At 70.0% G+C, this 112445-nt stretch carries 105 protein-coding genes and 3 pseudogenes (1 of these 108 only partly in view); 67 read left to right on the forward strand and 41 right to left on the reverse strand.

The window, feature by feature from the left end; all coding sequences use genetic code 11:
* Positions 1-26 precede the first annotated feature (26 nt).
* On the forward strand, positions 27-830 hold the full coding sequence (locus ACIBCK_RS21410) for a carbon-nitrogen hydrolase family protein (RefSeq protein ID WP_399392424.1): 804 nt from the start codon (positions 27-29) through the stop codon (positions 828-830).
* A gap of 135 nt (positions 831-965) precedes the next feature.
* Here the strand turns inward: ACIBCK_RS21410 and ACIBCK_RS21415 are convergent, their stop codons facing one another.
* The 4 genes from ACIBCK_RS21415 to ACIBCK_RS21430 form a co-directional block, all read right to left on the reverse strand.
* Entirely contained in the window at positions 966-1613 is a 648-nt protein-coding gene (locus tag ACIBCK_RS21415; protein ID WP_399392425.1) for a GntR family transcriptional regulator, read from the reverse strand.
* Positions 1614-1631: 18 nt separating this feature from the next.
* A complete protein-coding gene (locus ACIBCK_RS21420; RefSeq protein ID WP_399392427.1) occupies positions 1632-2267 on the reverse strand; it encodes an FMN-dependent NADH-azoreductase in 636 nt (211 codons plus the stop codon).
* A 99-nt stretch (positions 2268-2366) separates the two neighbouring features.
* On the reverse strand, positions 2367-3188 hold the full coding sequence (locus tag ACIBCK_RS21425; protein ID WP_399392429.1) for an ABC transporter permease: 822 nt from the start codon (positions 3186-3188) through the stop codon (positions 2367-2369).
* Positions 3185-4132, reverse strand: a complete 948-nt coding sequence (locus ACIBCK_RS21430; protein WP_399392431.1) for an ATP-binding cassette domain-containing protein — start codon at positions 4130-4132, stop codon at positions 3185-3187. The genes ACIBCK_RS21425 and ACIBCK_RS21430 overlap by 4 nt, the downstream gene beginning before the upstream one ends.
* Positions 4133-4218: 86 nt before the next feature.
* Here ACIBCK_RS21430 and ACIBCK_RS21435 point away from each other — a divergent pair, with 86 nt between their 5' ends.
* The 3 genes from ACIBCK_RS21435 to ACIBCK_RS21445 all read left to right on the forward strand — a co-directional run bounded on the left by ACIBCK_RS21435 (position 4219) and on the right by ACIBCK_RS21445 (position 7017).
* The gene (locus ACIBCK_RS21435; protein WP_399392432.1) at positions 4219-4968 is read left to right on the forward strand and encodes a TetR/AcrR family transcriptional regulator; all 750 of its coding nucleotides are present in this window, start codon (positions 4219-4221) and stop codon (positions 4966-4968) included.
* 175 nt (positions 4969-5143) lie between these two features.
* Positions 5144-5368, forward strand: a complete 225-nt coding sequence (locus ACIBCK_RS21440) for a DUF4344 domain-containing metallopeptidase (protein ID WP_399392434.1) — start codon at positions 5144-5146, stop codon at positions 5366-5368.
* 467 nt (positions 5369-5835) lie between these two features.
* Entirely contained in the window at positions 5836-7017 is a 1182-nt protein-coding gene (locus ACIBCK_RS21445; RefSeq protein WP_399392435.1) for a hypothetical protein, read from the forward strand.
* 55 nt (positions 7018-7072) lie between these two features.
* Here ACIBCK_RS21445 and ACIBCK_RS21450 read toward each other — a convergent pair whose 3' ends face one another.
* Positions 7073-7603, reverse strand: coding sequence for an RrF2 family transcriptional regulator (locus ACIBCK_RS21450; RefSeq protein ID WP_399392436.1), 531 nt, complete (start codon positions 7601-7603; stop codon positions 7073-7075).
* A 104-nt stretch (positions 7604-7707) separates the two neighbouring features.
* Between ACIBCK_RS21450 and ACIBCK_RS21455 the strand changes: the two genes are divergently transcribed.
* The 5 genes from ACIBCK_RS21455 to ACIBCK_RS21475 all read left to right on the forward strand — a co-directional run bounded on the left by ACIBCK_RS21455 (position 7708) and on the right by ACIBCK_RS21475 (position 11821).
* Positions 7708-8448: an SDR family oxidoreductase gene (locus ACIBCK_RS21455; RefSeq protein ID WP_399392437.1), complete on the forward strand. Its 741-nt coding sequence runs from the start codon at positions 7708-7710 to the stop codon at positions 8446-8448.
* A gap of 104 nt (positions 8449-8552) precedes the next feature.
* On the forward strand, positions 8553-8735 hold the full coding sequence (locus ACIBCK_RS21460) for a DUF1272 domain-containing protein (protein WP_367048164.1): 183 nt from the start codon (positions 8553-8555) through the stop codon (positions 8733-8735).
* Positions 8736-9408: 673 nt separating this feature from the next.
* Entirely contained in the window at positions 9409-9921 is a 513-nt protein-coding gene (locus ACIBCK_RS21465; RefSeq protein WP_399392440.1) for a transglycosylase SLT domain-containing protein, read from the forward strand.
* Positions 9922-10043: 122 nt separating this feature from the next.
* Entirely contained in the window at positions 10044-11144 is a 1101-nt protein-coding gene (locus ACIBCK_RS21470; RefSeq protein ID WP_399393111.1) for an LCP family protein, read from the forward strand.
* Between the two features lie 335 nt (positions 11145-11479).
* Complete coding sequence (locus ACIBCK_RS21475) at positions 11480-11821, forward strand: hypothetical protein (RefSeq protein ID WP_399392442.1); 342 nt, start codon at positions 11480-11482, stop codon at positions 11819-11821.
* Here the strand turns inward: ACIBCK_RS21475 and ACIBCK_RS21480 are convergent.
* From ACIBCK_RS21480 to ACIBCK_RS21490, 3 genes are all read right to left on the reverse strand, one after another.
* The gene (locus tag ACIBCK_RS21480; protein ID WP_399392443.1) at positions 11805-12410 is read right to left on the reverse strand and encodes a HutD family protein; all 606 of its coding nucleotides are present in this window, start codon (positions 12408-12410) and stop codon (positions 11805-11807) included. The two genes, ACIBCK_RS21475 and ACIBCK_RS21480, sit on opposite strands and share 17 nt — an antisense overlap.
* 70 nt (positions 12411-12480) lie before the next feature.
* Positions 12481-13035: a DUF6417 family protein gene (locus ACIBCK_RS21485; protein WP_399392445.1), complete on the reverse strand. Its 555-nt coding sequence runs from the start codon at positions 13033-13035 to the stop codon at positions 12481-12483.
* 170 nt (positions 13036-13205) lie between these two features.
* The gene (locus ACIBCK_RS21490) at positions 13206-14036 is read right to left on the reverse strand and encodes a helix-turn-helix domain-containing protein (protein WP_399392447.1); all 831 of its coding nucleotides are present in this window, start codon (positions 14034-14036) and stop codon (positions 13206-13208) included.
* A 102-nt stretch (positions 14037-14138) separates the two neighbouring features.
* Between ACIBCK_RS21490 and ACIBCK_RS21495 the strand changes: the two genes are divergently transcribed.
* Both ACIBCK_RS21495 and ACIBCK_RS21500 read left to right on the forward strand, forming a co-directional pair.
* On the forward strand, positions 14139-14933 hold the full coding sequence (locus tag ACIBCK_RS21495) for an SDR family oxidoreductase (RefSeq protein ID WP_399392449.1): 795 nt from the start codon (positions 14139-14141) through the stop codon (positions 14931-14933).
* A 232-nt stretch (positions 14934-15165) separates the two neighbouring features.
* Positions 15166-15540 (forward strand): ANTAR domain-containing protein, encoded by a 375-nt coding sequence (locus ACIBCK_RS21500; RefSeq protein WP_399392451.1) that lies wholly within the window; start codon positions 15166-15168, stop codon positions 15538-15540.
* A gap of 35 nt (positions 15541-15575) precedes the next feature.
* Here ACIBCK_RS21500 and ACIBCK_RS21505 read toward each other — a convergent pair whose 3' ends face one another.
* Positions 15576-16595 (reverse strand): Lrp/AsnC family transcriptional regulator, encoded by a 1020-nt coding sequence (locus ACIBCK_RS21505; RefSeq protein WP_399392453.1) that lies wholly within the window; start codon positions 16593-16595, stop codon positions 15576-15578.
* A gap of 137 nt (positions 16596-16732) precedes the next feature.
* On the opposite strand from ACIBCK_RS21505, the gene ACIBCK_RS21510 reads away from it, so the two are divergent.
* The 3 genes from ACIBCK_RS21510 to ACIBCK_RS21520 all read left to right on the forward strand — a co-directional run bounded on the left by ACIBCK_RS21510 (position 16733) and on the right by ACIBCK_RS21520 (position 20764).
* Complete coding sequence (locus tag ACIBCK_RS21510; protein ID WP_399392455.1) at positions 16733-18061, forward strand: amidohydrolase family protein; 1329 nt, start codon at positions 16733-16735, stop codon at positions 18059-18061.
* Positions 18058-19662, forward strand: a complete 1605-nt coding sequence (locus ACIBCK_RS21515) for an AbgT family transporter (protein ID WP_399392457.1) — start codon at positions 18058-18060, stop codon at positions 19660-19662. The genes ACIBCK_RS21510 and ACIBCK_RS21515 overlap by 4 nt, the downstream gene beginning before the upstream one ends.
* 235 nt (positions 19663-19897) lie before the next feature.
* A complete protein-coding gene (locus ACIBCK_RS21520) occupies positions 19898-20764 on the forward strand; it encodes an LLM class flavin-dependent oxidoreductase (RefSeq protein ID WP_399392459.1) in 867 nt (288 codons plus the stop codon).
* A 73-nt stretch (positions 20765-20837) separates the two neighbouring features.
* On the opposite strand, the gene ACIBCK_RS21525 is transcribed toward ACIBCK_RS21520, so the two are convergent.
* Positions 20838-21464 carry a maleylpyruvate isomerase family mycothiol-dependent enzyme gene (locus tag ACIBCK_RS21525; RefSeq protein WP_399392461.1) on the reverse strand — a complete coding sequence of 209 codons (627 nt, stop codon included), beginning with the start codon at positions 21462-21464 and terminating at the stop codon, positions 20838-20840.
* 134 nt (positions 21465-21598) lie between these two features.
* Between ACIBCK_RS21525 and ACIBCK_RS21530 the strand changes: the two genes are divergently transcribed.
* The gene (locus ACIBCK_RS21530) at positions 21599-22543 is read left to right on the forward strand and encodes an epimerase (RefSeq protein WP_399392463.1); all 945 of its coding nucleotides are present in this window, start codon (positions 21599-21601) and stop codon (positions 22541-22543) included.
* Between the two features lie 224 nt (positions 22544-22767).
* Positions 22768-23196 (forward strand): annotated as a pseudogene (locus tag ACIBCK_RS21535) (terpene synthase family protein); the annotation flags it as partial.
* Between the two features lie 205 nt (positions 23197-23401).
* Here the strand turns inward: ACIBCK_RS21535 and ACIBCK_RS21540 are convergent.
* Positions 23402-24064 (reverse strand): hypothetical protein, encoded by a 663-nt coding sequence (locus ACIBCK_RS21540; RefSeq protein WP_399392464.1) that lies wholly within the window; start codon positions 24062-24064, stop codon positions 23402-23404.
* A 337-nt stretch (positions 24065-24401) separates the two neighbouring features.
* Positions 24402-25592 carry a MalY/PatB family protein gene (locus ACIBCK_RS21545; protein WP_399392466.1) on the reverse strand — a complete coding sequence of 397 codons (1191 nt, stop codon included), beginning with the start codon at positions 25590-25592 and terminating at the stop codon, positions 24402-24404.
* A gap of 112 nt (positions 25593-25704) precedes the next feature.
* Between ACIBCK_RS21545 and ACIBCK_RS21550 the strand changes: the two genes are divergently transcribed.
* Positions 25705-26343 (forward strand): MSMEG_1061 family FMN-dependent PPOX-type flavoprotein, encoded by a 639-nt coding sequence (locus ACIBCK_RS21550; protein ID WP_399393113.1) that lies wholly within the window; start codon positions 25705-25707, stop codon positions 26341-26343.
* Here the strand turns inward: ACIBCK_RS21550 and ACIBCK_RS21555 are convergent.
* Positions 26304-26732: a peptidase inhibitor family I36 protein gene (locus ACIBCK_RS21555; protein WP_399392468.1), complete on the reverse strand. Its 429-nt coding sequence runs from the start codon at positions 26730-26732 to the stop codon at positions 26304-26306. The genes ACIBCK_RS21550 and ACIBCK_RS21555 overlap by 40 nt on opposite strands.
* A gap of 282 nt (positions 26733-27014) precedes the next feature.
* On the opposite strand from ACIBCK_RS21555, the gene ACIBCK_RS21560 reads away from it, so the two are divergent.
* Positions 27015-29447 carry an RICIN domain-containing protein gene (locus ACIBCK_RS21560; protein WP_399392470.1) on the forward strand — a complete coding sequence of 811 codons (2433 nt, stop codon included), beginning with the start codon at positions 27015-27017 and terminating at the stop codon, positions 29445-29447.
* Positions 29448-29537: 90 nt separating this feature from the next.
* Here ACIBCK_RS21560 and ACIBCK_RS21565 read toward each other — a convergent pair whose 3' ends face one another.
* From ACIBCK_RS21565 to ACIBCK_RS21575, 3 genes are all read right to left on the reverse strand, one after another.
* Positions 29538-29711 (reverse strand): CsbD family protein, encoded by a 174-nt coding sequence (locus ACIBCK_RS21565; protein ID WP_367048197.1) that lies wholly within the window; start codon positions 29709-29711, stop codon positions 29538-29540.
* A gap of 116 nt (positions 29712-29827) precedes the next feature.
* A complete protein-coding gene (locus ACIBCK_RS21570; protein WP_399392472.1) occupies positions 29828-30571 on the reverse strand; it encodes a class I SAM-dependent methyltransferase in 744 nt (247 codons plus the stop codon).
* Between the two features lie 191 nt (positions 30572-30762).
* Positions 30763-31434, reverse strand: a complete 672-nt coding sequence (locus ACIBCK_RS21575) for an AIM24 family protein (RefSeq protein WP_399392474.1) — start codon at positions 31432-31434, stop codon at positions 30763-30765.
* Positions 31435-31643: 209 nt separating this feature from the next.
* On the opposite strand from ACIBCK_RS21575, the gene ACIBCK_RS21580 reads away from it, so the two are divergent.
* On the forward strand, positions 31644-31949 hold the full coding sequence (locus ACIBCK_RS21580; RefSeq protein ID WP_399392477.1) for a hypothetical protein: 306 nt from the start codon (positions 31644-31646) through the stop codon (positions 31947-31949).
* An 85-nt stretch (positions 31950-32034) separates the two neighbouring features.
* Here the strand turns inward: ACIBCK_RS21580 and ACIBCK_RS21585 are convergent, their stop codons facing one another.
* A complete protein-coding gene (locus ACIBCK_RS21585; RefSeq protein ID WP_399392479.1) occupies positions 32035-32358 on the reverse strand; it encodes a hypothetical protein in 324 nt (107 codons plus the stop codon).
* Positions 32359-32494: 136 nt separating this feature from the next.
* On the opposite strand from ACIBCK_RS21585, the gene ACIBCK_RS21590 reads away from it, so the two are divergent.
* The 5 genes from ACIBCK_RS21590 (at position 32495) to ACIBCK_RS21610 (ending at position 37442) form a co-directional block, all read left to right on the forward strand.
* Positions 32495-32758 carry a BatC protein gene (locus tag ACIBCK_RS21590; RefSeq protein WP_399392481.1) on the forward strand — a complete coding sequence of 88 codons (264 nt, stop codon included), beginning with the start codon at positions 32495-32497 and terminating at the stop codon, positions 32756-32758.
* On the forward strand, positions 32755-33960 hold the full coding sequence (locus tag ACIBCK_RS21595) for a cupin domain-containing protein (RefSeq protein ID WP_399392483.1): 1206 nt from the start codon (positions 32755-32757) through the stop codon (positions 33958-33960). The genes ACIBCK_RS21590 and ACIBCK_RS21595 overlap by 4 nt, the downstream gene beginning before the upstream one ends.
* A 7-nt stretch (positions 33961-33967) precedes the next feature.
* Complete coding sequence (locus ACIBCK_RS21600; protein WP_399392485.1) at positions 33968-34867, forward strand: sucrase ferredoxin; 900 nt, start codon at positions 33968-33970, stop codon at positions 34865-34867.
* Between the two features lie 122 nt (positions 34868-34989).
* Positions 34990-36675, forward strand: a complete 1686-nt coding sequence (locus ACIBCK_RS21605) for a ribonuclease J (protein WP_399392487.1) — start codon at positions 34990-34992, stop codon at positions 36673-36675.
* Positions 36676-36728: 53 nt separating this feature from the next.
* Positions 36729-37442 (forward strand): spermidine synthase, encoded by a 714-nt coding sequence (locus ACIBCK_RS21610; RefSeq protein ID WP_399392489.1) that lies wholly within the window; start codon positions 36729-36731, stop codon positions 37440-37442.
* A gap of 31 nt (positions 37443-37473) precedes the next feature.
* Here ACIBCK_RS21610 and ACIBCK_RS21615 read toward each other — a convergent pair whose 3' ends face one another.
* On the reverse strand, positions 37474-38220 hold the full coding sequence (locus ACIBCK_RS21615) for a DUF1838 family protein (RefSeq protein WP_399392491.1): 747 nt from the start codon (positions 38218-38220) through the stop codon (positions 37474-37476).
* 109 nt (positions 38221-38329) lie between these two features.
* Here ACIBCK_RS21615 and ACIBCK_RS21620 point away from each other — a divergent pair, with 109 nt between their 5' ends.
* Positions 38330-38824 carry a nitroreductase family deazaflavin-dependent oxidoreductase gene (locus tag ACIBCK_RS21620; RefSeq protein WP_399392492.1) on the forward strand — a complete coding sequence of 165 codons (495 nt, stop codon included), beginning with the start codon at positions 38330-38332 and terminating at the stop codon, positions 38822-38824.
* A 124-nt stretch (positions 38825-38948) separates the two neighbouring features.
* Here ACIBCK_RS21620 and ACIBCK_RS21625 read toward each other — a convergent pair whose 3' ends face one another.
* The 3 genes from ACIBCK_RS21625 to ACIBCK_RS21635 all read right to left on the reverse strand — a co-directional run bounded on the left by ACIBCK_RS21625 (position 38949) and on the right by ACIBCK_RS21635 (position 41184).
* Positions 38949-39179, reverse strand: coding sequence for a chaplin (locus ACIBCK_RS21625; protein WP_399393115.1), 231 nt, complete (start codon positions 39177-39179; stop codon positions 38949-38951).
* 210 nt (positions 39180-39389) lie between these two features.
* Positions 39390-39779 (reverse strand): STAS domain-containing protein, encoded by a 390-nt coding sequence (locus tag ACIBCK_RS21630; protein WP_399392494.1) that lies wholly within the window; start codon positions 39777-39779, stop codon positions 39390-39392.
* A 172-nt stretch (positions 39780-39951) separates the two neighbouring features.
* Entirely contained in the window at positions 39952-41184 is a 1233-nt protein-coding gene (locus tag ACIBCK_RS21635; RefSeq protein WP_399392496.1) for a cytochrome P450, read from the reverse strand.
* A 312-nt stretch (positions 41185-41496) separates the two neighbouring features.
* Here ACIBCK_RS21635 and ACIBCK_RS21640 point away from each other — a divergent pair, with 312 nt between their 5' ends.
* The 5 genes from ACIBCK_RS21640 (at position 41497) to ACIBCK_RS21660 (ending at position 46034) form a co-directional block, all read left to right on the forward strand.
* A complete protein-coding gene (locus tag ACIBCK_RS21640; RefSeq protein WP_399392497.1) occupies positions 41497-41697 on the forward strand; it encodes a hypothetical protein in 201 nt (66 codons plus the stop codon).
* A 152-nt stretch (positions 41698-41849) separates the two neighbouring features.
* Positions 41850-42842, forward strand: a complete 993-nt coding sequence (locus tag ACIBCK_RS21645; protein WP_399392499.1) for a phospholipase — start codon at positions 41850-41852, stop codon at positions 42840-42842.
* Positions 42843-42961: 119 nt separating this feature from the next.
* Positions 42962-43930, forward strand: coding sequence for a DUF3500 domain-containing protein (locus ACIBCK_RS21650; RefSeq protein ID WP_399392501.1), 969 nt, complete (start codon positions 42962-42964; stop codon positions 43928-43930).
* On the forward strand, positions 43931-44698 hold the full coding sequence (locus tag ACIBCK_RS21655; protein ID WP_399392503.1) for a class I SAM-dependent methyltransferase: 768 nt from the start codon (positions 43931-43933) through the stop codon (positions 44696-44698).
* Positions 44699-44813: 115 nt separating this feature from the next.
* A complete protein-coding gene (locus tag ACIBCK_RS21660; RefSeq protein ID WP_399392505.1) occupies positions 44814-46034 on the forward strand; it encodes a lipase family protein in 1221 nt (406 codons plus the stop codon).
* A gap of 82 nt (positions 46035-46116) precedes the next feature.
* Here ACIBCK_RS21660 and ACIBCK_RS21665 read toward each other — a convergent pair.
* Together ACIBCK_RS21665 and ACIBCK_RS21670 are read right to left on the reverse strand one after the other, a co-directional pair.
* Positions 46117-46752 (reverse strand): annotated as a pseudogene (locus ACIBCK_RS21665) (phosphoribosyltransferase); the annotation flags it as partial.
* Between the two features lie 148 nt (positions 46753-46900).
* The gene (locus ACIBCK_RS21670; RefSeq protein WP_399392507.1) at positions 46901-49855 is read right to left on the reverse strand and encodes a family 16 glycoside hydrolase; all 2955 of its coding nucleotides are present in this window, start codon (positions 49853-49855) and stop codon (positions 46901-46903) included.
* A 649-nt stretch (positions 49856-50504) separates the two neighbouring features.
* On the opposite strand from ACIBCK_RS21670, the gene ACIBCK_RS21675 reads away from it, so the two are divergent.
* Genes ACIBCK_RS21675 through ACIBCK_RS21695 form a run of 5 tightly spaced genes read left to right on the forward strand, consistent with a single transcriptional unit; the run spans position 50505 to position 54332 of the window.
* Positions 50505-50687 carry a hypothetical protein gene (locus ACIBCK_RS21675; RefSeq protein WP_399392509.1) on the forward strand — a complete coding sequence of 61 codons (183 nt, stop codon included), beginning with the start codon at positions 50505-50507 and terminating at the stop codon, positions 50685-50687.
* A 12-nt stretch (positions 50688-50699) separates the two neighbouring features.
* Positions 50700-51413, forward strand: coding sequence for a hypothetical protein (locus tag ACIBCK_RS21680; RefSeq protein WP_399392511.1), 714 nt, complete (start codon positions 50700-50702; stop codon positions 51411-51413).
* Complete coding sequence (locus ACIBCK_RS21685; RefSeq protein WP_399392513.1) at positions 51410-52405, forward strand: DUF6895 family protein; 996 nt, start codon at positions 51410-51412, stop codon at positions 52403-52405. The genes ACIBCK_RS21680 and ACIBCK_RS21685 overlap by 4 nt, the downstream gene beginning before the upstream one ends.
* Positions 52402-53325: a DUF6895 family protein gene (locus ACIBCK_RS21690; protein ID WP_399392515.1), complete on the forward strand. Its 924-nt coding sequence runs from the start codon at positions 52402-52404 to the stop codon at positions 53323-53325. Before ACIBCK_RS21685 ends, ACIBCK_RS21690 begins: the two co-directional genes overlap by 4 nt.
* Positions 53322-54332: a serine hydrolase domain-containing protein gene (locus ACIBCK_RS21695; RefSeq protein ID WP_399392517.1), complete on the forward strand. Its 1011-nt coding sequence runs from the start codon at positions 53322-53324 to the stop codon at positions 54330-54332. The genes ACIBCK_RS21690 and ACIBCK_RS21695 overlap by 4 nt, the downstream gene beginning before the upstream one ends.
* A 141-nt stretch (positions 54333-54473) precedes the next feature.
* On the opposite strand, the gene ACIBCK_RS21700 is transcribed toward ACIBCK_RS21695, so the two are convergent.
* From ACIBCK_RS21700 to fxsT, 3 genes are all read right to left on the reverse strand, one after another.
* Positions 54474-55904: a carbohydrate-binding protein gene (locus ACIBCK_RS21700; RefSeq protein ID WP_399392519.1), complete on the reverse strand. Its 1431-nt coding sequence runs from the start codon at positions 55902-55904 to the stop codon at positions 54474-54476.
* Between the two features lie 215 nt (positions 55905-56119).
* Entirely contained in the window at positions 56120-57478 is a 1359-nt protein-coding gene (gene gdhA / locus ACIBCK_RS21705; RefSeq protein WP_399392520.1) for an NADP-specific glutamate dehydrogenase, read from the reverse strand.
* A gap of 230 nt (positions 57479-57708) precedes the next feature.
* Complete coding sequence (gene fxsT, locus ACIBCK_RS21710; RefSeq protein WP_399392522.1) at positions 57709-61422, reverse strand: FxSxx-COOH system tetratricopeptide repeat protein; 3714 nt, start codon at positions 61420-61422, stop codon at positions 57709-57711.
* A gap of 406 nt (positions 61423-61828) precedes the next feature.
* Here fxsT and ACIBCK_RS21715 point away from each other — a divergent pair, with 406 nt between their 5' ends.
* Both ACIBCK_RS21715 and ACIBCK_RS21720 read left to right on the forward strand, forming a co-directional pair.
* Positions 61829-62716, forward strand: coding sequence for a PP2C family protein-serine/threonine phosphatase (locus ACIBCK_RS21715; protein ID WP_399392524.1), 888 nt, complete (start codon positions 61829-61831; stop codon positions 62714-62716).
* A 20-nt stretch (positions 62717-62736) separates the two neighbouring features.
* The gene (locus ACIBCK_RS21720) at positions 62737-63759 is read left to right on the forward strand and encodes an MASE1 domain-containing protein (RefSeq protein WP_399392526.1); all 1023 of its coding nucleotides are present in this window, start codon (positions 62737-62739) and stop codon (positions 63757-63759) included.
* A gap of 30 nt (positions 63760-63789) precedes the next feature.
* Here ACIBCK_RS21720 and ACIBCK_RS21725 read toward each other — a convergent pair whose 3' ends face one another.
* Positions 63790-64965 (reverse strand): PP2C family protein-serine/threonine phosphatase, encoded by a 1176-nt coding sequence (locus ACIBCK_RS21725; protein ID WP_399392528.1) that lies wholly within the window; start codon positions 64963-64965, stop codon positions 63790-63792.
* 238 nt (positions 64966-65203) lie between these two features.
* Between ACIBCK_RS21725 and ACIBCK_RS21730 the strand changes: the two genes are divergently transcribed.
* Positions 65204-65581 carry an ATP-binding protein gene (locus ACIBCK_RS21730; protein ID WP_399392530.1) on the forward strand — a complete coding sequence of 126 codons (378 nt, stop codon included), beginning with the start codon at positions 65204-65206 and terminating at the stop codon, positions 65579-65581.
* An 88-nt stretch (positions 65582-65669) separates the two neighbouring features.
* Here the strand turns inward: ACIBCK_RS21730 and ACIBCK_RS21735 are convergent, their stop codons facing one another.
* Positions 65670-66500, reverse strand: coding sequence for a class I SAM-dependent methyltransferase (locus ACIBCK_RS21735; protein WP_399392532.1), 831 nt, complete (start codon positions 66498-66500; stop codon positions 65670-65672).
* 75 nt (positions 66501-66575) lie between these two features.
* Between ACIBCK_RS21735 and ACIBCK_RS21740 the strand changes: the two genes are divergently transcribed.
* Positions 66576-67178 carry a TetR/AcrR family transcriptional regulator gene (locus ACIBCK_RS21740; protein WP_399392533.1) on the forward strand — a complete coding sequence of 201 codons (603 nt, stop codon included), beginning with the start codon at positions 66576-66578 and terminating at the stop codon, positions 67176-67178.
* 37 nt (positions 67179-67215) lie between these two features.
* Here the strand turns inward: ACIBCK_RS21740 and ACIBCK_RS21745 are convergent, their stop codons facing one another.
* The gene (locus ACIBCK_RS21745; RefSeq protein WP_399392535.1) at positions 67216-67719 is read right to left on the reverse strand and encodes a metallophosphoesterase family protein; all 504 of its coding nucleotides are present in this window, start codon (positions 67717-67719) and stop codon (positions 67216-67218) included.
* Positions 67720-67826: 107 nt separating this feature from the next.
* On the opposite strand from ACIBCK_RS21745, the gene ACIBCK_RS21750 reads away from it, so the two are divergent.
* Together ACIBCK_RS21750 and ACIBCK_RS21755 are read left to right on the forward strand one after the other, a co-directional pair.
* A complete protein-coding gene (locus tag ACIBCK_RS21750; protein WP_399392537.1) occupies positions 67827-68351 on the forward strand; it encodes a MarR family winged helix-turn-helix transcriptional regulator in 525 nt (174 codons plus the stop codon).
* A gap of 6 nt (positions 68352-68357) precedes the next feature.
* A complete protein-coding gene (locus ACIBCK_RS21755; RefSeq protein WP_399392539.1) occupies positions 68358-69191 on the forward strand; it encodes an EamA family transporter in 834 nt (277 codons plus the stop codon).
* Between the two features lie 53 nt (positions 69192-69244).
* Here the strand turns inward: ACIBCK_RS21755 and ACIBCK_RS21760 are convergent, their stop codons facing one another.
* Positions 69245-70126, reverse strand: a complete 882-nt coding sequence (locus ACIBCK_RS21760; RefSeq protein ID WP_399392541.1) for a UbiA family prenyltransferase — start codon at positions 70124-70126, stop codon at positions 69245-69247.
* 146 nt (positions 70127-70272) lie between these two features.
* Between ACIBCK_RS21760 and ACIBCK_RS21765 the strand changes: the two genes are divergently transcribed.
* The 3 genes from ACIBCK_RS21765 to ACIBCK_RS21775 are packed head-to-tail and all read left to right on the forward strand — an operon-like array spanning position 70273 to position 72908.
* Entirely contained in the window at positions 70273-71331 is a 1059-nt protein-coding gene (locus ACIBCK_RS21765) for a type III polyketide synthase (protein WP_399393117.1), read from the forward strand.
* A 27-nt stretch (positions 71332-71358) separates the two neighbouring features.
* Positions 71359-71898 (forward strand): isoprenylcysteine carboxyl methyltransferase family protein, encoded by a 540-nt coding sequence (locus ACIBCK_RS21770; RefSeq protein ID WP_399393118.1) that lies wholly within the window; start codon positions 71359-71361, stop codon positions 71896-71898.
* On the forward strand, positions 71895-72908 hold the full coding sequence (locus ACIBCK_RS21775) for an NAD(P)/FAD-dependent oxidoreductase (RefSeq protein WP_399392543.1): 1014 nt from the start codon (positions 71895-71897) through the stop codon (positions 72906-72908). The genes ACIBCK_RS21770 and ACIBCK_RS21775 overlap by 4 nt, the downstream gene beginning before the upstream one ends.
* A gap of 52 nt (positions 72909-72960) precedes the next feature.
* Here ACIBCK_RS21775 and ACIBCK_RS21780 read toward each other — a convergent pair whose 3' ends face one another.
* Together ACIBCK_RS21780 and ACIBCK_RS21785 are read right to left on the reverse strand one after the other, a co-directional pair.
* Complete coding sequence (locus ACIBCK_RS21780; protein ID WP_399392545.1) at positions 72961-74307, reverse strand: DUF4157 domain-containing protein; 1347 nt, start codon at positions 74305-74307, stop codon at positions 72961-72963.
* Between the two features lie 368 nt (positions 74308-74675).
* Positions 74676-76094 (reverse strand): hydrolytic protein, encoded by a 1419-nt coding sequence (locus ACIBCK_RS21785; RefSeq protein WP_399392547.1) that lies wholly within the window; start codon positions 76092-76094, stop codon positions 74676-74678.
* 236 nt (positions 76095-76330) lie between these two features.
* Between ACIBCK_RS21785 and ACIBCK_RS21790 the strand changes: the two genes are divergently transcribed.
* From ACIBCK_RS21790 to ACIBCK_RS21870, 17 genes and pseudogenes are all read left to right on the forward strand, one after another.
* The gene (locus ACIBCK_RS21790; RefSeq protein ID WP_399392549.1) at positions 76331-77053 is read left to right on the forward strand and encodes a response regulator transcription factor; all 723 of its coding nucleotides are present in this window, start codon (positions 76331-76333) and stop codon (positions 77051-77053) included.
* 207 nt (positions 77054-77260) lie between these two features.
* On the forward strand, positions 77261-80491 hold the full coding sequence (locus tag ACIBCK_RS21795; RefSeq protein ID WP_399392551.1) for a hypothetical protein: 3231 nt from the start codon (positions 77261-77263) through the stop codon (positions 80489-80491).
* On the forward strand, positions 80488-81207 hold the full coding sequence (locus ACIBCK_RS21800) for a DUF4255 domain-containing protein (protein WP_399392553.1): 720 nt from the start codon (positions 80488-80490) through the stop codon (positions 81205-81207). The genes ACIBCK_RS21795 and ACIBCK_RS21800 overlap by 4 nt, the downstream gene beginning before the upstream one ends.
* A complete protein-coding gene (locus ACIBCK_RS21805; RefSeq protein ID WP_399392555.1) occupies positions 81204-83327 on the forward strand; it encodes an ATP-binding protein in 2124 nt (707 codons plus the stop codon). The genes ACIBCK_RS21800 and ACIBCK_RS21805 overlap by 4 nt, the downstream gene beginning before the upstream one ends.
* Positions 83328-83624: 297 nt before the next feature.
* On the forward strand, positions 83625-85157 hold the full coding sequence (locus tag ACIBCK_RS21810) for a phage tail sheath family protein (protein WP_399392557.1): 1533 nt from the start codon (positions 83625-83627) through the stop codon (positions 85155-85157).
* A 49-nt stretch (positions 85158-85206) separates the two neighbouring features.
* A complete protein-coding gene (locus tag ACIBCK_RS21815; protein WP_399392559.1) occupies positions 85207-85647 on the forward strand; it encodes a phage tail protein in 441 nt (146 codons plus the stop codon).
* Positions 85644-86123: a hypothetical protein gene (locus ACIBCK_RS21820; protein WP_399392561.1), complete on the forward strand. Its 480-nt coding sequence runs from the start codon at positions 85644-85646 to the stop codon at positions 86121-86123. Before ACIBCK_RS21815 ends, ACIBCK_RS21820 begins: the two co-directional genes overlap by 4 nt.
* Positions 86120-86278 carry a DUF6760 family protein gene (locus tag ACIBCK_RS21825; protein ID WP_399392562.1) on the forward strand — a complete coding sequence of 53 codons (159 nt, stop codon included), beginning with the start codon at positions 86120-86122 and terminating at the stop codon, positions 86276-86278. The genes ACIBCK_RS21820 and ACIBCK_RS21825 overlap by 4 nt, the downstream gene beginning before the upstream one ends.
* A gap of 2698 nt (positions 86279-88976) precedes the next feature.
* The gene (locus ACIBCK_RS21830; protein WP_399392564.1) at positions 88977-89318 is read left to right on the forward strand and encodes a hypothetical protein; all 342 of its coding nucleotides are present in this window, start codon (positions 88977-88979) and stop codon (positions 89316-89318) included.
* Between the two features lie 55 nt (positions 89319-89373).
* Positions 89374-89799, forward strand: a complete 426-nt coding sequence (locus ACIBCK_RS21835) for a phage tail protein (RefSeq protein ID WP_399392566.1) — start codon at positions 89374-89376, stop codon at positions 89797-89799.
* A gap of 62 nt (positions 89800-89861) precedes the next feature.
* Positions 89862-90572 (forward strand): annotated as a pseudogene (locus tag ACIBCK_RS21840) (peptidase M23); the annotation flags it as partial.
* 131 nt (positions 90573-90703) lie between these two features.
* Complete coding sequence (locus tag ACIBCK_RS21845) at positions 90704-92482, forward strand: VgrG-related protein (protein WP_399392568.1); 1779 nt, start codon at positions 90704-90706, stop codon at positions 92480-92482.
* A gap of 103 nt (positions 92483-92585) precedes the next feature.
* A complete protein-coding gene (locus tag ACIBCK_RS21850) occupies positions 92586-92897 on the forward strand; it encodes a PAAR domain-containing protein (protein ID WP_399392570.1) in 312 nt (103 codons plus the stop codon).
* On the forward strand, positions 92894-93313 hold the full coding sequence (locus ACIBCK_RS21855) for a GPW/gp25 family protein (protein WP_399392571.1): 420 nt from the start codon (positions 92894-92896) through the stop codon (positions 93311-93313). Before ACIBCK_RS21850 ends, ACIBCK_RS21855 begins: the two co-directional genes overlap by 4 nt.
* Complete coding sequence (locus tag ACIBCK_RS21860; protein WP_399392573.1) at positions 93313-95271, forward strand: putative baseplate assembly protein; 1959 nt, start codon at positions 93313-93315, stop codon at positions 95269-95271. Before ACIBCK_RS21855 ends, ACIBCK_RS21860 begins: the two co-directional genes overlap by 1 nt.
* The gene (locus ACIBCK_RS21865) at positions 95268-95831 is read left to right on the forward strand and encodes a phage tail protein (RefSeq protein WP_399392574.1); all 564 of its coding nucleotides are present in this window, start codon (positions 95268-95270) and stop codon (positions 95829-95831) included. The genes ACIBCK_RS21860 and ACIBCK_RS21865 overlap by 4 nt, the downstream gene beginning before the upstream one ends.
* Positions 95832-96378: 547 nt before the next feature.
* Entirely contained in the window at positions 96379-96936 is a 558-nt protein-coding gene (locus ACIBCK_RS21870; protein WP_399392576.1) for an NADase-type glycan-binding domain-containing protein, read from the forward strand.
* Between the two features lie 13 nt (positions 96937-96949).
* Here ACIBCK_RS21870 and ACIBCK_RS21875 read toward each other — a convergent pair whose 3' ends face one another.
* The 3 genes from ACIBCK_RS21875 to ACIBCK_RS21885 form a co-directional block, all read right to left on the reverse strand.
* The gene (locus ACIBCK_RS21875) at positions 96950-97483 is read right to left on the reverse strand and encodes a hypothetical protein (protein ID WP_399392577.1); all 534 of its coding nucleotides are present in this window, start codon (positions 97481-97483) and stop codon (positions 96950-96952) included.
* Positions 97484-97839: 356 nt separating this feature from the next.
* Positions 97840-98121, reverse strand: coding sequence for a hypothetical protein (locus ACIBCK_RS21880; protein ID WP_399392579.1), 282 nt, complete (start codon positions 98119-98121; stop codon positions 97840-97842).
* 119 nt (positions 98122-98240) lie between these two features.
* Positions 98241-98987, reverse strand: coding sequence for a phosphotransferase family protein (locus tag ACIBCK_RS21885; protein WP_399392581.1), 747 nt, complete (start codon positions 98985-98987; stop codon positions 98241-98243).
* Between the two features lie 102 nt (positions 98988-99089).
* Between ACIBCK_RS21885 and ACIBCK_RS21890 the strand changes: the two genes are divergently transcribed.
* Positions 99090-100145 carry an RNA-binding protein gene (locus ACIBCK_RS21890; protein ID WP_399392582.1) on the forward strand — a complete coding sequence of 352 codons (1056 nt, stop codon included), beginning with the start codon at positions 99090-99092 and terminating at the stop codon, positions 100143-100145.
* A 91-nt stretch (positions 100146-100236) separates the two neighbouring features.
* On the opposite strand, the gene ACIBCK_RS21895 is transcribed toward ACIBCK_RS21890, so the two are convergent.
* Positions 100237-100500: a hypothetical protein gene (locus tag ACIBCK_RS21895; RefSeq protein ID WP_399392583.1), complete on the reverse strand. Its 264-nt coding sequence runs from the start codon at positions 100498-100500 to the stop codon at positions 100237-100239.
* Between the two features lie 234 nt (positions 100501-100734).
* Between ACIBCK_RS21895 and ACIBCK_RS21900 the strand changes: the two genes are divergently transcribed.
* Complete coding sequence (locus tag ACIBCK_RS21900) at positions 100735-101781, forward strand: NAD(P)/FAD-dependent oxidoreductase (protein ID WP_399392585.1); 1047 nt, start codon at positions 100735-100737, stop codon at positions 101779-101781.
* A gap of 38 nt (positions 101782-101819) precedes the next feature.
* Positions 101820-102200, forward strand: a complete 381-nt coding sequence (locus ACIBCK_RS21905) for a VOC family protein (RefSeq protein ID WP_399392587.1) — start codon at positions 101820-101822, stop codon at positions 102198-102200.
* A gap of 1 nt (position 102201) precedes the next feature.
* On the opposite strand, the gene ACIBCK_RS21910 is transcribed toward ACIBCK_RS21905, so the two are convergent.
* Positions 102202-103389 carry an acyl-CoA dehydrogenase gene (locus tag ACIBCK_RS21910; protein ID WP_399392589.1) on the reverse strand — a complete coding sequence of 396 codons (1188 nt, stop codon included), beginning with the start codon at positions 103387-103389 and terminating at the stop codon, positions 102202-102204.
* A gap of 285 nt (positions 103390-103674) precedes the next feature.
* On the opposite strand from ACIBCK_RS21910, the gene ACIBCK_RS21915 reads away from it, so the two are divergent.
* On the forward strand, positions 103675-104412 hold the full coding sequence (locus ACIBCK_RS21915) for a dienelactone hydrolase family protein (RefSeq protein ID WP_399392591.1): 738 nt from the start codon (positions 103675-103677) through the stop codon (positions 104410-104412).
* Between the two features lie 140 nt (positions 104413-104552).
* On the opposite strand, the gene ACIBCK_RS21920 is transcribed toward ACIBCK_RS21915, so the two are convergent.
* From ACIBCK_RS21920 to ACIBCK_RS21935, 4 genes are all read right to left on the reverse strand, one after another.
* Positions 104553-106526 (reverse strand): glycogen debranching N-terminal domain-containing protein, encoded by a 1974-nt coding sequence (locus tag ACIBCK_RS21920; RefSeq protein WP_399392592.1) that lies wholly within the window; start codon positions 106524-106526, stop codon positions 104553-104555.
* On the reverse strand, positions 106523-107908 hold the full coding sequence (locus ACIBCK_RS21925) for an MGH1-like glycoside hydrolase domain-containing protein (RefSeq protein ID WP_399392594.1): 1386 nt from the start codon (positions 107906-107908) through the stop codon (positions 106523-106525). Before ACIBCK_RS21925 ends, ACIBCK_RS21920 begins: the two co-directional genes overlap by 4 nt.
* A complete protein-coding gene (locus ACIBCK_RS21930; protein ID WP_399392596.1) occupies positions 107905-108705 on the reverse strand; it encodes a sugar phosphate isomerase/epimerase family protein in 801 nt (266 codons plus the stop codon). The genes ACIBCK_RS21925 and ACIBCK_RS21930 overlap by 4 nt, the downstream gene beginning before the upstream one ends.
* Positions 108706-108797: 92 nt before the next feature.
* Entirely contained in the window at positions 108798-109844 is a 1047-nt protein-coding gene (locus tag ACIBCK_RS21935; RefSeq protein ID WP_399392598.1) for a zinc-binding alcohol dehydrogenase, read from the reverse strand.
* Between the two features lie 135 nt (positions 109845-109979).
* Between ACIBCK_RS21935 and ACIBCK_RS21940 the strand changes: the two genes are divergently transcribed.
* Both ACIBCK_RS21940 and ACIBCK_RS21945 read left to right on the forward strand, forming a co-directional pair.
* Positions 109980-111386, forward strand: a complete 1407-nt coding sequence (locus tag ACIBCK_RS21940) for an ABC transporter substrate-binding protein (RefSeq protein WP_399392600.1) — start codon at positions 109980-109982, stop codon at positions 111384-111386.
* A gap of 88 nt (positions 111387-111474) precedes the next feature.
* Positions 111475-112445: the 5' portion of a carbohydrate ABC transporter permease gene (locus ACIBCK_RS21945; RefSeq protein ID WP_399392602.1), read on the forward strand. The gene runs 37 nt beyond the window's last position; the window shows 971 of its 1008 coding nt (coding positions 1-971); it begins with the start codon at positions 111475-111477; its stop codon lies off the right edge, out of view.

The following is a 112445-nucleotide window of genomic DNA, read 5'->3' on the forward strand; positions in this document are numbered from 1 at the left end:
CTCCCGACTCCGAAAGGTGGCCCACCGTGCGCATCGCACTGAGCCAGCTCACCACCGGCCCCGAGCCCGGCAAGAACCTCGCCCTCATCAGGGAATGGACCTCACGCGCGGCCGACGCCGGCGCGGACATCGTCGTGTTCCCCGAGGCGTCGATGGCCTGCTTCGGCACCCCTCTGGCGCCCCTCGCCGAACCCCTGGACGGCCCCTGGGCCACCGCCGTCCGCACCGTTGCCGAGGAGGCGGGCATCACGGTGGTGGCGGGCATGTTCACCCCGGCGTCGGGCGGCCGGGTGGCCAACACCTTGCTGGCCACCGGACGCGGCGTCGAAGCGGCGTACGACAAGATCCATCTCTACGACGCGTTCGGCTATGCCGAGTCCGACAGCGTGGCCGCCGGCTCCCAGGTCGTCACCATCGACGTGGACGGCGTACGCCTGGGTCTGGCCACGTGTTACGACGTGCGCTTCCCGGAGCTGTTCCGGGCCCACGCCGACGCGGGGGCCGCAGTCACCCTGCTGGCGGCCTCCTGGGGCGCGGGCCCCGGCAAGATCGACCAGTGGGAGTTGCTGGTGCGGGCCCGCGCACTGGACGCCACGCTGTGGGTCGCCGCAGTCGACCAGGCCGACCCGGCCGCGGGGGGCGACACGGCCGGGGGCACGGCGCCCACCGGAGTGGGGCACAGCATGCTCGTCGGCCCCGACGGCACCGTACGCCACCGTCTGGGGGCCGAGCCGGAGTTGAAACTGGTCGACGTGGACGCCGACGAGGTCACTGCGGTCCGCAAGAACATCCCGGTGCTGGCCAACCGGCGGCTGGGGGAGCGGCGCTGAGCGGAGGCGGGCCGACAACTCCCTTTACCCGCAGGGCTGTCGGGCTTGAGAGCTCCCGCCGAGACCCGCCCTCAGGCCCGACAGCAACGCGGCCCAGCGCAACCCACATCGGCGCCCGCCCGTCCTTCCGTCCGGCTAGCCGGCGAGCAGCACCTTCAGGGTCGACTCCAAGTGGCTGTCGATCGCGGCGCAGGCAGCCTGCGTGTCACCGGCCGCGAGGGCGTCCACGATCGCCCGGTGCTCGTCGAGCACCGCTTCCTGACGGCCCTGCTGGTTGTAGAGGGCCACGACTCCGGCCCGCACCTGGCGGCTGCGCAGCCCCTCGTAATGCCGGTCGAGCAGTGAGTTGCCCACGGCCGACACGAGCGACGAGTGGAAGAGGTGGTCCACGTCGATGAACTCCTTGGCCTGTTCGGGCCCGCTCAGCGCGCGCTGCCGATCCAGGCATGCGCCCAACTCCCGTACCGGCGCCCGCCCTGCATCGATGACGTGCTGCGCCGCGTACCGCTCGACGATCCCGCGGAGCTGCATCAGCTCGGTGATCTCACGCCCCGAAAGGGGCGCCACCCGCGCACCACGCTTGGGCACCAACTCGACCAGGTCCTCGGCGGCCAGCAGGAGCAGAGCTTCGCGGATCGGGGTGCGCGAGACACCGATGCGATCGGCGATGTCCTGCTCGGAGAGGAACTCCCCCTGCATGGCGGGGTCCGTGAGCACCGTCTCCTTGAGGTACGCGTAAGCCTTCTCCCGACCCGACGCCACCGCTACCCCCAGAGATCGCATACACCTTGTATACGGAAGCTACCACGAAGCCGCACTACAGCGCCCGGCGCTTCGGGCCGCGGCCAGGGCTGTGGTGTGCTGCTCGGCGGCGAGGTCCTGAAGGTGTTCCATGCCGGGGGTGGTGGCGGCAAGGGTGAGTTCGCGTTCGATCACGACGAGGTCGGCCTGCCACACGTCGGCGAGGATGCGCTTGAGGTACGGGGTGGAGTGGTCCCAGCCTTCGCGCGGAGTACCGGGAGCGTAGCCGCCGCCTCGCACGGTGGCCAGGACGGTCGGCTTGCCCTTGAGCACCGGGCTGCCCAGCGGCGCCCCGGCGATGACCAGGTCGACCCAGGTCTTGAAGTGCTGGGAGACACCGAAGTTGTACAGCGGCACGGCGAGCACCACCGCGTCGGCGGCCTCTAGTTCCGCGGTGAGCGTTCTGGCGAGGGTGAGTGCGTCGCGCTGGGCGGGGGTGCGGTCGGGTTCGGGCGTCAAGTTGCCGATGTGTGCGTGCGCCCAGGCGTCGGCGGGGAGCGGCTGGGTGCCCAGATGGCGGCGTATCACCGGGGCGTCCCGGTGTACTGCGGCCCACTCCGATTCCACGAGGTCGGCGAGTTCGGCGCTGTCGGATGTGCCGGGAAGGATGCTGGCATCGAGTCGGAACAGACTCATGGCGTCTCCAAGGTGGTGTTGGTGTCGGCGTCGGTCGTTGCGCGCCGCTCTCCGCAGCGGTGAACGGCGATCGGTCCGCGGGGCAGCCGCCTGGAGCGTTCAGCGTCCGCTGCGCACGTAGGCGCGCAGCGACAGCGGGACGAAGACCACCAGCAGCGCGGCCGACCAGAGGAGGACGGTGGTCACCGGATGCGCGAGTGGCCAGGCCACGTTCCCGGACGGGGCGCCCGGGTTGCCGAACAGCTCGCGTGCGGCAGCGGTGAGCGCGCTCACCGGGTTCCAGTCGGCCAGGAAGCGCAGCCAGCCGGGCATGCCGTCGGTCGGGACGAACGCGTTCGACAGCATCGTGAACGGCAGGCCCAGCGGCACCATCGCGTCGGCGGTCCGGTCGTTCTTCACGGCAAGGCCCACGTAGACGCCCACCCAGCTGAGCGCGTACCGCAACACGACCATCAGCAGGAACGCCTGGGCGGTGGGGATCAGGCCCCGGTGCGGCTGCCAACCCACCAGCAGGCCCGTGCCCACCATCGTGGCCAGCATCATGAGGCCGGTCAGCAGGTCGGCGCCGGTCTGCCCGAACGGCACCGCCAGGCGCGCCATGGGCATGGAGCGGAACCGGTCCATCACACCGCGGGAGGCGTCGGCGGCCATCCGCGTCATGATCCCGAGCCACGCGGAGAAGGTCACCATGGCGAAAAGGCCGGGCATGAGGTACTCGCGGTAGTCGCCGCCCTCCGGCACCTGGATCGCGCTGCCGAAGACGTATCCGAAGAGCACGACCATGACGGCCGGGAAGATCAGCGCGGCGACGAGTTCGCCGGGAGCGTGCCGCAGCCGTCCCAGCTCACGGCCGACCAGAGTCAGCCCGTCGGTGAACGTCCACCGCAGCCGGCGGCCCAACGGCGGGGCGAGGTCCGTCATCGGGCCGGGTCCTTCCGGTCGGTGAGGCGCAGGAATACCTCGTCGAGGGTGGGGCGGCGCAGCCGGACGTCGGCTGCGGCGATCCCCGCGTGGTCGAGCTCGCGCACGATGTCGTAGAGGCGGAGGGCGCCGCCGGGCAGAGCGACGCTGAGCCGGTCGGTGCCGGTCGTCGTGGGATCGGTCCCGGCGGCAAGGGCCTTCAGTACGGCCGCCGCCGGTAACAGGTCGGAGGAGTCTTCGAGTTCGACGTCGATGTGGTCGCCGATCGTGGCCTTCAACTCGTCGGGTGTGCCTGTGGCGATCACCCGTCCGTGGTCGACGACGGCGATGTCGTCGGCCAGCTGGTCGGCCTCGTCCAGGTACTGCGTGGTGAGCAGCACCGTGGTGCCGTCCGCCACCAGCTCGCGGACGTTGGCCCAGATCTCGCCGCGGCTTCGCGGGTCCAGGCCAGTGGTCGGCTCGTCCAGGAAGAGCACTTCGGGGCGCAGGATGAGGCTGGTGATCAGGTCGAGGCGGCGTCGCATGCCGCCGGAGTAGCCGGTGACCTGCCGGTCGGCGGCTTCCATCAGGCCGAAGCGTTCGAGCAGTTCGTCGGCGCGGTGCCGCGCTTCGGGCCGGGACAGGTGGGAAAGGCGCCCGAACATGCGCAAGTTGGTACGCCCGGTGAGCTTTTCGTCCACGGCGGCGTGCTGGCCCGCGAGTCCGATCCTCGTGCGTACTTTGCCGGCCTCGCGCACGACGTCGTACCCGGCGATGCGGGCGTGCCCGGCATCGGGATCGGACAACGTCGACAGGATGCGCACCGCGGTCGTCTTGCCCGCGCCGTTCGGCCCCAGGACGCCGTAGACCGCTCCTCTCGGGACACTCAGGTCCAGCCCTCGCAGGGCATGGGTATCGCCGAAGGATTTGTGCAGCCCCTCGGCGACCACGATCGGACCAGGCATGACCCCTCCACTGGGTACCTTGTACGCGGTCATGGCGGTCACGCTAGAGGACTGGGTACTATGTACGCAACCATGGAGGTGGAACGGTGGCCGACGCCGAGTACGTGAACATCTGGATGCGGCCCGAGCGCTCTGCCTATGGGCCGACGCCGGTTTACAGCCGGGCGAAGATCACCGAGGCGGCCGTCCGGATCGCCGACGCCGAGGGTCTGGAAACCGCCACCATGCGGCGGATCGCGGCCGAACTCGGCGCCGGCGCGATGTCCCTCTACCGGTATGTCCCGAGCCGCGAGGACCTGGTCGCGCTCATGGCCGACCAGGTGATGGGCGAGATCGACGTCACGGGGATGCCCTCGGGAGACTGGCGCGCCGACCTGACCCGCTACGCCGAGGGGCTCCGGGCCATGTGGAAGAGGCACCCGTGGATCGCCGGCGTGCAGCAGTCGCTCCCGAGCTTCGGCCCCAACCAACTGCTCTTGGTCGAGCGGCTGATGGGGGTGCTCGACGCCTTCGTGTCCATCGACGAGAACCTCGGCCTCGTGGCCCTGCTGCACAGCTACGTCGAGGGCACCGTCCGCGAGGAGATCGGCTCCGCCATGGAGATCCGCCGCAGCGGGCTCAGCGAGTCGGAGTGGATGGCGCGAAGTCATCCGTACGTCGACCGGCTGGTGAAGAGCGGGGAGTTCCCGATCTTCACGAAGATCGTGACGGAGGCACGCCAGCCGCACCTGAGCCGCGAGGACCAGTTCCGCAACGGGCTCCGACGCGTCCTCGACTGCATCGCCGCGGCTCTCCCGCCGACAGCTGGGCCGAAGCCGCCGTCGAGAAGTAGCTGACCAAGACCATCGCCCGCTATCGCGATCCGCTCAGCACTCCACACCACGTCGGTTTCGTAGTGCCCGCGTACTCCATTGCCGACCAGCTCGCTGTCGTGCTGCTCACCACCGGCGATCAACCGCACGACAAGTACGTGGCTGAGACGAGAAGGAGCTCAACAAGTCCGCCTCGGACATGCTCGAGCTCTACTCCGACGAACACTCCCTGAGCGCGCAGCGTCTCTACAACTGGACCTGCTGGCTGTACGGCTCCAACCCCGGTGGCTACCAGGGCCTCGTCGAGAGCGACGACAACCCGGACGGCGCCCTGCCGTCGGCCCGAGCCGGCCAGTGCGAGGACGAGTACAAGAAGATCAGCAAATCCTGGAACACCCTCCTCAAGCCCTACCTCAAGCAGTGAGCCTCAGGCCGCCGCACGCCCGGTGAAGTCCAGGCCGACGCACGCCATGGGCTCAGGCTTGCGAGTTCTCTCAGGTGGACCAGCCCCTCGATCTCGGCGTCCCGGCGCTGTGCGGTCGGCGGATTCCGTGAACGGGTCCGTCTGCAGCGCCCGCAGGGACAGTCGGGCCTCCAGGTTCCACGCGCCCGTCGTCCAGCGCGACGAAGACTCCGAACCGTTCGATGGCTGTGACCGTGCCGGTGAGGATCTCTCCGAGGCGCAGCGATTCCAGGAGCCGGCCAGATGGTTGTTCATGCATTTGCCGTATGGGAGTACGCATTTGCCGGTGACGTCCCTGGGTGGTCCCCGGAGGGCTGGCGGCGGCGTCGGGGCGGGTTCTCCAGTGGCGGGGCGAAAGAAGCGTGCATAGAACGGGAGACACGATCACGTGCGGGGCGAGGACGTCCCGCTGGAATGGAGAATCGAAAATGGCCGCTGAGTCATTCTCTGCCGCGGGGGACACTTCCGGAACCGGCGAACCTCTGCTGTCGACGTCGGTTCACTGGGGCACCGCGCAGCTCGGCGCCCCACCCGCCCACCAGCCCGCCCCGTGGCCGCAGGCAGCCGAGCACGAGACCGACGACGTTCCCCCGGAGTGGGACGCGAACGGCGCCGACGACGAGCCCCCGCCAGAGGTGCCGGACACCGACGACGAACCCATGGCGCAGGCGCCGCCGGGCCCGGACGAGGACGCCGTGGAAGAGCTCATACGCGTCGCCGTGGTGTCCAGGCCGCTGGACGACGTCGTCGACCTCGTCACCCTCCTGGAGCAGTCACCCGACGGCGTGACCACCGCAGCATCGGTGCTCCGCCTGGCAGCCGTCGCCCGCTCCGTCGACGACGTCACCCGGCTGGTGGAACTGCTCGGCCCGCCGAAGCACCCCGCCGAGCACATGGACGAGGCCATTCGGCATGCCGCCGAGGAACGGCCCGTTCCGGAGGTGGGCCGTCTCGTCCATCTGCTGTCCCGCCCTCCGTACGATCCGCACAGCGGCGCCGAGGCGGTGCACGCCGCCGGTACGACCCGGTCCGTCGAGGATCTGATGCAGTTGATCGGCAGCCTCAGAGAGCACAAGGAAGCCGACTATCCCGACGTCGCGGTCCCGGCCGCGCCGCTCGCGCCGCCCACCGCGGCGGCGGCCCAGCCCGCAACCGCCCCCGCCCCCACCTCCGAGGCCGCGGCCGCGGAGGGGACACAGGCGCAGGGCAAGACAGCCCTGGTGTGGCTGCGCCGTGTGGCGGGCGTACTCCTTCTGCTCTGTGCGGCGGCTCATTTCCCGCTCAACTGGTCGGACGCCTCCACCCTCGGTCTGTTCGCCGCACTCGGCGTCTCCGCCCTCTGCGCCGTGGCGGGCGCGGCGCTCTGCTTCAGCAGGTCGCCGATCGTGGCAGTGGCGAGCACCTTGATCGCCGGCGGGTTGTCCCTCGCCCACCTCGTGGACGATCGGATCAACTCCCGGACGCTCGCTTATGTGTTGCGGCCCGATTGGGTGGCAGCGCCGCTCCCGACCCTGGCGGCGGTGGCCGCGACGCTGGCCTCACTGCTGGTCGTGGCGCTCACGATCGCCGGCCTCAGGGCGGCCAACCGCAAGGCTGCCCCGCGCTTCTAGGCGTGGACGAGGTGAGTGCTCGCGCCCCCCGGCGAAAGCCGGGGGGCGCGAGCATTTACGTCGGGCCGTGCGCCTCTCGGCCGGAGGAGGCGTCGGGGCCACCGGGGCCGTCGGACGCGTCGAGCCACGTTCCGATGGCCGGCAGGGCCTGGGGCCCGCTGTCCCGTTCGACCGAGCCGACCAGGTCGGCGACGGAGACTGCCCGCAGGGACGCTCGCCAGGCGGCGTCGGCCGCGGTCATCGCGCGGGCGATCGGGCACGCCTTGGTGCAGTCCTCGGGCGGCGTCCCGAAGGGGCCACGCTGACGGATCTCGGTGCACGTGAACGCCGGACTCGCGCCGTCGACGGCCTGCACCACGTCCAGGACCGTGATGTCACCGGCCGCCCTGGTCAGGACGTAACCGCCCGTCTTGCCCTGGATGGACTTCACCAGGTCAGCCCGGGACAGAGCCTGCATCTGCTTGGCCAGATAACTGGGCGAGACGTCGTGCAGCCGCGCGAGCCGCGCGGCCGGGACCGGCTCGGTTGCCGCGGTCAGGACCACACAGCAGTGCAGTGCCCACTCCACGCCACCGGACAGTTTCATGCATCCTCCCGATTGACTCGGACACAGGATATCCGAGTATTATCTCGGACATCAGGTATCCGAGTTAGCCGACAGGGGTTCTCGGTTCTCAGAGAGGCACGATCATGAACATCACGGTCATCGGCGGCACCGGACTGATCGGTTCCCAGCTCGTCTCCCGGCTCCGCGACGCAGGACACGACGTAGTCGCCTCATCCCTTTCGACCGGAGTCGACCTGCTCACCGGCGAGGGCCTCGACGAGGCGCTCAAGGGCGCGGAGACGGTCGTCAACGTGTCGAACTCACCTACGTTCGACGAAGCCTCGCTGGACTTCTTCCGCACCACCGTGGGGAACCTGCTGGCGGCGGGGAAGCGCGCGGGCGTCCGCCATCAGGTCGTCCTGTCCATCGTCGGCGTCGACCAGGTGCCGCAGCTGGACTACTACCGGGCGAAGGTCCTCCAGGAGGACCTGCTGCGCCAAGGGCCCACCGCGTACTCGATCGTGCGCGCCACGCAGTTCTTCGAGTTCATGGACGCGGTCATGACCTGGACCGCCGACGACCGGACCGTCCGGTTGCCGGCCACGCCCATTCAGCCCATCGCGACCGCCGAGGTGGTCCAGGCTCTCGCCGACGTCGCGACCGCCGCACCGCTCAACGGCACGCTCGACGTCGCAGGACCCGACGTCTTCGCGCTCGACGAGCTCGGCCGTCTGACGCTGTCGGCCCACAAGGACTCCCGCACCGTCGTCACGGACGAGACGGCAGGTATGTTCGCGGCCGTCGAGGGTGACGTACTCGTCGCGGGGCCCGGCGCGCGCGTGGGCTCCACCCGTTACGAGGACTGGCTCGGCGCTGCTCGCTAGCCGACCGTCCGCCGAGGCCCTACGCCCGTAGCAGCCCCCGGGGCAGGGCCCTCCCGCGTACCCTTCCTCGCAGACATCGGTCGACGAGGTACGGGGGAGCAGTCATGGCGTTGGAAATGCGTGAACGTTGCGAGCGCTGCGAGAACGCGGCCCTGCCGTGGGACGCACCGGCCAGGATCTGTTCCTACGAGTGCACGTTCTGCGAACCGTGCGCCGCGGCCATGCAGGACGTCTGCCCCAACTGCGGCGGCCAGCTCGTCAGCCGCCCCACTCGCGCACAGCCCTGACCGCACGCCGTCCGGGGCCACCGGTGGTCATGCCATGCGCGGCATCACCACCGTCACCATGCCGAGCAGCCCGACGTAGGCCCCAGGCATGAGCGCCCGCCGCTACGGGCACTGCCGCCACCCCGGTGACATCGCGGTCGCGGGAAGCGTGACGGCGAGAGTGAGGGGATTAGGCGGCGCGGTCGCCACCCGCATCGTGCGTCCGGCCCGCCGCAACGCGGGGACGGTCATGACGCTGTCGCCCACCCGCCCCGAAGAAGCCAGCCACCACGCCGACCGGGCGCGCTCGCCAGGACGGGCAGCGGGGACGCTACATCGGACGCGGCACCGCCCCCGGAGTCCGCCCGCAGGAACGGGTGGCGAAGGCGCCCGGCAAAAAGCTCCGCGGCCCCGCCAAACCCCGCTCCAGCTGTGAGCCCACCCATAGGAGCCACGTCACATGCTAAGGGCGGTAGTAGATCCCGTGGCGGGTCCACGGGCGGCCGTAGGTCCCCTGCGGGGCGTCTGACCAGGGGCGTCCTGCGTACCTCGGTAGTACGTCACATCATTGCGTCCTGCTCCTGCCACCGCTAACCCTTGCTGAAGTTCCGGAGAGACGGGATCGATCGGGCGAAATCGCCCGCCTCGGCCCAGCCACTCCTCAACAGACTTCGCATTGGAGAGTTACCCCCGCATGGCCATTACTCAGACGCAGACCAAGCCCGGCCGCACGACCCGACTGCGCAAGATCTCCGTCGCCGGTATCGCCACCGCCGGTGCAGCTGCCGCCGCCCTCACGCTGGTGCCCTCGCAGGCCCACGCCGCCGAGCCGGCCGCTGCGAGCAAGAGTGTCTCCCAGGCCGCCGCGAAGGCCGAGAAGGACTACCCCAACAACCTCGACGGCTGGATCAAGGAGTCCCTGGACATCATGAAGTCCAAGGGCATCCCCGGTTCCTACGAGGGCCTGCACCGCAACATCATCCGTGAGTCCGCCGGTGACCCCAACGCCCAGAACGGCTGGGACGTGAACGCGCAGAACGGCACGCCGTCCAAGGGTCTGCTCCAGGTGATCCAGCCGACCTTCGACGCGTACCACGTGTCCGGCACGCCGAATAACCTGACCGACCCGGTCGCCAACATCACCGCGGCCGCCAACTACGCCGCCGACAAGTACGGCTCGATCGACAACGTCGACTCCGCGTACTGAGCCACGGGCCGACCAGCCCACGAAGACGCCGGTCGTCCAGCCCGCTGAGCCGCCGGTCAAAGAGAATCAAGGAGAAGGGGCAGCGCATGCCGCACGAGAGCAGCAACGAGCAGCAGGCGCACATGGCCGAAGGCCCCGCAGTGCCCGGCTACGGACCCCCGCGGGTACGGGGGTCCCGGCGCAAGCCGAAGAAGAAGACCCTGCGCTACGTCGCGTGGGGCGCGCTGGGAGTGTTCCTGATCGGCGGGGGAGGTGCCGCCTACGCATGGCAGCACCTCAACGGCAACATCCAGGGCACGGACATGAACGCCGCGCTCGGGAAGGACCGGCCCAGCGAGCAGAAGGACGGCTCGATGAACATCCTCCTGCTCGGGTCCGACTCCCGGGCGGGAACCCACGGCCACTACGGCAGCGGCATCAGTGGTGCCCGCGCCGACACGGCGATGGTCCTGCACGTCGACAAGACCCACAAGAAGGCTTCGGTCGTCAGCATTCCGCGCGACACGATGGTCGAGCGGCCCCAGTGCGCGAAGCCGCACGGCGGCACGGCGGCCGGCGCGCAGCAGGCCATGTTCAACTCGTCCTACCAGGTGGGTGGACCGGCGTGCACCGTGAAGACGGTGGAGAAGATGTCGGGCGTCCGCATGGACCACTACCTCGAAGTCGACTTCAAGGGATTCCAGAAGCTCATCGACGAGCTCGGCGGTGTGGACATCACCACCCGCAAGGCGATCCACGACCCCAACAGCGGTCTCGCCCTGAGCCAGGGCAAGCACACGCTCCAGGGCAAGCAGGCACTGGAGCTCGTCCGCACCCGGCACGGCGTCGGTGACGGGAGCGACCTGGGCCGCATCCAGCTCCAGCAGGCGTTCATCAAGGCGCTTATCCACCGTGCCGAGACGGTCGATCCGCTGGGCAGCCCCGCCAAGTCCTACGACCTGGCGGACACCGCCACCAAGACCATCAGCGCGGACTCCGAACTGGCGTCCGCGGACAAGCTCCTCGGTCTTGGCAAGGAGCTGAAGGGCATCAGCCCCGACCGCACCAACATGGTCACGATGCCGGTCACCTACGACTCCCAGGACTCGGGACGGGTCCTGCCGCTGGAGAAGGCCTCGCACAAGGTGTGGAGCGCCCTGCGGCACGACCGGCCGATACCGAAGTCCGCGACGCAGGACTCCGTGGGCGACCAGGCAGACTCCCCGGTGTCGGCGGGCACCTGACCCGCCTGCAGGGCCACATCCCGCCCGCAGAGCCATAACGCGCCAGCAGGGCCACAACACGCCATGAGTCAAAGGGGCGTGTTGTGGCCCTGTCGGTCCAGACCCTTACAGGAGTAGCCTGTTGACCTAGTCCGTGGGACGACTGCTCGCCGTCAGCGCGGCAGCGGCGTACCGGCGACCTCTCGGGCTCGGAGTATGGCCCCACCGCCAGCGGCTGTATCCGCGGGGCTCGGCCCCCGCCACCTGGCACCGCGAAGACGCGCCGCTCCCTCCGAGGCCCCCGCCTTCCCTGAGCTCCGCTCCTTCTCGACGGTGCACGGCACCCAGGACTTCTCATGCGTGGCTACTTCGCCGACGATCTGCTGCTCATCGTGCCCTCCACCGCCACCGACGGCGTGTGCCTGTTCGGAGAGGTCCTGGGCGCGCACAAGGGTGCGCTGGCCATGGCCCTGAACGCACAGCGCGGCACCACCCAAGAGATCACCGTCGACCTGACGGGTGTGCACTACCTGGCCAACGGCGCCCTGGAGATTCTCGTGGCCCTCGCCAAGAACCTCCGGCCACCCCAGCGACTGCTCATTTACGCCGCCCCCGAACTGGCGCTACGGGAAAGACTCGACGCACGCGGGTGGGGAGACATCGAAACCCTGCGGCTCACTGTCAGCTCGCCGCGGTGATCCTGATCTCGGCCACCGAGCCGTCGCCCCGGAGAGCCAGCGCCCCGGAGCCCTCCTGCCGCACACAGTCGAGACGGCCGAGCGCGGTGTCCTGTCCGTCCGGGCCGCCCACGGTGATCCCCTCGGTGGCAGCCATGACGAGCAGCACCTCACCCTCGTCGCTCCGCATCCCCGCTTCGGAGGTGACGGTGACGATCCGCACCTGTGCGGTCGCGCGGCCCCTGCGGGTCATCGCGTTCAGGTCGCGCACGGCACCGGCCTCAAGGCGACAGTCCGTCGCCGCGTCACCGGAGAAGGCGTACGGGCTCAACGGACGCACCACTTCAGGGACCCCGTCCACGGTCAAGACCATGCCATCGCCCTCGATCAGGGTGATCACGCGATCGATGCCGGGAAAGGAAGAGAAGGCTCCTCCCGCGTCCACGTCCGCGACGCTCACCCGCCAGTCGAAACCGTCCACCGGCTCCGCCGGCTCCACCGCGCCAAGGGGCCCCCGCACGACGCCCGAAGCGACCTCCCGGGTCGTGCCGCCACCGTTCTTCCACGGCATGCTGCGGTAGTCGCTCCAGCGCAGAACATCGCCGCCCATAGGATGCCGCCTCCCTCTTCCTCCGTCGTCCGAGCGGCCACCTTACGGGCCGGAAGGAAGCAGGCCGGCGTCAGCCGAGCTTGCCGCGCTCCGGTTCAGGTATGCCGGTGAGAGGAGGGGGCGTGTAACTCACCCCGTAGACACGGGAGAAGCGGTTGGCGGGTGCCGCTGAGCCTGCCAGTCGTTCGAGGAAGAACGCGCGTGCCATCGACTGCATCTGCTCACCGCTCACATACACGACCCACCGGTTGGACGCGGCGCTGAAACGGGCTGCGTCCACGGCCGACTCCAGGCCCGACGCGGGCTCGTGGTGCAGTCGTCCGCGGAGTTCGACGAAGCGCCGCAGGGCGTCCAACTCCGATCGGCGCAGGCCTACTTGCTGCAGGCCGGGCGCCGGATCACCGACTGGTGGCGGAGCGGCCCTCACCTGTGCGTAGAGGAGCGCGTCCCACCCGTCGGCCGTCAGCTGAACCGCCCACGGGACCGGACGGCCCGCAGTCGAGGACAGCTCCGTCCGTTCCTCGCGGGGCGCCACCCGGGCGAGCCCGAGTCTCACCAGGGGGCTCGTGGTGCGTTCATCGAGGCCGGGCCCTGCCGTCGCCCATCCATCGGTGGTGCGCTGCATGTCAGCCACCCGTCCCAGCAGCGCGAATTGCTCAGCCGAGCGCCGCATCCCTGCCCCTCCCGCCGAACAGTGAGTTGCCGTGACGCTAGCGTGCATGTCCGTCCGAAGGTGGGCTGTTGAGGCGGACTCCCTCCGAATTGGTGCGTCAGGGGGCGCGGGGGAGCGAGGGCTCAGCGCTCTCGGCGCGAGGTGGCGGCCAGCGAGCCGAGGAGTGCGAGCGCCTCGCTGCTGGGAGAGGCCGGCTCCGCGTGGTAGACGACGAGTTCCTGGCCCGGCGTCGAGCGGACGTCGAAGGTCTGCATGGTCAGCGTCAAAGGCCCGACATCGCGATGCTCGAAGCTCTTGCGCTCAAGTGCCTTGCCCCGGGCATCGTGGCAGGCCCACAGTCCGGCGAACTCCGGGCTCTGCTCCAGCAGTTCGCCGAGCACCTGCCGTACCCGCGGATCATCGGGCGCCGCCCCGTGACCGAGCCGGAAACCGGCCACGGTGTTGCGCGCCACGTCGTACCAGTCGCGGTAGAAGGCGCGGGCCGCGGAGTCGGTGAACACGACATGCAGGAGGTTGCGCGAGTGCGTCCAGCCGTGGAAGAGCGCGTCGGCGATCGCGTTCGAGGCGAGGACGTCGTAGGCGCGGTTGTAGACGATGGCCGGATTGTGCGGCCAGGCATCCATGAGGGACAGCAGGCTCGGCGCGACCCGCTCCGCCACGGCCGCGGCCCTGGCGCGCGGCCCGATGCCGGCGAGCCGGAACAGGTGCAGCCTGCCGTCCTCGTCCAGCCGCAGGGCCGTGGCCAGGGCATCGAGCACCTGCCCGGAAGGCGAGCGCTCCCGCCCCTGCTCAAGGCGTACGTAGTAGTCGGCGCTGACCCCGGCGAGCAGGGCCACCTCCTCACGTCGCAGCCCTGGCACCCGGCGATGCCCCGTGACGGGGAGATTCGCCTGGGCCGGGGAGACGTGGGCGCGACGGGCGGTGAGGTAGGCGCCGAGCTCTGAGCGTGCCATGCCCCCATGCTAGGTCCGGGTCCGCCGCGCTTCCTGGGTGCGCTGCACCCAGGAGAACGCCGCCTCTCCCGCGGGCTCTTCGGTCACGCCAGCCTCGACGTCATGACCACACAACAACCGGAACACATCCAGTCCGCCGAGCGCCCCGACGCCCGTCCCGTCGACCGCAAGGTCGTCCTCGTCACCGGCGCGAGCAGCGGAATCGGAGCGGCCGTCGCCGCGCGACTGGTGGCCGAGGGGCACGTCGTGGTGGCCGGCGCGCGCCGCACCGACCGTTTGCGCGCCCTGGCCGGGAGCACGGCCGAGGCGGCCGCCCGCTCCGGCGGCAGCCTGCATCCCGCGCGCCTGGACGTGACGGACCGCGCGGACGTCGCGGCCTTCGTCCAGGACGCCCGCGACCACCACGGCCGCGTCGACGTCCTCGTCGCCAACGCCGGCGTCATGCCCCTCTCCCGCCTCGACTCCCTGCTCGTCGACGAGTGGGACCGGATGATCGACGTGAACGTCCGCGGCCTGCTGCACGGGATCGCCGCCGCTCTGCCCGTGTTCGCCGCGCAGGGCTCGGGACACTTCGTCACCGTCGCGAGCATCGGCGCCCACGAGGTCGTCCCCACCGGCGCCGTCTACTGCGGCACGAAGTACGCGGCCTGGGCGATCACCGAGGGCCTGCGCCAGGAACTGGACCCCTCGGTACGGGTCACCACCGTCTCGCCCGGCGTGGTCGACTCCGAACTCGCCGACACCATCACCGAGGCCGGAGCCGCCGAGGCCATGCACGCCTACCGGGCGCACGCGATCGGGCCCGAGGCCATCGCGAGCGCCGTCTCGTACGCCCTGGCGCAGCCGTCCGACGTCGACGTCAACGAAATCGTCGTACGCCCTGTCCGCCAGCGCTGAACCCTGAGCCCGCCCACCCGTTTGAGATCAATGCAGGTGGCTACCCGGTCGCTGCGGAAGCACAGCGCTGTGCGACGTAGGCGCCGGTTGGTTGGGACACACAGCCACCGGCGCTGCCGCACGCACAGAATCACAAACTATGGCCAGGGATGTGCGGAATCTGCGATGCTCGGCTCATCAACGGTTCTGCCGGCCCGACAGAGGCAGCCCGAGCGGACGAGAGGCAGAGCAGGTGGCTTCCTCACCGGACTCTCTCAACACATCGGCACTGAACCCTCGTTGCGGCTCCGCGCCGCAGGCCCCCGACAACGAATGCGCGGAAGAGCTCGCCGAGATCAAGGCGCTGCGCTCCGAGGTCAACGACCTGCATCGCGCCATGGAGTCCCACCCGTGCATCGACCAGGCACGGGGCATGCTGATGACGCTGGGTCCATGTACCGCGGATGAGGCGTGGGAGATCCTGGTCGAGGTGTCGCAGCACTCCAACACCAAACTGCGCGCGGTGGCAGAGGAGTTGATCGCCACGACGGAGGGCGAGCCGCTGCCGAGCCCGGTCCGCGCGGCTCTCGGTGAGGCACTGAGGAAGCGGCAAGCGGCCACGGGCTGAGCGCATCGGCTCTCACGCGTCCCAGTAGTCGACTCTCACGCATCCCAGTAGTTGAGCGGAGCGGAACCCAGACTGTGCCCTCGGCGGTCGAGTACCCGCCCCACGTGCTTGATCGTGCGCAACACCACCGCACGCTCCGTGATGCGCAGATCCAGGTGCGCGAGGCGGCTGTTGAGCAGTGCCTCGGTGGTGTGGACCTCGGACAGGGTCGGCAGCCAGATGTCGAGCACCAGATTGTGCGCGCCCGCCGTGATGCTGCACATGCGCAGGCCGGGCAGGGTACGCAGCGCGCTCACCGTCTCGTCGAGATGCTGGGCGGGCACCGAGCCGAAGTAGACGACCGATACCGGGAAGCCCGTCAGCGGCCTGGCCAGCGCGCAGCGCAGGGAGAGCCGCCCGGTCCCGGTCAGGACGCGCAACCGGCGCCGGACGGTCGCGGCGGAGGCGCCGACGGTCTGGGCCAGCTCCGTCAGCGGCATACGGCCGTCGGTGCCGAGCGCGAGGGCGATACGGCGGTCGAGGGGCCGCAGCGGTTCGTCGGGCACCGCGGGCCGTTCCACGGTCAGGGCGCTCCGCTGCTGCCGGGTGAGACTGCGCAGCCGCCAGGAAGCTCCCTCGAAGGGCGCCGCGGTGATGACATGGCTGCGTACGGCGCGCACACCGGGCAGCTGCGATACCCGGTCGCCGGAGAGCCGGGCGAGGCCGTCGAGATCGGTGGCGCCGACGATGGCGAGCAGATCACGCCCGCCCGAGGTTTGCTTGAGGCTCAGCACATGGGGATCGCGGGCGAGCTGCCCGATGGTGTCCTCGCTCAGGCGCCCGTCCATGTCGATCTCGATCTGGGCGTAGACGCCCTCGTCGTGCCCGGGTGACAGGTAGCCGTCGACCCAGGCCACGCCCGCGCGCACCATGCGGTCCCAGCGGCGGGCGACTGTCACCGCGTCGACCTCAAGAACCTCGCCCATCCGCACCCAGGGCACCCGGGGCTGGATCTGGAGGGCGTGCACGATGGCGAGATCCAGCTCGTCCAGCGTGGGCGCTCGCTGCGAGTCCACGAGGCTTGTGTCGGTGGGATGAGTGTCCGTGCGGCGCGCGTCCATGAGGTGTGCCGAATCCTGCGTAGATGGCGTTCTGGTGAAAGATTCCGGCGATTTTACACAGTCGTGATTCCTGATACCGAGGATCGTCGGCCATGAGCCACGAACAGTTCTCCTCTCTGCGCATCATCCGGGCCCGCCTGATCGACGGCACCGGCGCGTCCCCTGTCGAGGACGCCGTCATCGACATCGACGGGAACGGCACGATCGTTCACGCCGGACCGGCCGCGACGGCACCGGAGGCGCCCGCAAGGACCCGCACCGTGGACGCTGCGGGACGCACGGTCCTGCCGGGCTTCATCGACACCCACGTCCACCTCGCCATCGAATCGCCACGGCAGATGGTCCGCCGCCACGAGAGCGACCCGACCGTGGAGACGTTCCGCACCGCGGAGCGGCTGCGCATCACCCTGGAGGCGGGGATCACCACCGCCCGCGACCTGGGCGGTCTGCCGGCCGGGTACCGGGACGCGGTCGCCGCGGGCCTCACCACAGGACCCCGGCTGCACACCGCGGTCCGCATCCTCAGCCACACCGGCGGCCACGCCGACTTCCGCTCGGAGTGCGGCTTCGACCCCAGCGCCGGGGTGGGCGAGATCGCCGACACCCCGGACGAGGTGCGGGTAGCGGTGCGCCGCCTGCTCCGCTCCGGCGCGGACGTGATCAAGGTCTGTGCGACCGGCGGCATGAGCAGCCCCTACGACCAGCCCGACGACGAGGGCCTGACCGTGGAGGAGATCCGCACGGTCGTCGACGAGGTGTCCCGGCACGGTGGCCGGCCCGTGGCGGCGCACGCACAGGGCACCGCGGGCATCATCAACGCGATCCGCGGCGGCGTGAGCAGTGTCGAGCACGGTTACGGCCTCACCGCGCAGGCACGTGAACTGGCGGGGGAGCACGGCACGTTCGTGGTGCCGACCCTGTCGACGGTGTTCGACGGCATCGACCGTTCGACCATGCAGCCCTTCCACTACGAGAAGAAGGTCCGCTGGTCCGGCATCACCCGGGAGAACATCGCCGCGGCGATCTCCGACGGCGTACGCATCGCGATGGGCACCGACGCGGCGATGGTGCCGCACGGCCGCAACCTGCGCGAGCTCTCCCATCTCGTCTCCCTGGGCATGACCCCGGCGCGGGCCATCGAGACAGGTACGCGCAGCGCCGCCGAACTCCTCGGCCTCTCCGCGGAGATCGGCACGCTTGAAGCAGGCAAACACGGTGACCTGGTGATGTGCGACGGCGATCCGCTCGCGGACATCTCGGTGCTCGCCGACCCGGCCCGCATCGTGCTCGTCGCCCAGCGCGGCGCCGTACGCAAGGACACGCTCGGCCTGGCGCTGACTGCCCCTGTGGCGAGCGGTACGCCCGCGGCGAGCGAAACCTCCGCGGCGAGCGGCACGCCATCGCAAGGAGCCGCCGGATGAGCACCTCGGCCACCACCGCGAAGACGCCGGCCGGCGGCCCGCCGCCCCGGTCCATGCTCGACAAGGTCCTGAACGGCATCGAGCGCGCGGGCAACAAGCTGCCGCATCCGGTGCTGCTGTTCCTCGGCCTGTTCCTGATCATCGGCACGGTGTCGACGGTTCTCGCGGCCACCGACACCACCGTCACGGTGCCGGGCGAGGACAAGACACTCGCGGTGAAGGGGCTGTTCAGCGGGGAGGGCGTGCGCTGGCTGCTCGAGAACTTCATCCCGAACTTCACGGGATTCCCCTCGCTGGGCACCGTCCTGCTGATGATGGCCGCGGTCGGCGTCGCCGAGAAGACGGGCCTGCTCGAAACGGCCGTACGCGCGTCCATCGCACGGGCTCCGAGGCGACTGCTGCCCTACCTGGTCGCCTTCGTCTCCTGCCAGGCGCACCTGATGAGCGACGTGGCGATCCTGGTGATCCCGCCGCTGGCCGCACTCGCCTTCAAGAACGCGGGCCGCAACCCGATCGCGGGCCTCATCGGCGGCTTCGCCTGCGTCTGCGCGGGCTACGCGGCCGGATTCTCCATCGGCGCGCTCGACGCGCTCTACACCGGCATCACTCATCAGGCCGCCGCGGTCGTGCCGGGCGGCGGGAGCGCCCCCACGCACATCCTCATCAACTACTTCTACACAGCCGCCGCCAGCTGCGTGCTCGCCCTGATCGGCGGCTTCCTCATCTCCCGCGTCCTGGAACCCCGCCTGCCACGGCCGGACACGACGGCCGACTCCGACTCCGACTCCGGGTCAGAGCCGGCCGAGGCGGAAGGCGTGACGGTCACCGTCACCGTCAATGTCACCGCCCGCCAGCGCACGGGCCTGCTGCGCTCAGGCCTCGCCGTGCTCCTCTACGCGGCTGTCGTCATCACGTGCTGGCTGCTGCCGGGCTCCCCGCTGCGCGGCGAGGGCGGTGCGCTGGTCCCTTCGCCGGTCCTCGACGGCATCGTGCCGCTGCTGTTCGTCGCGTTCGTCCTCGCGGGTGTCGTCTACGGCCGTACCGTCGGCACCCTCAAGCACGCCGAGGACGCGCCCCGCATGATGGCCGAGTCGATCACCGGAATGTCCGGGTACATCGTGCTGATCCTGGTGATATCCCAGGTCATCGGAGTCTTCGACTGGTCCAACGTCGGCACCCTGCTCGCGGTGAACGGCGCGGACCTCCTGGAATCCGCGGGCCTGACAGGCTTCACGGGCCTGGTCCTCTTCGTCCTCCTGGTCTGCGTCCTGAACCTGTTCGTCACTTCGGGTTCGGCCCTGTGGTCCCTGGTCGCACCGGTCTTCGTACCGGCGTTCATGCTCATCGGCATGGAACCCGCGGTCACCCAGGCGGCGTTCCGAATAGGCGACTCGGCGACCCAGATGATCACGCCGCTCAACCCGTACGTCTTCCTGATGCTGACGATCCTGCGCCGCTACGAACCCGGAGCCCAACTGGGCACGGTCCTGTCCCGACTCTCGGTGTTCGTGGTCCCGTTCCTGATCGCCTGGCTCGCGGTCCTAGGCCTCTTCTACGGCCTGGGCCTGCCGCTTGGTCCGGGGGCGGACATCCATCGGTGACCCGATGTTCGGGCCGGGGCCGTCCCCGGCTGGGCCTACGCCATCGAGAGCCGTACCTCCCGTTCGAGATACCACCTGGAGGCGCTCTCGCGCGGCACGCGCGTGTACACGCTGGCCCGCTGGGAGGACACCCTGGCGCCACTTCCCACTGCCGCCTTCGCCGAGGGCTTCGCCTGAGCCTCTCGGGGCACGTATTGCGGTTGCCGACCCCAGTGCGGTGCAGCAGGATGCGGAGATGCGTTTCTCGGTGAACATTCCGAACTTCGGTGACTTCGCAGATCCCAGGACCGTGGCGAAGCTGGCCGTGGCGGCGGAACAAGCAGGGTGGGACGGGCTGTTCGTCTGGGACCACGTGCAGCACCGCAAGCACGCGGGCAGGCCCTTCGGGGACCCCTGGATGCTGCTGACCGCCGCCGCGCTCGCCACCTCCCGGATCAGGCTGGGCACGCTGGTCACGCCGGTCGCCCGGCGGCGCCCGCAGCAGCTCGCCCGCCAGGTGGCGACCCTGGACGTCCTGAGCGGCGGCCGGGTCACCTTCGGTGCGGGGCTCGGCGGCCCCATCGAGGACGAGTACGGCAGCTTCGGCGACACCACCGACCCGAAGGTGCTCGCCGAGCGGCTGGACGAGGGCCTGGACCTGCTGCAACGCTACTGGTCGGGTGAGCCGGTCAACCACGACGGACGGCACTACCAGGCACGTGACGTGACGCTGCTGCCGGCGACGGTGCAACGCCCTCGGCCGCCGATCTGGGTCGCCGGATTCTGGCCGAACCGGCCGCCCATGCGCCGGGCCGCCCGCTGGGACGGCGCGGTCCCGCTGTTCACCGACGCCAAACACGGATACGTGCCGCCGATCGACCAGGTCCACGACCTCGTGAGCTACGTGAAAGAGCAGCGAGAGGGCCGTTCCGACTCCCCCTTCGACATCGTCCTCGGCGGCGCATCGCCGGGCGACGACGACGCCAAGGCCCGTGACCTGATCGGCCCGTTGGCCGAGGCGGGCGTCACCTGGTGGGACGAACGTCAGGTCCAGACCGGCGAAGGGCTCGACCGCCTCACCCCAGTGCTGCGCCGCGTGGAGCAGGGCCCGCCGGGCCTGTAGGGCCGCCCCGGCCCACCGCGGGCGGGCCGCACCGAAGCCCGCACCGAAGCCCATCCCGTCGGCCGGCAGATCGTCAGCCGGCCGCCCGTAGCCTGTCCGCTCCTGGCCCCTCCAGCTCGTCCAGCGCTTCCCGGCGCCCGGAGATGGCCAGCAGCAGCGACAGCGCGGTTCCGCGCACGGGCGCGCCCTCCCCGATCAGCAAATCGGCGTCGCACGGGGCCAGTTGGACTCCAGCCACTTTCTCCTTGGCTCCGCCGAAGGACGCCGACGTACGCGCCTGGAGGCGGAGTGCTCTGTCCACGGCCTCCGGCTGGTAGGCGCGGGTGAGCCCCAAGGGACGACGAATGTCCTCGCCGTGTACGACCTCCTCCACGAGCCGGGTGTCGAGGGGCGCCGGCGGTGACGACCTCCGGGAAGCCACCAGACGCAGCCGCGCCAACGTCTCCTGCGGCGAGGCACCGCGCCACCGCTGCACCCCGCGTGCGTTCTGGCGGTCGAAATCAAAACGTGCCCGGACCATGGCCCCCACGAAGCCGAGGCGCGTGGCGCGAGCCGTGTCGATCAGATGGGCCACCACATCGTGCACGGTCCATCCCTCGCACAGCGACGGACGCTCCCACCGCTCGTCATCCAGACGCGCGAGATCCTTGATCAGCGCTGAGCGCTCCGCGTGGACCAGTGACCAGACATCATCGTTCACGACTGTTCCTCTGCTCGACCCCAGTGTCTGTCAGAGAGACTCACGGCACGGCGGGAACTCATCGAGGGATGGGTGTGACCACCGTTGAGAATGGACAGTCGGCGCCGGTGGCGTCCACGAGGGGGGAGTGCCAGATGAAGGTAGTGCTGGCAGGAGGCACCGGACAGGTCGGAGCCGTCCTGGAGCGTTCGATGACCGCCGCAGGGCATGACGTCGTCGTCCTGACCAGGAACCCCGTACGGGCCCGCCAAGTAGCGTGGGACGGGCGGACGTCGGGCCCATGGATCGAGGAGATCGACGGCAGCGACGTGGTGATCAATCTGGCGGGCCGCAGCGTGAGTTGCCGATACACCGATGCCAATCTCCGGGACATGATGGACTCACGGGTCCAGTCCGCGGAAGCCGTCGGCGAGGCCATCGCCGCCGCGGCGAAACCGCCACAGGTCTGGCTGCAGATGAGCACGGCCACGATCTACGCGCACCGGTTCGACGCACCCCACGACGAGGCCACCGGCGTCATCGGCGGTACGGAGACGGGAGTTCCGGACTACTGGGAGTACAGCGTCCGCATCGCCAAGAACTGGGAACAAGCTCAGCGGGAAGCCGCCACCCCGCACACCCGAAGGATCGCTCTGCGTGCCGCCATGGTGATGAGCCCCGACCGCGGCGGTGTCTTCGACGTCCTGCTGCGGATGGTCCGCCTAGGCCTCGGCGGGCCGGTCGCGGGCGGCGCCCAGTACCTGTCCTGGATCCACGACCGGGACTTCGTGCGCGCGGTGGAGTTCCTGATCGCCCGCGAGGACATCGCGGGCCCGGTGAACCTCGCCGCTCCCGGCCCCCTCCCACACCGCGCGTTCATGCGCGGTCTGCGGGCCGCGGCAGGCGTCCCGGTGGGGCTCCACGCCACCAGATGGATGGCGGAGGTGGGAGCCTTCGCGCTCCGCACGGACACAGAACTGCTTCTCAAGAGCCGCCGAGTCGTCCCCGGCCGACTGCTCGAAGAGGGCTTCACCTTCGAGCACGGAGCCTGGCCGGACGCGGCGACCGATCTCGTACGCCGCGCACGGGGCCGCCGCTGACCGGCCACGGTCACCGCAAGCGGGAAACCGAGCCGCGGAGCCACCTCCGTGCGAACACATCCCCCCCCGCAGCCTCGGACAACTGGGTACGGCAGGGGCTTCGGCCCGCCTACGCCAGCGATGAAGAACTCGAAGGGTTCATCGCGGGGGAGTGCGCGCTGTGGGCGTGCTACAGCTACCCGCACGCCGAGGCGCACCGTACGCGCGACTGGACGATGCAGCTGATGAGCGGCTCGGAGGGCGGAGACGACGGCTTCAGCTGTGGACCGGCGCTCGCCGAGCTGTGGGGGCGCCTGGTCTCGCGGTCCGTACCCAGCTGGCAGGCCCGGTTCGCGGAGGAGGTCGGCCGCTATCTGCGCGCTTGTATCGAGGAGAACGCCGGTGTGTGCCGGGACTGGAGCGGCGTCACGCTCGAGGAGTACATGCGGCTGCGCTTCGACGACATCTTCGCCGACGGCATCTTCCTCCTGGCCGAGTACAGCCTCGGTATCGACCTGAGCAGGACCAAGCCCCTGCGGCCCGCCCTGCGGGAGTTGGAGATCATCGCGACGGAGCATCTGACGCTGACCAACGACCTGTTCTCCTTCCGCAAGGAGTACTTCCAGGCCGACAGCATCAACATGCTCACTCTGCTGTGCGACCGGCAGGGCATGTCGCTACAACGGCCCCGGACAGCAATGGGCCGGCCCTCGCGGAGGCACGGTCACACTCCACCCCCAGCGCACGATCATCAGGTGACGCGCGCCGTTCACCGCTGTGCCGGTGCCACCGGCTCTGCCGCCAGCCCGGCCACGCGCGGTCGGCCGGGCTGGGCGGGCAGCATTCAGCAAGCACCTGTACGTGCGGGTGCGAGCCGATTCAGCTGGTGGCGCTCTCCGACTGCGGTGCGGCCGCCGAGGCCGCCGGGGCGGCCGCGGTGTAGAAGACGGAGGAGCCCTGCTTGGTGCGCAGCGCCCGGCCCTTGGCGACCAGGCCCTCCACGGTGGTGCGCACGACCGTGGTCTTGATGGTGCGGTCAGGCAGCTCCTGGGCGAGTGCGTTGGTGATCTCGGCTGCCGAGCGCGGCTCGCCCTGCTTGGCGAGGTGGTTGTCGATCAACTCGACCAGCGTCGGCCCCGACGCCGATTCGGCGGACTTCTTCGCGCCGGTCCTGGGAGCACTCTTGGCTGCCTTCGCAGCCTTCTCCTTGTTGTCCTTTGGCTTGTTGGCAGTGGCCTTCTTCGTTCGGGCCGCCCCGGAATTGTTCGCACTTGCCCGAGGGGCGGGTACGGCCTTCTTGGCGGTTGACGCGCGGCTCGACGGCTTCTTCGCGGTGGCGGCCGGTGCTCCGGTGGAGCCAAGTGCCTGCTGCATGCTCAGCAGCAGCGCGTGGTCGTTCTCCAGCGTCCGCAACTGTTCCTGCAGCGCTGTCACCTGAGCCCCGACGCGCTCCTGCTCCTTGCGGTTGGTCTCGAGATCGGCGGTTACGCGTGCGGCGTATTGGGCCTGCACTCCGGCAGATTCCGGCTGAACGTCCGACATGACATTGACCTTTTCGTGAGCGCACGCGGCCGTGCGGATGGTGGGTCGTGCTCACGACTGAGCACTCTTGAATGGGGGCGCACTTGATGCACCCATGAATGTTGGCTGCCCAACCTGCAACAGCAGTAACTCATGTGTGAGCAGTGAAGGCTACGTTCTGGCGTCCACCGACGAATACACGAAATGAAAATTGACCCACACCTCCACATCAGGTGTCGATCTCGCGTTCGAAAATGACGTAGTGGGCGTCTCGGAAAGCATGCGCCCTCCTCGGAAAGCATGCGCCCTGGGGGGAGTTGCCGGGGTGGCAGGAAACACAACTCCTCGGCACTCGCCGTCAGGTGACCGCCAATCCCATCCGCCGGACCGCCTCGGTGACGACCTCCGGTGACGCGGCAAGGTTGAGACGGGCGAAACCGTCGCCGCCCGTTCCGAAGGTGCTGCCCGAGTTCAGAGCGACGCGGCCACGCTGCAGGAAGACCTCGGCCGGGTCGCCGCCGAGCCCCAGCTCCCGGCAGTCCAGCCAGGCCAGGAAGGTGCCCTGCGCGGGCGTGTAGCCCACGGCCGGCAGGTGCTCGGCCAGGAGGGCGGCCAGCAGTCGGCGGTTGTCGTCGAGGCCGTCGAGCAGCGCGTCGAGCCATGCGCCGCCCTCCCGCAGGGCCGTCGTATGGGCGATGACGCCGAGGTGGCTCGGGCCGTGGCTGACCTCTTCAGGCATGCGGGCGAGGTCGTCGGCGGCCTCGGGGCCCGCGATGGCGAGGGCGGCTTTGAGCCCGGCCAGATTCCAGGCCTTCGACGCCGACATGAGGGACAGCCCGTTCTCCGCACCTGGCACGCTCAGGAAGGGTACGAACGACGCGCCCGACGCCACGATCGGTGCGTGGATCTCGTCCGCCACGAGGCGTACGCCGTGCTCGCGCGCCAGGTGGGCGATCCGCGCCAACTCGGCGGCGGTGTGCACTGTTCCGGTCGGATTGTGCGGGCTGCACAGCAGAAAGACCGGCCGGGCAGCGTCCCGGGCCGCATGCCGGAACACTTCCTCCAGGACGTCGAGGTCGATGCGCAGGTCCGGCCCGAGCGGCGACTCGACGACGACCCGGTCCAGGTGGCCGACGAACTGGTAGAAGGGCGGGTACACGGGGGAGTTGACGATGACGGGATCGCCGGGCGACGAGACCAGCTTGAGCATCTCGACGACGCCGAGCATCACGTCGGGCACGATCGCCGTACGCTCGACCGCGAGCCCCTCCCAGCCCCACCGCTTACGGGCGAACTCCGCCAGCGCCTCGGCGTAGGCCGTTCCGGCGGGGTAGCCGGTGTCGCCGAGCGCCACGGCATCGGTGATCGCCTCGGCGACCGGCTCGGCCAGCGGGACGTCCATCTCGGCCACCCACAGCGGCAGTACGTCGTGCGGATACGTCCGCCACTTCATGCTCGTACGCCGCCGCAGTTGCTCCAGCGACAGTCGACGCAGGGGGTTCGTGTTCGTGCTCTCCGGCCCGTCGACATCACGCGACACATTTGCCATACGTCAAAAGTAGGCAGACTCAAGCGGATTTCCGCCTGCTTCGACGCCATCAATAGACTCGGGCCCACCCATGTAAGGTGAGCCTAACTTACTGGCTCGCCAGTCAGTACGCCTGCTCGCCGACCCGAGGAACGCCCCCGTGCCCGACACTGCGCCACCCACGACCGTTCCGCTCTCGGGCAGTGGCGCCACGGCGCCGCACGCGTGGCAGGAACTCCGCTCGGGCGACGAGCTGACCCGGCTGCTCGGCGAGCCGCATCCGATCGTCATCGACAAGGTCCACGACGGACTGACCGAGGACGACCTGGGAATCCTGGCCCGCTCCCCGTTCTGTGTCCTGTCCACTTCGGATGCGGCAGGCAACTGCGACACGTCCCCGCGAGGCGACGCACCGGGCTTCGTGCACGCCCTGGATGAGCACACCGTCGCCCTGCCCGACCGCCCCGGCAACCGGCGCGGCGACAGCTTCCGCAACATACTCGGGAACCCCCACGTGGGCCTGCTCCACCTGGTGCCGGGCAGCGACGACATCCTGCGCATCAACGGCCGGGCGCGAATCCTGACGGACGCCCCGTTCTTCGACGCGATGACCGTCAAGGACCGGCGGCCCCTGCTGGCCGTCGTCGTGGAGATAGACGAGATATTCCGGCACTGCTCACAGTCACTGCGGCGCGCGGGTCTCTGGCATCCGGAGACATGGCAGCGGGCCGGTCAGCGGCCGCCCTCACCGGGCGGTGTGCCGCAGCTCTGACCGCCAGGCCCGTCGAACTGCACCGAACTCAGGAAGTCCCGGTAGGCAGGGAAGAAGTTGCCCTTGCCCGTCGGGCCCGATGAGGTCACGACCGCACAGCCGGTGTAGTGCGCGTCGGACCAGAGGAAGATGGTCGAAGGCGTACGGTTCCAGTCCGACTTGGCCCGGTCGTTCATGCCCAGAGCCGCGAGGTCCGGGGTGCTGCTCGTCAGCTTGATCATGTCGCCGGTGCCGTCGAGCCCCGAGAACATGCAGTAGAAGCCGTCGGGACAGCGGTCGTACCCGTCGGCCGCGTGCGCCGTGGAGGCCGACATACCGGAGGCGGCCGCGGCGGCCACCGTCACGAGCAGCACGGCGAACTTCTTCTTCATCGCGATTGCCCTGCGCATACCGATCCGCCTTCGTCATCGGGGCCCGCGGGTCCGCGATGCGGGCACCCCTCAGCGGTGCGCGAGCCGAAGCCACCTCCGGCTCACTGCCCTCTTTGGCGCTCGGCTATCCCTCCCTCTGGACAATGCCGTCACTCGGTGCTGGGATGCCAGCGGCTCCTGCTGCTCCAACTGCCCTTGTTTTCCACGCCATCGAGGTCTTGCACGCCACGGTTTTCCAACGTTGTAAAGCTCCCTGTACGGCAGTCACCAGCGAACACGGACAACGACGGGACGGTACTCATGACGCAGTTCGGCCGACGCCTCTTCCTCCTGCGCTCCGGCGCCATCACCCTGGGTGCGGCCGGTGGCACGGCCGCCGTCACCAGCACCTCCGCGCGGGCGGACACCCCGGCGCGCGGCGGTCTCTACGGTCCGAACGCCGCGCCCCTGGCGCCCACAGCGTTCCAGAAGCTGCCGGTGGGCAGCGTCACCGCGCGCGGCTGGCTGCGCGGACAGCTCGACCTGCTGCTCGGCGGCCTGTTCGGGCGGTACGCGGAGATCTCCCACTTCCTCGCGTACTACGACTCCGGCTGGGTGCACCCGGAGAAGGCGGGGTGGGAGGAAGTGACGTACTGGCTGCGCGGCTACGTCGACCTCGCCGCCCTCACCGGCGATCGCACCGCCCTGGCGGAGAGCCGCCGGTGGATCGACGCGATCATCGCCACCCAGGAAGCCGACGGGTTCTTCGGCCCGCGAAGGCTGCGCACCCAGCTGAACGGCGGCCCGGACTTCTGGCCCTACCTGCCGCTGCTCCAGGCGCTGCGCTCGCACGAGGAATTCACCGGTGACCAGCGCATCGAGCCCTTCATGCTGCGCTTCATGCGGTTCATGAACGCCCAGGGACCCGGCGCCTTCAACTCCAGCTGGGTGTCCAAGCGTTGGGGTGACGGGCTCGACGTCGCCTTCTGGCTCTACAACCGCACCCGGGAGAGCTTCCTGCTCGACCTCGTCGACAAGATGCACACCCACGGCGTGGACTGGGCGGGCGGCGTCGCCGACTGGCACAACGTCAATGTGGCGCAGGGCTTCCGTGAGCCCGCCCAGTACGCGCTACGCTCCGGAAAGCAGGACCACACCCGGGCGACCTACCGCAACTACGCGACCGCGCTCGGGACGTACGGCCAGTTCCCCGGCGGCGGCTTCGCGGGCGACGAGAACGCGCGCCCCGGCTTCGGCGACCCCCGCCAGGGCTTCGAGACCTGCGGCACCGTCGAGTTCATGGCCAGCCACGAACTCCTCACCCGCATCACCGGCGACCCGGTCTGGGCGGACCTGTGCGAAGAACTGGCCTTCAACATGCTGCCCGCGGCGACCGACCCCGCCGGGTCGGGCATCCACTACGTCACCAGCGCCAACAGCGTCGACCTCGACAACACCCGCAAGACGCAGGGGCAGTTCCAGAACGGGTTCGCGATGCAGGCCTTCCAGCCGGGCGTCGACCAGTACCGCTGCTGCCCGCACAACTACGGGATGGGCTGGCCGTACTTCACCGAGGAGTTGTGGCTCGCGACTCCGGACCGGGGTCTCGTCGCGGCGATGTACGCGCCGTGCCGGGTCACGGCGAAGGTCGCCGAAGGCACCTCCGTCACGATCACCGAGGACACCGACTACCCCTTCAAGGAGACCGTCACCCTCACCCTGGACCTGGACGAGCCGGTGCGCTTCCCGCTTCGGCTACGCATACCCGGCTGGTGCGACAGCCCTCAACTCGCCGTCAATGGGAACCGGTTGCCTGCCCCGGACGACGGCCCGGCCTTCGCCGAGGTCGAGCGGACCTGGCGCAAGGGTGACCGCGTCACGCTGCGGCTGCCGCAGCGCACGACGGTCCGCACCTGGAAGAGCGGAGCGGTGAGCGTCGACCGCGGCCCCCTGACGTACTCCCTGCGCATCGGCGAGTCCTATGAGCGGTACGCGGGCACGGACGACTTCCCGCACCGAGCGGTGCACGCGACCACCCCGTGGAACTACGCGCTCGCCCCCGACCCGGCGGGCGACCTGTCCTTCACCGCCGACCCCGGACCGCTGACCGGCGACCCGTTCACGCACGAGGACGTTCCGGTACGCATCCGCGCTCGCGCTCGGCGCCTGGAGGAGTGGGTCGCGGACGACGAGCACGTGGTGGCACCCCTCCAGCGAAGCCCGGCCCGTGCCACCGGCGCGCAAGAGGAAGTGACGCTCATCCCGATGGGCGCGGCACGCCTGCGTGTCACCGCCTTCCCCACGGCGGCCCCTGACGGCCGCCCCTGGACGCCCGAGCCGCCCTACCGCCGGATCGAGAACCGGCACAGCGGCAAGGTCCTCGCGGTCGACGGCATGTCCCTGGACGCCGGCGGACGCGTGGTCCAGTTCGACAACTCCGGTACCGGCGACCACGCGTGGCAGCTCATCGACCGAGGCGAGGGCTGGTACACACTGCGCAACGGATACAGCGGCAAGGTGCTCGGCATCGAAGAGGCGTCAACGGGCGACTCGGCAAGGGCCGTTCAGTTCACCGACACCGGAGCCGACCATCTGCGCTGGCAGCAGGTCGACAAGGGGGACGGTTGGTTCCTGCTCCGCAACCGGAACAGCGGAAAGGTCCTCGGGGTGGACGGCATGTCGACGGCCAACAGCGCACAGGTCGTGCAGTTCGAGGACAACGGCACGGCGGACCACCTGTGGCGGCTGACCTGACACCTGGCGCGGGGCAGGCTCGCCCGCAGGCCGCTGGGGCGGCCCCCACAGAGAGGGGCCGCCCCAGCGACATGGTGATGCGAGATCGTGTCAGTGCTTGCCGATGTCCTTGGTCTTCTCCTTGGCCTGGCGTGCGTCGCCCTTCATCTGCTGGGCGCGCCCCTTGGCGGTGAGGCTTTCATTGCCCACCGCGCGTCCGGCGGCTGCCGCAGCCGCGCCGGTGGCCTGCTCGACCTTTGCCTTGGCCTTCTCGTTGGCGGTCATGGTCCGCTCACGCTCCTTGGCATCGACATCATGTGCTGTCAGTACGCCTGGCCGCTCAGCCGCCCGGTAAACATGTCATCCATTTGTTTATGGGTCGGTCCGGGCCCACCCTTTGCTCACGCCCGGCAGCGCAACATCTCCAGTGGCGGGTTGGCGTGGAAGTCCGCCCAGTGGTCCGCGCCGAACTCGCGCACACCGGCTTCCGAGACCGTCAGCGGCACCCAGGTCACATCGCGGAACCCGGCCGCCTGCAGGCATTTCTCATACACCTCGCGGCGCGGCAGATTGGCGAGGAACGAGACCGGTGCCGGGTCCAGCAGCGCCGTGGTCCTCACCTGCGGCCCCGTCTCGCCCTCCGTACCGGTGAGCTCGCTGCGGAAGCCGTACTTGTCCGGGCCGGGCCCCTCGAAGCGGAAGTCGGGCGACTGATTCAGCGCGAACAGTTCGCCGCCCGGCTTCATGTTCCGGCGGATGTTGCGGCACATGCGTTCGGTGGTGGCGATATCCGGGGCGTAGTTGAGCAGCTGGACCGCGAGCACGATGTCGAAGCGCTCGCCGATCGGCCGCAGCTCTGCCACGTCGCCGATCTCGTAGCGCACACCGAGCGGATCGCGCTCCTCCAACTGCTGTGCCACGCCCACCATTTCACCGGAGATATCGATGCCGAGGACCTGGCTGGCGCCGCGCCGCTTGAACTCCCTGCTGTAGAAACCGGTGCCCGAGGCCAGGTCGAGGACCGACTTGCCGCGCACGTCCCCGACCAACCCCAGGAAACTGGGCACTACGGCGTACTGTTCCAAGGGCAGTGCCTTGAACCCCTCGTACGCCTCACCGATCTCGTCGTACTGCTGCGCGCTCATGATGCCGCCCTTCCATCCTCCGCCGGAATGCCCCTGCGGCCCCCGTTGCCGGGCACGCCGCGGCTCTTGGCTGGCAGTCTGTACGAGCTCCGGCGGCCCTCCGTACTGGCTGAACCCACGAAGATCCGGACATCGTCCCGGCTCGGCGCACAAAGGCGCCGCGGCACAGAAGATGCCGCGGCGCCCGCAGATCAGGAGGCAGGGACCGGCTTGGGTTCGCCGGGGTTGACCACCACGACGCCCTCCCCCTCCAGCTTGAGTTGCACGGCCTCGCCCGAGCCGCCCTTCACCATCGATCCGACGCTCTGCGAACGGTGCAGCGACGCGGCCAGCTGCGGGCTCCACGCGACGATGGCGTCGGTGTCCACGTGGACGGGCGCCTGGGGGGTCACGGGCAGCACCAGCGGGATGCCCGCACTGGTCAGTGCCAGCCGGCCGGTGCCGGCGAACGTGCAGTTGAACAGGCCACCGCCCGCCATTCCGGCGCCCTTGACCGTGGTGATGTCGTAGCTCAGTGAGGCGTCGAAGCACAGGATGTTCTTGCCGTTGACCGTGAGGCCGTGGTTGTCGTCCACGTCGACGAGGAAACAGTGCGCCGCGTCGGACGCGAACCACGCCTCGCCCTCACCGCTGACCGACATCAGGGCCAGGCCCTCACCGGTCACCGCACGCTTGAGGAAGTTGCCCACCCCCTGGCCCTGCCGCTCGAACTCCAGGTTGCCCCGCCAGGCGACCATCGTCCCCTGCCGGGCTCGCGCCTCGCCTTTGACGGTGTAACGGACCGCCATCGCGTTGTCCTGCGTGAGCCCGGGGGCCGACGCGGGCTGGATGAGATTCTCGGGATCGAAGAGATTTCGCTGCATACGTCCTCGGGTACCCCGTCAAGTCGCCGTCAGCCATGGGTGGTTGAGCGGTCAAGTCCTCACCCCTGAAGTCATGGGCTGAGCAGCGGGAACACGTGTGTGACCGCTGTCGGGACGTGTCGTCGTGCCATCCGCGGGTACCTGCTCCGGCCAGGCGCCGAGCGTCGAAGAACGTAGCGTCAGCGTCGAAGGGCCTAGGAGGAGACATCATGAGTGATCGGATACCGGCTTCCCCCGGCGAGGACGGCAGCACGCCTGTTCCCAGGGACCCCCCGGACCAGCAGGCCACGGACGAGCCGGACGCCTGGGACCTGGACGTGGGCAAGGTCGCCGCCGAGAACGACGACGGCACCGACAGCGGCGGCGACAGCAGCAGTGACGGCAACGGCGACGGCGAAAGCGGCGCCTCGACCGACGTCCCCCGTACGGACGAGGGCGGCACCGCCAGGCGCGGCGAATCCCGTGCCCTGGAAAGCCACCCGGAGAAGCCGGTGCCGGACGAGCCTTCCGGGTGAGCGCAGGTGGGGGAGAGGCTCCGACCGCGGGCCCGCCCTGACCTGCGGGACACCGGAGCCTTCGTGGGGAGTCCGCGTGGCAGCGTCAGGCGTGCTCCCCCTCCTCCAATTCCTCCAGCCGTCGCAAGCAGTCCTCCCAGCGTTCCCGTCGCTCGGCCGGTGTCTGCTCCCACCAGGCGGTCCCGCGTTCCCCCAGTCCCGTCTTGGCGAGCTGCACACGGGCTCGAGCGGCCTTCACCGCACCTTCGTCGTCCCCTGCGGCGGCGACAGCCCGGCGAGCCGCCATGAGGTGGTGGGTCAGGCGCTTCGCCTCTTCGTCGGGTACGAGGGGATCAGTGGCCCGCCAGCGGCGGCCCTTGATGATGAGGAATCGGCCGTCCTCGGTGTACTGCGGGTCGTCTGTCGCCATGCAGCCATCATGGCCCGCTCGCCGGGCCGTCTTCAGGTTGCCGACCGGAATCGCGTGAGCGAGCTTGGTGAAAGCAGCAAGGGATCTCGAGGGTGTGCCCCGTCCCAGCCCAGCCGTTCGATTCTCAGGAGGAACGATGACCAACCCCGAGCAGGATCCGAACCAGAACGAGGGGCCTGCGGACGGCGGTGCCGCAGGCACGCCCGGTGTCCACGACGGAGGAGCCGACGGTGGGGCCGAGGGGCCTGCGGACGGTGGCGCGGCGGGCACGCCGGGCGTTCATGACGGAGGAGCCGACGGTGGGGCCGAGGGGCCCGCGGACGGTGGCGCGGCGGGCACGCCGGGCGTTCATGACGGAGGAGCCGACGGCGGAGCCGACGAGTCCGCGAGCGGCTCTTGAGCATCCCCCCGACCGAGCTCCAGGACGCCGACGCCGCAACAGGCGTCGGCGTTTTGGAGACACGGCTGACCGGCCTGAGCAAGGAGCAGTTCGCCCGCGACTTCTGGGCGCGCACAGCGCTGCTCACGCGGGGCGCGAGCGACTTCTCCGACCTGTTCTCCGCCGACGCCGTGGACGAACTGACCTCGCGTCGGGGGCTGCGTACGCCCTTCCTCCGTGTCGCCAAGGACGGCTCCACACTCCCCGAGTCGTCCTTCACCTCGCCCGCCGGCGTCGGCGCCACCATCGGCGACCAGCTCGACGACACCGCTCTGTGGCGAAGCTTCGCGGACGGCGCCACGCTGGTCCTGCAAGCTCTGCAGCGCACATGGGCGCCGGTCGCGGATTTCACCGCCGGGCTGAGCACGGAGCTGGGGCATCCGGTGCAGGCCAACGCCTATGTCACGCCGCCGCAGAACCGCGGGTTCGACGACCACTACGACGTCCACGACGTCTTCGTACTGCAGATCGACGGTGCCAAGCGCTGGCTCGTCCGCGAGCCCGTTCATCCCGACCCACTGCGCGATCAGCCGTGGACGGACCGCCGCCGCGCCGTTGCCGAGGCCGCCAAGGGCGAGGCCTGCATCGACACCGTTCTCGAACCCGGGGACGTCCTCTATCTGCCGCGGGGCTGGCTGCACGCCGCCCAGGCGCAGGGGGAGGTCTCGATCCACCTGACGCTGGGAATCCACAGTTGGACGCGGTACGCGCTGGCCGAGCAGCTCGCCGAGGCCGCACTCTCGGCGCTGCGCGACGACCCGGAGATGCGCGGCACCTTGCCTCTGGGCGTGGACGGACCCGACGGCGAGCTCGACATCGTGCGCGAACGCCTCGCCGCCGCGATCACCAAGGTCGATTCCGCTCCCCTGTTCCACCGCACCAGGCGAGGCCAGGCACGCCCCGCGCCGCTGGGGCCGCTGGCCCAGCACAAGGCCGTCGACGGCCTCGGCCGGCACTCACGGGTCCGCCTTCGCGGGGAGTTGGAAGCGCGCCTCGATGGCCCGCGTCTGTCCACGCGCGTGGGCTGGCTCGACTTCCCCGCGGCTGACCTGCCGTCGGTCACCCGCATGCTGGACGGCGAGACCCGCACCGCCGGTGATCTCGGCATCGAATTCGTCGACAGACTGCTGCGCGCGGGCGTACTGGTGCCCGCGGAACAGTGACGTAGCCATGGTGATCGCGGCAGACCGCTTCTTCTGCGCCGAGGCCGCGCGGACACGCGACGACCCACTGGCGGGCACGGCACCGCACGGCTCCATCTGGGTACTCATCGAGTACGGAGGCGGCTGGCCGCCCAACGGCTTCGACGGACTGAGCCTCGAACCCCACACCAAAGGGCTCGTGTTCGCCGCCGCCCAAGCGGTGCGGGCACGCATCCTTCTGGTCAGGCGGCACGGACGCCGCACCCCCGAGAAGTCCGGGCGCTGGGCCGTACTGCGCCAGGACGACTCCGGCGCCTGCCGCCAGCAGTGGGGCACATGGAGCCGTGACCAGGACCTGGCGGACATCGTCGGCGCCCTCAGCGCTCCCGGAGAGCTCGGCCTCCCGCCCGTCGTCCTCGTCTGCACCCACGGTCAGCACGACACCTGCTGCGCCGTGCGCGGCCGCCCCGTGGGACGTGCCCTCAGCGAGCGCTGGCCCGACCTGGTGTGGGAATGCACCCACATCGGCGGTGACCGGTTCGCGGCCAACGTCGTCGTCGCGCCCGACGGCGTCTACTACGGCGGACTCGACGCCGCGTCATCCGTCACGGCGGTGGAGGAACACCTGGCGGGCCGGATTCACGCGGCACATCTGCGCGGGTACACGGATCTCTTCCCGCCCCAGCAGGCCGCTGTCGCGGCCGTTCTCAGACGCTTCGGCCCGGCAGGCCGGCACGACTACGCGGTCGTCGAGACGTCCCGCGAGGACAGCCACTGGCGCATCCGCCTCACGGGCCGCCCGCCTCACCCGACGGCGCTCGACGTCGAGGTGCACTCCTACCGCACCCCGCCGTGTCAGCTGACCTGCCGAGGAATCTCCATGAGCTCCGCTGCCGTCTACGAGGTCACCTCCATCGACGTCGGCTGAGCCTGCTGCCCGATTCGTTCACCCGTCCGGACCAGAGCGCGAGCGGTCACGATCGCCCGGATCACGGCGGAAGGCCGGCGTCCTTCGGGCCGGCTCTTTCAACTCTCCGGTAGCGTCGGCGTATGAGTCATCCGCACCCTGAGCTGAAGCCCGCCCCGCCGCTGACCAAGGGGGGCCTGCGTGTGGTCGCCCTGGGCGGGCTGGGTGAGATCGGCCGCAACATGACGGTCTTCGAGCACGCCGGCAAGCTGCTCATCGTCGACTGCGGCGTGCTGTTCCCCGAGGAGAACCAGCCCGGCGTAGACGTCATCCTTCCCGACTTCACGTCGATCCGGGACCGGCTGGACGATGTCGTGGCCGTGGTGCTCACCCACGGCCACGAGGACCACATCGGCGGCGTGCCCTATCTGCTGCGTGAACGGCGCGACATCCCCGTCGTCGGATCGAAGCTGACGCTGGCCTTCCTCGAGGCCAAGCTCAAGGAGCACGGCATCCGGCCGCGCACGGTGCGGGTGCGCGAGGGGGACCGGCGCGGATTCGGGCCCTTCGACTGTGAGTTCGTGGCGGTCAACCACTCCATCCCCGACGGGCTCGCTGTCGCCATCCGAACAGATGCCGGGATGGTGCTCCACACCGGTGACTTCAAGATGGACCAGTTCCCGCTGGACGACCGGATCACCGACCTGCGTGCCTTCGCCCGGCTCGGCGAGGAGGGCGTCGACCTCTTCCTCACCGACTCCACCAACGCCGAGGTCCCGGGCTTCACCACCTCCGAGCGCGAGCTGAACCCCGCGATCGAGCAGGTCCTGCGTACGGCACCGCGACGGGTCATCGTCTCCAGCTTCGCCAGCCACGTGCACCGCATCCAGCAGGTGCTCGACGCCGCCCACCAGCACGGCCGCAAGGTCGCCTTCGTGGGCCGCTCGATGGTCCGCAACATGGGCATCGCCCGCGACTTGGGCTATCTGAAGGTTCCCTCGGGCCTTGTCGTCAGCATGAAGGAACTGGAGAAGCTCCCCGAGAACCGGATCGCCCTGGTGTGCACCGGATCCCAGGGCGAGCCGATGGCCGCGCTGTCCCGGATGGCCAACCGCGACCACGTGATCCGCATCGGCCGGGGAGACACCGTACTTCTCGCCAGCTCCCTGATCCCCGGCAACGAGACGGCGATCTACCGCGTGATCAACGGCCTCACCCGCTGGGGCGCGAACGTCGTCCACAAGGGCAACGCCAAGGTGCATGTCTCGGGGCACGCGAGCGCCGGTGAGCTCATCTACTGCTACAACATCGTCAAGCCCCGCAACGTCATGCCCGTGCACGGCGAGTGGAAGCATCTGAAGGCCAACGCCGATCTGGCCATTCGTACCGGTGTCGACCCCGATCGGGTCGTCATCGCCGAGGACGGCGTCGTCGTCGACCTCGTCGACGGCCGCGCCTCCATCACCGGCAAGGTCCCCGCGGGCTATGTCTACGTGGACGGCATGACCGTCGGCGGCGTCACCGAGGCCTCGTTGAAGGACCGGCTCACGCTGGCCGAGGAGGGTGTCGTCACGGTGGTCGCCATCGTCGACGCCGACACGGGGGCACTGGCCGAGGCCCCCGACTTCCTGGCCCGCGGTTTCGTCCACGACGCGGCCACCTTCGAGTCCGTCATCCCGGTGATCGAGAAGACTTTGGCCACCGCGGCCGAAGAAGGGGTCGGCGACGCCCACCAGCTCGAACAGCTCATCGCTCGCGCCGTGGCGAACTGGGCGTTCCGCACACACCGCCGCAGGCCCCTGATCATCCCGGTCATCATCGACGCCTGACCACGCGCCGGTCATCCTGCCCCAGCTGCCCGACCTGCCCAGAAAGTGAACGGATGAGCGTGCGTTTCGAGGAGATCGACTGGCGTCCGACACCGATGGGGGACATCAGCCTGCGACGGCGACGGGACCCGGCATCGGGCGATGACGTGTACGAGGTGAAGCTCGGTGACGAGTTCCTGATGTCCAGTCTCTTCACCGCCGGCGAGATCGCGCTGACCCGGCTCGGCCTCGCGCAACTGCCCGACACAGAACTGGATGTGGCGGTGGGCGGCCTCGGCCTCGGATACACCGCACGTGCCGCTCTTGACGACCGGCGGGTGCGCTCGCTGACCGTGATCGAGGCACTCGGCGAAGTGATCGACTGGCATCGGCGCGGGTACGTGCCGCTGGGCGCCGCCCTGTCGTCGGATCCCCGATGCCGCCTGGTCCAGGGCGACTTCTTCGCGATGGCGGGCGAGGGCGGCGGCGGTCTTGACCCCGAGGAGCCGGACCGCCGCTTCCACGCCATCCTGCTCGACGTCGACCACTCGCCCCGCCACGTACTGCACCCCAGCCACGCGGCGCTCTACGAGCCGAGCGGCTTGCGTGCCCTTGCCCGGCGGTTGCACCCCGGTGGCGTCTTCGCCCTGTGGTCGAACGACCCGCCGGACGCGGAGTTCAACGCCGTACTTGCCGATGTCTTCCCGAAGGCGGAGAGCCACGTCGTCGACTTTCCCAACCCGCTGCAAGGCGGCAGCGCCACCAACACCGTGTACGTGGCGGGCTGAAGAAGAGCAGAGGCCCGCAAGCCGTGGAGCGCTACTTCGGCGGGTGGAGCTTGCGGAAGTACGTCCAGCTGGTCTCGTTCGGCTCGCTCCACTTCTCCGGGGCGTGGGCGAACTCCGGGTGGTGGGCGGCGATGTAGGAGCGGGTGCGCTCGGGGACCTCGTCGTACGAGCCGAGTTTGCGGCCCCGGCAGTGATAGGTGAGCCCGCCGGGCCGTTGGCCGCGTTCCATCCACGGGAGCCAGGGGGACATGCGGGTCCACGACATGGTGGCCGGGACGCTGGGCGCGGTGCCGGCCAGGTCGGCGCGGTCCGCGAAGAACTGGAAGAGCTCCAGAGCCTTGTACGTGTCGTCGGCCGAGTTGAGGGGGTACTGGGCGACGGGCAGCGGCGAGGGATAGGCGAGCGGGATCTCCAGACTGAAGCAGACCTGTCCGCCGAGATCGGTCGTCGGAATGGGGAAGGGACGCCATTTCTGGTTCGCCGGGTCGTTCCATATGTGCACCACCGGCAGGTCCTGCCAGGTCTCCAGGATCTCGCGCGTCACGGGGTCCAGGTAGAACGCGGTTTCGCGGGTGAGCAGTTGGTAGGCGTCCGGTCCTGCCTCGGCGTCCTGGACGAGCCGGGCGACGTTGAGCCCCTCGAAGCCGAACAGGCGCTGGTAAGGCTCGTCAGGCGCCCAGGAGTACACGTCTCCGGACCACCAGTACGTGACCTCATCGCCGTCGAGCGAGGCCCGGGTACGCGCGAAGGAACGGAGCAGCTCTGCGGGTGTCGTCATACGGACCACTCTGCGCCACAGCCGCCTGTTTCCGCGCGTCCGCGTCGAGTCCGGGAATGGAATGCTGGTCTCCTAGCAACACTCCGTACGCGACGACAGGTGGACCACGATGCCCCTTGATGGCGAGTACGAGCCGAGCCCGGTGCGGTGGGTGCGCGAACAGGTCGAGCTGTACGAGAGTTCGGGCGGCACGCAGGGGGCCACGCTCTGGGACACGGGCCTGCCCGTCGTCATTCTCACGACGCGAGGCGTGAGAAGCGGCAGCATCCGCAAGATCCCGCTGATGCGCGTGGAGCACGAGGGACGGTACGCGGCCGTGGCCTCGAACGGCGGCTTCCCGTGTCACCCGGTCTGGTACCGCAACGTCAAGGCAGACCCGCACGTGGAGCTCCAGGACGGATCCACACGCCAGGCCATGACCGCCCGTGAGATCACCGGGGCCGAGAAGGCCGAGTGGTGGAGGCGCGCGGTCGCCGCATACCCGCCGTACACCGAATACCAGGAGAAGACCGACCGCGTGATCCCCGTCTTCGTCCTGGAGCCCACGTCCCCAGCGGGGACGGCAGAGGCGCGCTCGACGTCGGCGAGGACCGCCGCCCTCTGACCGGTGGCCCCACGAGTCCATCGGTTCCTGCAAAAAAAGCGAGCGTGCCACCGAAAAGGAGGGTCGGTGGCACGCTCGCTCGGACCGTGTCGAGCCAGTGGCTCCTACGGTGCTTTACGACCGGTCAGGCGTTGACGCAGGTGTTGCCGAAGGCCGGGTTGAGCAGGCCGATGACGTTGACGGTGTTGCCGCAAACGTTGACCGGGATGTGGACCGGGACCTGGGCCTGGTTGCCCGAGAGCACGCCCGGCGAACCCACGGCAGCACCCTGGGCACCGGCGTCCGCGGAAGCGAGACCGGCGGCGCCCATCACGAGACCACCGGTGGCCAGCACCACGCTCATCGTCTTCTTCATGGCAGACATACTTCTTTCTCCTAGGGTTCGATCAACAGGAAGGCGCCAAGCCAGCCTCAACAGACGTCGCGCGGCCGGAGCACCCCGCTTCTTTGGCGCCTCTCGGCCTGTCAACGCCCCAGGCAGACTTCGGACACGCTGATTCCCCCGAATGCCTGCACCCGGGGTGGAGTCGTCCGCCGCGGGAACCGGATGCGCAGACCAGGAGAGTCAGGTGCTGGGGGCGGTCGTGGCGTCGAGGAGCGCGCGCAGTCGCTGCAGCCCCTCTTCGCGGGTGTCGGCCAGCGGCAGGACGTCGGCGGCGCCGGTGATCTCGAGAACGCGCTGCACGGACGTGTGGAAAGGGCCGGCCAGGACGAAGGGGCGTTGTGCCTGCCCGTGCTCGGCGCTGGTGTGCAGGATCAGGCCGAGCAGGGTGCTGTCGGCGAAGGTGAGTTCGTCGACGGCGAGCAGGGTGGCGTCGGCGCCACGGTGCGTCCGGGCGCTCTGGAGGGCAGCGGTGACTCCGCTCGCGTCCTGGATGTCGATCTCGTGGCGCAGCGTGACAACGGCCACCCGTTCCAGCAGGGAGAGTTCAATTTTGTTGTCGTCGGGAAACATTCCCCGACCCTGTCATATTCGCGCCCGAGCGTGCACGGAACACTCCTACTCGTGGAGGCCGCCCTGCCATGGGGCCCGCGCGGCCCCTGCGAGCGTGGTATCGGCCCATCGGCCCATCTGCGGGCGCCGGTCCGGAAGGCCGTCCAGGCGCCCGCGAGGAGGAGAGGGCGCGTCAGTTGCCTGTGGCCGGGCGGAGGATGACCGGCAGTTCCCGGTGCCCGTTGGAGATGAACGACTCCGCGGGGCTCAGTGTGGAGGCGGGGACGGCGAGGGCGAGGTCCGGGAAGCGGGTGAACAGAGCCCGGAGCGCGGTCTCCGCCTCCATCCGGGCCAGGGCGGCGCCGAGGCAGACGTGGACGCCGTGTCCGAACGCGAGATGGGTCTTGTTGGCTCGGCTCAGGTCGAAGGTGCCGGCGCTCGCCCCGTGGAGGTCGGGGTGGCGGCCCGCGGCCGCGTAGGAGGCGAGGATCGCCTCGCCCTGACGGATCGTGAGCCCCTGTGCCAGTGGAATGTCCTCCACCGCGAACCGCATGGGCAGGTGCGCGACGGGGGCCTCGTAGCGCAGCGTCTCTTCGACGACCTCTGTCCACGCGCTCTTGCCCTCGCGGACCAGGGCGAGCTGTTCGGGGTGGGTGAGCAGCGCGGCGATGGCCTGGTCCAGCAGGTTGACGGTGGTCTCGTAGCCCGCACTGATCACGAGGAGGAGGGTGTCGAGGAGCTCCTGTTCGGCCAGGGCTGAGCCGTCGTCGTCCCGGGTGGCGATGAGTACGGAGGTCATGTCCTCGCCGGGCTCGGCGCGCTTGGCCGCGACCAGGTCCGCCAGGATCACGTACAACTCCTGGGTGTTCGTGGCGGCCTGATCGGGGTCGAGTGTGGTGTCGAAAACCCGGTCGACGGTACGGCGGAACCGGGCCTGGTGGTGATCGGGCAGCCCCATGAGTTCGCTGATGACACGGATCGGCAGCGGATAGGCGAACCGGTCGCGCAGGTCGATGGGCTCTCCGGCGGGAAGGGCGGCGAACTCGTCGAGCAGCGTGTGGGATATCTCCTCGATACGCGGCTGGAGGGCGGCGATACGCCGCGCGGTGAACGCCGGGCTGACCAGACGGCGCAGCCGCCGGTGGTCGCCGCCGAAGGCGGTGAACATGTTGTCCACGGCCACCCACAGCGCGAGCGGCCAGGTGCCGACGATCTTGTCCGGGAATATCGGCCAGTGCCGACGGGGATCCTTGGATACCCGCGGGTCGGTGAGGAGCTGTTTGAGCAGGGCCGGATCGGTCACGGCCCACGCCTCGACGCCCAGGACATCGACGCGGGCGGCCGGGCCGCGCGCACGCAGGGCGGCGTCCTCGGCGTGCCGGTCGCTGCCGGTGGCGTCCAGGACAAGGATCTGTGGCTGGTCCATGCGAGTGCTCCTCAGAGGGTGGGGAATGCGCGGCCGGCGACCAGGCACGGGACACACATTAGTTGTCCATCGGCCGGTCGGTGAAGGGCACTTGGGGGAGGGGACGCGCAGGTGGAGAGGGCGCTGCGGTGCTCCCCGGGCCAGGGCCGAGCCCGGATTCGCGGGTTCCCGTCCGTGGTCGTCACGAGGGCCTGACGAGGGCGTCACTCGCGTCGACTTTCCATCACTGCGGCGCGTTGACCGCCGAGGGAAAGCGGTGCCAGGTGATCATCACACTGTACGGCTGACGTGCCCCGGAGGAATGAGAATGAAATGACCGACGCCATCGTGCTGCTCGGAGTGGTCATCGGATTGTCCGTGCAGATCCAAGCAGTGTGGGACATGAGCCGCGCCCCTCAGGAGGGCGAGGACACGGATGCCGTGCAAGCCCAGGCGATCCTCCTGGCGATGGCGGGGGCCTTGTGCGCCGTCGTCGCCCTGTGTGTGGCGCTTTTCGTCCCGAGCGGGTCCTAGAACTCGTCGAGAGGCCATGTCTACTCGCGGGTAACTTGACGTAGGGTGCTGGAGTCGCGGGCAGTCGGCCCGCCTGGCTGTACGACAGTCAGCCACCGCACGGCATCCGGGCTGCCGCACCACGTAGCCCGTAACAGAGAGGACCCGTCCCCATGGCCGCCTCACGTCGGCTTCGCGCCACGCTGCTCCCGCTCACCCTGGTCGTCTCCGCCACCACCTTGGGCGCCGGAGTGGCGACGGCCGCAGCGAAGGACGAGACCTTCAAGACCGCACCGAGCGCCGCCGCGCAACGGCCCACCTGGGCCATCGCCCACCGGGTGCTGACCACGGGCGGAGTGACCAAGGCGCTCTCCAACGGCGCCAACGCGCTCGAGATCGACGCCACGGCCTGGCGCAAGGGCTGGTGGGCCGACCACGACGGCACCCTCACCAGCGCCGGCGACACCATGTCGGCCATGTTCGACCAGGTCGCCGAGGAACACGACGGCGGGCGTCACGTCTCCTTCGTCTGGCTGGACATGAAGAACCCCGACTGGTGCGACAGCAGCGACCCCCAGTGGCGCCACTGCTCCGTGGCCGAACTGCGGGACATGGCCCGCGAGAAGCTGGAGAGCAGGGGCATACGGGTGCTCTACGGCTTCTACGGCACGGAGGGCGGCAGCGGCTGGAAGAACGCCCTCGGCGACCTGAACTCCAAGGAAGCGGTCAGCTTCAGCGGCAGTTACGCGCAAGTCCGGGACGGCTTCGCCGAGCACGGGCCGGATGTCCCCGGCCGTCAGCGCGTGATGGACAACGGCCTGTTCAACATGGCGCTGAAGTTCGGCACCATCCGCCAGGAACTCGCGGCCGGCAGGAACGCCCGGGACGCCGGAAGTCTCGCGCAGACCGTCGGCTGGACGGTGGGGAAGGGGGACGAGGACCGTGCCGCCACCCTGCTCGACTCGGCCGACGGGGGCGCCGCCGTGGACAGCCTGATCTACGGCAACCGGATGTCCTGCTATCCGGACGGCGTCAACGGCCCGAAGGGCTGCGGCGCCGACGACAGCGCGGTGCGCGAGTCGCTCTCGTACATCACGGACTACGTGAAGGCCCACCCCGACACCCGCCGCATGGCCACCCCCGCGGACATCCCCTTCGGCAGCTGACGCACGGGAAGCGGCACCGATTCCGTCGCGTCGTCACTGGATGGCGCACCATGGGGCCCAGGGGATCGACATCGCCTTGTGGGTGCGCCGGTGTCCGGCGCCGTGGGGGAGGAGGAACGGTGGACGGACAGCAGTGGGAGGCGACGGCCGCGGCCGTACGGGAGGCGGTGCGTGCGCTGCTGCGCGTGCTGGAACCGGAGCAGGTGCGTGTGCTGCGCGCGGGGCCCGACCGCCTGGACGCGCCCGAGTGGCAGGAGTGGACGTATCTGCCGGGCTCACGCCCCGGGTTGGCGACCGAGGGCCTCGACGCCCGGCAGCGCGAGGCCGTCGATGCCGTGCTGGCCGCGGCGCACAGCGTCGAGGGGGCCGAGCTGGCGCGTGGGGCGATCGAAGTGGAGCGGTACCGCCGCGCCGCGGCCGGCGCCACGGGGGACGACCGCTACTGGGTGCGTTTGTCGGGCGACCCGGACGGCGGCGGCCCGTGGGGCTGGCGGATGAACGGCCACCACCTCGCCGTACACGTACTGATCACGCCGGTAGGCATGCGTGTGACGCCGCACTTCATCGGTGCGGAACCGGCGCGCATCGCGGACGGTCCGCAGGCCGGACGCAGGCTGCTGGGGCCGGAGGAGGACCTGGCGCGGCAGTTGGTCACGGACCTTGACGTCGGTCGGCGGGCCAAAGCGGTCTTCGCCGATGCCCCGCCGGACGACATCTTGACCCGCGACGACCCCTTCGCTGATCCGGATCTGTTGCCGACGGGCCTGACCCACGGAGACATGACGCCCGGTGAACAGCGGCTGCTTCAGCGCTTGGTGCGCCGCTACCTGGACCGCGCTCCGGCTGCGTATGCGCGGGAGTGCTGGTCCGAAACCGTGGCACAAGGACTGGACGCTCTGTCGTTCTCCTGGGCCGGTGGCCGCGCACCCGGGGACCGGCACTACTACTGCGTCCGGGCCCCGGACTTCCTCATCGAGTACGACAACACCCAGGACGACGGCAACCACGCCCACTCGGTCTGGCGGCACATCCGCCACGACTGGGGCGCCGACCTGCTCCGCGCGCACTACACCGAGCAGCACGGCTAGATGGGCGGCATGGCCGATCGCGCACGGAGCTTCGGGTCGATGGCGGAGGCGTACGAACGGTTTAGGCCGGGCTACCCCGAGGCGCTGCTCGACACGGTGCTCGAGTACGCGGGTCAGCCGGTCCGCACTGCCCTGGAAATCGGCGCCGGCACGGGTAAGGCAACCCGCCTCTTCGCCCGGCGGGGCATCGCGGTCACGGCGACCGAGCCCGATGGTGACATGCTCGCCGAGCTGCGCAAGCACGTTCCGTCAAGCGTTCGGACGGTGCACGCCGCGTTCGAGGACCTGCGACCGGGCGAACGGTACGGGCTGGTCTACGCGGCAGCTGCGCTGCACTGGACGAAACCGGAGGCACGGTGGTCACGCGTGGCCGCGCTGCTGGAGCCGGGTGGTGTCTTCGCCTCGTTCGGCGGGCCGATCCACCTGGCCGATCCCGCTGTGGAGGAAGCCGTTCGCGCGGTGCGAGCGCCGTTCTTGGACAGCGACGAGGTCCCGTCCCCGGACGGGACTCCTCCCGAGCAGTGCATGCAGTGGCCGGGTACGGAGCTCCGACGCTCCGAGTTCTTCACCGATGTCCAACAGTCCATGACGCGGAGGCGGTTGACGGTGAGCGCTCACGACTACGTCGGCCAGCTCTCCACCATCTCGGCCTATTTGGTGTTGCCTGCCGCGGAGCGTGCTCAGGTGTTGAAACGGATCGTGCAGGTTCTGCCGGCGACGGTGGAGATTTCCGCCGACATCACGGTTCATCTCGCGCGTCGGAGGTAGTCGCCGACGTGTGGTCGGCTTCACGCCGGACCCCGCACATCTATGGCCGTATTACTGACGGGTCAGTACGGTGCTGCCGAACCCCCCTAGCCCACAGGAGAGTTGGGAGAGCTGCATGATGTCAGCCTTACGCAGACGACCGGTGGCCGCGGGTGCCGTCCTCGCGGTGGCGGTGCTCGGACTCCCGGGGTCCGCCGCCGCGCAGAGCACGACCGCGCCGGACGGTGCTCCGAACGCGTCCCGCTCGGCCCCGGGTGCGAAGACCGCACCCGGCAAGATCATCCGCTCGGAGCCTTCCTCGTTCCAGTACACCCCGGGCGTACCGACCCCCACCAAGGCCTGGAAGATCACGTACCGGTCCACTTCCGCCAACGGACGGCCCAACGCCGTCTCCGGCACCGTGATCGTCCCCGACGACGGCAGGACCACCCCCCGCCCGCTCATCACGTACGCCGTCGGCACGGTCGGCCTCGGCGACAAGTGTGCGCCGTCCGCCGGATTCCCGGGCGGTACGACGGCCGAGGCGCCGCTCGTCAACGCCGCGCTGGTACGCGGCTACGCGGTCGCCGTCACCGACTACGAAGGCCTCGGGACGCCCGGAGACCACACCTACATGGTCGCCAAGGCTCAGGGCAGCGCCGTCCTCGACGCGGCACGCGCGGCCCAGCGGCACCCGGAAGCGGCGAAGTTCGGCGTCTCCGCGAACGCGCCCGTCGGCATCATGGGCTACTCCCAGGGCGGCGGCGCCAGCGCGAAAGCCGCCGAGATGGCCGGGACCTACGCCCCCGAGCTGAAGGTCAAGGGAACGGCGAGCGGCGGCGTCCCCGCGGATCTCGCCAAGGTCGCCGAGTCACTGGAGGGTGGGGACAGCGCCGGCTATCTGCTGATGTCCGCCGTCGGTCAGAACGCGGCCAACCCGGCCCTGGGACTCAAGAAGTACCTCACCAAGGAGGGGCGCAAGCTCGCCGAAGTGGTGCGCAACGAGTGCGTCGGCACGGTCCTGGAGGCAGGGCGTGGCAAGACGATCGAGGACGTCACCACGTCCAACCCGCTGGACCGGCCGGAATGGCAGCGGGCCATCGCCAAGCAACTGATCGGCACCAAGCGGACGTCGGCGCCGACGTTCGTGTACCACGGGGACGCGGACGAGACGATCCCCTACGCGGTCGGGCAGAAGCTGCGGGCCGACTGGTGCGCGAAGGGGAACGCCGTGGAGTGGCAGTCCTTCCCCGGGCAGTCCCATGTGGGGACGGCAATTCAGGGCAACGGCCCGGCACTTGAGTGGCTGGGCCGACGCTTCGCCGGTGAGCCCACGTCGGGCAACTGCGGTACCTGAGGCGAACCACCCGCCGGCGCCCCTCCGTCACCGTCCTTCGTGCGGTGGCGGTGGGGCGCCGATGTCTTCAACGGCCAGAAGCGGCCTCCGCCGCCTGTGCCAGGCGGGTGACCACTTCCTCATCGGTGGTTTGCGTGAAGTCCTGATACCACTCGCCGACGGAGCCGAAGCGGGCCGGCGTGGACAGGCACACCACGTCGTCGGCCACGGCACGCAACCGGGCCACCACGTCCGCCGGCGCCGTCGGCACGGCGAGCACCACGCGAACCGCGCCCTGCGCCCGCGCGACCCGGCAGGCGGCCGCGGCCGTGGCGCCGGTCGCGATCCCGTCGTCCACCACGATCACCGTGCGGCCCTCGACCGCCACCCGCGGGCGACCCTCGCGATAGCGCCGCAGCCTCCGCAGCAGTTCACGCTCTTCGTCGTGCTCGACCCGCGCGCGCTCCGCCGCGCTGATCCCGAAGTGGCGCACGATGTCGTCACTGATGACCCGGACACCGCCCTCGCCGATGGCGCCGAACCCCACTTCGGGCCGGTGGGGCGCGCCGAGCTTGCGGACCACGATCACATCGAGCGGAGCGCTCAGCTGCCGGGCCACCTCGAAGGCCACCGGCACGCCACCCCTGGGGAGACCGAGGACGACGGGTCTTTCCTCCCGCAGGTGTCGCACGGCGTCGCCGAGGCGGCGCCCCGCGTCCACACGGTCGACGTACCGCACCTCGTTCACCCTCGTCTCTCCCGCATCCTCCGTATCTTCGGGATAACTCCGTTCGCCGCATTTTGCAAATGGCCACCGGGTACGGACGAAGCCGGGCCCGCCCTCGTGGTGGTGGGCGGGCCCGGCGGATTTGCGATGGTTCAGGGGATCAGTCGGTGGGCTCGATCCAGACGTTGCGGAAGCGGACCTTGTTGCCGTGGTCCTGGAGCCGGATGGCCCCCGCGGCAGCGGATTCGGCATCCCCTGCTCCCGTGGGACCGTCGACGGCCACATTGTCGTGGACCTTCTTGCCGTTCCACACGACGGTGATACGCGCGTCGGCGGTCTTCTTGCCGTCCGCGTCGAAGCGGGCCGCTTTGAAGGTGATGTCGTAGGTCTGCCAGGTTTCGGGCGCCGTGGAGGCGTTCTCGTCGGCCGCTTTCTTGGTGTAGATGGAGGCGGCCTCGTTCGCGGCGAGTTTCTCCACTCCGTACGAGTCCAGGATCTGGACCTCGTAGCGTTCCTGGAGATAGATGCCGCTGTTGCCGCGGTCCTGTCCGGTCACGTCGTCCGGGAGCTTGGGCACTCGGAATTCGGCGTGCAGTGTGAAGTCGTTGAAGGCTTGTTTGGTGCGGATGTCGCCGCAGCACACCTCGACGGATTGGTCCGCGGTGTGGGGCCATTGAGGGCTGCTGCCGTCCGAGTGCTGCCAGGCGGCGGTGCTGCCGCCGGAGAAGAGGTCGATGCGGCTGTCGGGGCGGCGTACTTCGATCATGTCGAGGTTGACATGACCGGTGTCCTCGGGCCGGTAGGAATACGTGATGGTGTTGCGGCCCTTGCGCAGGGCGAGCTTCTCGGTCTTGGTCGACCAGCGTTTCCACGTCTCGGTGGAGGGCAGCTGCGTCTGGCGCGCGGACCCGCCGTTCACACTCACGCCGAGGGTCTTGGTGCCGGGGGCGGGGTGGGGGCCGTTGGCGTAGCGGAGGTCCACCGCGTACGTGCCCTTGGCCGGGGCGTGGACGTCGAACGTGGCCGTGGCGCCGGGTTCGCCGAAGCCGTCGACGAAGCCGCTGCCGGTGAATCCGGCGTGCTCGGTGTCGATGCCCGCACCCCCGGACAGCCGCGCCGACTCGGCGTCGTAGGAAGTGACCGGGTCGGTGTGGCCGGGGCGTGCGTTCAGCGTGTACCAGGCCTCGGTGGACCACAGCTGCTCGTCGTCGGCCGAGGAGAACGGACGCGGTGAGCGTACGTGCACCACGCGGTCGCTCTTGAGTCCCGGGATGGTGAGCTGGACGGTGCGCCGGTCATCGGAGATGGCGGCCTTCGTGACGGTCAGGGCCTCCTCGTCGGCCTTGGGGCCGCCATAGGCGGGGGTGGGGGCGTAACGCCACTGCTCGACGGAGTAGGCCCCGCTGGTCAGCTTCTCGACGGTCTTGTCCGAAAGCGGCTTGGTGTAGGTGAGCTTGAAGCCGTCGGAGGTGGCGCGCATCGTCTTGATGTCGAACGCGGTCTTGCCGTTCGGGGTGAGCTTCTGCAGCCCGAAGCGGAGCTTGCCCTCCTGGCCCCAGTTGCCGTCCGCACCGAGACCGCCGGTGTAGATCGCCCCGTCAGGACCGGTGGAGATACGGGTGATGCCGGACTCCAGGCCCTGCGTGTGGCGGAACACCGCGCCCTGGAACTCGCCGTTGACCTTCTCCAGGTCGGCGCGCTGCAGTCCGCCGTACGTGACGTCACCGAACATCAACTGCCCGGCGAAAGTACCCTTCTTGACCGTCATGGGGGTGCTGGGGGAGTTGGCTATCTCGTTCTGCGGCAGCCACAGCACCGGCTTGGTGACGCTGTTGTCGTCGAACGGGCCGTCCGGGTTCGTGTAGTGATTGAAGAACCGGTCCTGCTTGACGTGCATCAGCTTCGATGCGGGCAGCCAGCCGCCCTGGTTATCCGTGACGAACAGCTCATCACCGGGGCCGCGGCCGATGCCGTTGGGGGTGCGCAGGCCGCCGGCGAGATAGCTGACCTTCCCGGTGTTCTTGTTCACCTTGATCGTGGTGCCGCGGTTGGGAGCGGGCTGCGGATCGGTCGTCGCGCCGCCGTAGTTGATGGCGACGGACAGGTTCAGATAGAAGTCGCCCTTGTCGTAGAGCAGTCCGAAGGCGAATTCGTGGAAGTTCCCGCCGTAGGGCCACTCGGCGATCTTCCGCCGCTCGCTCGCGTCGTTGTCGCCCTCCAGGTCGGCGAGTTCGGTCAGCTGGTGCTTCTCCGAGACGTACAGCTTCCCGTCCACGTACTTGACGCCCATCGGCTCCTTGAGCCCGTCGGCGATCTTCTCGAAGGTGACCTTGTCCGGTCCGGTGTCGCCGGTGACGTTGTCCAGGACGTATACCGCGCCCTTGGTCTCCTCGCTGCCGCCCCAGGTGGTCACGGCGAGGCGGCCGTCGGGCAGCCAGTCCATCGCGGAGACCTGCGGCTCGAAGCCCTTGGGACGCAGATCGGTCAGCGTGTAGCCGGGGTTGACCGCCGTCAGGGGGAGGCCGTCGCCCGGGGTGTCGTAGCTGCCCTCGCACTCCTTGCGGCCCGGCGCGGTCACCCGCACCACGTCGGCGTCCGTACTGAGCACGGAGTTCGGTACGAGGGTGAAGGCGTCGGCGCCGGGCGGCTTCCACTGCAGGGTGACCTGCTGGTCGTTGCTCCGGTCGAAGTGGTCGACGCGCAGCGGGTGATAGCCCGGCGTGAGGGTGATCTCGCCGTCCTTGGGCTCGGCGCCGTGCAGCCCGTCGTGGTCGACGACCTTCTTGTCGCCGATGAACAGGCGCGAACCGTCGTCGCTGATCAGGCGGAAGGCGTACGCGCCATCCGCGGGCACGTTGATGTTGCCGATGATCTGCGACACGAAGTTGTCGCTGAACCCGAACCCCTCAGTGGAGGACCAGTCGACGGTGGGGATCAGCTTGTCGACGTTGGGGGTCTGGGCGGGTTTGAGGTCGCAGAGCTTGCTCAGCGGGGACTGGACGTCGAACACCCGCAGCGTGACCCCGGGTTCCTGTGGGGGCAGGTCGGCGAAGGGCTTGTCCGTGTCCTTGTCCTCGGCGCCGACGGCCGGCGCGGTGAGTACGCCGCCGGCCATCAGCAGCCCCAGGAGAATCCCGGCGGCTCTTCGCGGTCTCAGCCGCGTACGGGGGCGGATACGGCGGGGGCGCGGGGGGTGCTCGTGTGGCGTCACTCGGTCTCCTGCTGGGCGCTGTGAGGCGGCCCGGGCCGCCGGAGCCCGTGTCCGCGGAGGGAGTTGATGCACATGCGGGTGGTGCGAGCCGCGGCATGACGCCGCGCGGTGCGCAGAGTTCTGTACGAGAGCGACGCCAAGCGTACGAAGCATGCCTCGCAGCGTCCATACTTTGTCCTCAACAAGGAGAAACGGGCGGGGAGTTGGCGCAGCGGTCGCCACGCCCGAGGCGGCGACCGGTCGCTGATCCGGGCGCGGCGTCGAGCGGGACTTCTTGGTCGGCAAACTCCGCGCGGATCGCGATAGTTCGCGTATGCAATATCGGCTGCGGATGCCGCCCCATGCTTGTTCGTCTAGGCTTATTAGGGCGCCTCGAAGAGAACGGTTCAGAGGCGTGCGGCATGCAAGGCCTTGCCTCGGTCACGCATTTATCTAATGCGTGTGAGGTAAAGGAAAGAAATGCGCTGAGTTTCCACGATCTGGCAGTGCGGGCGGGAAACGCGCTGGCAATACGTGGCGAAACCCAGTGTTCTATGATGGAAGAGGTAGAGGCATGGCTTCCACCGAATTCACGGATCAGGACGTGGCTGAAACTCTGGACGTTGAGGCAGCTCTCGATCCGGTCGAGGCCGACGGATCCTACCGCGACAGCCGCGAATGTGCGGCGCTGGCCCTGACAGGCGGGACGATCTCCCTGCTGTTGTCACCTCCGACACCTCGGCCCAAGAAGGGCTGACGGGGCACTGGTATGGAGGAGTCAGGCACTACGACGCCTCTGGCAGGCGCGGTGCAGGGCCTCACATCGGAACTGGTCTCCGCTCTTCGGAGCGGGGGCCGTTTCCGGTTGGCCGGCACCATCACCGGTCCCGATGGGCCGGCTGCCGGAAACGGACTCGCTCTCGCCGCCGTACGGGTGGTGGGTGCCGATGCCGTTCTGCCGGGTGTCCTGCGGCGCACACCGCTCGAACCCGACGATCTCGCCGTGTTCAGCAAGGCGGTGCACGCGTATCCGCCCCCCGCCGATGCCTCGCCCACGTCGGTGTGGAGCCACTGGGCCATGCGGCGAACGCTGGCGGGGCTGAACACGTCCCTCGACGGGGCACCGGACCATGATGGAACAGAGCCTCGGGCGGCCTGGCTGGAGGACGCCCCGTGGCAGCTGCTGACCCATCAACTCGCCGTGCTTGCGCCCCTCGCGGTGCCCGGCGTCGACTGCGCGGTGGCCCGGGTGGCCCGCGCCCGTCCCGTGGATGTCGCCCGGGGCTTCGTCCGTGCGGTCCGCCGCCGCGACTGGCTGCAAGCCGCGGGGGCCGGCCGCTGGCTGGTCATGCTCGACGGAGTGCCGCAGACGCTCGGTCTGGAGACCGGTCTCGAGTTCGTGGCGCAGATGGGCGGCGAGGACCCCCGCGTAGTGCTGCAGGTGGAGGCGGCGCAGCTGATACGGGCCGGAGTGCCGGGGTGAGGGCGGGCGACGTCCGGGGGGTCGCCGATGCGGCGCTGGCCTGGGTGTGCGAGCACCGCGACGACTTCGCGCTCGGGGATGACGCCCTGGCCGAGTCCGGCAACGTGAACTTCACCTGGAAACCGATCGGCGAGCTGGCGCACGTGTGCGTCACGGTCCGCCGGCACACCGAACCGTCCACGCCCCTGCACCAGAGGGCGAGTGACCTGCTGACCTTCGCCTGGCGGCAGACCGGGCAGGGCGAGCTCCTGCGCCGGTTGCAGCGCCTGGAGCCCTTCGCGACGTACCCCTTGGAGATCTACTCGGCGTTCGCTTCGGCCGGGCTGCGCCACGACGGCTTCGAGCAGGCCGCCGCGACGGTGGCCCGCACCCGCTCGTGGCAGATGACCGAGCAGCAGCCCAACCGGCGTCTGGGCATCCTGAACTCCGAACGCCACAGCGGCATGCGGCCGCACCAGGGCATGGAGCGGGCGCTCGAGCGCACCTGGCTGGGCGGACTGCCGGAACCCTGGATGTTCGAAGGGGACGCCGGTTACACGCTCACCCATGTGATTTTCCACCTCACCGACTGGGGCGCCGCGCCGCACCACGTTCCCCCGCAGGTCGCCGACTACCTGTCGCAGTGGCTTCCGCCGTGGCTCGACACCTGCCTGGAGGACGAGCGGTGGGACCTGAGCTGTGAGCTGCTTGCCGTGGCCGGCAGCCTGCCCGGCCCGCCCGACCGCACGATGCTGCGAGACGCCTGGACGCGACTCGCCCGCGCGCAGGCCGCGTCCGGCGCCGTTCCTGAGGTCGGCTCGGGGCGGGACGGTCGGGGCGGGCAGACGCCCAGGGACGACTTCATCGGTTGCTACCACTCGACTCTGATGACCGCCTTCGCCGCCGTCCTGACCGCCGGCGCACTGCACGCTCACCAGGGCAGGACCGCGCACCGGGGCAGGACCGCGCACCGGGAACAGGACGGACAGAGGGGACGAGGAGTGTCGACATGACCAGCACCCGCCTCATGCACACCGTCGGCAGCCGCGCCCTGGAATGGCTGCACGCCCACCGCGACGGGTTTCGCCTGGAACCGGACGTGGACCCGGAAGTGGGCTTCCTGGAGCGCTTCAAGCCGATCGGCGAACTGGCACTCATCTGCGCGGTGCTGTTCCGTGAGGGCGTGGCAGGGTCCCGGGAGGCGCAGCTGGCACGGCAACTGCTCGACCATGCCTGGCGCAATACGTTGGACGGCGGTCAGATGCTGGTGCGCGGCCAGCGCATCGAGCCGCTCTCGCCCATTCCCTTCGAGGTCTACCTCCCGTTCAAGGAGCTGGGCTACAGCCACCCCGCCTTCGAGCAGATGTTCCAGCTCAACCAGCGGCTCGAGAGTTTCGCCGCCCGCGAGATGCCACCCGTGCGGCGCCTCGGGCTCTCCGCGTTCCAACGCCGCTGCGGGCTCGAGCCCCGGCCGCCGGAGGCCGAGGTCATCGGCCGGACATGGCTGGGCCGTACCCCCGAACCCTGGACCGTGGAGGGGCACACCGCCTACGACATCACCCACACGGTCTTCCACCTCACCGACTGGGGCAAGACCCCCGACACCATCCCCGCCCCCCTCGTCGATTACCTCGCCACCTGGCTGCCGGTCTGGCTGGACGACTGGCTCGACCTGCAACGCTGGGACCTCCTCGGCGAACTCCTCGTCGTCGACGCCTGCCTGCCCCGCCCCACCCTGGACGAGCGGGCCTGGGAGGGTTTCGCCGCCGCCCAACAGCCCGACGGGGCGATGCCCGCTGTGCGCACCATCCCCCAGGGCGATCCCGAGGAGCTCTTCGACCTCATCTACCACCCCACGCTCGTCGCCGCCTTCGCCTCCGTCCTGGCCACCTCCCGCGCCCTGACGCAACTGGCCCACCCGGCACCCGCGTGACAACCGACGAGACGGTACGCCGACAGCTGGACGACGCCATCGCCGCCGTGGAAGCACCCGACGTCGTCCTCGCACTGTCCCGGGAAGGCCGCCGCACGGTGCGCTGCGGCGGTACGCAGCCGCCACCCCCCGTTCCCCGGGACCGGCTGCGTTACGAGATCGGCTCGGCCTCCAAGACGTTCACGGCTCTGCTGCTGGCGCACCTGACGCAATCCGGCGCTCTCTCCGCGGGCGAGCCGGCCCTTTCCTTCCTCGCTCCGGAGCGGGCCACCGGCACAGACCCCATCACCCTCGCCCACCTGATCACCCACACCTCCGGACTGCCCTCCCTGCCCCTGGACTTCTACCCCCGGGCCCTGCCCACCTGGCGCACCCAGCCCTACGCCGGCTACCAGGACCGGCACGTCATCGACGCCTTCGTACGCCGCCGGCCGCTCCGGCGGCCCGGCACCCGCTGGCACTACTCCAACTTCGGTGTCGCCGCGCTCGGGCACGCCTTGGCCGCCGCCACCGCCACCCCCTGGGACGACTTGCTCACCCAACAGGTGCTGCGGCCACTGCGGTTGGACGGCACGGCACTGCGCCCCGCCGGCCCGGACACGGACGCCACCGGCCACCGCAAGGACGGCACCACACCCACGCCCCCGCTGACCATCGGCGGCTTCGAGGCGGCAGGCGCGATCCGCGCCACCCCGCACGACCTGCTGACCTTCCTCGAAGCCCACCTCGACCCGACGGGCCACCCCCTGGCCGCAGCCCTGCGGGGGGCGAGCCGCCCGGTCCTGCGGCGCGGCTGGGGGCACCGGCACACGCACACCATGTCCTGGTTCCAGCACCCCTCCCCGCACGGCCCCCTCTACTTCCACTGCGGGGCCACCCTCGGCCAACAAGCGTTCCTGGGCTACAGGCCTGACACCGCGACGGCCCTGGCCGCCGTCTGCACCCGCCGCTACCGCGCCCGCGAAACGTTCGTCACCACCGCGTACGCACTGCTCACACAGGACTGAGTCGGCAGCGATGAGTCTCTCCGGTCGGGCAAGTCTCACCATCGTCCGGACGTCCGGCTCGGCGGCGGGGCCAGCCCGAGCGGCGTGACGCACCACCTGTTCTGGCGCAAGTGACCGACCCTCAGAGGACTTCGGCGGCCGTCAGGCGCGCTGCCACAGGGCCGGCGTGCGGGCGGGCTGCCATACGCCCTGTGCCTGGTGGGGCTGCAGGCACACATAGGTGACACCGTCGTACGTCACTCGTGCCCCGGTCTGGTAGACCTTGCCCGTGCCCCAACTGCCCGATGCTTCCTGCGTGCTGGTGTCGCGCTGGGCGGGGGCGGCCTTCAAGGTGAGCCCGAACTCGTTGAGCAACGGGTTCAACGGCTGGTGGAAGGTGACCCCGCCGGCCTTGCAGTCGCCGCTGCCCCCGGAAGTGATGCCCTGGGCCTGGGCGCCGGAGAGGTAGGAGCCGCCAGAATCGCCCGGCTCCGCACACACCGTGGTGCGGGTGACCCCCTTGATGACCCCCTCGGCGTAACTCACGCTGGTGCCGTGCTGCTCGATGGTCCCGCAGTGCCAGCCGGTGGTCGACCCGGACCGGCAGATCGCCGCGCCCACCAGGGCCTGCACCGAACCGGCGACCTGAACATCCGCCGTTCCCTCGCTCTTCACCCGAGGTGTGGCGGTCCACTGGTCGTTCACGCCGACCCAGGACATGTCCTTGCCCGGAAAGACCGACGCCTCGAAGGCGCCCTGGGCGACCTTGTTGAAGCCGGTGGTCTTGGCGCCCGGCTTGCCGCAGTGCCCGGCGCTGGCGAAGCCCTGCTTGGCGCCCTTGGTCACCGAGAACCCCACCGAACAGCGGGCCTTCTCGTCGATGTAGTACGCGTCGCCGCCGCGAACGTCATGCAGCGCCCGCGGACGGTCGGCCGACACCCTGACATCCAGGAGCCGCCGGTCGACGCCGGCCGCCGCGATCAGCTTGTCGGCGGCAGTGCTGCTCGTCGCCTGCACCGTCGCCTTGTTGGCCCGCACATCGACGTACCGCACCGGCGTATCAAGACCGCCGCCCGTCGCGGCGGCGGCATCCAGCTTCGCCGTGAGCGCCTCAAGGTCCTGCAGACCATGCTTGACGACCTTGGCCTGCGCCCCTTCCGCCTTGATCGCAGCGACATCCGCGGCATTCGTGGTCGCCACCACCAGGCTGGCGGAGGTCGTGCCCTGCACCCAAGCACCCGCGAAGTTCTTGCCCAGGGTGTTCTGAAGACGGCCCGCCCGCGTCCCCGCCTCCGCCTCATTGACCAACCGGGTCCGCGCCTGCTCGCCCGACAGGCCCAAGTCACGCTGCAGCGCCCGCAGCAGAACCCTCGGCGGCTTGTCGGCGGCCAGCGTCTGCGCGGCCGACGGGGGCGCCGGTGCCGCGGACGGCTGTGGCGCCGGAACAGGCGGAGTCGGCGTGGGCGGCGCGACAGCCGCGGCGGCCACCGGCAGCCCCGTCAATACGAAGGCACCCAGCACACTCACCACGAACCACGCGCGCCGGGCAGGTCGGGCGGGCTGGCCGGGTCGGTCTGCGCGTCTGTCAGCCATGAGTGATTCCTCATTCTCGGAAGATCCGGTTCGACGGGGTGGGGCAGAAAAACGTCGAAACCTAGACCTTGCCGACACCGACTCAGAAAATGCCCCCACACCTCCAGTTCGGCACAACGGACCACACCAACGACCCACCCGGCCCAACACCCGAGATCCATACGCCGACGAGGCGCGAGCCGTGCTCGCGCCTCGTCATGGTCGGGCCTGTCCGGTCAGATGACGCCCTGGGCCAGCATCGCGTCCGCCACCCGCTCGAAGCCCGCGATGTTCGCGCCCGTCACATAGTCGCCCGGGGCGCCGTATCGCTCGGCGGTCTCGTCGCAGGTGGCGTGGATGTCGTTCATGATGTGCGTCAGGTCTTCCTCGACGCGCGCCGCCGGCCACGACGTACGGGCGTGGTTCTGGGCCATCTCCAGGGCGCTGACGGCGACGCCGCCCGCGTTGGCCGCCTTGCCGGGCCCGAACGCGACACCCGCCTGCTGGAAGAGGCGTACCGCCTCGGGGGTCGTCGGCATGTTGGCGCCCTCCGAAACCACCTTCACGCCGTTGCGGATGAGCGCGGCCGCGTCATCGCTGTCCAGCTCGTTCTGGGTGGCCGACGGCAGGGCGATGTCGGCCGGTACCTCCCAGACCCGCCCGCCCGGCACGAAGCGGGCCGAGGCGCCTCGGCGTTCGGCGTACGTATCGACCCGTCCGCGTTCGACCTCCTTGACCTGCTTGAGGAGGTCGAGATCGATGCCCTTCTCGTCGACCACGTATCCGGACGAATCCGAGCAGGTCACGGCGTTGGCGCCGAGGGCGGCCAGCTTCTCGATGGTGTAGATGGCGACGTTGCCCGAGCCGGAGACGACCGCCGTGCGGCCCTCCAGGTCCTCACCGCGCCGGCGCAGCATCGCCGCCGCGAACAGGACGTTGCCGTATCCGGTGGCCTCCGGACGGATCAGCGAGCCGCCCCAGCCCTGGCCCTTGCCGGTGAGGACGCCGGCCTCCCAGCGGTTGGTGATGCGCCGGTACTGACCGAACAAGTAGCCGATCTCCCGGCCGCCGACGCCGATGTCACCCGCGGGCACGTCCGTGTGCTCGCCGATGTGCCGGTACAGCTCCGTCATGAACGACTGGCAAAAGCGCATGACCTCGGTGTCGCTGCGGCCCTGGGGGTTGAAGTCGCTGCCGCCCTTGCCACCGCCGATGCCGAGGCCGGTCAGCGCGTTCTTGAAGATCTGCTCGAAGCCCAGGAACTTGATGACGCCGAGATTCACCGACGGGTGGAAACGCAGACCGCCCTTGTACGGGCCGAGCGCGCTGTTGAACTCCACGCGGAAACCGCGGTTGACGTGGACGCGCCCCCGGTCGTCCTGCCACGGCACCCGGAAGAGGACCTGCCGCTCCGGCTCGCACAGCCGCTCGATCAGTCCGGGCTCGGCGTACTCGGGACGGGCCGCAAGGACCGGCGCCAGTGACTCCAGAACCTCGTGAACGGCCTGGAGGAACTCCGGCTGGGCGGGGTTGCGGTGCTCGATCTCGGCGAGCAGCTGCGCGAGCGTGGTCTTCGTCTCGGATCGCGTGGTCAAGGGAGCCCTTTCTGGCACGGCTGCGGGGGTCCGGCACGGGGCGCGGCTCGCTCCGGTGCAGGCCGGTCGGGGCGCTCGGCGGCGTTGCCGTGCGCGGGACGCTCAAGTGTTAGGCGCATCGAAACATACTGACCGGCACCGGGGTCCAGGGGGTGCGACCACGATGCGAGACCGGGCGCGATGCCGGCGTTCGCCGGGCGCCGGGGGACTGGGGGCCCGAGCGCTAGGCATCAGGCCGGAAGCGGGTCGAAGGTCCATACAGGACGGCCGTGGGCGTGGGCGGCCACGGTGAGGCGGTGATGTTCTCCCAGGGTCTCGACGAGGTCAGCCAGGGCGCGGGCCCGCATCGCCTCCGCTTCCTTCCGGGCCCCCGTCGAAAGCAGCTCAGCGGCCACGGCCACGCGCGCCAGCAGCGTCTGCGGATGGCGGGGCCCCAGTGCCGCCGCCGCATCGCGGGCCGTGTTCCTCGCCAGCGACAGTGCTGCTTCAGGCCGGCCATGGAGACCCAAGTCCGAGGCGAGGTTGTACGCGATACCGAGCGTCCAGGGGTGATGTGGCCCAAGGGCGCTCACGGCGGACGTCATGGCCTGTTCGCCGAGTTCCACCGCACCCGGCGCGTCCCCTCCCGCGCGCACGGCCACCGCCAGGTTCGTCAACGCGCCTGCCGTACAAGGGTGTTCGAGGCCGAGCAGCGTCCGGCAACGGTCCGCCACTTCATGACACAGCGCCGCCCCGTCCTCGAGGTCACCGTGCGTACGTTCTGCGGCCGCGAGGCTCGTGGCGGCCCTGAGCGCGAGCGGGGAGGCGGGACCGAGGAGATCGTCGGTGGCCTGACGCACTTCCCTGAGTCTGGTCAGGCTCTCTCCCACGGCGTCGTTGCGCAGCTCACAGAGCGCCAGATGGTGCTCGGCGCACAGAGTGGCGGGGTTCTCGAAACCGAGCAGCTCGCGGTATCCGAGTGTGGCCTGCAGCTGCTGGGCCAGGGCGTTCTCGTAGTGGCCCAGCAGACGAAGGTCCATCGCGTGTCGTGCCTCCGCGAGGAGGCTGCCCATGTTCGGGGGCTCCGCGAGGCTTTGGTATCCGGCGACCGCCCGGCGGTCGAGAGTCAGCGCTTCGGAGTAGCGTCCGAGCAGCCGCAGCGAGTCGGCCACGCCGATGACCGCTTCGAGAGTGCACGGATGGGCCGGCCCATGCAGGTCCTCGCGGCCCCTGCACGCCGTGCGGGCCTGCTCCAACGCGTCCTCGTAGCGGCCGAGACCGCGCAGATCCGTGGCCACGTGCCCCGTCGTCTCGATCGGGTCGGTGCACTCGGGCCGCTCCGTGGCACGAAGCCTCGCCTGCTCCTGACGGTCGGAGTCCAGCGCCCGGCCGTAGTGGCCGAGCCCTCTGAGCACTTCGCCGCGCCGTGCCGCCAGGAGGTGTTCCTGCGGCGGTCCTTCGTCTCCCGGGCGGCTGGTCCATGCGCGCTCGACGCGCTCGATGAGATACAGCGCGGAGCGGGACTCGCCGCGCAGGTGGAGGTAGCGCGCACAGTTGAGGATCAGTCCGGAATCCTCCGCGATGGCCTCACCCGGGGCCGCCGAAGACTCCAGATGCGGCACGATCTGGGCGTACTGGGGCCATACGCGGACGTTGTCCGGGTCGCGCGGATCCGCGGCGGCCAGCGCGTGGCGGACCCGCCGAAGGAGCGTCGAACGATATCCGCCCGCCATGTCGTCGCGGACCACCCGGCGGACCAGTGGGTGCATGCGCAGCGTGGCGCTCGGCGTCTCGAGCGCCTCATCGCTCTCCTCGCTGTACTCCACGTCGGCGAGGGAGTGCGCCACGATGGTGCCGACCATCTCCTGCCAGCGCAGCGCATCCAGGGACTGCCCGCGCAGGGGTTCCGGAAGGCTGAGCCTGAGCAGGCCGAGCGGGGCCCCGCTGTCGGCGAACAGAACGCAGACGTGCAAGAGGTCCACAGCCTCGGGAAACGATTCACGGAGCCGCCTCAGGACGGCGAGCAGGGCCCGGGAGAACGTCGTGGGGTAGTCGCCGGTAGCGCGCAAGGGCGCCCTTTCCCATGAGGTGTCACGCAGCCGGTCGAGGTATTCCGGCACGGGAATCCGGGTGTGATCCAGGTAGGCGAGCGCCTGGGCGATGGCCAGGGGGTGGTCACCGAGTTCGTCCGCCAGCCGGTCGGCCTGGGAAGGGCTCATCCGGGGGAGCCTGCGGTGGATCAGCAGAACGCTCTCCGGCCGGTCAAGCGGGAGCAGCCGCACGGTCTCCACCTCGTGCTCCGCCCAGTCGCTGTTCTGCGAGGTGATCAGTACGTGGCCGGGGCCGCCGGGAAGGGAGCCTGCGATGTCGGCGGGGTCGTCGGCGCCATCGAGGATCAGCAGCCAGCGACCGTACGGGGTCCCTCGGCGCAGGGCCTTGAGGACAGCGTCCACGCCGTCGTCGCCACGGTCCACGCCCAGGGCCGGAGCGACAGCGGCGAGCCCCTGCCGGAACTCGTCCCGCGTCCCGGCAGGAACCCACCACACCACGTCGTACTGAGCCGCGAACCGATGGGCGTACTCGGCGGCGAACTGTGTCTTGCCGATGGCCGGCATGCCGACCAGGGCGACCATGGCCGCCCCCGGCGGTGCTTCGTCCAGCCAGTGGCGCAACTGCCCGAGCTGAGCGCCCCTGCCGGTGAAGTGCGGATTGCGCCGGGGGACGTCGCCCCACACGGGTGGCGGCTCAGCAGGGTAGCGAGGGGCGCTGGGGCCGGTCTTGACACCTCCGAGGGCCGGGTCGATGTGGAGCCGCTGCAGGACGCGGCGCTCGTCGTCGTCCGCTGCGACGCCGAGCAGGCGCGCGCCCGGAAGGATGGCGACCAGGTGGGGGAACTCGCGATCGGAGAGGGTGAACGCGGTCAGCCGATGCGTCTGTACCGAGGGGCCCGCGGCTCGCAAGGCCCGCGCCCAGCCCTCCTCCGTATGCCCGCCGGCCGGCACGAACTCCTCACTGAGGAGCAGGATATGGGTGCCGTCCACCACCAGAAGCGACCGCAGAACCTCCTGCAGGGAGAGGCCGACGGGCGGGTCCCAGCTCTGAATGGCGGCGTCGTGGCCGATGGTCTCAAGACGGTGTCTGATCCACACCGCCCACGGCCTGTCCGGTCCGGCGTAACTGATGGTGAAGCGGCCAGGGTCGGTGCCGGAACGCGCCTCGGCCTCCGCGGCCAGGGTGTCCTCCGCCGCGAGCATCTGGTGTTCCAGCGTCTCGCACCGCCGTTCCGCCTCGATGGCCTGGCGCTGTGCCTGATCCAGGGCCCCGCGCAACCGCGCTATCTCGCCCAGGAGACGATCGCGCTCCTCCAGCAGTCGATGGTGCGCGGTGTGCAGGGACTCCAACTCCTGACTGTCTGTGCTGTGTTGGGCAATAGATGACAGCTGCAGCCGCTGTTTCTCGGCGTCCATCTCGGCGATGCGGCGTTTCTTGTCCAGCAACACTTCTGACAGCGCCTCGACGTTGGCCTCGGCGGACTGGAGCTTTCTGTCGGCGTCCACCAACAGGTCCTTGAGGAGCTGCAGTTCATAGCCCAGCTTGCTCGTGGTCTTCAGCGCGGCCCGTTGCAGGACCGTCACGCGGTCGGTGACGTGTACGGAGACCGGGCGCCGCAGGGCCTCGGCGGCATCGGTCAGGAGTCGTTCGACGAACTCCGCCGGGGCGACCGCCGTGCCGTTGAGGTAGCGGGAGACCGTGCCGGGGTCGTAGTGCGCACGGACCGCGTAGCGACGTACGGATATCCGCATACCGACGAACAGGCTGCGCAGCGCCTCGGCCAACTCACGGCATTCGGGAGGGACATGAGGCGGTATCGGCTTCAGGACGCTCCCGCCGGTCTCCTCCCACGGCGTCGGCGCGAGCTCCTCGCGCGCCGCGCTCTCCGGCTGCTGCTCTGCCAGTTCGTCCACGTCCCGCCCCCGTCGGACTCACGCGGCGTTGGAACGCCCCGCAACGCGTGCGTACCCCCACAACACCTGGTCCGCCGAGCAGAGTGAAGACACCCGGCAACGATGCCGATCCCACCGAAGGACATCAGAATGCCACGTTTGAGCCGCAAGAGCCCCGCCCGCGAAGAGGTCGGCACACGCCCGGTTCTCGCCATGACCGCCGCAGCACTGTCAGGGGCGGTGGGCGCTGTCATCGCATGGCTGTTGGACGCGATTCCGTGGCCGTGACGGCGGTGACGGGGTGCGGTCCGTGTGATCTGGGGGCAGAGTTAGTGGCGTGACTGTGCCGAGTGGCGCATGCCGAGTGGCGCATGTGGTCGACGACAGATGAGCTGACGCGGGTGTTCTCGCGGGTCCGGGGCGATCGATGTTCCGTACGCAGGCGGCCGACGGCGGCGATGAGCTGCTTGCCAGGCTGGGGGCGCTGACCGCCCGGGCCCGGGAGCTGGCACGGATGCAGCGCTCCCGGGTGGAGCTGGCGGTGGCCCTGCAGCGCGGCATGCTGCCGCACGACCTTCCCCAGGTCGCGGGCGTGAGGCTGGCAGTGGGCTATATGCCGGCCAATCGCGGGCTCAACGTCGGTGGGGACTGGTACGACGCTTTCACGATGCCTGATGGCCGTGTGGGCCTGTCCATCGGGGATGTGCAGGGGCACAACATCAAGGCGGCCGCGTTCATGGGACAGGTGCGTGTCGGTCTGCGGGCGCTTGCCTCGGTCACGGGCGATCCGGGGGAGCTGCTCGCACGTACCAACGACCTCCTGGTGTCGCTGGGCGCGGACCTCTTCGCGACGTGTACGTTTCTGCGGCTCGATCCGGCCACCGGGGTCCTGGAGTGCGCCAGGGCAGGCCACATTCCCCACATCTGGGCCACGGCGGATGGCCGCTCCGGTGTCGACGAGGGGGAGTGCGGCCCCCCGCTGGGCGTGCTGGAGGGCGCCGAGTACCCGGTCGTGTGCCACCGGCTCACCACGGACGGGGTCGTGGTGCTGCTGACCGACGGGGTGGTGGAGGGGCCGTCGCTGAACCTGGACGAAGGCCTGCGGCGGGTGCGGCGGCTTGCGGAGATCACTACCGCCGCCAGTCTGGGCATCGACGAGCTGGCGCGCGGGGTGATGCGGCTGGCGGACACGGTGGGGCACGAGGACGATGCCGCTGTCCTGGTCGTAGGCCATGCGGGCGCGGCTTTGGAGGAGGACGCGCCGTATGCCTTTGAGGGACCGGGGGGACACGGACAGGCGCCCTGGCCTGGCTGAAGTGGCCCGCCCGGTGTCTCATGGCTGCTGTGTGGGCGAAGCGGCGGTTCCGGTTGTCTGTGGAGGCTGCCCTCAAGACACTGGCCGTGGCCGCCTGCTATTACGTGGCCGGACGGCTGGGACTGCTGGGACGGCTGACTGTCGAGGGAGTGGTCGTCACACCCATCTGGCCGCCCACCGGCGTTGCCGTCGCCGCCCTGCTTGTCTACGGCGCCCGGGTCTGGCCCGGGATCGCGGTGGGTTCCCTGCTCGTCATCGCCACCCTGACCACCCCGGAGCTGACCACCGTGGTCACCATCGCGGGCAACACCATCGCCCCGCTCTGCGCGTATCTGATGCTGCGCCGGGCTGGTTTCAGGGTGGCGATCTCACGGTTGCGGGATGGTCTGGCCCTGGTTTTCCTGGGCGGTCTCGGCGCCATGCTGATCAGCGCCACGGCGGGGGTCGGGCTGCAGGTGCTGACCGGTGCACTGGACACGGGGGAGTTCTGGTCGGTGTGGCTGGCCTGGTGGGTGGGCGATGCGATGGGTGTCCTGCTCGTCACGCCGCTCCTGCTCGTGCTGGCGGGAGCCGTCGGTCCGCTGCGGACCAGACGCTGGAAGGAGATGCTGTGCCTGGCGTTTGCGGCCCTGATCGTCGTACCGGTGGCTGTGGTCGGCGAATTGAGCCTGCTGTTCCTCGTCTTCCCACTGCTGATCTGGGTGGCGTTGCGCTTCCAGCTGGCCGGGAGCATGCTGTGCGCGCTCTTCGCGTCCGTACTGACCACCTTCGAGGCGAACCGGCAGCAGGGTGCCTTCTTCGATCTGTCAGCCGTGGAGATCATGACGAAACTGCAGGCGTTCAACGGTGCCACGGCACTGACGGCGCTGCTGCTGTCCGCCATGGTCGCCGAACAGCGCGCGACCCGGCGATCAGTACAGAGCGCGTGCCGAGAACTCGCGGAAGTACTGGACCACCTCGCCGCCGGCGAAACCCCACCTGAACCATCCCCCGGCCTCCACCGCAGCACCACGACGACACCGGACCGCCACCGGGAGCGGTAGGCGGACCTCACCGCCCCCAGGGCTTCGCGGTCATCGCCGGCCGGCGGTGCCGTGCCAGTCCAGGAGGAGGATCGTGGCGTCGTCCTTGAGGTTGCCCCGGCAGGCGTCCAGTACCGCTGTCGTCAGAGTGCGGACCGCCTCTCTGGGGTGCAGGGTGCGGGTGTCGCGTACGAGAGAGGCCAGGTCGACAGCTGCGGCACCGCGATCCAGCATGCCGTCGGTGAGCAGGACCAGGCGGTCGCCGGGGTGCAGTTGGAGTTCCTGGAGCTGGTACGAGGTGGGCGAGGCCACGCCGAACGGCAAGTTGACGGTGAGCTCGACTTCCTCGACCTCGGCAGCACCCTCCCGTAGGCGCAGCGGCCAGGGATGCCCTGCGTTGACCAGTTCGCAGGTGCCCGTCTCGAGCCGCACGCAGAACAGTTGTCCGGTGGCCAGGCCACGTCCGTGCGCCAGCAGCGCCTCGTGGGCACGACGGGCTTGGTGCAGCGCGTCGCATCCCGTGCGGCGAGCGCCGCGCAGCGCACCCATGACCAGCGTGGCCAGCAGGGCGGAGTCGGTGTCGTGACCCATGGCGTCGGTGATGGACAGGTGCAGCGTGTCCCGGTCGAGCGTGTAGTCGTAGGTGTCGCCACCGATGTCGTCGGCCGGGACCAGCCCTGCGGCGAGGGTGAATTGGGGGGCCTCGCAACAGGATGACGACGGGAGCAGCTGGTGCTGAATTTCGGCAGCGAGGCTGGTCCGGGTGGTGCGCCGGCCCGTGTGGTACAGGTCGGTGAAACGACGGTCCGTGACGATGATGTAGGCCAGCGCGTGAGCTGCGTCGCTGATCTGTTTGAGCACGGTGTCATCGGCGTACTGCAGCGTTATCTCCAGTACGCCGATGCAGTCGCCGCGATTGGTCACCGGCGAGATCACACGACATCCGCCCTGCCCGTCCGGTTCGACATGCTGGCGCTGGCTGCGCAGGATCGCGTCGTAGAGGCTGCCCTGCAAATCGATTTGTTCCGCGGCGTCCGCGGTCCCTCCCTCGTCGTGCACGCTCAGGCGCAGAAGTCGCTGCCCCATGAGGTCGACGAACAGGAACGACACGCGCTCCGCCCCGAAGCGCTTGCGCAAGTCGTGTGCGACGACGCCGACGGACTCTCCGGGCGGCGCGGATTCCGCGGCGGCCAGGAGCTCGCCCAGTTCCAGATCTCTGCTTTCCACGACAACCTCCCATCGTCTGTCGCCACTTCTTCCCCCGGATTTGGCGATCTCACCAACTACGTCGTCGCGCTCGGCGACGCCACTGTGCGCCGGGCGCGACAAATGGCCGGGCTCCGGCATTTTCACCTCGTGTTTTACCGGGGCCCTTTCGGGGGCACGTGGGCAACTCGGACAGAGGCCATCCCGTACGAGGAGGCGGCTTATGTGTTTTAACGACTTGCGAACAGATGCAGGGCGCATGGACAGGGCAACCCTCGACAAGCAACCGGAGGCCGTTGCTCTGGCTCGCGACTTCGCCCGCAACTTTTTGGACAGGATCCGCCCAGCCGTGGATCCCGAGGACGCCGCGAGCGTGGAGCTCACGGTGTCCGAACTCGTCACCAATGTCGTGCGACACGCACGCGGGACCACGTGCTCCCTACGGCTGCTTGCCCAGCCGGACGGCATCGCGGTAGAGGTGGCCGACGCCGACCCCCGACCGCCGCGTGAGCGGGCGCCCGACCTCACCGCCGACACCGGCGGATTCGGCTGGCCCATAGTGCAGCAACTGGCCAAGGCGGTGACTGTCTCCACGGGGGTCGGCGGCAAGACCATCCGGGCGATTCTGCCGCGGTAACGCTCGCGTCTGCCGCGGTAACGGCTCGCGCGGACCGCGGAGTTGTGGGCTGGGTGAGGTCGTCATGACGGTGACCCGGCGGATTGCCTCAGTGGGCGGCGTCGGCGCGGACGGCGGACACGGCCAGGGTGGTGTAGGCCATCGTGAAGTGTCCGCCCAGAGAGTCGATGGTGTCCCCGACAGCGTCCAGTATCTCGGCCAGCTGACCTGGACGGAGCTGGGTGAGGCCGCCGGTGGTGGGGAGCAGGTCCAGCCACTGGTCACGCGTGTACGACTGCGCCCAGTCGAATCGCCACTGCTCGGGAGCGTGGAACTGTTCCGTCTCGCGGATCCGGTCGGCGAACTTCGCGTATGCCGCCTGGTAGAGATCGAGCGGACGTTGGGCGGGCCGGCCGTTGAGGGGTGAGTCGGGCGCCGCCCGTCGGTAGGCGGCGGCGAACGATTCGGCCACCTCGGCCGGCGGCTCGTACACGTGCCCGAAGATCGCCAGCCGGCCCCCTGGACGCAGCACACGCGCCGCCTTCGCGGTACCCGCGACCGGATCCACCCAGTGCCACGACTGTGCAGCGATGACCGCGTCGAACGTCCGGCCGAGCGGCTGCCAGGTTTCGAAGGTCGCCACTTCGACCCGAAGGCCGCGGACTCGCGCGAAGTCGGCCATCCGCGCATCGGGCTCCACGCCGAGCACGGAACAGCCGGCGGCCTGGAGCTGACGGCCCGCGATGCCGGTTCCGCAGCCGACGTCGAGCACGTCAAGGGCCGGACTGTCGGCGACGATTCGTGCCACCAGGGCATCGGGGTAGCCGGGCCGGGCCTGGTCGTAGCGTCGGGCGTCAACGCCGAACGATTCGGCCATACGCCGGGCCTTGTGCGGCTCCATTGGAGACGGTTCAGGCTGCTCTCGCGGTAAGGTGGGCATGCGCCCACCTTAGTGGGCGCATGCCCACTGGGCAACGGATGGTGGCAGCGGGCTGCCGCACGAGAGGATCTGTGAGTGCCGACTGGTGTGCATCTCCGCGACGCGCGGCAGCAATTGTTCGACGCTGCCGAACGCGTACTTCTGCGGGACGGGCCGAACGGGCTGACGAGCCGGGCCGTCACCGACGAAGCGGGCTGCGCGAAGGGCGTTCTGCACCGGCACTTCAGCGACTTCGACGCTTTCCTCGTCGACCTTGTGCTCGACCGGGCCGCTCAGCTCGACAGACAGGCAAGTGTGTTGCGCGAGTCGGCGGGCAAGGGCGCGGTGGCCGATAACCTCGCCGGCGCGTTGGCTGCCCTGTTCGGGCCGATCCCGGTGGCCATCATCCCGCTCATCACCTTCCGGGACGAACTGCGGGCCCGGCTGCGGCAAGCGATGGCAGGAGGTGGCATCGCGATCCTCGCCCAGGCCACGACCGCGATCTCCGCCTACTTGGCCGACGAACGTGAACTGGGCCGCATCGCGGCCGACGCCGACATCGAATCGCTCACCCTCTCCCTGGTCGGCGGCGGACATCTCCTGTTCACGGACCGCGACCCCGGCCCGTCGGCCACGGCAGCCGTCAGCAAGCTGGTGGCGGCGGTCATCGCCGACGCGGTGCAACGACGGCCGATCTGAGGCGTGTTGAGGAGACCAAGGAGGCGAACTTCTGCGGTCAACCTCTCGGCGGCAGCTGATGCAGCGTCACATCGTGCAGCGCGCCGTCAAGGACGGTCAGGGTGAGGAACGTGCAGTACGGCTGGCGTCTGCGGTCGGTGGGTGAACCGGGGTTGAGCAGTCGGAGGCCTCCGGGAGCCTCGGTGTCCCAGGGAATGTGGCTGTGGCCGAAGACGAGCACGTCCAGGTCCGGGAAGCGTTGGGCGCACCGGCGCTCTCGTCCGGTGGCCGCCCCGGTCTCGTGCACGACACCGAAGCGCACGCCATTCAACTCCGCGCGGGCTACTTCCGGGATACGTCGACGCAGCGGGGGACCGTCGTTGTTGCCGAACACGCCGATCAGCCGATGCGACCTGGACTCGAACAGGTCGAGCGTCGCCTCATCGATCCAGTCCCCGGCGTGGATCACTACGTCGGCCTCGTCGATGCCCGTCAAGAGCGCGTCGGGCAGTACCTTCGCCCGCGTCGGCACATGCGTGTCAGAGGTCAGCAGCAGCCGCATGGGGCCAGCGTAGGCCAGCCCGTGACCGAGCCCTGGCTTGTCAGCTACCAGCCCCTCTGGAGTCTGCCCGGGTTGTGAGGCGCATCGATCGGTGTTATGCATGAGTCATGCATGATAGTGACCGGTTGCCGAACCTACTGGGTGCTGCCGCGCTGGCCATCACTGACCGGGCCCTGGCCAACATCGCTGGTGCGACGGGTGTCAGTGCCAGCGCGGCGGCGGCCGTGGTTGTTCTGTCCGCATCGCCGGGCTTGGGTGTCACGGAGCTGGGGCGCAGGATCGGGCTCTCCCAGTCGGCGACTGCCCGCATGGTCGACTCACTGGAGGCGACAGGTCTGGCCCGACGGGCTCCCGGCACAGGGCGGCTGGTGCTGGTGACGCTGACGGATCGCGGCCGGCGGACTGCCTCGACGGTGCTCCGTACGCGCGACGACGCGGTGGCTGAGCTGCTGTCCGGATTCGGCAAGGAGGAGAGGGTCGCTCTCGAGGGCCTTCTCGGCAAGCTGCTCGCGCGCCTGTATGAGGACGTAGGGAACGCTGATCTGCTGTGCCGCCTGTGCGACCGGGGCTGCTGCGTCGAAGGCGCTGTATGCCCGGTCGGGCAAGCCGAGCGCGACGAGGCCGGTAGGTGACGCTCGATGGGTGTTCTCGCGGCGCTGGGCTCGGCCCTCTGCTACGGCGTGGCCGACTTCACGGGGGGCCTGCTGTCCCGACGCGTGTACTTCGTGGTCGTCGCCCTCGCCGGACAAGCCGGGGGCCTTGTGCTGGCGCTGGTGACCGCGCCGTTGTTGTCCAAGGGCGTCCCGGGCATCGCCGAACTGGCGTGGGGTGCGGCGTCGGGCGTGGGCACCGGGATCGGGATGATCTTCCTGTATCGCGGAATGAGCCGCGGCTCGATGAGTGTGGTGGTGCCGGTCAGCGCCGTGACCGGCGTGGCGCTGCCTGTCCTCGTCGGCGTTCTGCTGCTGGGTGACCGACCGCAGCCTCTGCCCTGGCTTGGGCTGGCCGTCGCGATACCTGCACTGTGGCTCGTGAGCCGTACCGGCGACAGCAACCACGAAGGGGTGGGTACGGCGGCGTCGAGCGACGGGCTCATAGCGGGGTGCGGCATCGCACTGCAGTACCTCGCGCTCGCGCAGGCTGGAGGAGGCATCTGGGCGGTGGCCGCAGGACGCTTCGCGGCTGTGCTCGCACTGCTGCCGCTGGCCGTCTCCGCCCGCCGGCGCCCTCGGACCGGAAAGTGGCACATGGCCGGCGCCGTGGCCACCGGCATGACAGCGGCTCTCGCGCTCATCCTCTACTCCCAGGCCGTTCAACAGCAGCTCACCGTCATCGCCGTGGCCCTGTCCTCCTTCTACCCCGCGATCCCGGTTCTGCTCGGCATCACGCTGCTAGGCGAACGCCTGGGCAGAATGCAGGTAACCGGCCTCGCCACAGCCGGAGTTGCTATTGCCTTGCTGGCCCTTGGGTGAGGCGGGCGGGGAGCCCAGCGCCGTCGGCGATCGCGGTCCGCGGCGCGGGGGTGTCAAGGTGCTGTCGGAGAGGCGATCGCGACGCCAGGCAGCAGCAGCAACGCCACATCCGCCAGCGCCACGGCCACGGCTGCCGCGAACGCGGCCTGCTCCCAGACGCGTCCGAGCCATGTGCCCGCCACCGCGATCAGCCCTGTCAGCCCGAGCGCCGTGAACCCCCACACGCCGGGGGGACCCGGGGGCCCCAGCGCCAGAACCGCGGATGCCATCACCAGCGGAACAGGCAGCAACAGACGTGCACGGTCAGGGCCCAGCCGATGCGGCCATCCCCGTACCCCTGTCGCCAGATCGCGGCGGATGTCCGGCAGCACGTCTCCCAGATGGGCTCCGACACCCAGGAGGGCTCCGGCGGCGACGACCCACCAGGCAGGCCACGGTTGTCCCGGCAGTCCCAGCGTCACGAACGCCGGGAGCGCCGCGAAGCCCAGCGCGTACGGCGCCCACGACCAGGCTGTCGCCTTGAGACGCACGTTGTACGCCCATGCGGCGGCGACTCCGGCCAGGTGAACGACGCCCGCCCACCATCCGCAGACGAACGAGAGCGGAACGCACAGCGCCAGCGCGGCATACGCGGCCACCCACACGTCCGTCGCGCGAACCGTGCCGTCGACGATGGGTTTGCCGCGTCTGCCTGCGGCGATGTCCCGTCGCGCGTCGAAGGCGTCGTTGCACCAGCCGACGGACAGCTGCCCGGTCAGGACGGCGGCGGCGGTGAGGACCGAACGCGCGGAGCCCTGCCCGGCGGTCACGGCCAAGGCCGTGGCCAAGACGGTGACCGCTACGACAGGACCAGGGTGGCACGATCCGGCGAGGCCACCCAACCGGCCGCCCCAATTCGCGGTCGTTCCGGCCGCCGACTGTTCGGGAGTTCCCACCCGGCCGATCGTAGGCGGCCGACGCCCAGCCGACTGGACCACGCGGCCCGGGCGAGCCCCCGGATGGGCGATCCATGGTGCGGAAGCGGCGGATCGTGGAACAGGTGCAGAGCAACACTCCACTCGGCACACCGGACGGGGAAGCCATGACGCGGATCGTCGCCGTTCGCGGTGCCCTTGCACCGCATCGTCACACCCAGTCCGAGATCACCGACATAGTGGCCCGCACCTGTCTGCCCGAGGGAGCCGACCGTCGGGTACTCGACCGGCTGCATCGCAGTACGACGGTCCGCTCGCGGCACATGACGCTTCCTCTCCAGGAGTACGGGGAGCTCGACGGATTCGGCGCCGCCAATGACGTCTTCGTGGACTCCGCACCGGGCCTGGGAGCCAAGGTTGTCCGGGACGCGCTCCACACGGCCGGCCTGAGCGCAGCCGACGTGGACCTGCTGATCTTTACCTCGGTCACCGGCGTCGCGACCCCCTCGATCGACGCACGGCTGGTCGGCCGACTCGGGCTGCGACCGGACGTCAAGAGGCTTCCGTTGTTCGGCCTCGGCTGTGCCGGCGGCGCCGCCGGCTTGTCGCGGATGCACGACTACCTGCTGGGCAGGCCCGACGACGTGGCGGTGCTGTTGTCGGTCGAGTTGTGCTCGCTCACCTTCCAGCGGGACGACGCTTCCATGGCCAACCTGGTCGCCACCGGTCTGTTCGGCGATGGTGCCGCCGCTGTCGTCGCGTGCGGCGTGGGCCGCAGGGACGAAGCCGCGGGACCGACGATCGTGGACACTCGTAGCCGCCTGTATCCGGACACCGAGCGTGTCATGGGCTGGGACATCAAGGCTTCCGGCTTTCAGGTCGTCCTCGACCCGACGGTCCCCGACGTGGTGCGCCGTCACCTCGCCGACGACGTCGAGGGATTTCTCAAAGACCACGGCCTGAAGCCGAAGGATGTGACTGCCTGGGTGTGTCATCCCGGTGGGCCCAAGGTCCTGCACGCGGTCACCGAGGCACTTGATCTGCCGGAGGAGGCACTCGATGTGACCTGGCGTCACCTGGCCGACGTGGGCAATCTGTCCTCGGCGTCGGTGCTCCACGTACTGCGCGACACATTGGCCGAACGCCGCCCGCCGCCGGGCGCGCCGGGCGTTCTCCTGGCGATGGGGCCGGGCTTCGCTTGTGAACTGGTCCTGTTGCGCTGGTAGTTCGGACGGTCGAAGGGCATGGGACACATGATGTGGTACGGACTGCTGGTGGCCGCCGTCGCTGCCGAGCGCGTCGCCGAACTCGTCGTAGCGCGCCGGAACGAGCGGTGGAGCATGGCTCGCGGCGCGGCGGTGGCCGGGGAGGGGCACTATCCGGTGATGGTCGCCCTCCATACCGGCCTGTTGGCCGCCTGCCTGGCCGAGACGTGGCTCGCGGACCGCCCTTTCGTGCCCGCCCTGGCCTGGGCGATGGTGTGCGTGCTTGCGGGCTCCCAGGCGCTGCGGTGGTGGTGCATCCACACCCTGGGTCCACGCTGGAACACCCGGGTGATCGTCGTCCCCGGGCTGCCATTGGTGAAGAGTGGCCCGTATCGCTTGAGGTGGTTGCGCCATCCCAATTACGTGGCCGTTGTCGCCGAGGGCGTGGCTCTGCCCCTGGTGCACACGGCGTGGGTCACGGCCGCCGTGTTCACGGTCCTCAACGCAGCCCTGCTCACGGTGCGCATTCGCTGTGAGAACCGTGCGCTGGCCGTCTCGACCGCGCCGTCCACGTCCGTTCCGGCGTGATCGACGTCCTGGTGGCCGGCGGCGGGCCCGCGGGACTGGCCGCCGCCATCCACGCCGCGCTCCTCGGACTCGAGACTGTCGTCGTCGAACCCCGGAGCGGGCCGGTGGACAAGGCCTGTGGAGAAGGGGTCATGCCCGGCGGCGTCGCCGCACTGCAAGCGCTGGGCGTCCGTGTCACCGGCCGCGAACTGCGGGGCATCCGTTACGTGGACGGCCGCACCCGCGCCGAAGCGTCCTTCCGCGGCCGCGGCGGCCTGGGGATCCGTCGTACGACACTGCATCGCGCCCTGCACCAGCGTGCTCTCGGCCTCGGCGTGCGCATGCTTCGCGGCAAGGTCGGCGAGGTACACCAGAGTGCGGAATCGGTCACCGCCGCCGGGATGACGGCTCGTTGGCTGATCGCCGCCGACGGACTGCACTCTCCGGTACGCCGGGGCCTGGGGCTGGAGATGCCGGGGAGCTCCCACCGCCGCTACGGTCTGCGTCGGCACTACCACGTCGAGCCGTGGACGGACTTCGTGGAGGTCCACTGGTCCCGTCGAGGTGAGGCCTACGTGACACCGGTCGGCGACGGCCTAGTGGGTGTCGCCGTCCTCAGCCCTGTTCGCCGCGGGTTCGACGCGCACTTGGCCGAGTTCCCGGCCCTCTCCGCATCCTTGCGCGGCCCGGTCGCGACCGATGTGCGCGGTGCGGGACCGCTGCGGCAGCAGGTGCGGTGCCGGGTCTTCGGCCGCGTACTGCTCGTGGGTGACGCCGCTGGATACGTGGATGCCCTCACGGGTGAGGGCATCGCTCTCGGGCTGGCTACGGCCCGAGCCGCCGTCAGCGCCCTGGCTGCCGGACGGCCGGGGGAGTACGAGCGTGCCTGGACCCTGCTGACCCGGCGCCATCGGCTGCTGACCGGGGCCCTGCTGGCCGCGAGCCGCCGTGCCGGCACCTCCCGCCTCATCGTCCCCGCTGCCGCCCGGATGCCCGCGGTGTTCTCGGCGACGGTCCACGCACTGCAGTAGCCAACCAGCCCGCGGCATGGCGGGGCACAAGGGTCTGCGACGACGCAGGTGCTCACATGATGACGCAGCACTTGCAGGAAGCGTCGTGCTCGGCCTGCGGGCCGTACCGGACGACGAATGTGTTCTTGTTCGCCATATAGGCGGCGAACCCCGCGGCGTCGCGGACGGTGGCGTCGCCCGTGTTCGGGTCATACATCAGGATTTTGCCCTGGGCGTTCACTGCTGCCGCCTCGGCGTGATAGTCGGTGCCGAACCAGATGAGTGTGCCGGGGGCCAGCTTGCCGGTCGTGGCTTGCCCGGTCAGTCGGTCGCGGCTCACCGCGCTGCCTCCCAGCCGGGTGCGGGCGTACTGTTCCTGCGCCGCGCGCCCCCCGGCCGCGGCCCAGCGGCGCACCGCGTCCGATGCCTGCCGGCGGTTCGCCTCATCGAAGCCGTCGTACCGCAGGCCGCCGGCGGGCTGCCCGTTGAGGAGCCAGTACACGGCCATGTACGAACAGTGCTGATCGATGTTGAAGTACCCCTCGGGCGCCGCGTCGGGGTTGGTGGGGCCGACCCAGTAGCCGGTGTCGCCGTTCGTGTACAGCATCGGGTTGGCAGGCAGCGTCGGCGCGAACTCGAAGACCGGCTGGATGGACTGCTGGGAGGCGGCAGGTGACACCTGGTTCCCGGCCCCGGAGCCGTTGGACTGCGGAGCCCGCTGCACGGCCGGCGCGCTCCGCGCCGACCTGGTCGAACGCTGTACGTCAGGCGCACTCGACAGGGGAGCCTTGCTCAACTCGTGCGCGACAGCCCTGGCTTCGCGCTCCTCGGCGGAGTTGTCGTCGGAGACCTTCAGCCCCTGCCCGTTGTCCTCGCCGGAGACCGGGCCGCGGCTCTGCTGGAAGGTGTGCCACACCTCGTGGAGTACATCCTCGGTGGTGCTGCCCGCCCCGAGGACCATGTGGTTGCCCGAGGTGTAGGCACGTGCCCCGATCTCGGCCGCCGAGCGCTGGGCGACGGCATCGGTGTGCAGACGCAGGTGTGACAGGTCCGCACCGCCATAGCGGGTCTCGACCTCGTCGGCCAGCTCTCCGGTGAAGGGGCGCCCCGGGGAACCCAGGACATCGTGCACGGAGGAGCGTTGCACGGGCTGTTCGTGATCGTGCTCCTGGTGTTCCGCGTGGCCCTCTTCCTGGGCATGCGTAGCGGCGTGCGCGTCCCTGCTGCGCTGGATGGACTCGGAGACAGCCGCATTGCCGCTGGACCGCTGCATGGCTCTGGCCTGACCTGGTGTCAGCCGCCCGTCGGTGGCAGCGGGCAGCCTCTCGCCACCAGGGCCCCGTCCCTGTCGGGACGGTGACGCCGAATCCTTCGCACGGTCGCGCTCGGGCTCCTGCTCGTTGTCCTGTCGTGTGCGCACGTTGCTCTCCTGCCCTGCAAGTCGGGTGTGTTGCCCGTCCGGACCCGTGCTGTGCAGGTCCACGACCCGCACGAAGTGGCCGAGATCGTTCCGCTGCCTTCCTGCGCACGTGTCAACCGGAGCGGCGCACGTCGAGGCCGAGGTTGTGACCGAACTCTGTGTGAACCCGGCCGCTGCATCCGGAGTGGCCCGCTGTGAACTGCGCCGCTGCCGTGTCTGTTCGGGCATGCCACGGAGCGGCCGTGCCCGTTTCGCCGCACGCCTCGGAGCCCTTCCCCGAGGCAGTTGCGGTGAGTTCCGGTCGAATACTCAGAGAAGTCTGTTCCTGTCCGGCGCAGGGGATCACGATGTTCCCACGCGTCTCTGACTCACTTCTTGAGATCGCTGAGCACTCCACTGACATTGAGTACTTCGTGGCACTCCGATGCCTGCGCTCCGCTCGCAGGTGTGCCTGGTTTCGCGCACTTCACGGACGCTGTAACAGTCGATTTCTCGGAAATCCGGATGGGGGTCACCCAGTGGTAATCCTGATTGCGGAAGGTTTCCAACGCGATCGTGGTGACCTTGTGGTCTCCGAATGTGATCGTCAATACACCTTCATCACCCTGGAAGTTGGCCACCACGGCATCTGTAATTCCGAGTACCTTTCCCTCCGGGACGCGGTAGGTGCCTACCTTCTCCCCGCCACCGCCGGTCTGGATGTCGATCGTCGCCGAACTCTGGCGCCCGGTGCCCGGCACCGTGTCCGCGACGTCACCGGCCGCCGAACCTCCGGACCCGCCCCCGGGCTGAGAGCCGGTGCTGCCGCCCGGTCCCTGGGCGGGCGAGTCCGCACCACCGGGAGCCTGGCCGTTCTTGTCGCCCCGCTGTTCCTTCTCGGCCGCGGCCGGAGTGTCCTTGACGGCCTTGTCCGCGGCCTCCTCGGCCGTGCTGCGCACCGCGGGCCGTACGAGCGCGAACCAGGCGAGAATCAGGGCGAGCAAGATGGCGAGTACGGCGAGCAGCCACCGCGGCAGCAACGGCATCTGTACGAACTCGCCCTGAACCACAGTGTGTTGGGTTGGCGCGGGCGAGGTGGACGCGGCGCCGGATCCGGGGCCCGGCGTGGAAGCCTTCGGGGTTTCGCTGCTCCCGGGACGCGTCCCAGTGGCCCCGCTGCCCTCGACCGTGGACGTGGACGCGGCCGGGCTCTCGGCGACATCGACCTCGAACGGCCACGGCGACGGCTGACCGAACCAGACAAGCCGCTGCACCTTCACCTTGAGCCGGGCCTCGGCCGACTCGCCTGGCTCCAAGCGCTGTTGGCCGGGAGCGAAGCCGAAACCGAGCTCCTCCCCGTCCTGTTTGCCCTCCAGAGCGAGGTCGACCGGGATGTTCCCGAGATTGCGCACCTCGGTCCGGTAGCGGGCGCCGCGCCAGCCCCGCCGACGCTGCGGTACCAGCTCGGCGCGCAGCTCCCGGAACGCCTCGATGAACACCGTGGTCTCGGAGACGGTCACCGCGTCGGGGTGTTCCGCGGGCCGTACGCGGATCCCCAGCGGGACCTGTCCGGCACGGGTCTCGGGGGAGCGTGGCGGAGCCACGCGGACCGTGACCGTCTGGGTGGTGCCCGGATAGAGCGAGACCCGCGCCGGTTCGACGGTCGTCCACGGGGAACAGTCGCCGACCACTTCGAGCGCGTATGCCTCGACGATGTCGCTGTCGTTGCGCACGGTCAGGCTGGTGGTCGCCTCGTCGCCGGGCGCCACCGTCACGGTCGGAATTTCGAGTTCGGCAGATGTGGTCACCTCGCGAACGTAGATGGCCCGGCAGCCCCGGGGGAGGGGCGGGGAGGACAACGACCGGGCACGGCTTCTTCCCCTGCGGAGCACCGAAGCACTGCCCCCGGCGGCGCCCCGAACTGCCCTTCCGTGGCACACCGATGTCCCACCCCCCGAGCGGTCCCCGCGCTCGGGCCGACCGCGGCTTGCCGCTCACGCAGTGCACCTTCAGCAGAGTTCTGAGAAGAGAACGGGCAAAAAAGATGGCATCCATAGCAACGATCCAGGACCACATCCCCGCGCGGAACCGCCCCGCTCCCGCGCGGGAGAGCGCAGAATTACGGCTCAGCGCGCGACCGGACAACCCCAAGGTCACCGTGGCCGTGTACGCGGAGGACAGCATCCTGCACACCGGCGTCGTCCAGCAGTTGCGGCAGCGGCCGGAAGTGGAACTCCTCGACGACGAGCGGGCGAACGACGCGCGGGTCTCGCTGGTGGTCGTCGATACCCTCGACGACTCCACGGTCCAACTGCTGCGCCGGTTGCAGCGGGACACCAAGACGCGGGTCGGACTGATCGTGAGCCGTTTCGGCGCCGGTGCGATGCAGGCGGTCATCGACTGCGGCGTCGCGGCCGTGCTGTGGCGCTCGGAGGCCGACCAGGACCGCCTGGTCCACCTGGTGACGGCGATGGCGAACGGTGAAGGCGTCCTGCCGGGTGACCTCCTCGGTCAACTCCTGGAGCACGTGGGCACCATGCAGCGGCTCGTGCTCGACCCGAGGGGCCTTGGCCTCTCCACGTTGACCACACGGGAGGCGGACATGCTCAGGCTGGTGGCCGAAGGGCTCGACACCGTCGAGATCGCGCAGAAGACCTCGTACTCGGAGCGCACGGTGAAGAACGTCCTTCGCGAGGTCACCGTACGGCTGCAGCTGCGCAACCGGGCTCACGCCGTCGGCTATGCGATGCGCCACGGCCTGATCTGAGGGCTCCGGAGACGGGCCGTCCCGAGGGTGCCTCGCGATGGCGGCGGCCGGACGATTGTCCTCAACAGCGGTGGAGCTTGCCCCCAATGCTGGTACTCCGGGCCTGTCTTTTCCCCTCCGGCTGTCGCCACTCTCGTGTCCGAAGGAGTTTCCCGGCTCTGAGACTTCCGGGCCTCCGAGAGTTTCCCGGACTGTGAGGTGGATGAGATGGGCACCGCTGGGCCGGTGGGGAGAACCCGCCTGGGCAGACTGGCTCTCGCTCTGGTGATGATGGTCCCGCTGCTTGCGGTCGCCGGTGCGTCCTGGTCGGGCTCCACCGCCGAGCGGCCGCAGGCCGCCGCTGAGCCAGGGCGCATCGCCTACGCGGGCACGGACCACCGAAGTCTGGGCCGGGTCAAGGACACCAAGACGAGCGACCCGCTCTTCGGCGCGGGCCCCACCCACCTGGACCGGCAGCCGTTCGCGCGTGGCGATGTCACGGTCTTCACCAGCCTGCGGGACGAGGCGCGGCCTCAGGTGTACCTCCGGGAGAGCGACGGAGCCGTACGCAGGCTGACCTCGGGCCGCGACGCCGCACACCCCCGCCTCACACCGGACGGGACATCGGTGGTCTTCGATTCCGCCGAGACCACAGGTCCCGACCAGCGCGACCTGTGGATCGTCGGCACCGACGGCACCGGGGCCCGCAAGCTCACGGACACGCCGGACGACGAGACCTCGCCGACCGTCTCCCCGGACGGCGCCCGGATCGCGTACTCCAGCGACGGCGACGCACTGCGAGGGCGGCAGATCATGGTGCGTGACCTGGCGGGCGGCGCGGCCACCCGCATCAGCGACGGGCCGGCGGGTGACGCGACGGAGCCGGTGTGGAACCCGGTGGCCGACCCCGCTCACCGCGAGCTTGTCGCCTACACGCTGCGGGAGCGCGGTGAGAGCGTGCCCCGGCTGCGCGTGACCGACGGGAACGGCCTCGACGAGCGGCTGCTGGGCGGTTCGAGTGCCAACTGGAGCTCCAGGACGGCCGACTGGCTGCCCGGCGGGAACGAGCTGGTCTTCATCAGCCCCGACCGCACCTGCGAATGCACCACCCCCTTCGACCACGTGTACCGCGCGAAAGACAGGTCGGATGAGGGCCCGAAGCTGGTCCTCGACGAGGACCGAGCGGTCACCTCCCCGACCTGGCTGGGCACGCAGGCCGACGGCGGCGTGATCGTCGAGCGGTCATCGGCGCCCACCACCCGTACGGCGACCCTCCAGGACGCCCGGCAGGACGGCTCGGACCCCAGGGACCTCGGGCTGACGATCCTGAAGGAGGACCCGGCGGCCGACACCAACACCGACCCCGCGGCGGACCCGCTGTTCAACCCCGGTGCGGGCTACGACCCGTGGACCGAACGGCAGAACTACACCCCGGACGGGCGTCGGATCGTGGTCACCCGCTTCGAGGACACCGACAACGGCCGTGTCCAGCGGATCTGGCTGGCCGACGCGGACGGCGCCAACGCCGCGCCGATGCCACTGGCCGGACGCGGCCCCAAGGACTGGGACACCGACCCGACCTTCTCGCCCGACGGCAAGCTCCTGGCGTTCACCAGGACGTCGCCGGGCGGCACCGGATCCCAGGCAGGCCCGAGCCAGGTGCTCGTCGCCGACGCCGGCAGCGGCGAGATCGTCGGCCGCGTCGAGCCGCCCGCGGGGCAGCAGAGCGGCGGCGACGCGCAGCCGACCTGGTCCTCGGACGGCACGACCATCGCCTTCACCCGCAACCACGTGATCTCCGGCAACGGAGGCAACAAGCACATCTGGACCGTGCCGGCCGCCTCGCTCGAGGACCAGCGCGATCTGAGCGCCACCCTCTGCCCCGGCGAGTGCCAAGTCATCGACGACAGCCCGGCGTTCTCGCCCGACGGCCTGAGCGTCGCCTTCAATCGCAAGGACGGTGGCGGCAGGGTCAACGATCGCAACGGCCTGCTGCTGGCCACCCTCTCGAATGGCGGTTGCCAGGTCCTCCTGCCCTCCGCGCTGCGCGATCGTCCGCAGGCCTGTCGCCAGGATCTGCCCGAGACCCCGGCCGACGGGCCGTTCCAGCCGCGTGACGCCGCTTGGACGGCCGACGGCAGCACGCTGCTGTTCAGTTCGCGCCGGGAGCTCGCGAGCAACTCCGCGGAGAGTCTGTCGGCCCTCGACATCGCTGACGGCACCCTGACGCCTCTCACTGATCGGTTGCCCGGACGGCAGAAGGAACCGGCGGTGCAGCAGTCGGTCGACCTGAAGCTGACGGCGCCTCCCACGGGCGGACCCGTGAAGGTCGAGGCCGCGACGTCGGTGACGGTCACCGTGACCAACAACGGCCCCGCCGCGTCGCCGGGCACCGTCTTCACGGCCGCCGTGCCTCCAGGTGTCCGGCTCGACCGGCTGACCGCCACGGCCGGCGAGTGCGCGGCGGGCTCCCCGCAGTGCGCCCTGGGGGTGCTCAAGCCCGGTGACGAGGTGAGCGTCACCGCCCGGCTGGTCGGCGTCACGGTGGGGACGCAGCAACTCGGCTGGTCCGTCGCCGGGGCCGTCACCGATGCCGCCCCGGGCGACAACGCCGGGCAGACCACGGTCGACGTCACCGAACGCGAGCAGCCCCCCACCACCCCGCCCCCCACCACACCTCCGCCGACCACTGACCCGCCGACCACTGACCCGCCGACCACCGACCCGCCCACCACCACCCCGCCCACGACACCGCCTCCGCCCACGACCCAGGACCCGCCACGGCCTCCGGCACCTGCTCCGCCGCCGCCCGCTGTTGCAGGGCCCTCCCTCACCGCCACGGCACAGCCGAGCCCCGGCTACGTCGGCGGCAAGGTCGTCGTCACCTACCTGGTGCGCAACGGCGAAAGCGCCCTGGCGACCGGACTCCGCCTGCGGCTCGGCCTGCCCTCGGGCATCCCCACCGAACCGCTCCCCGCGGGCTGCGCCGAGGATGGGTGCGCACTGCCCGACCTGGCACCCGGCGACACCGTGGTCACCCGCGTCGTCCTCACCCCGAAGAAGGCACAGTTCACCCGCATCAACGCGAAACTCACGACGACCGGCACGGACGCGAACCCCGACGACAACACCGCCCGAGTACCGCTGCGCATCCTGCAGCCCCGCATCGTCGCGGTACCGCCCATCGGCAAACCAGGATTCGTCACGCTGGTACGCGGCAAGGACTTCCCGCCGGGAGCCCCCGTGACCCTCACCTGGAAGCCGGGCATCACCGCGGCCGCCGCCCCCACCCGCCCCGGCGCCGACCACCGATTCACCGCACAGCTGATGATCCTGCGCAAGGACCAGACCGGGCCGCGCACCATCACCGCGAAGGGCCCCGGATTCTCCCCGGTCACCACGCCCTTCCTGGTCGTCAACGGCAACGTCCAGCCGCCCTACGAAGTGGACCGCCGGTGATCCACGAAGTCGACGAAGGGCTGCGGCTGCTGCTCGACGAGGCGGGCCTGCAGGACAACGGCGTCGAAGTGGTCTTCGAAGCCCCCACCCGGGACTGGTCCGCCCGCCGCAACGCCCCGACGATCTGCGTCTACCTGTACGACATCCACGAGGACGTCGCCCGCCGACAGACCGGCACCGCCGAAGTGCTCGACGAGAACGGCACGGTCGTCGGCTGGCGCACCCCGCCGCGCTGGTACGCGCTGACGTACATGGTCACCGCCTGGACCACCCGCCCCCAGGACGAACACCGGCTCCTGTCCCAGGTGCTCAGATGCCTGGTCCGGTCGGACGTCCTGCCGACGCGTCACTACACCGGCTCGCTGGCCAGACTCGGGCTCTCCGTGTCGCTCGACGCGGCAGGCCAGAGCACCCTCGGCGCGTCGGTGGCCGACGTGTGGTCGGCGCTCGACGGCGAGATGAAGGCCTCGATCGACCTGCGGGTCACCGCACCGTTGGCGGCGGACGACTGGCCCGCGGGCCCGCCCGTCACCGAGGGGCTCACCGTGCGGTCCTTCGCGGGCCTCGACGGCGCGCCCGACGACGACGCAGGGACCGCACAGGAACGCCGCCTGCGCTACGAGGAACTGCCCGACCCCGGCGCGCACGGGTTCACCGCACCACGCTCCCGCGACCTCATGCCGGGCCGCCGCCGACGGAGGGGATCGACTCCGTGAACGACAGCGCGCGTCCACGCGTGGGCGACGAGGTGGCCGGACTCGAACATCTCTGGGAGCGGCTGCGCAGGGTGGAACAACGGGTCAGGGAGGTCGTGGCCGGACGACGCGCCACCGATCCCGACCCCGACGACCCGTACCGCGGTCAATACCTCACCCCCGAAGCGGTCCAGCGCATTCTCGACGGTCCCTCGGCCTTCCTGACGCCGGCGCCCGACGAGCGTCAGCCGCCGGGCCCGGCACCGGCAGGGTCGCGTCTCGACCGTCTCGCGGCGGACTTCCGGCTGACGCCACTGGACGTCGAACTGCTGCTGATCGCGATGGCCCCGGACATCGACGCCCGCTTCGAGCGGTTCTACGGTTACCTCAACGACGACCTCTTCCGGTGCCGTCCGACCATCGGTCTGGCCCTGGAGCTGTGCGGCCTGCCCCCGGCGGGCGCCGGACGGTTCCGCTTCTCACCGTCCGCGCCGCTCGTGGCGGGCGGCCTCGTGGAGCTGCTGGACGGTGAACGCCCGTTCCTGTCCAAGGCGTTGAGCGTGCCCGACCGGGTGACCGCACACCTGCTCGGCGACGATGAGCCCGACTCCAGATTGCGCGGCGTCGTCGTTCTCGGCCGGGCCCTCGGCGAGGACGACCCCGATGAGGTCACGCTCCGGGCAGCGGCAGCAGCGGGTACGGGGTGTGGTCTGGTGCATCTGATCGACAGGGGAGGTGACGCGGCGCGGGTCGCCCTGGCGGCGCTCACGGCCGCGGGCCGCAGCCCGCTGGTCCTTGACGTCGCGCTGCTCGCCGCGAGCACTCAGCCCGACAGTCTGGTACGAGCCCTGGTGGCGGAGAGCCTGTTGCGGGGCGGCGGGCTCGTACTGGGCCCGATCGAAGCGCTGGAACCGGAGCGGCCCGAGCGGGCACGGCTGTTGCGTGCCCTGTGCGCGGCGGTCTCCGGCACCCCTCTCATCACCCATGGCAGCCGCGCCTGGGATCCGCTGTGGGCGGCGGAGAGCCCGGTGCCCCTGAACGTCGTACCCCCCGGCCCCGACCGGCGCACCCGGCAGTGGCAGCACGCCCTCGATGAGGCGGCGAGCGGTGTCGGAGCGCCCGACCTCGGGCAGGCGGGCCGACGCCCCGACGAATCCCTCGCCCACGCGGTGGCCGGGCACCGCCTCGACGCGCAGCAGATCCGCAGGGCGGCGGCCGTCGCGACGCGCACCGCCGCCGCCGAGGCCCGGCCGGTGCTCCCCGAGGACATGCGGGCCGCGGTGCGGGCGCAGAACGGGGCCGGGCTCGCCCGCCTCGCCCGGCACATCGAGCCGGGGGTGGGCTGGGCCGACCTCGTCCTGCCCGCGCCGACCCGCCGCCAGCTCGACGAACTCGCCCTGCGCGCCCGGCACCGCGACCAGGTGCTCGGACAGTGGCGCATGCGCCCGGGCGGCGGCCGAGGTCGCGGCGTGACCGCGCTGTTCGCCGGGGAGTCGGGTACCGGCAAGACCATGTCGGCCGAGGTGCTCGCGGCAGCCTTGGGCGTCGATCTGTACGTCGTCGACCTGTCGAGCGTCGTCGACAAGTACATCGGCGAGACCGAGAAGAACCTCGAACGGATCTTCGTCGAGGCTTCCGCGGTCAACGGCGTGCTGCTCTTCGACGAGGCCGACGCGATCTTCGGAAAACGCTCGCAGGTGAAGGACGCGCACGACCGACACGCGAACGTGGAGTCGGCGTACCTCCTCCAGCGCATGGAGTCCTTCGACGGGACAGCGGTGCTCACCACCAACCTGCGCGCCAATCTCGACGAGGCGTTCACCCGCCGCCTGGACACCATCGTGGACTTCCCGATGCCCGACGCCGACCAGCGTCGCGCACTGTGGCACCGCTGTCTGGGACCCGAACTGCCCCGCGACGAAGACATCGACCTGGAGTTCTGCGCGGAGCGCTTCGAACTCGCGGGCGGCTCGATCCGGGCCTGCGCCGTCACCGCTGCCTACCTTGCGGCGGGCACCGGAAAGCCCCTGAGCATGGCCCAGTTGATGACGGCGATCCATCAGGAGTACCGCAAGCTCGGCCGGCTGATTCTGGAGAGCGAGTTCGGCCCCTGGATCGGCGTGGCGCACGCCGCGCGATGAGTTGCCTGAAGGGCCGGCCCCGGGGGTTGGGGCCGGCCCTCGGCACACGGCGGCCTTGAAGGCTCCGTATGGGGGCGCCGCGCGCGGCAACAAGGGGGGTGGTCGCCGCAGGTGCTGCACCCGGTTCGCCGACGCACGTTACGTCGGCACCTTTCCAGTCAACACAGTGCCGCCGCCGCATGTCCAGGCCTGAAAGTGCAACGTCATTACCCCCGGTTGGGGGCCTGCGGACCTACTGCCTGCAAGAGCTGCTCCGCAGACTCGACAGTGACCCAGCGGCTAACTGAAGGAGCGAGCATGCCGACGTACCTCACCCCGGGTGTGTACGTGGAGGAGGTGCAGTCCGGAGCGCGGCCGATCGAAGGTGTCGGCACCGCGGTCGCCGCCTTCGTGGGCTTCGCGGAACGCGGCCCCTTCCACGAGCCGACGCTGATCGCCAACTGGGACCAGTACGTGCAGAACTTCGGCTCCTTCACCGAGGACACCTACCTGGCGCACGCGGTCTACGGCTACTTCGCCAACGGCGGAGGCACCGCCTACGTCGTCCGCGTCGGCGGCAGCGACGAGACGAACGAGCAGAACGCCGCACCGGCACCTGAACCGGCCGCCCTCGGCGGCTTCCTGGTCTCCGTGGCCCCCGGCGCAGGCAGCGACATCAGCGTCGAGGTCGACGACGCCGAGGGCGAGAACCCTTCGGAGGACCGGTTCAAGCTGGTGGTGCGCAAGGGCACCAAGGTGGCCGAGAGCTACGAGGTCTCCACCCGCAAGAACGTCAAGAGCTATCTGGTCCAGCAGATCCGTGAATCGAAGCTCATCGACGCCGTCGAGCAGCCCGGCAAGCAGCAGACCCGCCCGGAGAAGCAGACCCTGAGGCTGCCGGCCCCACCGGTCGCCTCGACCGGTGGCGGGGAGCTGGTGCGGGTCGATCCGAGCGAGTACGTCGGCGACGCGGAGGCGCGTACCGGCTTCGCCGGTCTCGAGGCCATCGACGAGATCACCATGGTCGCGGTGCCCGACCTGATGAGTGCCCACCGCCGCGGCGACCTCGACGCGGAAGCCGTCAAGACCGTGCAGCTCGCGGTGATCTCGCACTGCGAGCAGATGGGCGACCGGGTCGCCGTACTGGACACGCCGCCCGGCCTCAACGCCCAGCGTGTCCGCACCTGGCGCAACAACGATGCCGGATACGACTCGAACTACGCCAGCGTGTACTACCCCTGGATCAAGGTCTTCGACCCGGCGACCGGCCGCAACACCATGGTCCCGCCCAGCGGCCACGTGTCCGGCGTGTGGGCGCGCAGCGACGGTGAGCGCGGGGTCCACAAGGCGCCGGCCAACGAGGTCATCCGTGGAGCGGTGGACCTGGACATCCGTCTCAGCAAGGGGGAGCAGTCGCTCCTCAACCCGATCGGCGTCAACTGCGTACGGGCCTTCGCCGGCCGGGGCATCCGGATCTGGGGCGCACGCACCCTGTCCTCGGACCCCGCGTGGCGCTACCTCAACGTGCGCCGGCTCTTCAACTACCTGGAGGAGTCCATCCTGCTGGGTACCCAGTGGGTGGTCTTCGAGCCGAACGACGACCGGTTGTGGTCCAGCATCCGGCGCAACGTCACGGCGTTCCTGACCGAGGAGTGGCGCAAGGGTGCCTTGTTCGGACGGGTCGCGGAAGAGGCGTTCTACGTCAAGTGCGACCGCGACAACAACCCTCAGGAATCGATCGATCTCGGCCGTGTGGTCTGCGAGATCGGTGTGGCGCCGGTCAAGCCCGCCGAGTTCGTCGTCTTCCGTCTCGCGCAGTTCTCCGACAGCACGAGCCTCGTCAGCGAGTGAGTAATCGCTCGGCGCTCCACCGTCCCCCAACGAAAGGTGACACACGGCCATGGCAGAGGGCGATGCTCTTTCCACCCATATCTTCGGCGTGCAGCTGGGCGGCTATCTCGTCGAATCCATCCAGGAGGTCAGCGGCTTCACCGTCGAGGAGGAGGTCGTCGTGGTCCGCCAGGTGACCGCGGAGGGAAAGCAGATCATCCGCAAGCAGCCCGGCGCACGGCAGGCGGGCGAGATCACCATCACCAGAGGGATGGACAAGAGCAGCGAGTTCACGAAGTGGATCACGGAGACGCTGAACAACGGCGCGATCGACACCGCCCGTCAGAACCTCACCATCGAAATCATGGACAGCACCGGCGAGGCCATTCGCCGTATCCAGCTGCTGCAGGGGTGGGCGAGCAAATGGGAAGGCCCCTCGCTGAAGGCCGGTGAGTCCTCCGGCGCCACCGAGACCGTGACCATCACGTTCGAGGAAATCGTGGTCGAATGAAGCGCAGGACGGTGTCGGCCGGTCAACTGGAAGAGTTCCTGGAAAGCGCGGGGCAGGCCGAGCGGCCGGAGCCATCGGCCTCTCCCGCGACGGCCCCACGGGGAGCTCTGCCCACGGAGTTCGAGTTCCGGCTGCCTCGGGGCTATGTCGACGACGACGGCAATCTGCACCGCGACGGCGCGATGCGGCTGGCCACCGCGCGGGACGAACTGCGGCCGCAGATCGACATGCGGGTCAAGGAGAACCCCGCGTACCTGAGCGTCGTGCTCCTGAGCCAGGTGATCACCCGGCTCGGCGGCATCAGTGACGTGCACGCCGGTGTCGTCGAGCGGATGTACGCCACGGATGTCGCCTTCCTCCAGGACTTCTACCGGCGGCTCAACAGCGAAGGGCACACGCTCGCCGCCGTGACGTGTCCGCTGTGCGACGGATCCTTCGAGGTGGACCTCTCGGGCGGGCGCCTGGGGGAATCGTGACGTACGCCCTTCCCCGGCTGCGGGAGGAAGTCGCGTACGTCGCCTACCACTTCCACTGGCCACTGGACGACATCATCGACCTGCCGCACGGCGAGCGCCAGCAGTGGGTCCGGGAGATCGCGCGGATCAACACCCGCGTCAACGAAAGCGGGTGAGGCAGTGGGCATGTGGGACGCGCTGCGCCGGCGCAGCGGAGAGCGGAGCCGTCCGAGCGATACGAGGCCTGCGGCCGACCGGGCCGAACCGGCGGACCGCGAGCCGGCGGACCGCGAACCGGCGGACCGCGAACCGGCGGACCGCGAACCGGCGGACCGTGAGCCGGTGGACGGCGGCCGGACCACCGCGGGCGCCGACTGGGACGGCGGCTGGCGGCAGGTGGCGCCGCCGGTGACGAGCATCGCCCGGTCCGCCATCGCCGTGAGTGACGGACTGCGCTTCCGAGCGGGCCTCACGGCCTGGCAGAACCCGCAGTTCGCTACGTCACTCGGCCACGCCGTCATGCCATCGGCGCCGCCGGGACTCATCCGCGGAGTCACCGGACCTGCCGCCCCCGGCCGGCAGCTCTCCGGCGGAGGGCCACTCCTGCTGCGCGCCGTGGGCAGTGGGGCGGCAGCCGAAGCGGATGACAGCACCGGAGCCGTCCGGCCCGTCCCGCCCGTCCGGCCCGTCCCGCCCGTCCAGCGTTCATCCCGAGCCGGCCTGCCGCCCGCCCGGCCGTCCGCCGGGCGGGGAGCACCGGGCCGGAAGGGGGCCGTGGCGGCCGCGACCCCTGCCGCAGCGGTGTCGCCGGACGAAGAGGCAGGCGGACCAGGGCCCGTGGTCTCGCGACGGGCGCCCGCGCCCAGCTCGGAACCGTCCATGGGGGCGGGCGGCTCCGGCTCCCGGCTTTCCCCGGCGGCGGGGCGGCCGCAGACATCGGACAGTCGACCGAGGCGTCCGGGCGCCACGCCGGAGCGACCCACGCCGGTACGCCCACGTCCCCTGGGCCCGTCGGCCATCGTCGCGCGCAGCCCTGCGCTGCCGAAGAGCCGCCTCAGGGCGATCGCACCACCCCGGCCTTCGACCTCACGCGAGGCGCCGCGGGCTGCGGAACGCGCGCCTCGGAAGGGGCACGCCGATAGGGCACCTTCCGCCGCGGACGGGCGCGGGCCCGTCGACGCCACGGCCCCTACAGCCGAACTCGGCGTCCAGCGCAGTACCGGTGGCCCCGCAGATCGAACGCGTCCGGCGCTCGGTGAGCCGCTCACTCAACTCCCGGACACAGCGCAGCCGTCGGGGCCCCGAAGTGGGACCGAAGCTCCTGGTCGACTCCTGGACCGGAACAGCGAAGCCATGCCTCTGGTCCCGCGCAGCGGCGAGCCCGCTCCGGCCTCAACCTCGCAGGGACCTCTGGGGCGGCCGTCGGAGGGAGTGTCCGGGGCGTCTCCTACGGGTGGGCGTGCGCCGTCTGCCGGAGGATCACACACTTCGCGTTCATCGCCGCGGCAGTCCCAGTCAGACGAAGCTCCGGTCCGGCCACGTAAGCGGGCAGGGCTCGGAGCTCAGCTTCCAGGGCTGCCCTCCACGGCCACAGTGGTGCCGGCGGGGCCGGGCGCATTGCGGGGAGGGGCGGGGCTAGGCTCCGGGGCGGCGCACTCGCCCCGCGACGGGTTGGTGCAGCGCAGCACCGCGTCACAGGGCACGGGTGCGGCACCCGCCGGTGGATCCGAGGAAGCGGCCTCGCGCCCTGCCGCCGGCGGGGGTTCGTCGGCGCCGCTGCTCGGCCTCGCGCAGGGCGGTCACATGCGGGGAGAGCTTGGGGCGGAGCCTGCCTCGTCGCATATCGGAGGAGAGACTTCGGGGGGCGGGCCTACCCGTCCGAGTCCCGTTGGCGCGGGCGCCGATACGCCTGCCATGCCGTTGAGTTCAGCGTCCGGCGTGGTCCCTGCGCGGTCGGTCACCACCCGGCCCACGACGGTCGAGCACCACAACTACGGGGCTCGCGACACACCAAACGGCAGCGCAGGCAGGACGTACGGCGGCGTGAGCGGCGTGGCGGGGGCTCCTGTCGCGAAGGCCCCTGCTGGCAACGCGCGGGTCGGCGTCCGGGCTCCGACACGCCCGACCGCCGCCGCATCGGTGCCACACTCCCCAAATGCCGCCACCGCGAAGGTGGTTGATTCTCCGACCCGGCCCGCCATCCAGCGGACCCTGAGCCTCCTCGCCGCCCGGCCACTGGCGACGAACATGACCCAGGCCGACGAGTTCTCCGTGGGTGACTCGGGCGGCGCGGCCTCGCGCCCCGTCGTCGCGCCGACGTGGCCGGGCGACACGGAGATGGCTGCGGCGAGGCCGGCGGGTGGGACACATCCGCAGGGTGGCACGCAGCCTCCGAACCGGGCACCCGGCAACGTACAAGTGCAGCGGCAGACCCGCGACCGGCAGACCCGCGACCAGGAGACCCGCGACCAGGAGACAGGCGTCCGGGCGCGGAACCCCGTTACGGGGCAAGGGAGTCGTCGAACCCCGGGCCCGGTGACGGCTCAGGGGGAGCGAGCAACCGCGCCGTCAGCCAGCGAGCGTCCATCGCGAACTGATGCCCCGCGTGGTGCACGGCCCCAGCCTCAACCCCAGCCCTCCCGCCCCAAGCGTGGCCGATGGCGTCCCGTCCCCGGCCCGAAGCCCCCCACAGCGCCCCGGGCAGATTCCCTGGAGACCGGGCCCCGCCTCCGTAGCAGTGCGACATCGCCCCACGTACGCCCCGCTCCCGGCGTACCACGCGCCGAACCCCTGACGGTGCACCGTTCGGCCCGCGCGGTGCCCCTCTCCGGCGGAGGAGGAGGGGCCCTCCCTGTCGACCCGCCCGCCCTCGTGATGCCTCGCCCCGCGGTAGTCACCGCTCCGGCGGCACCGCCGGCGGTAGGGCTCCCGCCCCGCACCAGCGGGCCCGGGGACCAACCCGCCACCGGGAAGCCACCGCCCGCCATCCAGCGAACGTCCACGAACAACACCCCCGCGCCCTCCCAGCAGGCCGGACCACCGCCCGCTTCCGGCCCGCAGAGCACCACCCCGGCCGCCGCGCACCGGGAACGCGAACAGGCGGTCGACACCGACGAGTTGGCCCGGCGGCTGCTCGGCCCCCTCAGCCGCATGCTCCGTGCCGATCTGCGGCAGGGGCGAGAGCGCGCCGGTCGCTTGTACGACGGCCGCCGCTGACCGCCTCCAGGCCGACCGCACGCAGAGAGATGAAGAGAGATGAAGAGAGACGTAGATGACGGATGAGATCTTCGCGACCAGCGTGTTCTTCAAGCTTGCGATCGGGGGGAACGACCTGGGCGCGTTCCACACCTGCTCCGGGCTCGGTGCACAGGTAGAGGTCGAGGAGTACGCCGAGGGGGGAAACAACGGCTTCGCCTGGCAACTGCCCAGTCGCATCACGTGGTCGAACATCACCTTGACGCGGCCGGTGACCGGTGACACGGCCAAGATCACCAGATGGCTCGACGAACTGGTCCAGCGGGTCGAACCGAAGGACGGTGAGATCGTCGCGCTCAAGCCCGATCTGAGCCGCATCATCAGCTGGCAGGTACTCGGCATCATCCCCGTCCGCTGGCAAGGACCTTCGTTCGATCCAGGCCAGTCGGAGGCGGCGGTCGAGACGCTGGAGATCGCCCATGAAGGGCTGCGTCCGGGCTGACCGCGCCCCCTCACTCACCCCACCACGCACAGCCCGCCGAAAGGCCGGAAGGAGGACACGCGATGGCATCCGGACGTACCAACCGTGTACGCGCCCAGCTGACGCTCATGGAGCCGCCCACGAAGGTCGGTGGCAAACCGGGCGGCTCGCTGGCCCAGCTCAAGCTGCAGTTCAACCCCTCGACCCTGGCCATGACCAAGAACACCGAGTGGCGGCGCACCCCCTCCCGGATGGCGGGGCAGTCCGCGTTGCCCGAGTTCGTCGGCAGTGGCCCCAGGTCACTCTCCCTCGAGGTCTTCCTCGACGCGACCGCCAAGCACGACGACTCCGTGGAGAAGGCGGTGGAGAAGCTGATGCGCGCCTGTGTGCCGACGCAGGCCAGCCTGGCCCGCAAGGCGCCGGCCAGCCCCTGGGTACGTCTCGACTGGGGCAGCGCCAAGACGACATCGTTCGACGGCGTCCTGTCGAATCTCTCCGTCAACTACTCGCTCTTCGACGTCGATGGGAAGCCGCTGCGCGCCCGGTGCAACCTCACCATCGAGGAAGCCACCGTCGACCCGCCCGGACAGAACCCCACGTCGGGTTCCCCGGAGTCCCGCAGCGCCCACCAGTTGGTGGCGGGCGACGATCTGGCACTTCTGGCCTGGCGCGAGTACGGGGACGCCACGGCATGGCGGGTGATCGCACGGGCCAATGACATCGACGACCCGATGACGCTCACCCCCGGTATGGAACTGGTCCTGCCGGGTCACGCTGAGGCGGCGGAGGCCGAACACCCGGAGCGGCCGGACGAGTTGGACGCCTGGTTGCCGGCGGCGGGCCCGGAAGCCGCGCAAGGCGAGGCAGTCGGCGCCCATGCGGGCGGCGGGCCGATGCCGGAGCCCGTGCGGTGGGAGGCACGCCGATGACGGCCGTACAGACCGGTGGCCGCTCCTTCGCGGCCGACCCGATCGTGGAGGCCCCCGCTGAACTGCCCCGCCTCTGGGCCACCCAACTGGTCAGCTGTGTGGTGGACGAGAACGTCGGCCTGCCCGACAGTGCCGTACTGACGTTCCGCGATCCGCAGCACACGCTGCTCACCGAGACGGGCATCACCATCGGCAAACAGCTCACGGTGTCGGTGGTGACCGTCCAAGGACAGGCCAGGCAGCGGCTGTTCAGCGGCGAGATCACCGCTCTTGAACTGGACTCCGACACGACGGGGTCCTTCACCGTCGTACGGGCCTACTCCAAGGCGCACCGCCTGCAGCGCGGCCGGAAGGTCGTGGCGTACCGGAACATGTCCACCGCCGCGATCGTCCGCAAGGTGGCCGCGGGCGCCGGGCTGCGCTGCGGGAAGATCGACGCGAAACCCATCACGTACGAGCAGGTGTCCCAAGCCAACGTCTCGGACTGGGAGTTCCTCCAGTACCTCGCGGGGGAGAGCGGTGCGCAGGTGCGCGTCGACGACCAAGGGGTGCTGCAGTTCACCCGGCCCAAGCCCGCCGCTTCGGCGCCGCCTCCCACCACCTCCGCGGCCATGAGTCCGATGGTGTTGCAGTTCGGGCGGAATCTACTCGCGCTGCGCGCCGTGCTGACCAGCGCCGAGCAGGCGGGGAGCGTCGAAGTCCGCGGCTGGAACGTGCGGACCAAGAAGCCACTGATCGCCAAGGAGCGTTCGGTGATCAGCAAGGTGGTGAACCCGGGGCTCAGCGCGGGCCTGGTGAACAGCGCGTTCGGTGCGCCCGCCCGCGTCACGGTGGCCGACACGCCCTACCGCACCCAGGCCGAGACCATGGCCGTCGCCGGATCTGTCGCCGCCCAGGTCAGCTCAGGCATCGGGGAGTTCGAGGCGGTCGTCGAGGGACACCCCAAGCTGCGCGCGGGAGTGCCCGTGGCGTTGGGGAACGTCGGCCCGGCCTTCTCCGGACGCTACACCGCCACATCCGTGCACCACGTCCTTGAGCCTCACCACGGTTATCGCACCACCGTCATGGTCAGCGCGGCCACCGACCGCTCCCTGGCAGGCCTTGCCACGGGGGCCAATGCCCCCTCGCGCGGGCCGCGCATGCCGGGGCTGGCCATCGGTGTGGTCACGGACATCCGCGAGGAGGGCCGGGGCCAGCGGGGCTGGGTCAGGCTCAAGTTCCCCTGGCTGGACGACACTTATGTCACCGACTGGGTCCGCACGGTGCAGTGGGGCGGTCAGGGCGGGGGAGGGGTGTTCAGCCCCGAGGTCAACGACGAGGTCCTCGTCGGATTCGAGCAGGGGATGCTGGACAGCCCGTACGTCCTGGGCGGCCTCTACAACGGCGTCGACATGCCCTCGCCGCACGACGTGCCGCTGGTCGACAAGACCACCGGCAAGGTCAACCGCCGTTCACTGGTGTCCCGTTCGGGTAACAGGATCGAACTTCTCGATTCACCGCGCGGGCCGTCGGGAGTCCGGCTGACCACCGGTGACAAACAGCTCGTGGTCAATCTCGACGAGCGCCGGAACCGCCTGGAACTGAAAGTGCTCGGCGCGGGCGGGAAACGGCCGCTGAGTTCGGTGACCCTCAGCGCGACCGGCATCACCCTCGACGCGGGCACGGGCGAAGTGAAGCTGCGCGGAAGGTCGGTGGTGATCGACGGGAGGGCGCAGACCGTCGTGAACGGCGGGCTGCTCGCGATCCTCAAAGCCAAGCTCGTACGCATCAACTGACCGCGTGCCCCGCCGGCCGAGCGCGGGACGTACACGACCCAAGACCCCAGCCCGAACGTCGCGCACGATGCGCGAGCCCCACACGAACCAAGGAGACGAGGCCATGCCTCCCGCAGCCCGCTCGGGCGACCTCACCGGTCACGGCGGCGTCATCGGCACCCCGCCACCGGGAGCCGTCATGGTCGCCACCGTGCTGATCGGCGGCAGGCCGGCCGCCGTCACCGGAAGCCTGCACGCCTGCGTCCCGGACGCCTACCTCGGCCCCGGAAACGTCATCCTGCCCAACCCCGCGGCCGCGGCCCGAGGGCCCGTGCTGATCGGGGGACTGCCCGCGGCCCGGATGCGTGACCTGACCACCTGCGGCGCGCCCATCACCACCGGCGCCTTCAACGTCGTGATCGGAGGCCCGGTGTGAGCGAGCGGTTCATCGGCCGCGGCTGGGGGTTCCCCCTGCGCGTCGGACCCACGGGCGGCATCGCCATGGTCGAGCGGGAACGGGAGATCGAGGAGGCCGTACGGCTGATACTGGGCACCGCACCCGGCGAGCGGCCCATGCGGCCGGAATTCGGCTGCGGAATCCACGACCAGGTCTTCGCCCCCGGCGACAGCGCCACCGCGAACCGCGTCGCCCACCACGTCCGCTCGGCCCTTGAGCGCTGGGAGCCGCGCATCGAGGTCACCGACGTGGTCGTCGCCTTCGACGCCGTCGACGAGGGCACCCTCTACATCGACGTCCGCTACACCGTGCGGACCACCAACGACCGCCGCAACCTGGTCTTTCCCTTCTACACCATCCCCTTCGACGACGACGCCGACGGAGGTGCCGGCTGATGGCGCTCCCGTCACCGAATCTCGACGACCGCAGATTCCAGCAACTCGTGGACGAGGCCAAGCGCTACGTCCAGCAAAGAGCTCCGGAATGGACCGACCACAACGTCTCGGACCCCGGCGTCACCCTCATCGAAACCTTCGCCTACATGGTCGACCAGCTCCTGTACCGGCTGAACAGGGTGCCCGACAAGAACTACACGGCGTTCCTGAACCTGCTCGGCATCCAGCAGTTCCCGCCGGCCGCCGCGCGAGCCGACGTCGACTTCTGGCTCTCCGCGCCGCAGCCGGAGACGGTGACACTGCCGACCGGAACCGAAGTGGCCACCGCTCGCGGCGAGGCCGGGGAAGCGGTGGTCTTCGCCACCACCGACGAGCTGCCGATCGTCCCCAGCTCCCTCGAACGCCTGGTGACCGCACCCGTGACGGGAGAGCAGACCGACCGTACGACCGAACTCGCCGAAAGCCGGGACATCCCGTGCTTCCAGTCCGCACCGGCACCGGGCGACGCACTGCTGTTCGGGCTGCCCACGGCGGTTCCGCGCTGCATCGTCGCCCTGCGCCTCGACAGCCGGGTCGAGGGCGTCGGAGTGGACCCACGCCAGCCGCCCCTGGTGTGGGAGGCATGGGACGGCGCACGCTGGGCCGAGTGCGAGACGGGCACCGACACCACCGGCGGTCTCAACCGGCCCGGCGAGATCACTGTGTACGTCCCCGCGGGACACGCGATGTCCGTCGTCGCGGGGACGAGGGCGGGGTGGCTCCGGTGCCGCGTCACCCGGCCCGAGCAGGGGCAGCCGTTCTACTCCGAGACGCCGACGATCCGCGAGGCCGAGGTCTTCACCGTCGGCGGCACCACCGTCGTCGAACACGCCGACACCCTGACCGATGTGCCGCTCGGCATCTCCGAAGGAGTCGCCGGCCAGCGGTTCCGACTCGACAGCCCACCCATGTTGCTGGACGGTGAAGCTCCGGTCGTCGAGGTCTCCACGGCCGAGGGCTGGCAGAACTGGACCGTCGTCGAACACTTCGCGAGTTCGTCCCCCGACGACCGGCACGTTCTGCTCGACGCCACATCGGGCGAGTTCGCCTTCCCGCCCGCCGTACGCGAACCGGACGGGACGCTGCGCACCTATGGCGCGGTCCCGCAGAAGGGCGCGCACATCAGGGTCCCGCGCTACCGCACAGGCGGCGGCGCCGCCGGAAACGTGGCACGCTGCGCCATCTCCGTCCTGCGCAGCTCCGTCCCCTACGTGACGAGCGTCGAGAACCGCGAGGCCGCGCGCGGCGGCGTGGACGGTGAGAGCGTCGCCAACGCCAAGGTGCGCGCGCCGCACGCGCTGCGGGTACAGGAACGGGCGGTCACCGCGGAGGACTACGAGTTCATCGCCCGCCAGGCCGCACCGTCGGCCCGCCGGGTGCGCTGCCTGCCCGCGGTGGCCGGGGAGGGCGGCGGGGCACGCGTCCTGGTCGTACCGGACGCGGTCGCCGACGAGGGTGACCGCCTCCGGTTCGAACAGCTCATCCCGTCGGAGCAGATGCTCTCCGCGATCACCACACGTCTCGACGAGCGCAGGCTGCTCGGCACCCGTCTCGTCGTGGAACCCCCCGCCTACCAGGGCGTCACCGTCGTCGCCCGGCTCGCGGCACGACGCGACGGCGACGCGGTACGCGAGGAGGCGCTGGCCGCACTCTTCCGCTACCTCAATCCGCTGCGCGGCGGAGCGGACGGCAAAGGCTGGGCCTTCGGTCGGCCGGTGCAGTACGGGGAGATATTCGCCGTCCTGCAAAGGGTGCCGGGCGCCCAACTGGTCGAAGAAGTACGGCTGTTCCCCGCCGATCCGATCACCGGCCGTCGTGGTTCGGCCGCCGAACGGATCGACGTGGCACGCAACGCGCTGGTCTTCTCGTACCAACACCAGGTGATCGTCAGTGAGAGCGATGAGGTGGGCGCGCCGTGACCCGAGCTGCCATCCCGGGCCTGGCGACCAGCCACCCCATCGGCGACAGGCTGCCGGTCCTGTACGCGGAGGACGACTTCGCACAGCGCTTCAGTGCGGGCCTCGACTCCGTCCTCGCCCCCGTCTTCGCCACCTTGGACAACATCCCCGCGTATCTCGACCCCCGCCTGACGCCCCCGGACTTCCTCACCTGGTTGTCCTCCTGGTTGGGCATGGACATCGAGCCCGCCTGGCCGGAGGAGTTACGCCGGGACGTCGTGGCGCGCGCCGTGGAACTCCACCGGTGGCGCGGCACCCGGCGCGGCCTGACGGAGGCGCTGCGGCTCAGCCTCGGTGCGGGCGCCGAGATCCTCGACGGAGGCGGTGCACGCTGGTCCACCACGGCCGATGCGGAGCTGCCTCCCGCACCGACCGGGGAACTCCTCGTACGGGTCTGGCCGGAGCGCGTCACGCACCTGGATGCGCACCACGTCCTGAACGTCGTCCGGGCATCGTGCCCGGTCCACCTCACCTGCCGCGTCGAGATCTTGACCGGGCCGCCCGCCGACGGAGGGAGTTGAGCCTGTGCGCCCCTGCCCTGCCTGCGCCGCGCCCAACGATGACAGTGACGACTTCTGCGGTAGTTGCAGCTCCTACATGGGCTGGTCGCAGTCCTCGGCCCCGGAATCCGGAGCGTCCGCCGAGACTCCGGCCCCGCGCCCGCCCACCGAGACGCCGTCACCGCACCCGCTCGCTGAGACGCCGTCGCCGCGCCCGCCCGCCGAGCCATCGTCACCGCGCCCGCCCGCTGAGCCGGCGCCGGTGCCACGCCGGGAGGCTGTGCCACCGGCGTCACCGGTTTCCCCCACGTCGGCCCCGCCGCCCAACGGTGCCGCCACACCGGAAGCCGTACTCCCTGTGCTGCCCGCGAAACCGATCGCTCCTCGCCCGGTGGTACGCCCGCCGCGGCCGGCCGAGGAGATCGCGGACGGTACGCCCTGTCCGGCATGCGCCACGCCCAACCGGTCCGAGCGCCGCTTCTGCCGCCGCTGCGGCGCACGGCTCACACCGGCCGCGCCGGTCGCGGCTCTCCCGTGGTGGCGCACCCGCTGGCCCTTCCGCCGCCGCGTGCGCGTCGGTTCAGGCCGGGTGCTCCGGCGCTTCCTCACGGTGCTCGCCGTGCTCATCCTGGGGATCACGATCGTGCTCCTCATCCCGGCGGGCCGTGCCCTCTTCGAGGACACCCGGGACAAGCTCGGGAAGACGAAGGAGGTCAGTCCTTCGGAGGTCACAGCTAGTGCGGAGCTGCCCCGACACCCGGCGGCCAACGCCACGGACGGACTGTCGAACAGATACTGGGGCACGCCTCGGGTCGATACAGGTCTGTCCTTCACCTTCGGGAAACCCTTCAGGCTGGTGGCCGTCGTGGTGCACACCGGCACCTCGGCCAAGGCACAGGACTTCCGCCGCCAGGCTCGCCCCGTCCAGGCGGACCTCGTGGTGACCTCGTCGGACGGTCAGCTCCACCACAAGAAGCTGACCTTCAACGACAAGCCCGGCCCGCAGACCGTGCAGCTCGGCATCAGTGACGTGGCCAAAGCCCGCCTGGTCGTCAAGGCCGCCACGGGTCTGGGTTCGGGACGGCATATCGCCCTGGCGGAGGTCGAGTTCTTCAGACGGAATTGAGGCCGGGCCTTCGCTAGAGCAGGGTGAAGGTGTGGATCGCGCCGAGACTGGAGACAGAGCCGAGCCTCAGCGTGCAGGCGGTTATCTGGAGGGAGGGGGCAGTCATGGTTTCCACGAAGTTGTGGCCCTGGAGGTAGCCGCTGGTGACGCTGCCGGTGAAGGTGTTGGTGAAGACGGCAGCGGCGAGGTTGGAGACGCGCTGGGCCGTGACGGTACTGCTCTGACCGTTGCTCCAGTGGATGGTCCAGCTGACTGTCGCCGTGGAGAGCAGTTGCAGGCAGGACCGGCTGGTGGTGTTGGAGGAGTTGTGAGTTCCCCCGGTGATGGCGGCTGCGCCGCCGGTGCCCACGCAGGGGCCATAGGTCTGGTCGATCGTGCGGGTGCTGGAGGCAGTGGCGGAGGTGATGGGCGGGTCGTAGGTGGTGGTCGAGGTGCCGGTGCAAGTCAGGGTGTCGAGAGCCTGCGCCGAGGCACTGGAACTGGCACTGGCATGGGCATCGGCAGCCGTGGCCGGGGCGATGGGGGCGAGCACTGCCGCAGCAGCCATCAAAGCGCTCGCCAACCATTTCGACGTTCTGCGCATGAGCGGTCCTTTCGGGCGGGGCGAGACGAGGGGCTCGCCGGACAGCGGCGCACCGGCCCGTTGGGCTACGCGGGGACTTGGGTCCCGGCGTGGGCCGGACGGACGGGCACCGCGGAACCACCTTCGGGGCTTGGCCCACGCGCTCCAAGGGAGCGACAGGTGTCTGTGCGGGTGGTGGCAACACACCCCGTGCGAGCACCCCGGCAGGGCCTGGAGAGCGTTGACGGCGATGCGGTGAGCCAAGGACCTGACCAACCCCATCACGTTCTGCCGGGTCGACCCGGCGGAAGTTCCGGCTCTCCCTACGGGCAGGACCGCGGTCAGTCCTGGTCGTCCCCTGCTGCCCTCAACTTCTTCTCCACCGCTGCCTCGACCTCCTGCCGGGCAACACCCTGCTCGGCCGCGTGCTCAGCGACCGCGTCCTGGGCGTCGCGGGCCAGGTCGCGCCACGCGCGCCACGCCGTCTCGTAGGTCTTCTTCTGCGAGTCGGACCACTGCGCGGTGGCCGGTGGGCCGTACTCGCCCCGCAATCTGAGGACCTCGCGGTGCGCCGCGTCCGCAGCCTGCTGTCGTTCGGTCAGTTCATCCAGTGTGTGCGCCACCGGCGAATGCTAAGCAACCACGACATATCCCCAGGCTTGCCGCGCGGGAGACAAGGAAACCTGTCTTCGATGGGGCCCGGCCGGCGGGGCAGCGAGTCACTTGGTCCGAGGAAGCCGTCTCACAGCCGCGACCTCAGCACGTCGACCTCACAGCCCGGTGCGAACGGGTCGAAGCCGTGCTCGACCAGCCAGCGGACCGCCAGCAGGCTCCGCACCGACCACCACGCGTGAATCACGTCGAGGTCGACGTCGGTGCCGTAGCCGGCGACGACGTCGCCCAGGTGCTCCTCGTGTCCGAGCGTGTATGTGGCGAGGTCGAACAGGGCGTCACCCTGGCCCGCCTCGGACCAGTCGATGATGCCGGCGATCTCATCACCGTCGATGAACACATGGGCGATCTGCAGGTCGCCGTGCGTGAACATCGGGGTCCACGGCCGGAACGCGGCCCGGGCGACCTGGCGGTTACGGGCGACCAGGTCGGCGGGCAGGACGCCGTTCGTCACGAGCCACTCGCACTCGCTGTCGAGCTCCGCCGCCAACTTGTCGAGATTCCTTCCGGCCCGGCCGGGCCATGGTGGCAACGGCGCGTCGTGCAACTTCCGGATGGCGCCGCCTGCTGTGGCCCACGCCGCCGGCGGCGCGGACACCGACTCGCCGAGACGGCCGAGCGTCTTTCCCGGGACCGCGGCGATCGCGAGAGCGGGCGGCTTGCACCACAAAATCTCCGGGGTCGGGACCGGCGCCAGGGACATCGCTTCGACCTCGCGATCGATGCGCGCTTGATCGGCGTCCACCTTCAGGAACATGTCGCCGACGCGCAGGGTCGCGCGCTCGGAGTGAGCGACGACGACCTTGACTTCATCCATGCCGACCACTATCCCGGAAGACCGCCTTACGTTGCCGGGAAATATTGCCGTCGCCGGCAGCATCCCGCCACCTTCGTCAGACCCAGCCCGGGGCGCTGACCCGTGACCGCGAACGCCGCCCCTCCCGCTCCGGTGCAGGAGCTCTCCCCCTCCGGGACGGAGGCCGTGGAACTACCCTGGCAGCCCTCCAACCGTCCCGGGAGCAGCGTGCCGCCGTCTTTCGTCCACCGGATCACCAAGTACGACGCGGCCATCCGCGACGAGCGCGGTCACTACACGGGCACCGAGGACACGGCCAGTGACCACGGGCCGGTCGAAGCGGCGTACGTGGAGGCGGTGGGCGCCTTTGCTGAAGCCTCCGGTGTCGATCGGCTTGAGATTCGCGAGCCCGGGGTCACCGGCCCGGTTCACTTCGGCGTTGAGCCGGCGACCGGGGGACACGGCCTCGCCGGGCTCTTCCCGCCCGACCTCAGCGGCTACTACGACGGGGCAGAGGTTTCCCTCTCGCTGGCTCTGGAGCTGGTCCGCGCCATGCTCCGCGAGCAGGGTGCATGGTGCCGACTGGAGGCGGGGGACACATTCACGGTGCACGTCGGGTGGGACCAGTACGTGTATGTGGGCAGTGACCGGCCCTGTCCAGATGCCGTGGAACGTACCCGGAGGCTCGGACTCTTCCCGGAACCGCTGTCGGCCTCGCCCTACGCGGTGGATTCCGGCGACCTGGAAGTCACGGAGGTCGCGAACGAGGACTTCTGGACGCGCGTCCGCACGACCCTGGCCTCACGCCGCGCGGTGCTCCTGGAGGAGACCTACCTCCGCAACGCCACACGCTGGCACCGCATCACAACCGAGAACCTCGACGCCGTACGCGCAGATCTCGGCCCGCGCGCCTTGCTGACCGTCTGGCCCGACCTGACCCCCGACGTCGGCGCGGTCCTCGCCGCACTGCCACCGGAGAACTCCGTGGAGTTCGTGTGGGAGAGCAAGCACGGGACGATCGCCCACGCGCTCGTCGACGACACCGACTACCCGCAGCTCGCGGCCCTGGTGGCCGACGCACGGGCGGCCCGCATCCTGCCCCTGACTCTCGACGAACGCCGCCCGCTGCTCAGCGCAGCCCTGCCTGACGGTGACGGCGTGCTGCGAGCCCGGTGGTAACACGGGTCGGCGGGGCGACCGGGCGGCCGAGTGCGAAGCTGGCAGCACGCAGCACCGCAGGCACCGTGGCGCCGTCAAAGAGGCCTGGCTGTCACTTCGCTTCGGAGTCTGGTCGCGTCGGCGTCGCCCTTCTGGCGACAGCGGTGCAAGCAACAACTGCGGTGGCGTCGGCGTTGAGGAAGAGCATGAACGTCCATGACGCATCTGCCGCGTTGATCTGGCCGATGTGGAGGAGCTCTTCTTCTGCCGCCAGGAGGAGGTTGACGGTGGCGGCGAGAGCCAGTGTCGGCTGGCCGCGCCGTTGGGTGTGGCGTAGCCGCGTCCGGTAGATGTTCGCGAGTCGATCGGCGGGCACTGGGCCGTCCCAGACGACGAAGGTTCCCCCCCGCGATCAAGGCATCGCGTGCAGGGGCGCATGCGGCGGTCTGTTCGCCGAGCATCCCGGCGAGGAACTCGCGCGTCACGGCGCAGCCGGGGCCGGTGGGAAGAGCCGCACCGAATTCCGTTGCGGGATTTCGCCCACGGGCCGAAGGTGATTCCACTGTTACAGCACCATCCTGAGCGGTCGATACCAACCGAAGAGGAGATCATGCCAGGCATTGTGGTTGTCGGTGCGGGAATCGTCGGCTCCTCGGTGGCCTACCACTTGGCGCGTGAGGGGGCCCCTGTGACCCTGCTGGAACGAGGCCCGGCTCCAGGCATCGGCGTGACGGGGGACTCCTTCGCTTGGATCGGCGGCTTCGGCGGTGACTGGCCCGGCGGTGCGCAAGACCTGCGTGGATACGTACTCGCCGACTACCAGCGTCTGGAAGCCGAGTTGCCTCAGCTCGTGGTCCGCCGGACAGGCTCGCTGGCCTGGACCGATACCCCGGCCAAGGCCACGTCGGACGCACACCCGGGGCCCGGCCAGCTCCGCATCGGGCGGCGCGACATCGCCACCCTGGAACCCAACCTCCTCCACCCTCCCGACCACGCCCTCCACATCCCGAGCGACGCAGGCATCGATCCCACGGAGCTGAGCGGCGCGCTGGTGGCCGCCGCGTGCGCACACGGAGCGAACGTGCTCTACGAAACAGCCGTAACTGCCTTACAGATGACCGGCGGACGCATCGTCGGAGTGCAGTCCTCGACCGGCTTCCACGCCGCCTCCACGGTCGTGCTCACGGCCGGTGCTCACGTCCCCAGGCTCTGTGAGCCCTTGCTGCGCGGCGGCCTGCCCCTCGGTGTGTCTCCGGCCACCCTGGCGCGAGTCGCGGCACCTCCCGGCCTGGTCAAGACCATCGTGGCCACACCGGATTTCGAAGTCCGAGAGGTCCGCGACGGTGACCTCTTGCTGACCGTGCCGCAGCGTGAAGGAACAGCAGCAACCGCGGAGCAGGCCGCGCGACGCGCACTTCGCCTCCTGCAGACTGCCTTCCGTGGAGGCGGCCAAGCACGCCTGGTGGGTTACCGCACCGCCGATCGCCCCATGCCCGCCCACGGCCCGCTCATTGGCTACGTGGTACCAAATCGATCTGTGTACGTCGCCGTCATGCATTCCGCAGTCACCTTGGCACCCACCGCCGGTCGGCTGGTGGCCGAGGAGCTCACGACCGGCAGGCCACCCCGCGAACTACGGCGCTGTCGGCCTAACTAGGGTGTGTCGCGAACGTCAGTGAGCGGGTCGGAGGTGCCATGTCCCTGCAGATGCAGTTGAGCGCGATAACGCTCGACTGCCCTGATCCGATGGCTCTGGCGGTGTTCTATCAGCAGGCCACCGGGCTCGAACTCCACCCGAAGTCAGATGACGAGTTCGCCGGCCTCAACTGCGGGGACGGGAACGGGGTTCTCGTCGGCTTCCAGCGAGTAGACGACTACCGTGCTCCGAGCTGGCCCGATCAGGTCGTTCCGCAGCAGCTCCACATCTGTTTCAAGGTCGGGGACGACCTCGGCGAGGCCGAGGCGCGGCTGCTCGAGTTGGGTGCGGGCAAGCCGGAGCACCAGCCTCATGGCACCAAGGCGCGGGTTTTCACAGATCCGGCCGGGCATCCCTTCTGTGTGGTCAGAGGCGGATAGTTCAAGCAAGGGGCGCCAAGTCGAGGAATTCCCAGTGAGTTTGGGGCTGCGCGCCGCTGAGCCACTTGCCGCAGTTCTGCAGGACCGTGGGGCTCGAGGTGATGTGCTGCGTACCCGTGTTGAGGTCGCGTAGGAACCGGTCGATCGGGCCGCGCCGGATCGCCGCCGTCCCGGACCAGCGATGCACCGTCCGGCCCACCTCCTGCACGGTCCACGTTGCGTGGTTGAGCGCCAGCCTGAGCAGCGTGTCTTGCTCGGTACTCGGTATCTCGCCCGCCTCCAGGGCGACTTCGATGCCCTGCCAGACCTCCATCGCCCACGCCCGCGCGGAACGAAGCTTTGCTTCGGCGCTCGCGTACTCCGCGTGGAACTGCGCGGTGTCGACGGCGGCATTACGCATGCCGGACTTGGCCGCGGCGACCAACTTCAGTTCGTCGAGCAGGCGCCGCCCGACACCGAGCGCCCAGCCCGTGTGTCCGATGGCGGACATGTTGACCAAACCGATGCGGTAGATCGCGCCACCGTTGGTCGGGTTCGTCGTCGTGGCGGTATACGTGTGCGTGGCGGGCACGTGCACATCGGTGCAGTGGTAGTCGATGCTGTGTGTCGCACGCAGCCCCAGCACATCCCAGTTGTCGACGAGTTCCACCTGCCGCTTCGGCATCGCCAGCACCCGCAGCTCATCCGTGCCCTCGACCTGGATCGCACTGTGGATGTGGGTGGCGTGTGCCATACCGGAGGCGAACTGCCAACTGCCGCTCACCAGATAGCCACCCTCGACCGGGACCGCCCGGCCGGGCCGGGTGCCGTGCCCTGCCAGTAACGCGTGGTCCCCGCCCGCGACATCCGGGAACAAGTCGGCAGCCGCGACGGCATCGACGTAAGCCGCTGTGGTGCCTGTCATCAACTGGAGCGCCATCATCGTCCACCCGGCCGAGGCGTCGTGCCGGCTGAGCCGCTCCACTGTCTGCATCAGTTGCCGCGGGGAGAACTCGTAGCCGCCGAGGTTCTGCGGCAGCGCGGCCCTCACGACCCCGGCGCCGAGCAGCGCCCGCGCGGTGTCCTCGGTGAGTCTGCCGAGTTCCTCGGCCGTCTCCGCGTCCGCGTCGACCGCCTCGCCGAGTACGTCGATTCGCTCGAGCAGCGCGGGAAATTCCGGGCTGACGTGCAATCCGGCCGAGACCGTCATGGATGATCGCTCCTCGCAACTAGCGCCGCCGTGCCGTTCCTACATTCCTAGGGGGGACGCGGCGCGGACCTGGCGCGGTTCTCCGGGCGCGCTCTGGCCCGGACGGTCCCGAAAAATCGGTGGGCGGGCCACGGCGGCCGCTGCTAATCTGCCGAGGCCGTGCGAGAGAACGAGGAGGTGGTACCCGTGAACGCAGTATCGACATGGGTGCTCCCCTCCGGGGTCACGGCTGGGCGATAGGTCGTCCGGGAGCGCCGTTCAAGCGCTCTCCCGAAAGGCACGACCATGCACTTCACTTCAGAACGACGCCTCGACGACGGTGTCCTCGAACGCGAATTCACCCTCGGCGAGATTCGCGGCACCGAGATCCCCGGCACCCTGTGGACGCCTGCTTCAGCAGGACCCGCCCCGCTGATCCTGATGGCCCACAACAACGGCCTGCCCAAGCGGGAACCGCGGCTGGTGGCCCGAGCCCGGCACTCCGCGGCGTACGGCTACGCGGTGGCGACCATCGACGCCGCAGGGTGCGGTGACCGGCCCCGATCCGCCGCCGACGAGCAGGTTCGCGCCGAGCTCCGCCGGGCGATGCAGGCCGGCGAGCCGGTCGACGAGATCTTCGAGTCCTTCATCGGCCCGCTGGTCGAAAAGGCGGTCCCCGATTGGCAGACCACGCTGGACGCCCTCTCCGCACTGCCCGAGATCGGCGGCCAGGTCGGGTACTCGGGGTGGACTGCCCTCGGCATTCGCCTCGCGGCGGTCGAGCCGCGCATCGCGGCCGCCGGTTTCTTCGCCGGGGGTTACGTGCCTCAGGCGCAGCGCGAGGAGGCCCGGCAGATCACCATCCCGCTGCTGCTCCTGCTGCAGTGGGACGACGAAGGCAACCCCCGGCAGCGGGCCCTTGACCTGTTCGAGGCGTTCGGCAGCAAGGAGAAGACGCTGCATGCCAACCTGGGCGGGCACACCGGCACTCCGTGGTTCGAGGTGGACGACGGCAACCGCTTCTTCGGAGGGCACCTGAAGTGACATGAAGCCGTGAAGCCGTCATGGAGGGCAGGCCCCGGCATGGCCACGGTCCGCCCTCCATGACGTCGGCCAACGCGCGCGCCAGATGCGTCGGCCAACGCGCGCGCCGATGCCGATGACGTCGGCTGACGCGCCCGCCGTTACGACAGTGTGCTCAGTGCCGTGAGAACGGCCAGCGGCGTCGCCGCCGCCCATGCCTGCGGTGAGCAGGAGTGGGGGTAGGGGACCGGCCGCTGGTGTTGGGCGCGCTCGTATCCCGCCATCACCTCGGGCAGACGGTGGTCCTGGTACGCCGACGCCGCCACCAGCCCATGAGCGACCTCACGTGCCTCGTCGGCGAGCCCGCAGCGGGCGAGACCGAGCAGGACGACCGCGGTGTCGTGAGGCCAGCAGCTGCCCCGGTGGTAGGAGAGCGGGTGGTATCCGGGCTGCCCAGAGGCCAGCGTCCGGATGGCCCAGCCGGTGAAGAAGTCGGGCTGCAGCAGGCGTTGTCCCACGCGGCGGGCCTGCGACGCGTCGAGGATGCCGGACCACAGGAGGTGACCGGCGTCGGAAGCCAGCGAGTCGACGTGCCTGCCCTCGCCGTCCAGCGCGAGAGCGGGGAAGTCGGCCTCGGCCATCCAGAAGTCGCGTACGAAACGCACGCGCAGCTGAGCCGCCGCCTCCTCGAGCCGGTCGGCGAAAGCAGCGTCGTCCCACAGTGAGCGGGCGAGGTGTGCTGTGCGGACCAGTGCGTCGTAGGCGTAGCCCTGGGCCTCGGCGACGGCGATCGGCCCTTCGGCCTGTGTGCCGTCGAGGAAGCAGATCGCCCCTGCGGAATCCTTCCAGTTCTGGTTGACCAGGCCCTGCGGATCGGGGGAGTAGACCAGGTAACCACGGTCGTCCAGACCGCCGTCCCGGAACATCCAGGCGACGGCGGCCCGTGCCTGCTCCTCCAGGCGCAGAGCGAGCGTGTGGTCGCCGGTGGCCTGCGTGTAGCTGTCCAGGAGCACCAGGAAGAGCGGGGTGGAGTCCACCGAGCCGTAGTAACGGCCGTACGGCACCTGGCGGAAGTGGGCCAGCTCGCCGTGCCGTATCTCATGGACGATGCGGCCGGGCTGCTCGTTGCGGAACGCGTCGTACTCCGTGCCCTGCGTCGCGGCGAGTGCGCTGAGCGTTCCCGCGGCCAGCTGTGGCCGGTAGGGGAGTGCGAAGAGCGAGGTGAGCAGTGAGTCGCGCCCGTAGAGCGAGAGGAACCAGGGGACTCCGGCGCCGGGCAGGCGCACGCTCTCCCCGTCCGGCCCGGGGGCGGACACCCGCAGCGAGGCCAGGTCGCTGAGTCCACGGGCGCAGGCGGCGGCGAGCCCGTCGGGAGCGTCCGGCGGCATCGGCAGTGGGGAGCCGAGGAAGGCCGCGCGGTCGGCGGCCAGGTCGGCCGCAGCCCGGGAAGGCGTGATGGGCTCGGTCGGCGCGGCGGTTTCCGGCGCACCGGGCGCGTGTGCCGCGGCCGACAGGAGCAATTGCGCGCTGCCGTGAGCCGGCAGGTCGATGTGCCACTCCAGCCGGTGTGCGGTGTCGGCCCGCGACGGCTTCAAGGGCTCTTCGGGTCGCACCGCCGTGGGGGCGGGGGTCGCGGACACCGTGGTCCTGGCGACCCAGTCCGCCCGCTCGTAGACGAAGGCGACACCGTCGGGCAGGACAGTCGCGGCGCGCCGGGCGCCGTCCTTGGCGTAGTCCCGCTTGTCGGACCGCAGTTCGAGCTGATCGGCGAAGTCGGCGTCCACGGTCAGGCCGAGGACGGCTGTGGTGGGGGACGGGCGGTTGTTGACCAGTTGGATACGTTCCGTCAGAACCCCTGGGGCCAGGGCCTGTTCGCGGAAGACGGTGTAGGCCGGGGGCTCGTCGCGGGTGCCCGGCGGGGTGAGCACGCACTGGGCTGACGTCTCGCCCGCGGACGGGGTGAGCACGAGGGGAGTGGTGCCGTCGACCGTCAGGGTCCACCGGCTCACATGGCGTGCGTCGCGGTGGAAGAACCCGTCGGGCGACGAGCCGCTGCGGCCGGTCAGACCACCGTCGGCGCCGAGCACGGCGAAGGTGCCTGAGTGGATCAAGGTGGTGTCCGCTGCGCCGTTCACGTACGCGCTCCGTTCGAAGGGCTTGCGAGGCCGGGGTCCGCGGAGCGCCGGCCGGCCAGCAGGTCGAGGGTGAGGGCCGCGGTCCATCCGAAGTCGCGGGTGCCGCGGGCCTGGGCGGTGACCGGGTCCACGTATTCGGCGAAGCCGCTCGTACCCGCCGCGCCGAGCATGGCCGTGCGCAGCGCGTCCGCCGCGCCGAGTTGTCCGTACTGGCGCAGGCCGCGCTCGAGGAGCCAGTTGGTGTTGAACCACGCCGGTCCCCGCCAGTAGCGGGACGGGTCGAAGTCACGCCCGTCGAAGTCGTACGACGGCAGCATGGGAACCGCGCCGAGCCGGAAGCCGGGGCCGGCCGCTGTGGTGAGCAGGGCGTCGACGATGTGCTGGGGGAGTGCGGGAACGATCAGCGGCACGAGACCGGCGATGCTGCGCTCGGCGATGAGGTCGCCGCCGACCAGGTCGCGGTTGAGGAACATGCCGTCGGCGGGCGACCAGAGCCGCTCGACCAGCGCGGCCGTCAGGCGGGCCGCCCGCTCCTCGTGCGGAGCCGGGTCGGCACCGATCTCGGCGGCGATCCTGGCGAGGGCGTGTTCCGAGACGATCAGGAGCGCGTTGACGCAAGGGTCCTCGACGGCGAAGGCGTGGTCGCTGCCCGCGTCCGCGTAGCCGCTGTCCCGGTAGTCGGTGGCGAGCCGCACATAGCGTCCGTAATCCAGGTCGGTGGGACGTTCCGCGGGCTGCCCGTGGTCGAGATCGGCGCGCCGGTAGGAGCCCGCGGCGACGGGGTCGACGCGCGCCAACGGGCCGTCCCAGCAAGGGCTGTTGTCCATGCCGGGCTCCCAGGGGTGCACCATGGCGGCTAGTCCCCCGCGGCCGAGATCGCGCGGCCCCGTCAGGTAGTCGTGCCAGGCGGCGAGCCGGCCGTACAGGCGGGGCAGAAAGCCGCGGCGGCGCGAGGCCTGGGGGTCGGCTTCGTGGACGAGCCAGGCGGCCATGGCGTGGACCGGCGGCTGCACGATGCCGGAGGTCTCGGTGTGGGTGGGGGCTCCGGCGGCGGCGCCGGCCGTGGAGGAGCGCCAGAAGTCGGGGCTGGGGAAGTAGGCGTCCAGCGGCACCTGCGGGTTGAAGACGATGTGGGGCACGCGCCCGTCGACCCACTGGGCGCCCAGCAGGCTCTCCAGTTCGCGCTGGGCCCTGCGTACGGAGAGGTGGCGCAGGCCGATCGCGATGAACGCCGAGTCCCAGCTCCACTGGTGCGGATAGAGGCCGCGGGAGGGGACGGTGGAGATGCCGGTCCAGTTGCGGAGCAGGACCCGTGCCGCGCCGCGCCGAAGGGTCAGGTCATCGGCGGCGGCGGGCACGGGAGTTTCGAGCAGCGAGGTCACGCGCCGGACCTCCGCAGGAACGCGGGGATGGAGCGCACCGCCTGGACGGGGTCGCCGGTCAGCCGGCACTCGGCGGCGAGGTAGCCGTCGAAGCCGATGGTGTGCAGGGCGCCGAGCCATGCGGGCCAGTCGAGGTGACCGGCGCCGGGCTGGAACCGGTTGGAGTCGCTGACCTGCGCGTGCCCGATGTAGGGGGCGACGGCGAGGATGGCCTCGGCGGGGTCGGCCTCCTCGATGTTCATGTGATAGCTGTCGATGCCGATGCGCACGGAGTCGAGGCCAACCGTGCGGATCAGGTCCGCCGCCTGGTCGAGGCGGTTGACCATGTGGTCCTCGTAGCGGTTGAGGGGCTCCAGGTAGAGGGTGACGCCCTCGGTGCGCGCGTGTTCGCCGAGCTCGCCCAGCCCTTCGATGAGGACCTCGCGGTCCTGCTGCTCGGAGCGGGGCGGCTCGAAGGGCGGCAGGCGGCGCGAGAACATTCCGTACGAGGCCGGTGTCTGTACGCCGAGCGCGCCGATCTCGGCTGCCACGCTGAGCTGCGACTTCATCTGTGCCAGCGCGTCGCGCCGCAGGTCGTCGTCGAACGCGGCGAAGAAGTGGAGCATGTCGACGCAGACGGTCGGCATGACCACTCCGTCGGCGATGGCCTGCTTCAGCTCGGGAAGCCGGTCACGGAAGTGGAAGTCGCCCTTGGAGCGCAGCTCGACCGCGTCGTAGCCGGCGTCCTGCGCGAACGCCCACTTCTCCTGGAGTGTGTCGCCCGGGAGAAGCTGTTCCTGGCAGGCGGTTTTCAGCATGGTGAAGCCTTTCAGCGCTGAGCGTCAGCGGTCTGGTGTGTCTGGATAACTGCTCGTGTGCCGGGGCCGTGCGCCTGGCCCGTGCGCGGGGTTCAGAACTCCAGCACGATCTGCAGGGCGTCGGCGGGCCGCTCGTCGAGCAGCACGTAGGCGTCGGCGGCGTCCGCTACCGGCACGACGTGACTGACCAGGGACTTCACGTCGACCTGGCCCTCGGCGACCAGGGACAGGAACGTCTGCTGCAGCCGCTCTACGGTCCACCGTCCGGCCAGCTGCGGGGGAACCCCGCCGATCTGGGAGCAGATCAGCTGCACCCGGTTGTGATGGAACTCGTCGCCCAGGCGCAGCCCCGCTCCGTCACCCTGGTAGAAGCCGGACGCCACGACGCGGCCGCCGACGGTCACCGAACGCAGGGCCTCGTGCAGGGCCGGGTACACACCGCTGATCTCGATGGCGACATCGGCGCCCGTGCCGCCGGTGGCCTCGCGGATGCGTTCGGCGACGGTGTCGGTGCGTGCGTTGAGGGTGTGCCGCGCGCCGTACTCACGGGCCGTCACCAGGCGTCCGTCCAGGGCGTCCACGGCGGTGACGCGGGCGCCGTTGAGCTGGGCGAGGCGGGTGGTGAGCAGGCCGATGACGCCCTGGCCGAAGACCGCCACCTCCTCGCCGAGGTGGATGTCGGCGGCGAGCACCGCGTTGTACGCGATGGCGCCGACCCGGGCGAAGGCCCCGGCCAGGGGTTCGAGACCGGCGGGCAGAGTGTGGCCGATCATGCGCTCGGCGGGGACGATGCCCTCGCTGCGGTGGCCCCAGATGCCCCACACGAGGTCGCCAGGAGTGGGCATGCCGGGCGTGTCGACGAGTTCGGGGGAGACCTCGGTGACCTCGCCGACCTCGGAGTAGCCCCACCCGGCGACCGGGTACTCGATGCCGGCCGCGCCGTCGCGGAAGATCCGCGCCTCGGCGTCCCAGGTGCGCGTCAGGTAGGGGTTCGTGCCCCGGTAGGCGGTGAGTTCGGTGCCCGCGGAGATGCCGGAGTAGCGGGTGCGCACCCGCAGATGTCCTGCGGGCAACGGCGCACTCTCGTGCTCGGCTACTTCGACCTGACGGGGGCCGGTGAACTGGACGACGCGTTCCACGGGAGCTCCGGTAGTGCTGGGAATGGGTGTTACTCGCTGACTTACGTCGAAGGTATCTCAGAGTTATGTCTTGTCAATACGCAAAAGTGGTGCTGAGATGCTCGGGACAGTGCGTGAGTGGCGTGAGGACACAGCATGTTGATGAAAACCCGGCGGTCGAGGGCGGCCCGGTACGGGCTCGCCGCGACCTTGACCGCGGGCCTGCTCGCAGGCTGCTCCGGCAGCTCCGACGCCGAGCGGCAGGCCGACAACACGATCACGGTGTGGTCGCAGGAGAACCTCCCACCGCGGATGGCGGCGACCGAGAAGATCGTCAGCCGTTTCGAGAAGGAGACGGGCGTCGAGGTGAACCTGGTCGGCGTGGACGAGGCGCAACTGCCGCAGCTGATCATGTCGGCGGCCGCCTCCGGCAAGCTCCCGGACGTCATCGGCGCCGTCCCCATGGGTCAGGTCTGGCAGATGTACGGCAACGGCCTGCTGAACACGAAGGTCGCCGACCAGATCGTCGATGACCTCCACCCGGGCACCTTCAACGCCAACGCCCTGTCCCTCACCCAGGACCACGGCACCCGCCTCGGCGTCCCCTCCGACGCCTGGCTCCAGCTGCTGGTCTACCGCAATGACCTCTTCGCCGACGCAGGCCTCAAGGCCCCGGACACCTACACGAAGGCCAGGAAGGCGGCGGCCGCTCTCGACAGCGAAGGCCGGGCAGGCATGTCCGCCGCCACCGACCCCTCGGACGTCTTCACCCAGCAGAGCTTCGAGGACCTCGCCCTGGCCAACGGCTGCCGGCTCGTCGACTCGGCCGGCAAACCCGCGCTCGACTCGCCGCAGTGCCGCAAGGCCTTCGCCGCGTACGACGACCTCGCACGCGAGCACGGTGCGTCCGGCACCCAGAGCGTCGACACCACCCGCGCCACCTACTTCGCGGGCAAGTCCTCGATGATGATCTGGTCGTCCTTCCTGCTCGACGAGTTGGCCGGCCTGCGCTCGGACGCGCTGCCCAGCTGCCCGCAGTGCAAGAAGGACCCCAAGTTCCTCGCCCGCAACACCAACGTGATCACCTCCCTGCAGGGTCCCGACGGCAAGGAACCCGCCCAGTTCGGCGAGATCACCTCCTGGGCCGTCACCAAGACCGCCGAGACCGGCGCCTCCCGCAAGTTCATCGAGTACATGATGAGCAAGGGATACGAGGACTGGTTCGGCATGGCCCCCGAAGGCAAGATCCCGGTCCGTACCGGCACCAAGAGCGAGCCCGGAACCTTCGACCGGGCCTGGCGCTCCAGCGTCATGGGCGTCGACCGCCGCGCCTCCATGCAGAAGGCCTACCCGCCGGAGCTCCTGGACCGGCTCGTCGCGGGCGTGGGCAACATGAAGCGCTGGGGACTCACCGAGGGCCAGGGCGCGCTGGTGGGCGCCACCAACGGAGAGCTGCCCGTGGCCAAGGCCATCGGCGCGATGACCAGCGGCCAGATCTCACCGGACGAAGCCGCCGAGGAGGCCAACGACGAGGTGGCCGCGCTCCAGAAGTCCCTCCAGTAGCCGCCCGCACAGGCGCTCCCCTCAGACGGTTCTTCAGACGGTCCTTCAGGCGCTCTTCCCGGCGCTCCTTCTTCGAGGTAACCCATCCATGAGCACACTCCAGAGCGGCGCGAAGAAGCGCCGCCACCACCAACCCGAGCCTTCCGGAAAGAACCAGCCGCAGTCCTCCAGTAGGCGGGAGAACCGCGCCGGACTCGCCTTCGTAACCCCCACCTTCCTGGTGGTCCTGGTCGTGGTGATCCTGCCGATCCTGTGGACCGTCCTGCTCGCCTTCCAGCACGCCAGGCTCGTCAACATCCAGGACAGCGGTCTCTTCGGCCGCTGGACCCTGGCCAACTTCGAGCAGGTATTCGGCTCGCCCGGCTTCTGGAGCAGCCTCGGCACCACGCTGCTCTACACCGTCGGCTCCACCGTGGGCTCCGTCGCCCTCGGTCTCATCGCGGCCCTCGCCCTGCGCAAGCCCTTCCGCGGCCGGGGCATCCTGCGTGCCGCGATGCTCCTGCCGTACGTCGCGCCGGTGGTCGCCGTCGCCTTCGTCTGGGAAGTGGCGCTCAGCCCCCAGTTCGGCATCGTCAACGAATGGGGCCACAAGCTCTTCGGCTGGGACGACCCGATCGCCTTTCTGTCCACCCGGTCCTACGAAGTGAGCCTGCTCGGCGTGCACTTCGACATCCCGCTGGCCCTGCTCACCGTCATAGCCTTCGAGACCTGGCGCTACTTCCCCTTCGCCTTCCTCTTCATGCTCGCCCGCCTCCAGGCCGTACCCAGCAGCCTGGAAGAGGCCGCGGAAGTCGACGGAGCCACGCTGACCCAGCGCTTCCGCCACATCCTGCTGCCGCAACTGATGCCCGTCATCGCGCTGTTGTCCGTCCTGCGCTTCATCATGACGTTCAACAAGTTCGACGACATCTACCTGCTCACGGGCGGCGGCTCCGGCACGGACGTCGTGGCCGTACGCGTCTACGACTTCCTCACCTCACGCTTCGATGTCGGCGCCGCGTCCGCACAGGCGCTGGTCCTGGCCGTCGCGCTGATGGCCCTCCTGGGCATCTATTTCAA

The sequence above is a fragment of the Streptomyces sp. NPDC051218 genome (assembly GCF_044455475.1).
GTDB lineage: Bacteria > Actinomycetota > Actinomycetes > Streptomycetales > Streptomycetaceae > Streptomyces.

Excerpts from the sequence above, each read along its gene's own strand:
- ACIBCK_RS21415 (WP_399392425.1), bottom strand. The coding sequence starts at position 1,613 with ATGCGATCTCTGGGGGTAGCGGTGGCGTCGGGTCGGGAGAAGGCTTAC.
- ACIBCK_RS21420 (WP_399392427.1), bottom strand. The coding sequence starts at position 2,267 with ATGAGTCTGTTCCGACTCGATGCCAGCATCCTTCCCGGCACATCCGAC.
- ACIBCK_RS21425 (WP_399392429.1), bottom strand. The coding sequence starts at position 3,188 with ATGACGGACCTCGCCCCGCCGTTGGGCCGCCGGCTGCGGTGGACGTTC.
- ACIBCK_RS21430 (WP_399392431.1), bottom strand. The coding sequence starts at position 4,132 with ATGCCTGGTCCGATCGTGGTCGCCGAGGGGCTGCACAAATCCTTCGGC.
- ACIBCK_RS21440 (WP_399392434.1), top strand. The coding sequence starts at position 5,144 with ATGCTCGAGCTCTACTCCGACGAACACTCCCTGAGCGCGCAGCGTCTC.
- ACIBCK_RS21445 (WP_399392435.1), top strand. The coding sequence starts at position 5,836 with ATGGCCGCTGAGTCATTCTCTGCCGCGGGGGACACTTCCGGAACCGGC.
- ACIBCK_RS21450 (WP_399392436.1), bottom strand. The coding sequence starts at position 7,603 with ATGAAACTGTCCGGTGGCGTGGAGTGGGCACTGCACTGCTGTGTGGTC.
- ACIBCK_RS21455 (WP_399392437.1), top strand. The coding sequence starts at position 7,708 with ATGAACATCACGGTCATCGGCGGCACCGGACTGATCGGTTCCCAGCTC.
- ACIBCK_RS21460 (WP_367048164.1), top strand. The coding sequence starts at position 8,553 with ATGGCGTTGGAAATGCGTGAACGTTGCGAGCGCTGCGAGAACGCGGCC.
- ACIBCK_RS21465 (WP_399392440.1), top strand. The coding sequence starts at position 9,409 with ATGGCCATTACTCAGACGCAGACCAAGCCCGGCCGCACGACCCGACTG.
- ACIBCK_RS21470 (WP_399393111.1), top strand. The coding sequence starts at position 10,044 with ATGGCCGAAGGCCCCGCAGTGCCCGGCTACGGACCCCCGCGGGTACGG.
- ACIBCK_RS21475 (WP_399392442.1), top strand. The coding sequence starts at position 11,480 with ATGCGTGGCTACTTCGCCGACGATCTGCTGCTCATCGTGCCCTCCACC.
- ACIBCK_RS21480 (WP_399392443.1), bottom strand. The coding sequence starts at position 12,410 with ATGGGCGGCGATGTTCTGCGCTGGAGCGACTACCGCAGCATGCCGTGG.
- ACIBCK_RS21485 (WP_399392445.1), bottom strand. The coding sequence starts at position 13,035 with ATGCAGCGCACCACCGATGGATGGGCGACGGCAGGGCCCGGCCTCGAT.
- ACIBCK_RS21490 (WP_399392447.1), bottom strand. The coding sequence starts at position 14,036 with ATGGCACGCTCAGAGCTCGGCGCCTACCTCACCGCCCGTCGCGCCCAC.
- ACIBCK_RS21495 (WP_399392449.1), top strand. The coding sequence starts at position 14,139 with ATGACCACACAACAACCGGAACACATCCAGTCCGCCGAGCGCCCCGAC.
- ACIBCK_RS21510 (WP_399392455.1), top strand. The coding sequence starts at position 16,733 with ATGAGCCACGAACAGTTCTCCTCTCTGCGCATCATCCGGGCCCGCCTG.
- ACIBCK_RS21515 (WP_399392457.1), top strand. The coding sequence starts at position 18,058 with ATGAGCACCTCGGCCACCACCGCGAAGACGCCGGCCGGCGGCCCGCCG.
- ACIBCK_RS21520 (WP_399392459.1), top strand. The coding sequence starts at position 19,898 with ATGCGTTTCTCGGTGAACATTCCGAACTTCGGTGACTTCGCAGATCCC.
- ACIBCK_RS21530 (WP_399392463.1), top strand. The coding sequence starts at position 21,599 with ATGAAGGTAGTGCTGGCAGGAGGCACCGGACAGGTCGGAGCCGTCCTG.
- ACIBCK_RS21540 (WP_399392464.1), bottom strand. The coding sequence starts at position 24,064 with ATGTCGGACGTTCAGCCGGAATCTGCCGGAGTGCAGGCCCAATACGCC.
- ACIBCK_RS21545 (WP_399392466.1), bottom strand. The coding sequence starts at position 25,592 with ATGGCAAATGTGTCGCGTGATGTCGACGGGCCGGAGAGCACGAACACG.
- ACIBCK_RS21555 (WP_399392468.1), bottom strand. The coding sequence starts at position 26,732 with ATGCGCAGGGCAATCGCGATGAAGAAGAAGTTCGCCGTGCTGCTCGTG.
- ACIBCK_RS21560 (WP_399392470.1), top strand. The coding sequence starts at position 27,015 with ATGACGCAGTTCGGCCGACGCCTCTTCCTCCTGCGCTCCGGCGCCATC.
- ACIBCK_RS21565 (WP_367048197.1), bottom strand. The coding sequence starts at position 29,711 with ATGACCGCCAACGAGAAGGCCAAGGCAAAGGTCGAGCAGGCCACCGGC.
- ACIBCK_RS21570 (WP_399392472.1), bottom strand. The coding sequence starts at position 30,571 with ATGAGCGCGCAGCAGTACGACGAGATCGGTGAGGCGTACGAGGGGTTC.
- ACIBCK_RS21575 (WP_399392474.1), bottom strand. The coding sequence starts at position 31,434 with ATGCAGCGAAATCTCTTCGATCCCGAGAATCTCATCCAGCCCGCGTCG.
- ACIBCK_RS21580 (WP_399392477.1), top strand. The coding sequence starts at position 31,644 with ATGAGTGATCGGATACCGGCTTCCCCCGGCGAGGACGGCAGCACGCCT.
- ACIBCK_RS21585 (WP_399392479.1), bottom strand. The coding sequence starts at position 32,358 with ATGGCGACAGACGACCCGCAGTACACCGAGGACGGCCGATTCCTCATC.
- ACIBCK_RS21590 (WP_399392481.1), top strand. The coding sequence starts at position 32,495 with ATGACCAACCCCGAGCAGGATCCGAACCAGAACGAGGGGCCTGCGGAC.
- ACIBCK_RS21600 (WP_399392485.1), top strand. The coding sequence starts at position 33,968 with ATGGTGATCGCGGCAGACCGCTTCTTCTGCGCCGAGGCCGCGCGGACA.
- ACIBCK_RS21605 (WP_399392487.1), top strand. The coding sequence starts at position 34,990 with ATGAGTCATCCGCACCCTGAGCTGAAGCCCGCCCCGCCGCTGACCAAG.
- ACIBCK_RS21610 (WP_399392489.1), top strand. The coding sequence starts at position 36,729 with ATGAGCGTGCGTTTCGAGGAGATCGACTGGCGTCCGACACCGATGGGG.
- ACIBCK_RS21615 (WP_399392491.1), bottom strand. The coding sequence starts at position 38,220 with ATGACGACACCCGCAGAGCTGCTCCGTTCCTTCGCGCGTACCCGGGCC.
- ACIBCK_RS21620 (WP_399392492.1), top strand. The coding sequence starts at position 38,330 with ATGCCCCTTGATGGCGAGTACGAGCCGAGCCCGGTGCGGTGGGTGCGC.
- ACIBCK_RS21625 (WP_399393115.1), bottom strand. The coding sequence starts at position 39,179 with ATGAAGAAGACGATGAGCGTGGTGCTGGCCACCGGTGGTCTCGTGATG.
- ACIBCK_RS21630 (WP_399392494.1), bottom strand. The coding sequence starts at position 39,779 with ATGTTTCCCGACGACAACAAAATTGAACTCTCCCTGCTGGAACGGGTG.
- ACIBCK_RS21635 (WP_399392496.1), bottom strand. The coding sequence starts at position 41,184 with ATGGACCAGCCACAGATCCTTGTCCTGGACGCCACCGGCAGCGACCGG.
- ACIBCK_RS21640 (WP_399392497.1), top strand. The coding sequence starts at position 41,497 with ATGACCGACGCCATCGTGCTGCTCGGAGTGGTCATCGGATTGTCCGTG.
- ACIBCK_RS21645 (WP_399392499.1), top strand. The coding sequence starts at position 41,850 with ATGGCCGCCTCACGTCGGCTTCGCGCCACGCTGCTCCCGCTCACCCTG.
- ACIBCK_RS21655 (WP_399392503.1), top strand. The coding sequence starts at position 43,931 with ATGGGCGGCATGGCCGATCGCGCACGGAGCTTCGGGTCGATGGCGGAG.
- ACIBCK_RS21660 (WP_399392505.1), top strand. The coding sequence starts at position 44,814 with ATGATGTCAGCCTTACGCAGACGACCGGTGGCCGCGGGTGCCGTCCTC.
- ACIBCK_RS21670 (WP_399392507.1), bottom strand. The coding sequence starts at position 49,855 with ATGGCCGGCGGCGTACTCACCGCGCCGGCCGTCGGCGCCGAGGACAAG.
- ACIBCK_RS21675 (WP_399392509.1), top strand. The coding sequence starts at position 50,505 with ATGGCTTCCACCGAATTCACGGATCAGGACGTGGCTGAAACTCTGGAC.
- ACIBCK_RS21680 (WP_399392511.1), top strand. The coding sequence starts at position 50,700 with ATGGAGGAGTCAGGCACTACGACGCCTCTGGCAGGCGCGGTGCAGGGC.
- ACIBCK_RS21690 (WP_399392515.1), top strand. The coding sequence starts at position 52,402 with ATGACCAGCACCCGCCTCATGCACACCGTCGGCAGCCGCGCCCTGGAA.
- ACIBCK_RS21700 (WP_399392519.1), bottom strand. The coding sequence starts at position 55,904 with ATGGCTGACAGACGCGCAGACCGACCCGGCCAGCCCGCCCGACCTGCC.
- ACIBCK_RS21715 (WP_399392524.1), top strand. The coding sequence starts at position 61,829 with ATGTTCCGTACGCAGGCGGCCGACGGCGGCGATGAGCTGCTTGCCAGG.
- ACIBCK_RS21720 (WP_399392526.1), top strand. The coding sequence starts at position 62,737 with ATGGCTGCTGTGTGGGCGAAGCGGCGGTTCCGGTTGTCTGTGGAGGCT.
- ACIBCK_RS21730 (WP_399392530.1), top strand. The coding sequence starts at position 65,204 with ATGGACAGGGCAACCCTCGACAAGCAACCGGAGGCCGTTGCTCTGGCT.
- ACIBCK_RS21735 (WP_399392532.1), bottom strand. The coding sequence starts at position 66,500 with ATGCCCACCTTACCGCGAGAGCAGCCTGAACCGTCTCCAATGGAGCCG.
- ACIBCK_RS21745 (WP_399392535.1), bottom strand. The coding sequence starts at position 67,719 with ATGCGGCTGCTGCTGACCTCTGACACGCATGTGCCGACGCGGGCGAAG.
- ACIBCK_RS21750 (WP_399392537.1), top strand. The coding sequence starts at position 67,827 with ATGCATGATAGTGACCGGTTGCCGAACCTACTGGGTGCTGCCGCGCTG.
- ACIBCK_RS21755 (WP_399392539.1), top strand. The coding sequence starts at position 68,358 with ATGGGTGTTCTCGCGGCGCTGGGCTCGGCCCTCTGCTACGGCGTGGCC.
- ACIBCK_RS21765 (WP_399393117.1), top strand. The coding sequence starts at position 70,273 with ATGACGCGGATCGTCGCCGTTCGCGGTGCCCTTGCACCGCATCGTCAC.
- ACIBCK_RS21770 (WP_399393118.1), top strand. The coding sequence starts at position 71,359 with ATGATGTGGTACGGACTGCTGGTGGCCGCCGTCGCTGCCGAGCGCGTC.
- ACIBCK_RS21790 (WP_399392549.1), top strand. The coding sequence starts at position 76,331 with ATGGCATCCATAGCAACGATCCAGGACCACATCCCCGCGCGGAACCGC.
- ACIBCK_RS21795 (WP_399392551.1), top strand. The coding sequence starts at position 77,261 with ATGGGCACCGCTGGGCCGGTGGGGAGAACCCGCCTGGGCAGACTGGCT.
- ACIBCK_RS21810 (WP_399392557.1), top strand. The coding sequence starts at position 83,625 with ATGCCGACGTACCTCACCCCGGGTGTGTACGTGGAGGAGGTGCAGTCC.
- ACIBCK_RS21815 (WP_399392559.1), top strand. The coding sequence starts at position 85,207 with ATGGCAGAGGGCGATGCTCTTTCCACCCATATCTTCGGCGTGCAGCTG.
- ACIBCK_RS21820 (WP_399392561.1), top strand. The coding sequence starts at position 85,644 with ATGAAGCGCAGGACGGTGTCGGCCGGTCAACTGGAAGAGTTCCTGGAA.
- ACIBCK_RS21830 (WP_399392564.1), top strand. The coding sequence starts at position 88,977 with ATGCCTCGCCCCGCGGTAGTCACCGCTCCGGCGGCACCGCCGGCGGTA.
- ACIBCK_RS21835 (WP_399392566.1), top strand. The coding sequence starts at position 89,374 with ATGACGGATGAGATCTTCGCGACCAGCGTGTTCTTCAAGCTTGCGATC.
- ACIBCK_RS21845 (WP_399392568.1), top strand. The coding sequence starts at position 90,704 with ATGACGGCCGTACAGACCGGTGGCCGCTCCTTCGCGGCCGACCCGATC.
- ACIBCK_RS21850 (WP_399392570.1), top strand. The coding sequence starts at position 92,586 with ATGCCTCCCGCAGCCCGCTCGGGCGACCTCACCGGTCACGGCGGCGTC.
- ACIBCK_RS21860 (WP_399392573.1), top strand. The coding sequence starts at position 93,313 with ATGGCGCTCCCGTCACCGAATCTCGACGACCGCAGATTCCAGCAACTC.
- ACIBCK_RS21875 (WP_399392577.1), bottom strand. The coding sequence starts at position 97,483 with ATGGCTGCTGCGGCAGTGCTCGCCCCCATCGCCCCGGCCACGGCTGCC.
- ACIBCK_RS21885 (WP_399392581.1), bottom strand. The coding sequence starts at position 98,987 with ATGGATGAAGTCAAGGTCGTCGTCGCTCACTCCGAGCGCGCGACCCTG.
- ACIBCK_RS21900 (WP_399392585.1), top strand. The coding sequence starts at position 100,735 with ATGCCAGGCATTGTGGTTGTCGGTGCGGGAATCGTCGGCTCCTCGGTG.
- ACIBCK_RS21905 (WP_399392587.1), top strand. The coding sequence starts at position 101,820 with ATGTCCCTGCAGATGCAGTTGAGCGCGATAACGCTCGACTGCCCTGAT.
- ACIBCK_RS21910 (WP_399392589.1), bottom strand. The coding sequence starts at position 103,389 with ATGACGGTCTCGGCCGGATTGCACGTCAGCCCGGAATTTCCCGCGCTG.
- ACIBCK_RS21915 (WP_399392591.1), top strand. The coding sequence starts at position 103,675 with ATGCACTTCACTTCAGAACGACGCCTCGACGACGGTGTCCTCGAACGC.
- ACIBCK_RS21930 (WP_399392596.1), bottom strand. The coding sequence starts at position 108,705 with ATGCTGAAAACCGCCTGCCAGGAACAGCTTCTCCCGGGCGACACACTC.
- ACIBCK_RS21940 (WP_399392600.1), top strand. The coding sequence starts at position 109,980 with ATGTTGATGAAAACCCGGCGGTCGAGGGCGGCCCGGTACGGGCTCGCC.